Annotated in this window: 102 protein-coding genes and 2 pseudogenes (2 of these 104 cut by a window edge); 40 read left to right on the forward strand and 64 right to left on the reverse strand. The window is 39.5% G+C overall.

Annotation, left to right across the window (positions count from 1 at the left end; translation table 11 throughout):
• A protein-coding gene (locus tag QLQ22_RS20585; RefSeq protein ID WP_223437637.1) for a cache domain-containing sensor histidine kinase crosses the window boundary here: on the reverse strand, positions 1–661 show its 5' end (the start). Its footprint begins 1,145 nt before the window's first position; 661 of the gene's 1,806 nt are visible here — the first part of the coding sequence; its start codon is at positions 659–661; its stop codon lies beyond the left edge, outside the window.
• 173 nt (positions 662–834) lie between these two features.
• Positions 835–3,222 (reverse strand): immune inhibitor A domain-containing protein, encoded by a 2,388-nt coding sequence (locus tag QLQ22_RS20590; protein ID WP_420828800.1) that lies wholly within the window; start codon positions 3,220–3,222, stop codon positions 835–837.
• Between the two features lie 290 nt (positions 3,223–3,512).
• Between QLQ22_RS20590 and QLQ22_RS20595 the strand changes: the two genes are divergently transcribed.
• The gene (locus QLQ22_RS20595) at positions 3,513–3,830 is read left to right on the forward strand and encodes a hypothetical protein (protein ID WP_223437639.1); all 318 of its coding nucleotides are present in this window, start codon (positions 3,513–3,515) and stop codon (positions 3,828–3,830) included.
• 85 nt (positions 3,831–3,915) lie between these two features.
• On the opposite strand, the gene QLQ22_RS20600 is transcribed toward QLQ22_RS20595, so the two are convergent.
• The 3 genes from QLQ22_RS20600 to QLQ22_RS20610 form a co-directional block, all read right to left on the reverse strand.
• The gene (locus QLQ22_RS20600; RefSeq protein WP_223437641.1) at positions 3,916–4,377 is read right to left on the reverse strand and encodes a GNAT family N-acetyltransferase; all 462 of its coding nucleotides are present in this window, start codon (positions 4,375–4,377) and stop codon (positions 3,916–3,918) included.
• Between the two features lie 385 nt (positions 4,378–4,762).
• The gene (locus QLQ22_RS20605; protein ID WP_223437643.1) at positions 4,763–5,602 is read right to left on the reverse strand and encodes an MBL fold metallo-hydrolase; all 840 of its coding nucleotides are present in this window, start codon (positions 5,600–5,602) and stop codon (positions 4,763–4,765) included.
• Between the two features lie 56 nt (positions 5,603–5,658).
• Positions 5,659–6,612, reverse strand: coding sequence for a TRM11 family SAM-dependent methyltransferase (locus QLQ22_RS20610; protein WP_223437644.1), 954 nt, complete (start codon positions 6,610–6,612; stop codon positions 5,659–5,661).
• Positions 6,613–6,749: 137 nt separating this feature from the next.
• On the opposite strand from QLQ22_RS20610, the gene QLQ22_RS20615 reads away from it, so the two are divergent.
• Complete coding sequence (locus QLQ22_RS20615; RefSeq protein WP_223443761.1) at positions 6,750–6,962, forward strand: hypothetical protein; 213 nt, start codon at positions 6,750–6,752, stop codon at positions 6,960–6,962.
• 312 nt (positions 6,963–7,274) lie between these two features.
• On the opposite strand, the gene QLQ22_RS20620 is transcribed toward QLQ22_RS20615, so the two are convergent.
• The 7 genes from QLQ22_RS20620 to QLQ22_RS20650 form a co-directional block, all read right to left on the reverse strand.
• Positions 7,275–8,735 (reverse strand): hypothetical protein, encoded by a 1,461-nt coding sequence (locus tag QLQ22_RS20620; RefSeq protein ID WP_284015449.1) that lies wholly within the window; start codon positions 8,733–8,735, stop codon positions 7,275–7,277.
• Between the two features lie 232 nt (positions 8,736–8,967).
• Positions 8,968–10,413, reverse strand: a complete 1,446-nt coding sequence (locus QLQ22_RS20625; RefSeq protein ID WP_223437647.1) for a DEAD/DEAH box helicase — start codon at positions 10,411–10,413, stop codon at positions 8,968–8,970.
• 165 nt (positions 10,414–10,578) lie between these two features.
• Complete coding sequence (gene menC, locus QLQ22_RS20630) at positions 10,579–11,688, reverse strand: o-succinylbenzoate synthase (protein ID WP_223437648.1); 1,110 nt, start codon at positions 11,686–11,688, stop codon at positions 10,579–10,581.
• Complete coding sequence (locus tag QLQ22_RS20635) at positions 11,678–12,514, reverse strand: GNAT family N-acetyltransferase (protein ID WP_223437650.1); 837 nt, start codon at positions 12,512–12,514, stop codon at positions 11,678–11,680. Before QLQ22_RS20635 ends, menC begins: the two co-directional genes overlap by 11 nt.
• 17 nt (positions 12,515–12,531) lie before the next feature.
• Positions 12,532–13,677, reverse strand: coding sequence for an amidohydrolase (locus tag QLQ22_RS20640; RefSeq protein WP_252207315.1), 1,146 nt, complete (start codon positions 13,675–13,677; stop codon positions 12,532–12,534).
• Between the two features lie 25 nt (positions 13,678–13,702).
• Entirely contained in the window at positions 13,703–14,560 is an 858-nt protein-coding gene (locus QLQ22_RS20645) for a MurR/RpiR family transcriptional regulator (RefSeq protein ID WP_223437653.1), read from the reverse strand.
• A 166-nt stretch (positions 14,561–14,726) separates the two neighbouring features.
• Positions 14,727–15,512, reverse strand: coding sequence for a 3D domain-containing protein (locus tag QLQ22_RS20650; RefSeq protein ID WP_223437655.1), 786 nt, complete (start codon positions 15,510–15,512; stop codon positions 14,727–14,729).
• Between the two features lie 594 nt (positions 15,513–16,106).
• Between QLQ22_RS20650 and QLQ22_RS20655 the strand changes: the two genes are divergently transcribed.
• From QLQ22_RS20655 to melA, 7 genes are all read left to right on the forward strand, one after another.
• Complete coding sequence (locus QLQ22_RS20655; protein ID WP_284015450.1) at positions 16,107–20,315, forward strand: S8 family serine peptidase; 4,209 nt, start codon at positions 16,107–16,109, stop codon at positions 20,313–20,315.
• A 329-nt stretch (positions 20,316–20,644) separates the two neighbouring features.
• Positions 20,645–21,892 (forward strand): helix-turn-helix domain-containing protein, encoded by a 1,248-nt coding sequence (locus QLQ22_RS20660; RefSeq protein ID WP_223437659.1) that lies wholly within the window; start codon positions 20,645–20,647, stop codon positions 21,890–21,892.
• 327 nt (positions 21,893–22,219) lie between these two features.
• Positions 22,220–23,251, forward strand: coding sequence for a LacI family DNA-binding transcriptional regulator (locus QLQ22_RS20665; RefSeq protein WP_284015451.1), 1,032 nt, complete (start codon positions 22,220–22,222; stop codon positions 23,249–23,251).
• A gap of 327 nt (positions 23,252–23,578) precedes the next feature.
• Positions 23,579–24,835, forward strand: a complete 1,257-nt coding sequence (locus QLQ22_RS20670) for an ABC transporter substrate-binding protein (RefSeq protein WP_284015452.1) — start codon at positions 23,579–23,581, stop codon at positions 24,833–24,835.
• Between the two features lie 180 nt (positions 24,836–25,015).
• Positions 25,016–25,855, forward strand: a complete 840-nt coding sequence (locus tag QLQ22_RS20675) for a carbohydrate ABC transporter permease (RefSeq protein WP_420828882.1) — start codon at positions 25,016–25,018, stop codon at positions 25,853–25,855.
• Entirely contained in the window at positions 25,855–26,685 is an 831-nt protein-coding gene (locus tag QLQ22_RS20680; RefSeq protein WP_284015454.1) for a carbohydrate ABC transporter permease, read from the forward strand. Before QLQ22_RS20675 ends, QLQ22_RS20680 begins: the two co-directional genes overlap by 1 nt.
• 43 nt (positions 26,686–26,728) lie before the next feature.
• Positions 26,729–28,060, forward strand: a complete 1,332-nt coding sequence (gene melA, locus QLQ22_RS20685) for an alpha-glucosidase/alpha-galactosidase (protein WP_284015455.1) — start codon at positions 26,729–26,731, stop codon at positions 28,058–28,060.
• 24 nt (positions 28,061–28,084) lie between these two features.
• On the opposite strand, the gene QLQ22_RS20690 is transcribed toward melA, so the two are convergent.
• Complete coding sequence (locus tag QLQ22_RS20690; RefSeq protein ID WP_223437672.1) at positions 28,085–28,981, reverse strand: sulfite exporter TauE/SafE family protein; 897 nt, start codon at positions 28,979–28,981, stop codon at positions 28,085–28,087.
• Positions 28,982–29,518: 537 nt separating this feature from the next.
• Between QLQ22_RS20690 and QLQ22_RS20695 the strand changes: the two genes are divergently transcribed.
• Both QLQ22_RS20695 and QLQ22_RS20700 read left to right on the forward strand, forming a co-directional pair.
• Positions 29,519–30,541 (forward strand): FUSC family protein, encoded by a 1,023-nt coding sequence (locus QLQ22_RS20695; RefSeq protein WP_284015456.1) that lies wholly within the window; start codon positions 29,519–29,521, stop codon positions 30,539–30,541.
• A 107-nt stretch (positions 30,542–30,648) separates the two neighbouring features.
• Complete coding sequence (locus tag QLQ22_RS20700) at positions 30,649–32,127, forward strand: ATP-binding protein (RefSeq protein ID WP_284015457.1); 1,479 nt, start codon at positions 30,649–30,651, stop codon at positions 32,125–32,127.
• Between the two features lie 45 nt (positions 32,128–32,172).
• Here QLQ22_RS20700 and QLQ22_RS20705 read toward each other — a convergent pair whose 3' ends face one another.
• The gene (locus QLQ22_RS20705; RefSeq protein ID WP_284015458.1) at positions 32,173–33,297 is read right to left on the reverse strand and encodes an acyltransferase; all 1,125 of its coding nucleotides are present in this window, start codon (positions 33,295–33,297) and stop codon (positions 32,173–32,175) included.
• Positions 33,298–33,642: 345 nt separating this feature from the next.
• Here QLQ22_RS20705 and QLQ22_RS20710 point away from each other — a divergent pair, with 345 nt between their 5' ends.
• The gene (locus tag QLQ22_RS20710) at positions 33,643–34,542 is read left to right on the forward strand and encodes an NAD(P)/FAD-dependent oxidoreductase (protein WP_284015459.1); all 900 of its coding nucleotides are present in this window, start codon (positions 33,643–33,645) and stop codon (positions 34,540–34,542) included.
• Positions 34,543–34,672: 130 nt separating this feature from the next.
• Here the strand turns inward: QLQ22_RS20710 and fabF are convergent, their stop codons facing one another.
• Positions 34,673–35,908, reverse strand: coding sequence for a beta-ketoacyl-ACP synthase II (gene fabF, locus QLQ22_RS20715; RefSeq protein WP_284015460.1), 1,236 nt, complete (start codon positions 35,906–35,908; stop codon positions 34,673–34,675).
• A gap of 208 nt (positions 35,909–36,116) precedes the next feature.
• On the opposite strand from fabF, the gene QLQ22_RS20720 reads away from it, so the two are divergent.
• Positions 36,117–37,538: a TerD family protein gene (locus QLQ22_RS20720; protein ID WP_284015461.1), complete on the forward strand. Its 1,422-nt coding sequence runs from the start codon at positions 36,117–36,119 to the stop codon at positions 37,536–37,538.
• A 274-nt stretch (positions 37,539–37,812) separates the two neighbouring features.
• Here QLQ22_RS20720 and QLQ22_RS20725 read toward each other — a convergent pair whose 3' ends face one another.
• Positions 37,813–38,031: a Rok-like winged helix domain-containing protein gene (locus tag QLQ22_RS20725; protein WP_284015462.1), complete on the reverse strand. Its 219-nt coding sequence runs from the start codon at positions 38,029–38,031 to the stop codon at positions 37,813–37,815.
• A 209-nt stretch (positions 38,032–38,240) separates the two neighbouring features.
• On the opposite strand from QLQ22_RS20725, the gene QLQ22_RS20730 reads away from it, so the two are divergent.
• The 6 genes from QLQ22_RS20730 to QLQ22_RS20755 all read left to right on the forward strand — a co-directional run bounded on the left by QLQ22_RS20730 (position 38,241) and on the right by QLQ22_RS20755 (position 43,687).
• Positions 38,241–39,569, forward strand: a complete 1,329-nt coding sequence (locus tag QLQ22_RS20730) for a 5'-deoxyadenosine deaminase (RefSeq protein ID WP_252207321.1) — start codon at positions 38,241–38,243, stop codon at positions 39,567–39,569.
• Positions 39,570–39,608: 39 nt separating this feature from the next.
• Positions 39,609–40,037 carry a hypothetical protein gene (locus QLQ22_RS20735; RefSeq protein ID WP_223437686.1) on the forward strand — a complete coding sequence of 143 codons (429 nt, stop codon included), beginning with the start codon at positions 39,609–39,611 and terminating at the stop codon, positions 40,035–40,037.
• 355 nt (positions 40,038–40,392) lie between these two features.
• A complete protein-coding gene (locus tag QLQ22_RS20740; RefSeq protein ID WP_223437688.1) occupies positions 40,393–40,707 on the forward strand; it encodes a PTS sugar transporter subunit IIB in 315 nt (104 codons plus the stop codon).
• 5 nt (positions 40,708–40,712) lie between these two features.
• A complete protein-coding gene (celB, locus tag QLQ22_RS20745) occupies positions 40,713–42,029 on the forward strand; it encodes a PTS cellobiose transporter subunit IIC (protein ID WP_284015463.1) in 1,317 nt (438 codons plus the stop codon).
• Positions 42,030–42,041: 12 nt separating this feature from the next.
• Positions 42,042–42,362: a PTS sugar transporter subunit IIA gene (locus QLQ22_RS20750; protein ID WP_284015464.1), complete on the forward strand. Its 321-nt coding sequence runs from the start codon at positions 42,042–42,044 to the stop codon at positions 42,360–42,362.
• A 2-nt stretch (positions 42,363–42,364) separates the two neighbouring features.
• Complete coding sequence (locus tag QLQ22_RS20755) at positions 42,365–43,687, forward strand: 6-phospho-beta-glucosidase (RefSeq protein WP_284015465.1); 1,323 nt, start codon at positions 42,365–42,367, stop codon at positions 43,685–43,687.
• Positions 43,688–43,721: 34 nt separating this feature from the next.
• Here QLQ22_RS20755 and QLQ22_RS20760 read toward each other — a convergent pair whose 3' ends face one another.
• The 5 genes from QLQ22_RS20760 to QLQ22_RS20780 all read right to left on the reverse strand — a co-directional run bounded on the left by QLQ22_RS20760 (position 43,722) and on the right by QLQ22_RS20780 (position 46,647).
• On the reverse strand, positions 43,722–44,195 hold the full coding sequence (locus QLQ22_RS20760; protein WP_284015466.1) for a CBO0543 family protein: 474 nt from the start codon (positions 44,193–44,195) through the stop codon (positions 43,722–43,724).
• Positions 44,188–44,685: a CBO0543 family protein gene (locus QLQ22_RS20765; RefSeq protein ID WP_284015467.1), complete on the reverse strand. Its 498-nt coding sequence runs from the start codon at positions 44,683–44,685 to the stop codon at positions 44,188–44,190. Before QLQ22_RS20765 ends, QLQ22_RS20760 begins: the two co-directional genes overlap by 8 nt.
• 246 nt (positions 44,686–44,931) lie before the next feature.
• Positions 44,932–45,321, reverse strand: a complete 390-nt coding sequence (locus QLQ22_RS20770; protein ID WP_284015468.1) for a DoxX family protein — start codon at positions 45,319–45,321, stop codon at positions 44,932–44,934.
• Positions 45,322–45,380: 59 nt separating this feature from the next.
• Positions 45,381–46,232 (reverse strand): M56 family metallopeptidase, encoded by an 852-nt coding sequence (locus tag QLQ22_RS20775; protein ID WP_223437705.1) that lies wholly within the window; start codon positions 46,230–46,232, stop codon positions 45,381–45,383.
• A 1-nt stretch (position 46,233) separates the two neighbouring features.
• Complete coding sequence (locus tag QLQ22_RS20780; protein WP_284015469.1) at positions 46,234–46,647, reverse strand: BlaI/MecI/CopY family transcriptional regulator; 414 nt, start codon at positions 46,645–46,647, stop codon at positions 46,234–46,236.
• A 117-nt stretch (positions 46,648–46,764) separates the two neighbouring features.
• Here QLQ22_RS20780 and QLQ22_RS20785 point away from each other — a divergent pair, with 117 nt between their 5' ends.
• Both QLQ22_RS20785 and QLQ22_RS20790 read left to right on the forward strand, forming a co-directional pair.
• Entirely contained in the window at positions 46,765–47,670 is a 906-nt protein-coding gene (locus QLQ22_RS20785; protein WP_284015470.1) for an exonuclease domain-containing protein, read from the forward strand.
• Between the two features lie 100 nt (positions 47,671–47,770).
• On the forward strand, positions 47,771–49,318 hold the full coding sequence (locus QLQ22_RS20790; protein ID WP_284015471.1) for a multicopper oxidase family protein: 1,548 nt from the start codon (positions 47,771–47,773) through the stop codon (positions 49,316–49,318).
• Positions 49,319–49,399: 81 nt separating this feature from the next.
• Here QLQ22_RS20790 and QLQ22_RS20795 read toward each other — a convergent pair whose 3' ends face one another.
• The 5 genes and pseudogenes from QLQ22_RS20795 to QLQ22_RS20815 form a co-directional block, all read right to left on the reverse strand.
• Complete coding sequence (locus QLQ22_RS20795; protein WP_284015472.1) at positions 49,400–50,083, reverse strand: HAD family hydrolase; 684 nt, start codon at positions 50,081–50,083, stop codon at positions 49,400–49,402.
• A 144-nt stretch (positions 50,084–50,227) separates the two neighbouring features.
• Positions 50,228–51,103 (reverse strand): AraC family transcriptional regulator, encoded by an 876-nt coding sequence (locus QLQ22_RS20800; protein WP_284015473.1) that lies wholly within the window; start codon positions 51,101–51,103, stop codon positions 50,228–50,230.
• A gap of 133 nt (positions 51,104–51,236) precedes the next feature.
• Positions 51,237–51,780, reverse strand: a pseudogene (locus QLQ22_RS20805) (N-acetyltransferase family protein).
• A gap of 40 nt (positions 51,781–51,820) precedes the next feature.
• Positions 51,821–52,531, reverse strand: coding sequence for a hypothetical protein (locus QLQ22_RS20810; protein ID WP_284015474.1), 711 nt, complete (start codon positions 52,529–52,531; stop codon positions 51,821–51,823).
• A 32-nt stretch (positions 52,532–52,563) separates the two neighbouring features.
• Positions 52,564–52,692, reverse strand: a complete 129-nt coding sequence (locus QLQ22_RS20815) for a hypothetical protein (protein ID WP_284015475.1) — start codon at positions 52,690–52,692, stop codon at positions 52,564–52,566.
• A 513-nt stretch (positions 52,693–53,205) separates the two neighbouring features.
• Between QLQ22_RS20815 and QLQ22_RS20820 the strand changes: the two genes are divergently transcribed.
• Complete coding sequence (locus QLQ22_RS20820) at positions 53,206–54,639, forward strand: amino acid permease (RefSeq protein WP_284015476.1); 1,434 nt, start codon at positions 53,206–53,208, stop codon at positions 54,637–54,639.
• A gap of 304 nt (positions 54,640–54,943) precedes the next feature.
• Positions 54,944–55,870: an NAD(P)-dependent alcohol dehydrogenase gene (locus QLQ22_RS20825; RefSeq protein WP_284015477.1), complete on the forward strand. Its 927-nt coding sequence runs from the start codon at positions 54,944–54,946 to the stop codon at positions 55,868–55,870.
• A 186-nt stretch (positions 55,871–56,056) separates the two neighbouring features.
• On the opposite strand, the gene QLQ22_RS20830 is transcribed toward QLQ22_RS20825, so the two are convergent.
• Entirely contained in the window at positions 56,057–56,794 is a 738-nt protein-coding gene (locus QLQ22_RS20830; protein WP_284015478.1) for an SAM-dependent methyltransferase, read from the reverse strand.
• Between the two features lie 176 nt (positions 56,795–56,970).
• On the opposite strand from QLQ22_RS20830, the gene QLQ22_RS20835 reads away from it, so the two are divergent.
• Positions 56,971–57,687, forward strand: coding sequence for a vanadium-dependent haloperoxidase (locus tag QLQ22_RS20835; protein WP_284015479.1), 717 nt, complete (start codon positions 56,971–56,973; stop codon positions 57,685–57,687).
• A gap of 218 nt (positions 57,688–57,905) precedes the next feature.
• Here the strand turns inward: QLQ22_RS20835 and QLQ22_RS20840 are convergent, their stop codons facing one another.
• From QLQ22_RS20840 to QLQ22_RS20850, 3 genes are read right to left on the reverse strand one after another with little or no spacing between them, the layout of a single operon-like run.
• Positions 57,906–59,009 (reverse strand): GerAB/ArcD/ProY family transporter, encoded by a 1,104-nt coding sequence (locus QLQ22_RS20840; protein WP_284015480.1) that lies wholly within the window; start codon positions 59,007–59,009, stop codon positions 57,906–57,908.
• 21 nt (positions 59,010–59,030) lie between these two features.
• Positions 59,031–60,242 carry a Ger(x)C family spore germination protein gene (locus QLQ22_RS20845; RefSeq protein ID WP_284015481.1) on the reverse strand — a complete coding sequence of 404 codons (1,212 nt, stop codon included), beginning with the start codon at positions 60,240–60,242 and terminating at the stop codon, positions 59,031–59,033.
• Entirely contained in the window at positions 60,239–61,870 is a 1,632-nt protein-coding gene (locus QLQ22_RS20850; RefSeq protein WP_223437731.1) for a spore germination protein, read from the reverse strand. The genes QLQ22_RS20845 and QLQ22_RS20850 overlap by 4 nt, the downstream gene beginning before the upstream one ends.
• Positions 61,871–62,014: 144 nt before the next feature.
• Between QLQ22_RS20850 and QLQ22_RS25265 the strand changes: the two genes are divergently transcribed.
• The gene (locus QLQ22_RS25265) at positions 62,015–62,260 is read left to right on the forward strand and encodes a YczF family membrane protein (protein WP_479724405.1); all 246 of its coding nucleotides are present in this window, start codon (positions 62,015–62,017) and stop codon (positions 62,258–62,260) included.
• A gap of 402 nt (positions 62,261–62,662) precedes the next feature.
• Here the strand turns inward: QLQ22_RS25265 and QLQ22_RS20855 are convergent, their stop codons facing one another.
• The 4 genes from QLQ22_RS20855 to QLQ22_RS20870 all read right to left on the reverse strand — a co-directional run bounded on the left by QLQ22_RS20855 (position 62,663) and on the right by QLQ22_RS20870 (position 68,946).
• A complete protein-coding gene (locus tag QLQ22_RS20855; protein WP_284015482.1) occupies positions 62,663–64,042 on the reverse strand; it encodes an amino acid permease in 1,380 nt (459 codons plus the stop codon).
• Positions 64,043–64,359: 317 nt separating this feature from the next.
• Complete coding sequence (locus QLQ22_RS20860; protein WP_284015483.1) at positions 64,360–65,976, reverse strand: alkaline phosphatase D family protein; 1,617 nt, start codon at positions 65,974–65,976, stop codon at positions 64,360–64,362.
• 355 nt (positions 65,977–66,331) lie between these two features.
• Positions 66,332–67,231 carry a phosphatidylinositol-specific phospholipase C/glycerophosphodiester phosphodiesterase family protein gene (locus QLQ22_RS20865; RefSeq protein WP_284015484.1) on the reverse strand — a complete coding sequence of 300 codons (900 nt, stop codon included), beginning with the start codon at positions 67,229–67,231 and terminating at the stop codon, positions 66,332–66,334.
• A 143-nt stretch (positions 67,232–67,374) separates the two neighbouring features.
• Positions 67,375–68,946, reverse strand: a complete 1,572-nt coding sequence (locus tag QLQ22_RS20870; protein ID WP_284015485.1) for a CehA/McbA family metallohydrolase domain-containing protein — start codon at positions 68,944–68,946, stop codon at positions 67,375–67,377.
• Positions 68,947–69,432: 486 nt separating this feature from the next.
• Here QLQ22_RS20870 and QLQ22_RS20875 point away from each other — a divergent pair, with 486 nt between their 5' ends.
• Positions 69,433–69,612 carry a small acid-soluble spore protein H gene (locus tag QLQ22_RS20875; RefSeq protein ID WP_223437740.1) on the forward strand — a complete coding sequence of 60 codons (180 nt, stop codon included), beginning with the start codon at positions 69,433–69,435 and terminating at the stop codon, positions 69,610–69,612.
• A gap of 183 nt (positions 69,613–69,795) precedes the next feature.
• Here QLQ22_RS20875 and QLQ22_RS20880 read toward each other — a convergent pair whose 3' ends face one another.
• The gene (locus QLQ22_RS20880) at positions 69,796–71,031 is read right to left on the reverse strand and encodes an MFS transporter (RefSeq protein ID WP_284015486.1); all 1,236 of its coding nucleotides are present in this window, start codon (positions 71,029–71,031) and stop codon (positions 69,796–69,798) included.
• A gap of 234 nt (positions 71,032–71,265) precedes the next feature.
• Between QLQ22_RS20880 and QLQ22_RS20885 the strand changes: the two genes are divergently transcribed.
• The gene (locus QLQ22_RS20885; RefSeq protein WP_284015487.1) at positions 71,266–72,150 is read left to right on the forward strand and encodes a LysR family transcriptional regulator; all 885 of its coding nucleotides are present in this window, start codon (positions 71,266–71,268) and stop codon (positions 72,148–72,150) included.
• Between the two features lie 178 nt (positions 72,151–72,328).
• The gene (locus QLQ22_RS20890) at positions 72,329–73,147 is read left to right on the forward strand and encodes an STAS domain-containing protein (protein ID WP_223437746.1); all 819 of its coding nucleotides are present in this window, start codon (positions 72,329–72,331) and stop codon (positions 73,145–73,147) included.
• Positions 73,148–73,379: 232 nt separating this feature from the next.
• Here QLQ22_RS20890 and QLQ22_RS20895 read toward each other — a convergent pair whose 3' ends face one another.
• Complete coding sequence (locus tag QLQ22_RS20895) at positions 73,380–73,994, reverse strand: undecaprenyl-diphosphatase (RefSeq protein WP_223437748.1); 615 nt, start codon at positions 73,992–73,994, stop codon at positions 73,380–73,382.
• Positions 73,995–74,720: 726 nt separating this feature from the next.
• Here QLQ22_RS20895 and QLQ22_RS20900 point away from each other — a divergent pair.
• A complete protein-coding gene (locus QLQ22_RS20900) occupies positions 74,721–75,542 on the forward strand; it encodes an STAS domain-containing protein (protein WP_284015489.1) in 822 nt (273 codons plus the stop codon).
• Between the two features lie 188 nt (positions 75,543–75,730).
• Here the strand turns inward: QLQ22_RS20900 and QLQ22_RS20905 are convergent, their stop codons facing one another.
• Positions 75,731–75,880: a hypothetical protein gene (locus tag QLQ22_RS20905; protein ID WP_223437752.1), complete on the reverse strand. Its 150-nt coding sequence runs from the start codon at positions 75,878–75,880 to the stop codon at positions 75,731–75,733.
• A gap of 69 nt (positions 75,881–75,949) precedes the next feature.
• On the reverse strand, positions 75,950–77,203 hold the full coding sequence (locus QLQ22_RS20910; protein ID WP_284015490.1) for an ATP-binding protein: 1,254 nt from the start codon (positions 77,201–77,203) through the stop codon (positions 75,950–75,952).
• 255 nt (positions 77,204–77,458) lie between these two features.
• Here QLQ22_RS20910 and QLQ22_RS20915 point away from each other — a divergent pair, with 255 nt between their 5' ends.
• The gene (locus QLQ22_RS20915) at positions 77,459–77,614 is read left to right on the forward strand and encodes a hypothetical protein (RefSeq protein WP_284015491.1); all 156 of its coding nucleotides are present in this window, start codon (positions 77,459–77,461) and stop codon (positions 77,612–77,614) included.
• Between the two features lie 311 nt (positions 77,615–77,925).
• Here QLQ22_RS20915 and tatC read toward each other — a convergent pair whose 3' ends face one another.
• The 3 genes from tatC to QLQ22_RS20930 all read right to left on the reverse strand — a co-directional run bounded on the left by tatC (position 77,926) and on the right by QLQ22_RS20930 (position 80,680).
• Positions 77,926–78,654 (reverse strand): twin-arginine translocase subunit TatC, encoded by a 729-nt coding sequence (gene tatC / locus QLQ22_RS20920; protein ID WP_223437755.1) that lies wholly within the window; start codon positions 78,652–78,654, stop codon positions 77,926–77,928.
• 65 nt (positions 78,655–78,719) lie between these two features.
• Positions 78,720–78,899, reverse strand: coding sequence for a twin-arginine translocase TatA/TatE family subunit (gene tatA / locus QLQ22_RS20925; RefSeq protein WP_223437756.1), 180 nt, complete (start codon positions 78,897–78,899; stop codon positions 78,720–78,722).
• 149 nt (positions 78,900–79,048) lie between these two features.
• Positions 79,049–80,680 (reverse strand): PhoX family protein, encoded by a 1,632-nt coding sequence (locus QLQ22_RS20930; protein ID WP_284015492.1) that lies wholly within the window; start codon positions 80,678–80,680, stop codon positions 79,049–79,051.
• A gap of 455 nt (positions 80,681–81,135) precedes the next feature.
• Between QLQ22_RS20930 and QLQ22_RS20935 the strand changes: the two genes are divergently transcribed.
• Both QLQ22_RS20935 and QLQ22_RS20940 read left to right on the forward strand, forming a co-directional pair.
• Entirely contained in the window at positions 81,136–81,363 is a 228-nt protein-coding gene (locus QLQ22_RS20935; RefSeq protein ID WP_252207330.1) for a hypothetical protein, read from the forward strand.
• 50 nt (positions 81,364–81,413) lie between these two features.
• On the forward strand, positions 81,414–82,361 hold the full coding sequence (locus tag QLQ22_RS20940) for a DUF6454 family protein (RefSeq protein ID WP_223437759.1): 948 nt from the start codon (positions 81,414–81,416) through the stop codon (positions 82,359–82,361).
• Between the two features lie 492 nt (positions 82,362–82,853).
• Here the strand turns inward: QLQ22_RS20940 and QLQ22_RS20945 are convergent, their stop codons facing one another.
• The 5 genes from QLQ22_RS20945 to QLQ22_RS20965 all read right to left on the reverse strand — a co-directional run bounded on the left by QLQ22_RS20945 (position 82,854) and on the right by QLQ22_RS20965 (position 90,022).
• Entirely contained in the window at positions 82,854–83,867 is a 1,014-nt protein-coding gene (locus QLQ22_RS20945; RefSeq protein ID WP_223437761.1) for a DUF3231 family protein, read from the reverse strand.
• 370 nt (positions 83,868–84,237) lie between these two features.
• Complete coding sequence (locus tag QLQ22_RS20950) at positions 84,238–84,603, reverse strand: winged helix-turn-helix transcriptional regulator (protein WP_223437762.1); 366 nt, start codon at positions 84,601–84,603, stop codon at positions 84,238–84,240.
• A 100-nt stretch (positions 84,604–84,703) separates the two neighbouring features.
• Positions 84,704–85,690, reverse strand: coding sequence for a Gfo/Idh/MocA family protein (locus QLQ22_RS20955; RefSeq protein ID WP_223437763.1), 987 nt, complete (start codon positions 85,688–85,690; stop codon positions 84,704–84,706).
• Positions 85,691–85,765: 75 nt separating this feature from the next.
• Positions 85,766–86,452, reverse strand: a complete 687-nt coding sequence (locus QLQ22_RS20960; RefSeq protein ID WP_420828883.1) for an MgtC/SapB family protein — start codon at positions 86,450–86,452, stop codon at positions 85,766–85,768.
• 348 nt (positions 86,453–86,800) lie between these two features.
• Positions 86,801–90,022 carry an efflux RND transporter permease subunit gene (locus QLQ22_RS20965; protein WP_223437765.1) on the reverse strand — a complete coding sequence of 1,074 codons (3,222 nt, stop codon included), beginning with the start codon at positions 90,020–90,022 and terminating at the stop codon, positions 86,801–86,803.
• A gap of 319 nt (positions 90,023–90,341) precedes the next feature.
• Between QLQ22_RS20965 and QLQ22_RS20970 the strand changes: the two genes are divergently transcribed.
• The gene (locus QLQ22_RS20970; protein ID WP_252207331.1) at positions 90,342–91,193 is read left to right on the forward strand and encodes a TetR/AcrR family transcriptional regulator; all 852 of its coding nucleotides are present in this window, start codon (positions 90,342–90,344) and stop codon (positions 91,191–91,193) included.
• 56 nt (positions 91,194–91,249) lie between these two features.
• On the opposite strand, the gene QLQ22_RS20975 is transcribed toward QLQ22_RS20970, so the two are convergent.
• The 7 genes from QLQ22_RS20975 to QLQ22_RS21005 all read right to left on the reverse strand — a co-directional run bounded on the left by QLQ22_RS20975 (position 91,250) and on the right by QLQ22_RS21005 (position 98,626).
• Positions 91,250–91,864, reverse strand: coding sequence for a protein kinase family protein (locus QLQ22_RS20975; RefSeq protein ID WP_223437768.1), 615 nt, complete (start codon positions 91,862–91,864; stop codon positions 91,250–91,252).
• Between the two features lie 33 nt (positions 91,865–91,897).
• Positions 91,898–92,344 (reverse strand): DUF6376 family protein, encoded by a 447-nt coding sequence (locus QLQ22_RS20980; protein ID WP_223437770.1) that lies wholly within the window; start codon positions 92,342–92,344, stop codon positions 91,898–91,900.
• A 256-nt stretch (positions 92,345–92,600) separates the two neighbouring features.
• The gene (locus QLQ22_RS20985; RefSeq protein ID WP_284015493.1) at positions 92,601–92,915 is read right to left on the reverse strand and encodes a hypothetical protein; all 315 of its coding nucleotides are present in this window, start codon (positions 92,913–92,915) and stop codon (positions 92,601–92,603) included.
• Positions 92,916–93,014: 99 nt separating this feature from the next.
• Entirely contained in the window at positions 93,015–94,883 is a 1,869-nt protein-coding gene (locus QLQ22_RS20990; RefSeq protein WP_284015494.1) for a PTS fructose transporter subunit IIABC, read from the reverse strand.
• 24 nt (positions 94,884–94,907) lie between these two features.
• Positions 94,908–95,822: a 1-phosphofructokinase gene (gene pfkB, locus QLQ22_RS20995; protein ID WP_223437776.1), complete on the reverse strand. Its 915-nt coding sequence runs from the start codon at positions 95,820–95,822 to the stop codon at positions 94,908–94,910.
• On the reverse strand, positions 95,819–96,571 hold the full coding sequence (locus QLQ22_RS21000) for a DeoR/GlpR family DNA-binding transcription regulator (RefSeq protein ID WP_223437778.1): 753 nt from the start codon (positions 96,569–96,571) through the stop codon (positions 95,819–95,821). Before QLQ22_RS21000 ends, pfkB begins: the two co-directional genes overlap by 4 nt.
• 291 nt (positions 96,572–96,862) lie before the next feature.
• Positions 96,863–98,626, reverse strand: coding sequence for an ABC transporter ATP-binding protein (locus QLQ22_RS21005; protein WP_223437780.1), 1,764 nt, complete (start codon positions 98,624–98,626; stop codon positions 96,863–96,865).
• A 134-nt stretch (positions 98,627–98,760) separates the two neighbouring features.
• Between QLQ22_RS21005 and QLQ22_RS21010 the strand changes: the two genes are divergently transcribed.
• Both QLQ22_RS21010 and QLQ22_RS21015 read left to right on the forward strand, forming a co-directional pair.
• Positions 98,761–99,540 (forward strand): hypothetical protein, encoded by a 780-nt coding sequence (locus QLQ22_RS21010; protein WP_223437782.1) that lies wholly within the window; start codon positions 98,761–98,763, stop codon positions 99,538–99,540.
• A 13-nt stretch (positions 99,541–99,553) separates the two neighbouring features.
• Positions 99,554–100,018, forward strand: a complete 465-nt coding sequence (locus QLQ22_RS21015) for a hypothetical protein (RefSeq protein WP_223437785.1) — start codon at positions 99,554–99,556, stop codon at positions 100,016–100,018.
• 46 nt (positions 100,019–100,064) lie between these two features.
• On the opposite strand, the gene QLQ22_RS21020 is transcribed toward QLQ22_RS21015, so the two are convergent.
• Complete coding sequence (locus QLQ22_RS21020; RefSeq protein ID WP_284015495.1) at positions 100,065–101,459, reverse strand: L-cystine transporter; 1,395 nt, start codon at positions 101,457–101,459, stop codon at positions 100,065–100,067.
• Positions 101,460–101,659: 200 nt separating this feature from the next.
• Here QLQ22_RS21020 and QLQ22_RS21025 point away from each other — a divergent pair, with 200 nt between their 5' ends.
• The gene (locus QLQ22_RS21025) at positions 101,660–102,484 is read left to right on the forward strand and encodes a protein-glutamine gamma-glutamyltransferase (protein ID WP_223437789.1); all 825 of its coding nucleotides are present in this window, start codon (positions 101,660–101,662) and stop codon (positions 102,482–102,484) included.
• Between the two features lie 17 nt (positions 102,485–102,501).
• Here the strand turns inward: QLQ22_RS21025 and QLQ22_RS21030 are convergent, their stop codons facing one another.
• The 4 genes from QLQ22_RS21030 to QLQ22_RS21045 all read right to left on the reverse strand — a co-directional run bounded on the left by QLQ22_RS21030 (position 102,502) and on the right by QLQ22_RS21045 (position 105,816).
• Positions 102,502–102,762: a hypothetical protein gene (locus tag QLQ22_RS21030; RefSeq protein ID WP_223437791.1), complete on the reverse strand. Its 261-nt coding sequence runs from the start codon at positions 102,760–102,762 to the stop codon at positions 102,502–102,504.
• An 81-nt stretch (positions 102,763–102,843) separates the two neighbouring features.
• Entirely contained in the window at positions 102,844–103,464 is a 621-nt protein-coding gene (kynB, locus tag QLQ22_RS21035; RefSeq protein ID WP_284015496.1) for an arylformamidase, read from the reverse strand.
• Positions 103,464–104,735, reverse strand: coding sequence for a kynureninase (gene kynU / locus QLQ22_RS21040; RefSeq protein WP_223437795.1), 1,272 nt, complete (start codon positions 104,733–104,735; stop codon positions 103,464–103,466). The genes kynB and kynU overlap by 1 nt, the downstream gene beginning before the upstream one ends.
• On the reverse strand, positions 104,719–105,816 hold the full coding sequence (locus QLQ22_RS21045; RefSeq protein WP_284015497.1) for an NAD(P)H-dependent flavin oxidoreductase: 1,098 nt from the start codon (positions 105,814–105,816) through the stop codon (positions 104,719–104,721). The genes kynU and QLQ22_RS21045 overlap by 17 nt, the downstream gene beginning before the upstream one ends.
• 170 nt (positions 105,817–105,986) lie before the next feature.
• Here QLQ22_RS21045 and QLQ22_RS21050 point away from each other — a divergent pair, with 170 nt between their 5' ends.
• Positions 105,987–106,385 carry an HIT family protein gene (locus QLQ22_RS21050; protein ID WP_420828801.1) on the forward strand — a complete coding sequence of 133 codons (399 nt, stop codon included), beginning with the start codon at positions 105,987–105,989 and terminating at the stop codon, positions 106,383–106,385.
• Positions 106,386–106,445: 60 nt separating this feature from the next.
• Positions 106,446–106,778 carry a DUF948 domain-containing protein gene (locus QLQ22_RS21055; RefSeq protein WP_223437800.1) on the forward strand — a complete coding sequence of 111 codons (333 nt, stop codon included), beginning with the start codon at positions 106,446–106,448 and terminating at the stop codon, positions 106,776–106,778.
• A 59-nt stretch (positions 106,779–106,837) separates the two neighbouring features.
• Here QLQ22_RS21055 and QLQ22_RS21060 read toward each other — a convergent pair whose 3' ends face one another.
• The 6 genes and pseudogenes from QLQ22_RS21060 to QLQ22_RS21085 all read right to left on the reverse strand — a co-directional run bounded on the left by QLQ22_RS21060 (position 106,838) and on the right by QLQ22_RS21085 (position 113,935).
• Positions 106,838–107,767: an MBL fold metallo-hydrolase gene (locus QLQ22_RS21060; RefSeq protein ID WP_223443645.1), complete on the reverse strand. Its 930-nt coding sequence runs from the start codon at positions 107,765–107,767 to the stop codon at positions 106,838–106,840.
• Positions 107,761–108,165: a secondary thiamine-phosphate synthase enzyme YjbQ gene (locus tag QLQ22_RS21065; protein ID WP_223437802.1), complete on the reverse strand. Its 405-nt coding sequence runs from the start codon at positions 108,163–108,165 to the stop codon at positions 107,761–107,763. Before QLQ22_RS21065 ends, QLQ22_RS21060 begins: the two co-directional genes overlap by 7 nt.
• 202 nt (positions 108,166–108,367) lie before the next feature.
• Positions 108,368–110,029, reverse strand: coding sequence for a glycoside hydrolase family 13 protein (locus QLQ22_RS21070; protein ID WP_284015498.1), 1,662 nt, complete (start codon positions 110,027–110,029; stop codon positions 108,368–108,370).
• Positions 110,030–110,251: 222 nt separating this feature from the next.
• Positions 110,252–111,094: pseudogene (locus QLQ22_RS21075) on the reverse strand (dicarboxylate/amino acid:cation symporter); the annotation flags it as partial.
• A gap of 103 nt (positions 111,095–111,197) precedes the next feature.
• On the reverse strand, positions 111,198–112,511 hold the full coding sequence (locus QLQ22_RS21080) for a hemolysin family protein (RefSeq protein ID WP_223437806.1): 1,314 nt from the start codon (positions 112,509–112,511) through the stop codon (positions 111,198–111,200).
• Positions 112,512–112,630: 119 nt separating this feature from the next.
• Complete coding sequence (locus tag QLQ22_RS21085) at positions 112,631–113,935, reverse strand: glycosyltransferase family 2 protein (protein WP_223437808.1); 1,305 nt, start codon at positions 113,933–113,935, stop codon at positions 112,631–112,633.
• 164 nt (positions 113,936–114,099) lie between these two features.
• On the opposite strand from QLQ22_RS21085, the gene QLQ22_RS21090 reads away from it, so the two are divergent.
• Positions 114,100–114,342: an atypical membrane-integrating protein (Mistic protein) gene (locus QLQ22_RS21090; RefSeq protein WP_223437810.1), complete on the forward strand. Its 243-nt coding sequence runs from the start codon at positions 114,100–114,102 to the stop codon at positions 114,340–114,342.
• A 12-nt stretch (positions 114,343–114,354) separates the two neighbouring features.
• Positions 114,355–115,343 carry the 5' portion of a potassium channel family protein gene (locus QLQ22_RS21095; protein WP_252207337.1) on the forward strand. It continues 4 nt past the right edge of the window, so only the first 989 of its 993 coding nucleotides appear in the window; its start codon is at positions 114,355–114,357; the stop codon falls past the right edge of the window.

The raw sequence follows: 115,343 nt of genomic DNA on the forward strand, positions 1-115,343 counted from the left end.
CGTTATTTCCATTATCATCCAGCAAATATACACGTCCATTTTCGCCAAGTTTAATTTTCCCCAGTGCCGTTTCAAGCAGCGAAGATGGAAAACTGACTTTGATCATTCCAGATAGGTCCAGCACCTGCAAATCAAAGAGAGGAATTAAGTAGCTGTTTACCTCTGCTTCCCTCATAGTTTGATGGAGCTGATACGGGTCACGGTGATGGTTGACCCATCGCTTTTCTCCCTTTAAAAATTCCTGGTACCATTCTGTTTCAGCAAGCAGCGGGTTATTCCCCCATGTTCCTGTCCCATCGTTTAAGAAAACAGAAATACCCATACCATTTGAATTATTGACCATCATGGAAGAAAGCTGCATTTTCAGCTGATTTTTGATTAGAAGCCGTTCAGCAGACGGGACAGCCGGATCACTTTCTGAATGCAGCCACTCCTGTGTTGCCTGATTGACAAGTACCTGCTTTCCCAAATCCTCTGCCTGTGAGGTGACGGAGTTAATATAGATGGAGTATTGCTCCATCATTTCGACTGTTGAATCTTTTGTCTGATCTTCTATGACGGATGTAAACCATGCCGGAATAAGAAGGGATAAAACAAGAAATGGAACGGTCAGGAGAATGGTAAAAATGATGAACAAACGATTTCTCAGAGAATAAAACATGGAGCCTCCCGGGAACTTTTCAAAAGTTTCTGCTAGTTCTATTTTCTTAAAGTATAATACAAACCGGGGGTGGCTGGTTTGTATTTTTATAAACACCCTTTTGGTAAAAAACGTCGGGAGTTAGACATCATTCCATAAAAAAAGAAAAAGCAGCTTAAAAGCTGCCTTTTCTCTTATTTCCGAATCCAAACCGCTCCAGCAGAGTTATCCTTCGCTTCGCCTACAACCTGGAATTTCAGGCCGTAATTTGGAACTTTGCGTCCAGCGTCTGGAATGACTTCATTCATGTATGATCTTGAGTCATCGAAGAATGTGACTCCTTTTAAACCGTTGTAGCTGTATTCGCCGCGTGTCGGGCTGTCTACGTACCAAGACGCAGATTTGTCATAAGAGAATGCTGCGTCTGCGATTTGATAGCGGGTTGATTGTGTTGTTGTCAGTTTTCCGTCCAGCAATCCGTATAATGGCTGCGGATGAGAGTCGACCACTCCTAGGAACCCTTCACCAGGATGCTCGCCAACCCAGTTGTCTGTGTAGCTGTTATCTGCATACCAGACGACCATGCCTGTATTGTATTTAGGACCGCGGGAGAAAGCTAATGCTTTGTCAGATCCAGCGTAGTTTCTCCACTCTAAGTAATAATGGTGCTGTGCAAGGTATGTTCCCTCAAATGCTTTGAAGCCATCCAATGTAAATTTAGATGCACCTTCTGCATCGTCGCTGAAAACTTGCTCGCCATCAGCAGTAAGAACTGCGTTGTCTAAAGCAAACCCTTCAGGTGCAAGGCCGCCGTCTGTTAAATATTCAAATACCAGTTTTACTTTTTTGCCTGCAAATTCGCTGAGGTCGTAGGATTTGTCAATCCATTTTCCGTTTGTTGTTCCTTTAGTAGCGTCGCCGTCTGTCACATCGCCGCCTAATATTTCAAGAACTTTGGTGCCATCTGCTGTCTCTGCTTTTACGGTTAATGAGTCACATGCGCAGCCGTATTCAATGTCATAGTTTGCTTTGTAAGAGAATGTTGCATTTGTTTTTCCTGTTAAATCGAATTCAGGTGTTTCCATCACTGTATGAAGGTCATCGCCTTTTGTACTGTGATAATATTTTTCACCGAATTCAGGCTGAATTGTGCTTTTTACTTGTTTTTCAGGAAGGTTGACTTTGACGATTCCTGGGTTATTTGATTTTGTGACACTTTGATCGAGGAATGTTGCTGTTCCTTCAGCTGTCACATCTTTGTAGTCAATTTCCTGGATGTTCGCCCAGTTTCCGCCCATAACAGTTTGGAAGAATTCTTTGTTCTGCGGGGAGAAGCTTGTCGGTTCTGTACCCGCTGTTTGGCCATTCCAGCTGCCTCCGCTCATGATTGACCATGAGGCAACAGGCTCGCCGTTTCCGGAGTACTGCGTGTCATATTCGTCAGGAAGACCTAAATCATGTCCGAATTCATGTGCGAATACGCCGACTGCACCATCTTCAGGCTGGATCGTGTAGTCAAATGCAGCCATTTGTCCACCCCAGTATGGTACTTCTGCTTTTGTTCCTTCAACTTTGTATACTCCGTCCAGCGTCCAGCGGTGAGACCAAATTGCATCATTGCCCAGCTTGCCGCCGCCAGCTTCTTGTCCGGTTCCAGCATGTACGATCATCAAATGGTCAACAAGTCCGTCCGGCTCGTTTTGATTGCCGTCTCCATCTAAATCATATAAATCAAATTCGTCATATTGAGAGAGATCCATACCAGATTTAGCTGCCGCATTAAGCGTATCTTTCACAAGGTCACGTGGTCCTTTTGGCGCCAAGTTGTCATGGCCTCCAGCAGGATTGTCATCGCCATAATCAGCTGCTTTGCCAGGAACAGTCAGCCATTCAGAAACTGTGCCGTCTACTGTATAGCTTCCGCCTGATTGCTCTTCATAATATTGCTTGAATGTAGGTACTTTTTTACCGTCTAATAGCTGAAACGGCTTGTCTCCGAAAAGCATTTTTTCATAGTGTTCCTTGCTGAAATCATTAGAGTACATGTAGCCATCTTCTTTGACAATATTGTTATGCTTGAAATCTTCAAACTCGACAAGCAAGATTAGAACTTTGTCTTCTCTTACAGTCCCACTGTATTCAGACTGCTTTGCCGGCTTTACATTTACAAAGCCGTCCTTTTTACTTTTTTCCAGTTTTTCATGACCTTTATTTAATTGCTTTGTCAGCTTTTCTTTCTGCTTTGTTAAGAAATCCTTTGATTTCTTATCCATGTCCACTTTTGCATTGTGATTATCTTCATGGAGATCAAGTGTCGGTTTTTCACCTTGCTTTTTCTCAATATATTTTTTCACGGCTGCAGCGACTTCCTTGTCACTTGCTTTTTGCGGAATGAGTCCTTGTTTTTTTAATGCATTTGCCAGGCGGTCTTCATTGATAATGTTCAGATCAATTGGTGCAGACAATGCTGTTTGAACGTCTGTTGGTACTGGTTCTTTCGCAAACGCAGCTGGTGCGAATAAACCTGCGGCCAAACTTGTTGCCAAAAGTGATGTTCCGAATTTCTTGCTCCACTTTGCCAATACTACCCCTCCTATTTGTAAGAACATGTAGAATTTTCTGTTTTTTCTACATATTTAAAGATAGCACAATCATAATTAGATAGAATTGACCTTTTCTCCTATAATCGGAAAAATTTTACTGGGATAATAGATCAATAGGAACAAGCATCTCCTATTTCATTTAGCCTATATTCCTGTCGCAAAAGCAGGGAAGAAGGACGAAAATCCCCTGATTACCCCCACAAAATAGTCATAGATTATAAATAGTGTATTGAGATACATAGGCGAATAAGCCGCTTAGGAGGGGAAAGATGGAATCATATGTGAAAGATTCTCTGCATCAATGGAAAGAGGATATGCTGAAGCAAAAGAATGAAATAGACACTGAATATGACAAAGTCAAAAGCGAACTTCAGTTATATTCCTATAAATTTGGCATTACAAAACAAGTCATTCAATCTACTATAAACGATGAAATTATCAACAATATCAAAACAACCTATCAAAAGCCATTCGAAGAAAAATTCAATGAGCTGAAGCTTTATATAAAAGAGCTGGAAGAGAAGCGCAGAGTTTATCAGATGTTTGTAGAGAAGATTGAGAAGGTTAGTGAGTCGGAGGAGAATTAACGGATTGCAATCATCTTTTTAAGTGGCTCTGATCACCCAAAGGAAAAGGACCATCAACTGGTCCTTTTTTTATTAAACAATATAGTTAATCTACAGAAAGAAACAATACATCTTCTCCTGCATATACCTCCCCAGTGGGAAGAAAGCCAAAACTATTATATAATTCACGAGCAATTTTGTTCTCTTTACAGACCGTTAAACGAATTTCTTTGCATATAGAAAATTCACTTACTATCCATTGAATGATCTCGGATAGTGCAGACCTGCCGCAGCCGTTTCCCTGATATCTTTCATCAATAATAAATCCGTTAATCCAGTACATATTAGTCGTATTTTCTTCGTATGCATGCATAATAAATCCGACCATTCTCTCTTTGTCATAAATAGCAAAGGGAATGTATTCGACGTTATCACCGTCTGGTTTAATGTAGACTTTTGCAAGGGATACGGCAACTGGGGGAGCAAAATCACTTTGCTCCTTCTTAACTTTCAGAGTCAAAGCTTCCTCCCAATTTTCTCTCGTAACCCGTTTCAATTGCACCTTCATAGAATCTCTCCTTTTCAAAATTTGATTTTCACTCTTTTTTATCACTTTATGCCAGGTAATGTAACCTCTTCTTTAACTAAACTGCCAAGTGGACGGAACAATAAAAAAAGTTGCCTAAGCAACATATTCACTCGACTTTATGTTAACCTGCTGTTTCATGCTTTTTAAATCCTTTAAAGTGATTTAATTTGAGAGTATGAATAGTGACTGGTATTTTTTTTGATTTCATTAAAATTATCTCTTGGTTACTTCTTCTACAGCCCATGAAAAATTCCTCCCTAGCCGCAGCCTGCAGAATTAGCTGATACTCTATGCTATAAGGATCGCTCCCGGCTAGAAAATTCCATAAAAAAAACAGCCGGCATAATCTCGCTCCGGCTGTTTCCTATTGAAGATATTTCCCATGATCAGGCATCGCAAGCTTTTTGAAATCCCTGCTTAATTCGGCAAGTCCTTTTCTCAAGACTTCGCCTGACATTGGCAGTCCATGGCCTGTAATAGCAGTTGATGGCTTAAGTGCTTCCAAGGTTTTCACTGAGTTCCAGGCTGCTTGCCAGTCTGTTGTGAAGTACTTTGGAGGACCTGAAATTTCCTGCTTTTGAGTAAACACCTTATAGAGTGAATCCTGTCTTACAGTTACAAACGCATCTCCTGCGATCAAAGTGCGGTCTTCTTCGCGATAGAAGGAAACATGTCCAGGTGTGTGACCAGGAGTATGGATCCATTTCCAATCTGATAATCCTGGAATTTGTCCATTTTCTCCAAATGCCTGAACATGATCAGTTAAATTGATAGCATCATTCGGAAAAAGCGGTGACATTTTGGCAATCAAGCCGCCTTCAACGCTTCCATCCGGTTCCGGATAATCTTTTTGACCGGTCAGGTAAGGCAGTTCAAGTTCATGAGCATAGACTGGAACCTGCCACTGTTCGATGAGTTCAATGATGCCCCCCACATGATCAAAGTGCCCGTGTGTCAGCAATATTGCTTTAGGCGCAACTTCTACGCCGGCATGCGCTTCAAAAGCCGATTTAATCGTGTCTGCAGAGTGCGGCATGCCCGCATCAATTAAATACCAGTCATTGCCGCTTCTTAAAAAAACTACATTTACGATTTGATTGGTGTAGCAGTATACCCCGGGCAGGACATCGAATTCCAGTCCGCTTGCAACAGATGTCATCGGCATCCATTTGTTCTCAAAGGAGCTCTCCATTTGGTCACTCATTGCTAATACCTCCTATGTATGGTTCAAAGGATTAGTATCCTCAGGTCTGCCGTTCTTTATTCACAAACCAGTATCTGCCTTGAAAACATCTGCTTCCTCACTGTACAGCGGTCTGCTATGCGAAAACCTGCTTCTTCAACCATGTGATCCATCGTTTCACTTGTCACAACCACCGTTTTATTCGAAATTCGGCGGGCATGTTTTAATATAGACATTTGCTCATCAGGTGTAGCGTGAGTATAAAGGTTATAGGGCATATCAATAATGGCGACATCATACTTGCCTGTGACTTCTGATATCGGTGCTGTCCTGACGTCGCATTCATAGCCGAAATGAGCGATATTTTCTCTCGATCCATCTGTTACAAGCGGATTGATATCTCGTCCGATAATATCTATGCCCATGGATAATGCTTCAACAAGAACGGTTCCAATTCCGCAGCACGGATCGATCGCTTTTACACCAAAAGGATGTGGAACAGCAATATTGGCAACTGCCCTTGCAACTCTTGTACTAAGTGCAGTTGAATATTCCCGCGGCTTTTTTAAATGATGCAGCCAGACCGGTTCGCTCCTGAGGTACTTTCCGAAATACCAGCGTCCTTCATGAATTGTAATGCCAAACGTCTGATCTGGATTCCGGACATCTGCCTCTGCTTTAAAGGGCCAGCCAACCTGCCGCTCAATATTTCTGCGCTCTTGATAACTAATTTGTTCACAATCTTCAAGATCATTGATTTTCAGAAAAATTATTTTAAACGTATCCGTTCCAATATCAATCTGCTCAACCTGCTTTACAATCTCAGAAAGCTCGTTTCCTTCATAGATGACTTCCAATCTCTCTTTCATAAAAGGACTTCTGCTTGGATCAATGTCAACGTCACTTTTCAAACTGAATCCATCGGACTGAAAGCCAAAAAAAGAACGCATTTCCAAGTGACACAATAAAAGCTCCTCTTCTGTACATGCAAATGTATATATAAATGCCGGTTTTCGGCTAAATTTATTCAATCTATTCCCATCCTTTAGCGCTTTAAAATATTCTTCCTTTCAAAACCATATCTGTATTTGCGGAGAAATGCAATTGTCCAGATGGGTAATTTCTTCTTTTTGAGCAAATGCTACGTATAAAAGGAGGCTGAAGTGTCTTGAAAGAGAGAGAACCAATTATAAGCCAAGAAGATGATCAAACTTCTGAGGGTCTGAATCAGATATTCGAGATTATAAATGCAAAAGGCGATGCAGGGGAATTAAATGAGATCGTACAGACACCAGATGAACATTTGTTATGCAGTGACGATTTATTTGACCGCCAGCTTTTTGCGATTGTGGATGATACTGTACGTGAAGATGAAGAATAAATAGAAAAAAAGCGCACCTTCACATACAAGTGAAAGTGCGTATTTTTTATTCTGCAGGGATTAACTTAACAGGTGCATCGTTTCAATGATATTACTGTCATCGCAGAAAAACACATATTCCGGCACTGAGAATGAAACATTCCCAAGGATCGTGTTGACCGCTTCCGTTCCGCTTGTATCTTAGACGAAGAAATTGCTTCCTTCACCGTTTGGCACAGTTTTATACCTTCCTGCCGGCAAATCTTTTCCTGCTATATATTAACCTGCACTTAACTTTTTGGGAGATTCTTCACTAAAATTATTTGGTTTAGACTACTCTTCTTCCTTCTCTTTAGACAAGAAAAAATTGATTAAGAAAGCAGACTGAGTACTTTGAGGGGCTATTTTTTCATCAGCACCACTGGTATTTATTTGACTGTTTTCCTGAATAATCGTTTCCTGACTTTTCAGCTCCTCTTGGGATTTTTCGTCAGCTCCAGCAGCCTTTTCCTGGCTTTCTACCTTCTCTGCGGCTTTTATTGCAGCATCATCAGCCAGCTGCACGAGACCCTGTTCTTCCATAGCTTTATTTTCTGCGGCAGCATTTTCCTGGCTTTCTAACTTCTCTTCAGCTTTTATTGCAGCATCATCAGCCAGCTGCACGAGCCCCTGTTCTTCCATAGCTTTATTTTCTGCGGCAGCATTTTCCTGGCTTTCTAACTTCTCTTCAGCTTTTATTGCAGCATCATCAGCCAGCTGCACGAGACCCTGTTCTTCCATAACTTTATTTTCTGCGGCAGCATTTTCCTGGCTTTCTAACTTCTCTTCAGCTTTTATTGCAGCATCATCAGCCAGCTGCACGAGACCCTGTTCTTCCATAGCTTGATTTTCTTCGGCAGCCTTTTCCTGGCTTTCTACCTTCTCTTCAGCTTTTATTGCAGCATCATCAGCCAGCTGCACGAGCCCCTGTTCTTCCATAGCTTGATTTTCTTCGGCAGCCTTTTCCTGGCTTTCTACCTTCTCTTCAGCTTTTATTGCAGCATCATCAGCCAGCTGCACGAGCCCCTGTTCTTCCATAGCTTGATTTTCTTCGGCAGCCTTTTCCTGGCTTTCTACCTTCTCTTCAGCTTTTATTGCAGCATCATCAGCCAGCTGCACGAGCCCCTGTTCTTCCATAGCTTGATTTTCTTCGGCAGCCTTTTCCTGGCTTTCTAACTTCTCTTCAGCTTTTATTGCAGCATCAGCAGTCAGTTGCAGGAGTGCTTGAGCCTTAGCAGTCAGTTGCACGAACGCCTGTTCATCCAAAGCTTTATTTTCTTCAGCAGTCTTTTCCTGGCTTTTTAACATCTCTTCAGCTTTTATTGCATCATTTTTAGATGCGATTGCCTTTTTATTTGGTTCATTGCTTTCTTTTTCTCGTTTTCGTTGTTTTAATTCTTCTTCCTTGAGTTTTTCAGCTTTTTTTTTCTCCTTTTTTTGTTGTTTCAATTCGTCATTTTTTAGTTTTTCAGCTTTCTTCTTCTCCTTTTTTTGTTGCTTGTTCCGTTCTTCCTTTTTTTGTTTTTCAGCTTTTTCCTCCTCCTCTTTTTGTTGCTTGATCAGTTCTTCCTTTTTTTGTTTTTCAGCTTTTTCCTTCTCCTTTTTTTGTTGCTTGTTCCGTTCTTCATTTTTTAGTTTTTCAGCTTTTTTCTTCTCCTTTTTTTGTTGTTTTTTCAGTTCTTTTTTCTTTTGTTTTTCGGCTTTCTTCTCATCTTGTCTTTCCTGATTTTTCAGCTCTTCTTCCTGATTTTTCATGCTGTTCCTCCCGTTTTAATTTACGGATTTTTGTTTACAATTTATCTAATATTGATGCCTTTTTCCTTTTAGAAGTTAATTAGCTCAGATATTTTATGCTGCTATCTGATATTCTGTTATAAATAAAAATGACTCAGGCATATTCATTCTAAAGAATTATGTTGAATATTTATCAAAAATGAATTTGAACAGCAAAAAAAACTCCGCCAAGAATGAACGGAGTTTTCTTACTTTATTTATTCGCTTCATGAACTTTCAAAAGCTTGCCTTTAATCGTTGTATTCTTCATTGCTTTCAAAACGATTGGTCCTTTTCCATTTAGAATCTCTACATAAGAAACGTTATCCTGAATGGTGATGATGCCGATGTCGCCTGCTGTCATTCCGGGAATCTTGGCGATCGTTCCGACGAAATCGACAGCACGGATTTTCTTTTTCTTTCCTCCGTTGAAATAGAGCTTCATAATTCCTTTATTCAGCTGGGCGCTTTTGTCTTTTTTAATTTCAGGACGGGATATTATTTTTTCTTCGAATGCACCTTTTGCTTTAGAAATATCTTCGCTCGCAGGGGCAAGTGTTCTAGGAATTTCAAAGCCGATATAATCTTCAATTTCGGTAAGGAATTTTTCCTCATAGGGCGTAATGAAGGTAATCGCTTTTCCTGTTTTGCCTGCCCGGCCCGTTCTGCCAGTTCTGTGAACATAGCTTTCTTTTTCAAGCGGCAGGTCATAGTTAATGACGTGTGTAATATTATCAATATCGATTCCTCTGGCGGCGACATCTGTCGCAACTAAATAGCGGAATTTCCCCCTTTTGAAATCATTCATGACAGAAAAGCGATCTTCCTGATAAAGGCCGCCATGAATTTTATCACAAGGATAATTGGCGCGGTCTAATTGTTTAAAAACGGCATCAACCTGCTCTTGTGTTCTGCAGAAGATGATGCAGCTGTCAGGGTTTTCAACGACAGTCACAGCTTTAAGAAGCGGGAACTTCTCATCTTCTCTCACCACAATTAACGAATGTTCAATTGATGCAGTCGTCAGTCCTGCAGCTTTTATCTCAATTTCAACCGGTTTTTTCATATATTTATGGCAGAGATTTTCTACATCCTTTGGTAAAGTAGCTGAAAAGAGCATTGTAACTCTGTCCGCAGGAAGTTCATCAATAATCGCTTCTACCTGATCGATAAAGCCCATATTCAGCATTTCATCCGCTTCGTCAATAATCAGATACTGCAGCTTTTCTAACGCAAGCGTCCCTTTTTCAATATGATCAAGGACTCTTCCGGGTGTTCCGACTACAACATGAGTCTTTTGCTTCAGCTCAATTTTCTGCCTGTCAAATGGCTGTTTGCCATAGACGGCTGCCGCTTTTATCCGTTTGAACCTGCCGATGTTTGTTATATCCTCTTTTACCTGTGCAGCGAGCTCCCTTGTTGGGGTCAGAATTAAAGCTTGAGGCTTGTTTTCCTCCCACTCCACCATTTCACAGAGCGGAATGCCAAACGACGCCGTCTTCCCGCTCCCTGTTTGTGATTTCACAACAAGATCCTTCTTTTCTAAAGCGACAGGAATGACTTTATTCTGAACTTCTGTCGGTTCCGTATAATTTAAACGATCCAGCGCCCTCACAATCTCCGCGCTTAATTTATAATCAATAAACCCTTTATGACTCATTTAGCAACCTCATTTTTTCTTGTGTTTTTTCAAGTATTTAACTCATGAATCATCATTATACTTGAAATAGCTGTTAGAGCGTGATAAATATTGGTTTTTGATTCATTTTATCCGCGGACGATAAAACAAGAAAGTATAACCCTTCTTGCTTTTCCTATGTTTAAATTAATAATGATAAAATCTGCTGTATGACGTTATATTCTCGATCTGTTCCAGGTCCGGTTCATACCCGATTCCAGGACTTTCCGGGATATAAATGTATCCATCTTTCATTTCCACTTCCGGAGTAATAATATCCCGCTTCCAATAATGAGAAGAAGGGGCTGTATCTCCAGGCAGGGTGAAGTTGTTCAGTGAAGTTATGGCAATATTATGAGCTCTGCCGATTCCCGCTTCAAGCATTCCGCCGCACCACATCGGAACGTTGTGCAGCTCACATAAGTCATGAATTTTTTTTGATTCTGTGAGCCCGCCGACACGTCCGATTTTAAGATTGATAATCCTGCAGCTTCCAAGCTCAATCGCTTTTCTCGCATCTTCTGCACTATGTATGCTTTCGTCGAGACAAATAGGAGTTTTGAGCTGATCCTGCAGCCTTGCATGGTCAACAATGTCATTATGGGCCAGCGGCTGTTCAATCATTGTTAATCCGAATTCGTCGAGTGCTTTTAGGTGTTCTATATCATTCAGCGTATAAGCGCAGTTTGCATCGGCCATCAGCTGAATATGCGGAAATTCCTGACGAATTAATCTAATAATATCAACATCCCAGCCCGGCATAATTTTCACTTTAATCCGCTTATATCCGGCCTTCAAGTAACCATCGATTTGTTTTAGCATTTTCGCCTGAGATTGCTGGATCCCGACACTTACACCTACTTCGATTTTGTCTCTTGCACCGCCGAGCGCTTTCGCCAAAGTCATGTTTTTCTCTTTTGCATAGAGATCCCAAACAGCCATTTCAATCGCGGCTTTGGCATTGTAGTTACCGCGTATCTTTATAAACCGCTCTGACACCTCATCTGGATGAGTGACAGGCTCTTGATAAAGAAGCGGAATCAAGTGATCGCTAATCATATGCCAATTCGTTTTGACCGTTTCTTCATTATAGATTGGCTGCGTAATGGAAACAGATTCTCCCCAGCCTGATAACCCTGATTTCGATTTCACTTCAACTAAAATGATGTCTTTATCTTCTTCTGTTCCGACGCTTGTGGTAAAAGGATGCAGCAGATCCATCTTGATTTGCCTTAGGATAATGCTTTTAATTTCCATTTCCTTGTCCCCCATTCTCTAAGAGGTATAGATACTGGCCAATGTGACGATTATCTTTCACTAAATCGGATACCACCCATCCCTGACTTAAATAATGAGAGAACACTTCGCCAGTTTTCTCTCTCCATTTTTTAGCAAGCTGTAAATCAGCCCTTTTGATTTCCTGAAACTGTGCCGGCACGGGAACGAAAATATGCGGATCATGCAGGGATAGGTCTGTTTTTTCCGGAAAAGGAAAATTGTCTATTTCATTTGTATAAAGCGCATATGGAATGTTTGCTTCTTTCACATATACATGTTTCACATTTACTTTGTTTTGCTCATTCAAATGCCATTCGACTAAAAAACGGTCTGTCGGTATACCAGCATTTAAATTGTCCGCCATTTCGCCGTAAACATTAGGGATATATTCCTTGGCAATTGCACCTAGCTTATGTATGTTAAGATTTCCGTTGACGGTTTCCAGCGGATCGTATGTCCAGGTGATCCGGTCATACCCCATCTCAAGTGCAGTTTCTTTTTGTGCAATTTTCAGTTTTTCTCCGATACCGAATTTGCGGTAATCCGGATGGATGCCTAAGCTATGGGAAACGAGATACACTTTATTCCCGTCATATCCCGGAAAACTGTATTGAAAGCCAATGAGCACATTTTTATAAAATGCGCCCAGAATAAAGCCGCCATTTTTCACAACAGCCACACTTTGATTAACAGGAACAGAATCCTCCATACTCCAGATTATTGCCTCAAGGCGCCTGACTTCTTCCAGCTCTTTTGCCGTTTGAAGATTGCGGATAATCATTGATTCCTGCACTTCTTTTTTCAAGATTCTATCCTCCTTGTTTACCATCGCTGCTGATCTGCTTCCAGCAGCATTTGTGTTAAAATCTTAGTGCCATAAACTAAAGCCTCTTGATTAAATTGCATCTTTGGGTGATGCAAACCAGGCTTTAGGCCACAGCCGAGCCCTATCATTGTGGCGGCAATCGCCGGATTTTCCGCTGTATAAAAATGAAAGTCCTCTGCCCCGGGAGAAACACAGGCCTCTTCGGTATTCTCTTCACCCAGTATGGAAACAATCGCTTTTCTTGCTATCTCAATCGCAGGAAGGTTCTTTACCGCTGCGGGTGAGTATTCCTCTACCTTTGAAGTAATTTCCGTCTCGGTTAACTCTTCGATTTTTGTAATCGTATGCTTCGCTTTTTCCAGAAGCATCTCCATCGTGTCATTCGATTCTGCTCTCAAATCAAGTGTAAAGCGAGCGTTCTCAGGAATCGAATTGGAGGCTTCTCCCCCATGCAGTTCCGTTATTTTAATTGAATAATGATCAGATGCATTCAATTGAATTTGGCGTATCGCCCCGATTAACAGAGCGGCTGCCTCAAGCGGATTATTGCCCAGTTCCGGTCTGGCAGCGTGAGCGGGCACCCCTTTTATTACTCCTTTAATGCTTGCCGTTGAACTATGAAGAATAACTGGCGCGGCCTTTCCAAACGGAATTTCCATCACTGGACGCAAATGGATGCCGAAAAGAAACTTCACTTTCTGAAGGACGTTTTCCTCCATCATCTTAAGGGCACCCGCTGCCTTTTCTTCCGCCGGCTGGAAGATAAAACGGACCGTATGCTTCATCTTCTGTTTTGAGAGAATGAGTGCGGTATATAGGACCATTGTGCTATGAGCATCGTGGCCGCAGGAGTGGTTGGGCACGACCGCCCCGTCCACTTCCTGAACCAGTGCATCCATATCTGCACGGAGAGCAATAACATCGGACTGCTCCCCCTCAAGCTCTGCGATAAAACCGAAATGCCCTTCATAGGTTTGAATAATAAAGCCTGCATTGACTAGTTTTTCTTTTATATATTGTGAGGTTTTTTCCTCCTCCCAGCTGGGCTCTGCAAGCATATGCAGCTCCTGATACGTTTTAATTATTTCTTCCTTGTGTTCGTCTGCAGCGTGCATTCCATGTAATTGCGGCACTCCATCCATTCAAATCCCACCCCTGTGTTTGGTTTTACTCTAAAAATAATTCCTGATCCGTATAAAGCTTTTCTAATTTTTGCTGACGAAGGCTGATTCTGTCCTGATCCCGATGCTTAACACCTTCCATGATGACTTCCAGTAAACTGACAACAGAAGCAATCGAATGATCCCCCGAGTCCAGCTCCTCCTCCGTTGTTAACGTAATTTCAGCAAGCTGTCCAACAGGAGAAAACTGTCTGTTTGTAATGGCAATCACTGTTGCCCCTTGAGCTTGTGAGCATTTTGCAAGTTCTAAGGATTCTTGCCTGTACCTTGGAAACGAGAAAATAATCACCGCAGAATTTTGATTCAGATCTAGAATATCTTCAAGTGAAAAGCCCGCTGGACTTGAAAGTGCTACATTATCCCTATATAGCTTGAGGGTATAATGCAGCCAATAGGCAGCTCCATAGGAACTTCCAAATCCGCCTATATAAATGCGGTCAGACTGAATAAAGTGATCAACCGTCTTCCAAATCTCACCCTCATCGACCTGCATTAATAATTGCTGTAATACAGATGTTTCTTTCTCGATGACCGAACTGAAAATGCTCGTTTCATTTGGTTGTTTCAATTCTGCAGGCAATTCTTCAAGCCCTGCCCCCTGTTTCTTTTCCAGCCAATTCCTGCGCAGCGCCTCCTGCATGTCTGAATAACCTTTAAAACCTAGTGCATAGGCCAGACGAATAACGGTTGTCTCACTTACGCCTGCTCTTTTCCCTAATTGAAAAGCAGTGAGCAATACCCCTTCTTCCCTGTGCAGAGTAAGGAATTCAGCAGCTTTTTTCTGACCTTGCGATAAAGAGGAATAATTTTCCTTAATAATTTGAGAGATTGATTTTGGTTTCATGTCTGCTCCTTTTCATTCATATGAAGGAAAAACTTCATTTATTATATTATATTAAATTTTTTCCTTCATATTCAATCATTATTTTATTATTCAGAAATTAGCCGATAAAAAATACGGCAGATCCCCAATATAGAGATCTGCCGCATCTTATCAATCTGCTAATCTATTAATTTAATACCTTCACATTAACTTCTCTCTTACCGAATGATACTGCAGCATCTTGTGTCGGAATGAAGACATCAATGCGGTTTCCTTTAATTGCACCGCCAGTATCTTCTGCTGTTGCATAGCCGTAGCCTTCAACATATACCTTAGATCCAAGCGGAATGACGCTCGGGTCTACCGCGATTACTTTTTTATCAGGGTTCGCTTTTAAATCAACGCCTGTAGCAGTTGTTCCTGAGCAGCCTTCACAGCTTGCCGTGTATGCTGTAGCTGTTACGGTTAATTCTTTCGCAACGCCTTCTTCACTGACGTCGTTTTCTGCCACAGCACTTGCAGAAGCTTCATTTACAGAAGGGTTTTGATCCTTAGGTTCTGGCTTAGCTTCAGGCTTCGGTTCTGGAGCTGGGGCTGGGGCTGGGCTTGTATTGTCAGCATCACTGAAGATCACTAGTTCTTGACCAGGGTGGATGACATCTCCTGATAACTCGTTTTTCTCAGAAATATGCTCTACACTAGCGTCAAATTTCTCTGCGATGCTCCAAAGCGTGTCGCCTGCAACAACTGTATATACTTCTTCATCTGATATTTTTAATGTATTGTCTGCAAAAATTATGTCTGATGTTAAGTTGTTCCAGTTTTTAATATCATCAACTGAAACTTTGTGCTCCTGTGATAGGCTCCACAGAGTGTCTCCTTTATCTACTACGACCTCTTCTGCTTGCGCGCTAATTCCTGCTGTAGTTGTTAGAGCGGCTACAGCCGCTAATGAAAAGATAGTTTTTTTCATATTTTTCTTCCTCCTTCAGCAATTACGAATGTTTCCCATGTTATCACAAAAAGGAGGCTTATAAAAAACAGTGAGGTGATAAATCCATTACAATTGTAACAGCGCTATAACAATAACCTTACTAACAAACTGAAAATTCCCACTTTATTCCTTGTTTTCCTTTAAAAATTCCTTGCAATCTAGTTAATTAATCACCATTCTACTATAATGTTTCGTTATATTAGCCCAGTTTAGTATTTATGAAAGTTCATTTAGTAAAGAGTGATGTTTTATAAAAAGCCTCTTTCTGTATTTCCGATTCTACCTAAAGAAACATCTTATTTTTACCCAATTTTGGGGTAATTTCACACCCTGAAAGACCTATAGGCTTATTTTTTATAATTAGTTCTTCTGTTAACACCTTCTTTTATTAACAGAGAAGATCAGCTTAGATGTCTGGTTTCCTCTTAATCTCTTATGCAAATAGAACTATTAATTATAAGCCTATCCCCTCTTAAATTACCCCAATTTACAAAGAAACTGTTGTGCCTATACTATTAATTTTGTAATAGTGGGATTTTTCCCGCAAATATAAAAAATTCAAAGGGGAAATATATGAAAAATAATAAAGGCAAGAAGCTCATAACAGGCACACTAGCGATGGGTTTATTACTCTCCGCCTCAATTCCGTACAATACACTCGCAGAAAACCCTATCAAAACAGCTAAGATCAGCAATGTTGAAAAAGTGTTAAGCAATCTATCTGAAGAACAAAGAAGAGCTCTTGAGCAGCTGGATGTGGGCCCAGGCTTCACAATTGATCCAAAGATAAACACAACAAGCCCGGAACTCGTTCAAGTCATCGTAGAATTTAACCAGGCACCTGCTAAAGTAGATCTTCAAAAAGAAGCCTTAAAAGGAAAAAAAATCTCCTTAACCTCCGCAAAAGAAAAAGTAGAGGCATCTCATAAAGAATTTAAAGCTTATGTAAATTCCATCAAATCAAAAAAGAAACAAGCTCTTTTCGAAACGGCAGAAGTAGAAATTAAACAAGAGTATAAAAATGCCTTTAATGGTGTATCAATGACTCTGCCGGGCATTGCGGTAGAGGAACTGCTTCATTCGGGCACGGTTAAACGAATCTGGAGCAACGCAGAGGTTCAGCTTGAGCTTCCGCCTGAAGCAAAAGGCATCTCGCCTAAAATGGCGGACAGTATTCCGCAAATTGGCGTTGATAGGCTCCATGATGAAAACATCAAAGGTGCAGGAATTAAAGTCGGAGTTCTTGATACTGGCATTGACTACACACATCCTGACTTAGCCGGTGCTTACAAGGGATATAAAGCACAGACCGGACAAAATCCGGCAGCCGTGAATCCTGCTTCTGTTAAAGGCTGGGATTTTGTAGCCGATGATGCAGATCCAATGGAGACAACTTATAATGATTGGAAAGAAACGAGTGATCCTGAGATAAATCCATCTACAGGCTCATCCTATTACACTTCTCACGGAACACACGTCTCAGGAACCGTTGCAGCTCAGCAGAAAAACAATGTGGATTATGCAGTTAAAGGAGTTGCTCCTGAGGTTGACCTTTATGGATATCGTGTCTTAGGCCCTTACGGATCCGGTTATACAGAAGATGTGCTGGCGGGAATTGATAAAGCTGTCAGCGACGAAATGGATGTTATCAACCTTTCATTAGGAGCTTCAGTCAATGATCCGCTCTATCCAACATCTGTAGCCATTAATAACGCCATGCTCTCCGGTGTCGTATCCGTCGTATCTGCCGGAAACGCGGGACCAAATGAAAAAACGGTTGGTTCACCGGGAACCAGTGCTTTTGGAATTTCAGTCGGTGCATCTGACGCTGTCATTTCCATCCCGTCATTTACTGCTGCTGTGAATGACATCCGCTTTGAATCTATGAAGCTATTAGGCAAAAATTTTGCGGATCAGTTAAATGAACTTGAAGGTCAAACGCTGCCATTCATCTATGCAGGACTTGGAAACCCAGCAGATTTTAATGGAAAAGATCTCAATGGAAAAGTCGCTCTTATTGAGCGCGGCGTGCTGACATTTGATGCTAAAGTTCAAAATGCTAAGAATGCCGGGGCAGCGGCTGTCATTATTTACAACAATGCAGATGGCGACATTCCAACCTACATTGGTGAAAATACAAAGTACGTTCCAACCTTCCAGCTGTCAAAAGCAGACGGTGAAAAAATCAAGGGATTAACAGAATCCTCCATTACCTTTAATGAGTTAAAAGAAGTAAAAACAGAAGGTGATTCCCTTGCAGACTTCAGCTCAAGAGGACCTGTGAACGGAAATTACGATATCAAGCCTGATATTGTTGCTCCAGGGGTGTCTATTTTCTCTACTTATCCTGAGTATATGAATCATCCAGAAGACGGAAATGACTACACAGCAGCATACACGCGGATGCAAGGAACTTCTATGGCCGCTCCGCATATTACGGGTGTAGCAGCTCTAGTTCTGCAGCAAAATCCTGATCTTGATCCTTTTGAAGTAAAAACGGCTATTATGAATACAGCTGATGACCTTAAACAGAATTATTCCGTTTTTGAAGTCGGTGCCGGTCGCGTAGATGCTTACAATGCGGTACATTCCAAAGTTTCGGTTAAAGTGCTGGATACGACAGAAAATATTGAGAATGGTGAATATGTGGACATTCCTGAAGTTACAGGATCGATCGGTTATGGTTCCCGCTATACAAAAGAAGGAGCTGCAGTGAAAGACAGCAGAACCCTCCAAATTGTAAACAAAACCGGCAAAGCTCAGACTTACCGTACAGATGTGGAATATCATCAAGCAAGAAAAGGTGTTCAGGATGCCATTGAAAATAAAATTCAGGTAGCTGTCCCAGATACCCTTAAAGTTGGAGCCGAAAAAACGAAAGATATTCAAGCTAAAATTACGGTCCCGGAAAACGCGGAAATCGGCCGTTACGAAGGATATATTCATTTAGTGAATGAACAAAATCCTGAAGAGAAATTTCAAGTTCCTTTTGCGATCCGAGTCACTGACAAAGGAATAGACTATACGGAACTATTGCAGCCATCCGTCACAAACGATACGCAGTTCCATCAATATGCATCACCCGGTTCTCCAATGATCTTTAAGCTGAAAAGTCCATTAAAGCAGTTTGATCTTGTATTAAAAGACGCAAAAACGGGTGAGCCGTTAGGTATAACCGGAAGCTTCGACGGAACAAACGCTGTTCCGGACCGTGAATATTTCATTAGGCTTGCTTTTAGAGGAATTTTTTTCCCATTTACAGGAAATGAAGACCAGCCTATTTCAGAGGCACCTGTAAGAGTCCCTGCTGGTGAATATTCTTTAGAAATGATCGGTCATGATGAAGATGGTAAAACATACAGCGTTGCAAACGTTGCTGTAGTTGATAATACTCCGCCTAAAGTAGATCTTGATGTAGAGCCGGGTGTTGTGGAAATTGACGACAGCATGCTGACAGAGGAAGATGGCTACCGCGGACTGTGGGTTCACGGCAGTATAACAGATTCAACTGTGGATCTGCTCGCATCAAAAGGCTATGATTATACACAAAAATCAAATACAGCTGCTTATTATGAAAACAACGGACCGTTTATTGGGGGCTTTCTGAAGCTTGAGGATAATGGCGATACGAAATTCGGCGTCCTTCCTGAAGAATACGAAACAAAGCCTTATCAGCTTCGTATTTTCCCTTGGGATATTGCGACTGCAGCCAATGTTTTTGCTTCACCTAACTATGTATTTATGAAAGAAGGCACAGAGCACGCAACAAACCGCTATAACAAACAAAGTGTGAAAATCGGCAGTGAAATTACGATGACTCTTGACTTGAATAATGTGAAACGATTTATGTCCGGTGAATTTGAAATTGACAATACGTACTCTGATATTTTTAAATTCCAAAGTGTAAAAGTAAATAGAGCCTTCGATGCTCTTGCTAAGCAAAAAGGAGTTAAGGTAGACCTTCATGAAGCAGAAGTGACCGAAAAATCCGTAAAAGTTGGAGCTTCCTTATCTAAAGAAGGCTTCAAAGGATTCGACGGTGATCTTCCATTCTTGGATGTAACCTTTAAGATAATCGATGATACGTTTTACAGTTCATTGGCACTTTTCAACGTGACTAAGCTTTCATACATCAAAGCTGGACAAACGGAGCCGACTATTTTGCCTGCTTACAGCTTAGAAAGATTTAATTTCATCTCCAAACACTCACAAGTTACGGGTTCTATTTCCCCAGAAGCATTTTTGACTTCGGGAGGCTATTTAGAGAATAAAAATGATTATAGTAAAATGGGCTTCAGAGTATACGCAAAAGCAGCTGACGGCAGCACCTATCCGGGAACAATCGATGAAAGAGGCCAGTTTAAAATTCCAGGAATCCCAGTTTCTAAAGATTTCCATACAGTTTATATTGAAGCAAACGGCCATACAATAACTGCAACTAAAGTAATGCTGAGCAAGCCGGTAGATGGAAAGCTATATGGCATCAGCCAAAGAATCAATCCAAATACAAATCTTGCTGGAGATATCAACCGGGATGAAATGATTGATATCCGTGACCTCGAGATTGCAGTCAATCATTACGGCAAAACAAATCCAAGCAATCCAAACCTTGATATAGACCAAGACGGTATCGTTGGAGAAACAGACGTACGTTTTATAGAAAAGAATTTCCTAGCAATTGGGGCTTTAGCACCTGAAAAAGCAAAACCGAAAGAGAAAATCGGCAAAAATGGTCTTGCTGAATTTTTAAAGAAGATTGGTCTTGCACCTAAAAACAGCTAATATTAGATAAAAAAAGAACAGCAGATTCTGCTGTTCTTTTTTGTTTTATTTCTGAAACAAATCAAAAAGAAGGACCGTCTTATTTATATAAAAACATAAAAGGGGAAATCCATTATGATAAATCTATTAAAGAAATTGGATATGACAAAACAAGACCTGATCTTTGGAATATCAGGCGCTTTGCTTATTGCATCATTTGTACAGATTATTTCTTAGTCGTCTTTCCTTAAACAGGAAGACGTTTTTTATTAGTCTTTTTTTCTGTCCTGCTAGATTCACTCTCAAAACTTTTCTATAATAGTAGAAAAGTTGCAGCCGGGGTGAAACAAATGTTAGAGGGGAAACTGATTAAATTTTATCGCGAAAAAGAAGGATTCACACAAGGTGAACTCGTACAGGGCATTTGCTCTGTCACCCATTTAAGTAAAATTGAACGGGGCATAACGGAGTATTCAGGAGAGATCACTTTTTTACTATCAAAAAGATTAAAAATTGATTTGGAAACAGAAGTGATCCGCTATAACAAACTCAATGAAAAACTGACGGAATGGCACGAAGCGATGATCATGCAAAGAACACAGGAAGTGGAGATTCTTAAAAATGAAATCGAACAGGAAACGCTAAAGGACTTGCCGGATTATTTAATTCTATACCGCTTATTGCTTTCTAAATATTATCTTTTTACGAACCAGCTGGAAAAAGCGAAACAGCTCATTTTCACGTTAAACAAGCAGGAGCACTCTCTTCCCGCATATGAACAGAATCTTCTGAAGCATGTCCTTGGAATCTATTATTTTCTGAGCGCGCAATTCAATGATTGTATACAGATTCTTAAAAGCATTGACCAAACACAATATAATCATCATGAATTCTATTATCACCTTGCGATTGCCTATCACTCCATTCATTCAAATATAACATCCTATTATTACGCGGAAAAAGCCCTTCATTACTTTCGCAGAACGTTAAACATCTTAAGAATCATCGATACTGAAACTATTATGATCGCCCAGCTTAACGCAAAGGAGCTTCATGACTTTGAAGATACGAAGCGAAAGTATGACTCCCTCCTGAAACTGTGTGATGCCTGTAAGGCACAGGACCGGAAGGCAAAGCTCTATCATAACCTTGCGTTTGAACACTCCAGGCGCAAATTATATAGAGAAGCATCTGACATTTATCAGACTGCAATGAGACTCATTACCACTGAAAACCCGCATTATTTAACTACATTCGAAAGCTACCTTTCAGCCTGCCACAAAGGAAAGCTATTGCCTGAGACAGAGCTGATCTCACTTGCTAAAGAAGGATTGCAGCTATGCAAAAAGAGAAATGATAGAAGGTTTGTTGATTTTCAGCTGCTGCTCTACTTATTTCAAAAGCAGGAAATCCGTTATTATCAATATATAGAATCAACTGCCCTAAACCATTTTCGCGACAGCGGCTATAATATCCTTGTTGATCATTACGAGAAGAAATTATTCCATTACTTTTTAAAACACAATGAAACGGAAAAAGCTTTAAATCTCGCTGAATCCTTGCTTAAAGGCAAAAGAAGTTTTTATGATTATGAATGAATTTCTCCGGATGAAAAAACCCCTTATTAAAAGGGGTTTTTGTTGTTTCTCTTCCTCTGTTAACCTTGTATCTTTCTATAATTATTTTAAGTTTATCCATAGTTTTGATAAATAATTTAGTAAATAAAAATATATCATTATTTTTCTCCATTTATACAAAACCTGTAACATCAGCATTTTTAAACCTTAAAACACTTTAATTATCAGAAAAATAAAAATAATAATTGTAAGCCTTTTCATAATTTGGTATCATTCTCTTAGTAAACAATTTAGTAAATATATTGATTTTATTACTAAAAATAAAACAGCCGATGAGAGGTAATACAGATGGCCACTATAAAAGATATTGCCTTATTGTCCAATGTATCGGCTTCTACAGTTTCTAGAGTGCTGAATAATGACAAATTGATTTCGGTACAAGAGGAAACCCGGATGCGGATTTTTGAAGCCGCCAAGGAGCTGGGGTATAAGACAATCTATGAACGCCGAATTACAAAACGAACAGAAAAAAAAAGCCTTAGTATAGGCATCGTGCTTTGCCAATCATTAGAAGAAGAGCTGAATGATCCTTATTTTTTGTCCATCAGGCAAGGAATTGAAGAAGAGCTGAAAAACCAGGGAATCAACAATAGCGCTATGTTCAGATTATATGACATGGAGACGAATCAGATGGTTCGCGACTTAGACGGTATCTTAGTTGTTGGAATTATTAATGATCAGGCATTAAAAATGATCAGTAACCATAGTGATAACGTCGTTTATGTCAATCATTCACCCGATGAAGACCTCTACGATTCTGTCATCATAGATTTTGAAAAAGGGACTGAAAGAGCATTGAGGCATTTCCTGAATGCTGGACACACAGAAATAGGCTTTATTGGAGGAGTTGAGCGTGAGCATTTAAATCATGCAAAGGTAGTGGTTGAAAATCAGCGGCTTATTACCTTTGAGCGAATCATGGAAAAAGAAGGAATACTTAATCAGGAGTCTATTTTTATAGGTGAATATACAATGGCATCCGGATATGAACTTATGAAAAAAGCATTGAACAATCCTATTTATCCTAAAGCCTTTTTCATTTCAAGTGATCCCATGGCAATTGGAGCATTAAGAGCTGTTCAGGAAGCAGGCCTCTCCGTGCCTGATGATGTTGCCATCATTGGCTTTGATGACATAGAAATGGCCAAATTCTGCAGTACCCCTTTAACGACAGTGAAAGTTCATACAAAAGAAATGGGCAAAACAGGAGTTAAACTTTTAATAGATAGGATTCATGGAAGAAAGATGCCGTTAAAAGTGACCGTATCTACGGAGTTAATCATAAGGCAGAGCTGCGGAGTGTCTCAAGATGCTACATGAAAAGTAAAATTTATAAGTTTCCATATTAAAATTGATAAGGAGGTGATGCGTTGGGAGGAAATCTGCAGACAGAGGTGACAATTAGAAGCTTAATAGTCCTGACTTCTAATTTTTATTAAATCAGAAAATAACAGTGACGGCCAATCACAAATCTACAGGACTATTAAACTTTAACTCCTAATCGATGGTGCCACTATCATTATATAGTAGCCCCATTCTACTATCAAGAATTGCAAATTTTTCTCTTTTAGCTGTGGAATTGAAATGCTTATCTAAAAATGAAGAATTTAGTTTGTGCTAATACTAAAGGAATTTGGGGGCCTTTTTATGAAGAAATTATTCAAGGCATTTATTCTTACAGCAGCTATGACTGCAATAGCGTCAGGCTGCAGCAGCCAAGGATCAAGCGGTAATGGAAAAACGGAATTGACACTTTTCTCAACAGTAACTAATGAATCTGATCAAAAAACCCTTACAGCAGTCATTAAAAAATTCGAAGACAAAAATCCGGATATTGATATAAAAGAAAATTATCCTGCTGATGGGTATGAAGGCATGCTTCGTGTAAAAATGGCAGCAAATGATATGCCAGACCTATTCGATACACATGGGTGGGCTAAAAATCGCTACGGTGAATATACAGAAGATTTAAGCAGCATGGCTTGGGCTGAGTCTCTTGATCCTGCTTTAAATCCGATTCTTAAAGACGATTCAGGTAAAGTATATGCCTATCCTCTAAACCAAGCAAAAGACGGTATTACATATAATGCGACTTTATTGGAGGAATACGGGATAGAACCGCCATCTACTTTTGATGAATTTATGAAAGCACTTGAAACGATTAAAAAGAAAAGCGATGGAGAAGTGACACCTCTATGGTTTGCAGGATCAGACAAGTCTGCATTTGGACAATTCTTTGATCAGTTCTCTACCCCATTATTAGTTACAGACAAGGAAAATAACTTTGAAAAAGAATTGCTGGATGGTTCGTTTGATTGGTCGAATTATACGTATTTGCCAGAGAAGCTAAAAGAAATGTTTGATAAGGGACTTCTTAATGAAGATGTTTTAACTGCACAAAACCATCAAATGACTGAACTGATGGCTCAGAATAAAATTGGGTTTATCATCGGCGGGGGGATGCTTGGACCTTCAGTGGAGGAGCTTAATCCTGACGTACAGCTTGGAGTCATCCCTATGCCCGCTATTCACGAAGGTGATGAGCAAAGCTGGATTGGCGGGGAACGGCATACCTTAGCTGTCTGGAAAGATTCCAAGAAAAAAGAAGAGGCAAAAAAATTCATTGAATTTATATCACAGCCTGAAATTGTAAAAGAGATTGCTGAAGGAACATCTCTTCCTCCAGGTTTAACAAACACTGAATCCAAAAATTATTATTCTGAATATTTCGAAAAATACAAAGACATAAAGGTACAGCCCTACTTTGACAGAGTCTTTTTGCCAAGCGGAATGTGGGACCCAATGGGAGCAACTGGTCAAGAGTTATTAACTGGAACAATGACGCCAAAACAGGTTTCAAACAAAATGAGTGAAGAATACGATCGATTATTAAATCAAAAATAAACGTTTGATGTTGCTGATCCGGAAAGGGCAGACAGCATTCTGCCCCTTTTAATTAAATCCCAAATGCCTTAAATAGGAGTTGGAAGGATAATGATTGGAGTCGAAACGCAAAACACAGCTATAACGAAATCAAAATTAAAAAGCAGATTAAAAAAACAGCAAGAATCCTCTTTATGGTGGATGTACCTCCCTGCCCTTTTTGCAGTCAGTTTTTTCATTCTATATCCTTTTCTTAATGGTTTGAAGATATCGTTTACGAACTGGAATGGATTTTCACAAACCTATGATTATGTAGGATTCAGTCAGTATCTGCGCATGCTGCAGGATCCTGATACCTGGCTTATTGTGAAAAATACCCTGCTTTATGGACTCGGCAGTACATTTTTCCAAAATATCATTGGACTCTTGTATGCCCTGCTCTTGAATCAAAGCATTAAAATGCGTTCTATTACACGGACGATTATCTACTTGCCGGTTATCATCAGTCCTTTAATCATGGGATACATCTGGTATTTCTTCTTTTCTTTTCAGGGAGGAGCATTAAATGACGTACTGGTTTTTCTGGGATTAGATAAAATTAATGCATTAGCAGACCCTGCAATCAATACTTGGATCATTGTATTTGTGAATACGTATCAGTTTGTCGGTGTTGCTATGATTATTTATCTTGCAGGACTGCAGAGCATATCCAAAGATTTCTATGAAGCCGCGCAAATTGATGGTGCATCTTCTCTTCAGCAATTTAAAAATATTACATTGCCGCTGTTGATGCCTTCTATAACAATCAATATGGTGCTGAATATTATCGGAGGTCTAAAATTATTTGATGTCATCGTTGCACTTACAAACGGCGGACCGGGGAATGCCTCACAATCGATGTCTACTTTTATGTACGATCTTTATTTTAATAGACAGGATGCTGGATATGCAGCAACACAAGGTATTTTAATGGCTGTCATTATTTTAGTGATCAGTCTTGCAGCGCTGATGTATTTTAAACGCAAGGAGGTCGAAGCTTAATGGACTATATGAATAAGAGAAAAAAGGTTGTTTTGTCAATTATTGCATCTTTGATTGCTTTATTTCATTTAGTTCCCTTTTACATTTTAATCACGACCTCTTTAAAAGCAAAGGGAGACTTTACTTCAAAATGGATTTTCCCAGATTATTTTACTGTTGAAAATTTTACTGAAGCCTGGAATATGGCAAATCTGGGGAATGCATTTATTAATACGAGTGTTATTACATTTTTTTCAGCATTGCTGCTAATTTTTTTTGGATCTATGGCAGCTTACGCTCTTGCCAGAAGGCAGACGAAATTAAACAAATTTGTTTACATGCTTTTCATCGCGATAATGGTCATTCCCCCTTTAACAGCACTAGTGCCTCTGTATCAGCTTGTTGTTGATATCGGAATGATGAATACGCATGAAATTGCGATTTTTAATAATGTCGCTGCTTATTTGCCTCTTGCCATATTTCTATATGCCGGTTTCATCCGTTCAACGGTGCCAAAGGAGCTTGAAGAAGCAGCTAAAATCGATGGTGCAAATACACTGGTAATCTTTTTTAAAATCGTATTTCCATTATTAAAACCTGTTACTGCATCGATTTTAATTATCTCCAGTGTTTATATATGGAATGATTATCAATTTGCCATCTTTTTCCTTCAGGCCGAAGAAGTGAAGACATTGACTGTAGCACTGGCAGGATTCTTTGGACAAAATGCAAATAATCTTAATCTCGTTGCAGCAGCTGCCATCATGGCAGTCGCCCCAATGGCCATTCTTTTCTTGCTTTTGCAAAAACATTTTGTAAAAGGATTAGCTTCAGGATCTGTTAAAGGTTAATGACTTAGAGTATCAAATAACGTAAATATAGGAGGAACTATCAATGAAAGTTACTATTATAGGTGCAGGCAGCGTTGTTTTTGCAAAACGTTTAATCTCAGATATTTTAAGTTATTCAGAATTACAGGAAACCACTTTTGCTTTAACAGATATTCATGCGGAGAGGCTTCAGACAGCAGAAAAAATGACGAAATCAATCATTGAGAAAAATGGAAACCTGGCACAAGTCGAGGCTTATTTAGACAGAAAACAGGCACTTGCTGATGCTGATTATGTACTGAATTTAATACAGGTCGGAATGCATGAATCTACCTTGCTTGATTTTGAGATTCCTAGAAAGTACGGTTTAAAACAAACAATTGCAGATACACTCGGAGTAGGCGGAATTTTCAGAGGATTGCGCACAATCCCAGTCCTTCTTGATATATGCAAAGATATGGAAGAGGTATGCCCTGACGCCCTTCTCTTAAATTATACGAACCCTATGGCCATGCTCATGCTGGCAATCCAAAAGGCGACACCGATTAAATCCGTCGGCCTCTGCCACAGTGTTCAAAATACAGCTGAGGAATTGGCATCCTATCTGGGCCTCCCGGTAGATGAGTTAGAATATAAGGTAGCAGGCATTAATCATATGGCTTGGTTTTTAGAGCTTAAGCGAAATGGAAAAGATTTATACCCAGACCTTTTTGAAAGCATGGAAAAAGAAGAAATTTTTGCAAAAGATAAAGTAAGGTTTGAAATGATGAAACGATTAAACTACTTTATTACTGAATCAAGCGAACATATGTCAGAATATACCCCATACTTTATTAAACGTGACAGTTTAATAAAGGACTTTGATATTCCAATCGATGAATACATTAGAAGAAGTGAAGAAAACCTTAAACATTTTGATGAGATGAAGCAGATCATTAACCGAAATGAATCTTTTGAGGTTGAAAAAAGCCACGAATATGGTGCACCTATTATTCATTCCATCGAAACGGGTGTCAACAGGGAGATCTGGGGGAATGTTCTGAACACAAACCTCATATCTAATTTACCGGAAAACGCTTGTGTTGAAGTACCTTGCTTAGTCAATAAACGCGGAATCCAGTCAATTCATATTGGAGATTTGCCGCCTCATTTAGCAGCGATGAATATGACAAATATTAATGTCCAGCAGTTAGTTGTTGAAGCTGTTCTTACAGGAAATATAGACTACGTTTATCAAGCGGTTATGCTTGATCCTCATACCTCGTCTGTTTTGTCACTGAACGAAATCTGGGATATGACTGCTGAGCTGATAGAAGCGCACGGTGATCGATTGCCAAAGTTTACAAAAGGAAGAAATCTTGCTAAGAAAGCAAAGGCAGTCTCTAAATCGCTGTAAATAAGAATTTAAAAAAGGAGGAGCCTAAGCCCTCCTTTTTTCTATACTGATTTCTTCCTCCACCTTTACCCGGTTTCTCTTGACCGCATATCCAACTGCGAGTGCCCATCCAATCAAAATGAAGCCGTAAATAAATGACACTACAGAAACGTCAACAGCCCAAGTAGTTAGTAGGGTTCTTGAATTTGTCAGAACAATAAATCCTCCAACAAGGACACCCAGAAGATAAGCCGGCAATTTTCTAACAAGCCATGCTGCAATCGGAGCAGCTACGATTCCTCCGATCATAAGAGCAAAAACCCAGTACCAGTTTACTTGCTCCCAGCCAAGTGCAATGAAAAATCCAAGGGTAGCCGAAACAGCGATAGCAAATTCGCTTGTGTCGACCGTTCCGACAACCTTTCGTGCGGATGACCCTTTTTGCGATAAAAGTACAGGAGTTGCAATCGGTCCCCATCCCCCGCCGCCTGTAGCATCTGCAAAGCCGGCAATTAACCCAAGAGGTATCGATTTTTTCCGTGTTAGTGGAAGAGATTCACTTTGCTCACGTGCTTCAAAATGAAATAAGAACCGCAGCATGACATAAAGACCCAATACCAAAAGAAAGATGGCTATAAAGGGTTTTGCCAAATCACCAGGCAAATTGCTCAAAAAGGCTGCTCCTGCAAAGGCCCCAATAGAACCTGGAATAATCAGTTTGTAGACTGCCTGCTTATCAACATTCCCAAATTTTATATGTGAGGCACCTGAAGCGGCCGTTGTAACTACTTCTGCTAAATGAACGGAAGCAGAGGCAACTGCCGGTGCTATCCCAAACGTAAGCAGCATTGTTGTGGATGTAACACCATAGGCCATTCCTAAAGAACCATCAATAAGCTGTGCCAGAAAACCGATAAAAGCAAAAATAATTAATTTCCTCAAAGCAATTCCTCCCCACTTGGAAACGAAAAAGGCCCTTAACAAAATGCTAAGGACCTTTGGTTATCCAATCAGTCTGATTATTATAAATTTTTTAATGTAATTTTATTATATATAATTCCTATGAGTTTACAAGGATTAATTTTTTTTTTATTTCGCCCTCTCTTTTACATTTGTGAATGCTGCTTTTTCAAAAAGATCACTCATTTTCTTGTTTGAGCAGGGAATGTGTCTAATACATTATTGATCAAAATCCATTCATGCCTCTCATGCCATTTTCTAGCGTTCACCTTATATATGTGCAAGCTCAGGGGAATTTGTGCGCGTTCACTTTATATATGGGTTCGCTCATGGAAATTTGGGCGCGTTCAGCCTGAATTTATACGCGATCTGCCAATTCCTTCCCAAATAGCGCGACTAAAAGCTTGACCTGATCCTTCACAAGTTGGGGCAGCACTCAACAAATTCATTTTTTCTTGGATTTGAAAATCTGATAAACTAAGTGGAACACAAGATATTAGAAACGGAGTGTCTCCCCCTTTGATATTAGGACCCAGAGTTTTAAAGACTGGATTATCAGTTACACTTGCTTTATTTATCTGCTCTATCTTTCAGCTTGAGCCTTCAGTATTTGCAGGAGTCTCTGCTATTTTTACGATTCAGCCCTCCATTTACCGGACATGGAAACAAGTGCTTGATCAAGTACAGGCGAATACACTTGGAGCCTTGCTTGCTCTGTTTGCCATTTTCTTTTTCGGCAGCAATCCGATTGTAATCGGGGTAGTTGTGATTTCTGTCATTTTAATCAGCTTAAAGTTCAAAATGGAAGCGACCATTTCACTGACTCTAGTAACAGTCTTGGCGATTATGAGCGCTCCCGGCAATGAAGACTTCTTATTTGTCTGGAATCGATTCTTGATTATATTGATAGGCATTGCTTCTGCTTTTCTTGTTAATCTGCTGATTCTTCCGCCCAAGTATAAAGAAAATTACTACGCAAAAGTTCAATCTGTTTTTGAAATCATGTCCCTGTTGATGAGGACAGCCATCTCAGATGAATTAACGGAGAAATACTTTCAGGAAAAACAAAAGGAATTTAGAAGCGAGCTTCAAAAACTGGAGGATATATACGATATCTTTGACGAAGAACGGGAAAAGATGGCAAAGGTAAATCCGGTGAATGTAAGGGAGCTGGTCGTTTATAAACAAATGCTGAAAACCATTCAGCAGGCTGCAGATGTCTTAAAAGTCATTGAAGAACATTACTTTCAGAGCCGCAGCACGATGGTTGACGATCAATTATTTGATTCCCAGATTGAACAATTAATAAAGTGGCATGAATATCTTCTCTTTAAGTATGAGGGGAAAGTTAAGGTTAATGATCAGTTCGAAGATGACACCTTGATCCGCGAAAGCAGGATATTCCTTATTCAAATGATGGAGTCCGATTCTGAAAACCTTAAAAATCAGCGTTTGACTGTTGTTGCTTCAGCTATTTATGAATATGCGTTCCAATTGCAGCGACTTGATCAGCTTGTCGACCGGCTGGTAAAAAGAACATAAAATAAGGAAATAAAAAGCCCTTCACTGGGCTTTTTTTCATTCACTCAAAGGATATCTCCGACTATATGTCTAATTTAAGAGGTATCAAAAGTTGTGAGGGATGAGTAATGGAAACCCTTTGCGAAAAAATCAAAGCTTCTGGCGGAGACCTTGCGGCTAAAACCATTGAGCTCTCTCCAAGCCTAAAAGAATATGAATCGATTCTTGTGACTTTTTATCAAATCATCGGGGACTTTTTGCACAGTGAACAAGAAGAGCTTGAGCATATATTCACGTCCTATGCTAAATTATTTGCAGGAAGATTAATTAGCACCCCCTCATCAACAGATGCATCCCTGAAAAGCGTCTCTGTTGTCCGGAAAGTTCTAATTGATTTTCTTGAAAGACACTCAGCAGACTTTCCCATGTCTGCGATATTTGAGGTTCTGAAAAAACTTGATCCACTGCTGCAGATGATGTCCGCTTCTATTTTGACCCACTATCATGAAAATCTTCTATTGGCGAAATTTGAACTGGATGAATCGAATAAAGATCTGCAGATTACATTGAAGGAGCTTGCTGATCTCAAAAAAGCGCTGAATGAAGCCACTATTTTTGCCATTACAGATAAAAATGATGTGATTACATATGTTAACGATAAATTTTGCACAATCTCAAAATATGATAAGGAAGAGCTTATCGGCCAAAATCATCATATCTTAAACTCATCCTTTCATCCAACGTCATTTTTCGAAGAAATCCTGACGACGATAAAAGACGGTTATGTATGGAAGGGCGAAATTCTTAACAGAGCAAAAGATGGTTCTGAATATTGGGTTGATACGACAATCGTTCCCTTTTTAGATGACCATGGAAAAACCTATCAGCATATTTCCATTCAATATGATATTACAGATACGAAAAGAACGGAGGATATGCTTCGCAAAGCTGAAAAATTATCAATGGTAGGAGAGCTCGCAGCCGGCATCGCCCATGAAATCCGTAATCCGATGACCGCAATTAAAGGCTTTGTCCAATTATTGGACGAGTCATTTGACGGAATGAAATATGCGGATACAATTTTAGCTGAAATTGAACGGATCAATTTTATTGTCAGTGAATTTATGGTTTTTGCAAAACCTCATGCGACTTATTTCAGCAAGTGCATCCTTTCGGAAATCGTTAAGAGTGTGATAAAGCTATTAGAGCCTGAAGCGCTTTTGAAGAATGTTGTTATTTCCTTATCGATTCCGTCTGATGAAGTTTCCATTTTCGGGGAAAGCAATCAATTAAAACAAGTCTTTTTAAATATGCTGAAAAATGCAATTGAATCCATGTCAGCAGGCGGGAACATTTATGTTTCCATTGAAAAAAATTTAAAACAAATCAAGGTTTCCATTCAAGATTCAGGAATTGGACTGTCAGATGAAGAAATCCATAAACTCGGCATACCCTTTTACACAACAAAGTCTTATGGAAATGGCCTTGGACTGATGGTAAGCTATAAAATCGTTCAAAACCACGGGGGGCAAATCGAGGTAACCAGCACGGTAAATAAAGGAACATGCTTCACGCTTTTATTTCCTGCCAAATCAGATGGAGAATAAAAGGATGATATTAAAAAAAGTCCAGCTATATACTGGACTTTTCATTTATGCAGACTTCTGTACTTTATTCTCAACAAATTCTGACTGAACAGTACGCTTTGATTTTTTGATTTTCGGTACAGGTATGATAAAGCCGCTAAGCGGTATAAATTGCAGGATCCGGATAAACAGGACTGCAATCAGCATAACCGCTGCAAACATCAGAGGTACATTTGCTACTGTCCAATAATGTTTCGGCATATGATTCGCAAATAGATACAGGATCATCGGATGAATGAGATAAATACCCATTGAATATTGCCCAATTAGCTTCAGTGGTTTATTAATCACTCGCCACTTTGACAGCAGAGGATATATGCCTATTGTAGCAATACATAGGAGCGGAAGGTTGATCAAATTTGTCAGCCTCCGGTTTGATACTTGTCCAGTCACCTTGTACTCTACAACTGCTCCGGCAGAAATAATCAGAGCAAGAGCAAGCATTTGCCAAGGACGTTTTGTTGCAAAACGGACAATTTCTTCCCAAAAGTAAGCTAGTACACCGCCAAATGCAAAATAAAACACCCAGATCGGCATAAATGTTTTACTGGCTAAAAACTCGCCCAAGGCCCCTTCTATTCCCGGGTTAAATCCAAAAAATTTATAACTGATTATGAGAGCAATAAATGCAAATACAAGCATTAGCGTCTTTGTCCGAAACAGCTTTTGTATAAAAGGGAAAATAAAATAAAACTGAACAACAATGGCAACAAAATAGAGATGATAAAAAGATTCTCCCATCAGAATCTTCTTTAATTCTTCCCAAAGATCTCCGGCGGCCTGATTATCATAATGGTAAGTAAGAACACGGTATACCAAGCTCCAGATCAGAAAAGGCATCAGGATTTTAGAAAAGCGTGATTTAAGAAAGCTTCCCATTTCAAAGCCCTTCCTCTTTACCTGGTAAAAAAGGAGAAAACCGCTGATGACAGCGAATGTCGTAGTACCAAACCTGCCTAACTGATTAAGAAAATACGTAAACCAGTGCCATGTTTGTTCATTAGCATAATAATGTGTCGCAGTTACATGTACTCCTACTACTGCGATGCAGGCAAATGCCCTTAAAAAATGAATCTCAAAAATGTAATTTCTGCTTTTTTTACTCGTTGCACCTGTTGACTGAGCAGACATTCATTTTTCCCTCCCTTTATTCTAAAGTTCCATTTTAGTTTAATCGGAATCATCATACAAGAGGTGGTTTTTGTAAAAAAGCGTTCTTTAGAATGGAATCTGCAAAGGTGACATATGATACAAGTTTTTATTTTGTAAGCGCTTTATCAGCTGTACCTGTTTATAAGTATTTATACCCATAAAAACTCCTTTTGAAAAAGTCGGTTGAATGGTCATTAGTATTTGGTAAATGTTTCTTTTTTCTGAGAAATGAAGGAATTTGTTATCATTGCTAATGAATCAGAAGAATCACATTCCAAAATTAACACATCCTAACACTATCTTTTCAACAAAGGCGTGTTAATAATGAAAAATACATACGAATGCATTATCATCGGCGCAGGTATTGCAGGTCTTCAGGCTGCTATACAGCTTGGACGCTATAATCGCAGGGTTCTGGTGATTGATTCAGGTTCTGGCCGTTCTTCTCTATGCAGGAGCTACCATAATATTTTAGGATGGCCTGATGGAGTAAGCGGAAAAACGCTTCGGGAGCTTGGTAAAGGTCAGGCAGAACGGTCAGGTGTTCATTTTTTAAATGGGTATGTAACAAGTGTCAGTAAAGCTGATTCTATCTTTCATGTGAAGACAGAAAATGGTGAGAGGTATAAGGCAATGAGAATTTTACTGGCAACCGGCTTAACTGATCGCCTGCCTCACTTGCCTAATTTGTACCCATGTCTTGGGATTAGTATTTATGTCTGCCCTGACTGTGACGGCTATGAGGTGCAGGGAAAAAAAACATTGGTGCTCGGATCAGGGTCTTCTGGAGCTAATATGGCTCTCACTCTTACATATTGGACAAAAGATCTTACCTATATCAATCATGAAAAAGAGTATTTGCCTGAGGATCTAAAAATGAAATTGCGTGAAGAAGGGATTAGCTGCGTGGATGAAGCTATTGATTCTGTATTAGTAAATGGATCTTCTGAGTTTACAGGGGTTCAGCTCTCTGATGGAAGAAGGATATACGGTGACCGTGCATTTGCTGCGTTTGGAGGCAATACTGTTCATTCTGAATTGGCCGTAATGCTCGGAGCAGAAAGACTCGAGAACAAGCATGTGGTGGTGAATCCAAGAACTAAAGAGACGAGTGTCCAGCATGTCTGGGCTGCTGGAGATGTCGGAGTTCATTCTGAACAAGTTACGATTGCCATGGGAGATGGCTGTCAGGCTGCAATTTGGATTCACAAGAGTTTGCTTTAGCAGGATACATTTCTAAAAATGGAAGATAAAAAGGGGAAATAGGGAGATAAATGGCTGAAATCCATTGGTACTATCCGAAAATCAATGGATAAACTGCATATGAAAAGCCGGCTCATCAGCCGGCTAACTTCTAATTATATTTTTTAAAAACAAGCGTCACGTTATGACCGCCAAATCCAAGTGAATTGCTTAAAACAGCGTTCAGCTCCTGATTTCTTGCTTCATTCGGAACGTAATCCAAATCAAGTTCAGGATCGGCTGTCTCATAATTTATTGTAGGCGGAATCACCTTATCTCTAATAGCCATTACAGAAAAAATAGCTTCTATAGCACCGGCTGCACCCAGCAGGTGACCTGTCATGGACTTGGTTGAGGAAATTTGGAGCTTATAGGCATGACGGCCGAAGACGGCTTTGATGGCCTGTGTTTCGTAAAGATCATTATAATGAGTGCTTGTGCCATGAGCATTAATATAATCTACATCTTCAGGCTTTAATTCTGCATCCTGCAGCGCCATTATCATCGAACGCTGACCGCCTTCGCCTTCTGGTGCAGGTGTTGTAATATGGAAAGCATCACCTGTTGCCCCATACCCGGCAATTTCTCCATAGATCTTGGCTCCCCTGGCCAGTGCATGATTAAGCTCTTCAAGTATTAAAATGCCTGCCCCCTCTCCGATAACAAATCCATTTCTGTTTTTATCAAAAGGCCTGGAGGCTGTTTGAGGATCAGGATTTGCAGACAAGGCTGTCATATTTGAAAACCCGGCAACCGTCATTGGAGTAATGGCTGCTTCTGTTCCGCCGGTAATCATGACATCAGCATCTCCCCGCTGTATCACTTTAAAGGAATCTCCTATTGAATTAGCCCCGCTCGCACAGGCCGTTACTGTACAAGAGTTGATTCCTTTTGCACCAAGCTCAATAGATACTCTCCCAGCTGCAAGGTCAGGAATTAGCATTGGAATAATAAAGGGGCTTACCCGTCTTACACCTTTGTCCAGAAATTTAATGTGCTGCTCTTCAAACTCTCCTAAACCGCCGATGCCCGAACCAATCCAGACTCCGACTCTCTCTGCATTGTTTTCATCAATTGTAAGCTCTGCATCTTTCACAGCCATTTTGCTTGCAGCTACAGCCAGCTGAGTAAACCTGCCCATTCTTCGCGCTTCTTTCATATCCATATACTCTTCGGGTTTAAAATCTTTTACTTCTGCAGCAACTTTCGCGTTATAGATACTAGAATCAATATGAGATAAGGGTCCAATTCCGCTTATCCCTTTTTTAATGCGGTCAAAGCTTTCTTCCGCTGTATTTCCAACCGGAGTGATGGCTCCAAGACCTGTTACAACAACTCTTTTTTTCATGCTAAATCCCCTCCCTGAAAATGTTTCTGTATAGACTATTTTACCATCAAGCTTCAGGCACTTGCCACCAATCCTCTTCTATTAAAGAAATAACAGCTAATCATTGAAAAAATAGTTTAAAAGACTTAGTATTTAATTAGTAAGGGAATTTACTATTTTTACATATTTTTGAAATAATTTAAAATTTACCTAAGGAGTGAACAATTGAATGGGTGTTACGCTCAGCAAAGGTCAAAAAGTTGATTTAACAAAAACCAATCCTGGTCTTCAGAATGTCATTGTAGGATTAGGATGGGACGTGAGCCAGCATGGATCTACGTACGATCTCGATGCTTCGGCGTTTTTGCTGGGACAGTCCGGCAAAGTAAATAGTGATCTTGACTTCGTTTTTTACAATAATCCGAACGGCGGAAATAGCTCGATTCTATACACTGGTGATAATCGCACAGGTGCAGGACATCAGGATGATGAACAAATTCAGATTCATTTAACAGCTGTTCCCCAGTCCATTCACCGCATTGCCTTTACAATCACAATTCATGATGCACAAATGAAGCAGCAAAACTTCGGACAAGTCCAAAATGCATATGTGCGAATCTTTAATCCTGCTAATAATGAAGAGCTCATTCGATTTAATCTTGGCAGAGACTTCACAGTTGAAACAGCGATTGTGGCAGCAGAGCTTTACCGACATAACGGCGAATGGAAATTCAATGCGATTGCAAGCGGCTTCCAAGGTGGCCTTGCAGCATTGTGCCGCAATTTCGGAGTATCTGTTGATGATGAGCCTGCACCAGCGGCAGGAATTCATTCACAAGGATTTCAGCAAAACCAGGCTCAGCCTTCATACTCCCAGCCTTCACCAGTATACGGGCAGCAGAATCAGGCATTTGGACAGCATAGTCCGTCCTATAATCAGCAAACTCCATCGTTTGGTCAACCTGCGCATGGTCAAACAAATTCTCAGCCTCCTGCTCAAGGATCACAGACATACAGCGGCGAGAACATCAGCTGTATCCGCTGTCATTCAACAAATGTCCGGACAGGCGAAAAAGGATTTGGTCTTGGTAAAGCGGCTGTCGGCGGATTAATTCTTGGTCCTGTCGGATTATTGGGAGGATTTATCGGAAAAAACAAGCTGAAGTTCACATGCAACAGCTGCGGAAATTCCTGGTCTCCAAATCAGACGGATTATGCAGACTGGGCCAACCAGCAAAAAAGAAAAGCAATGGAATTGTTTCAGAAATACAAGAGCCAGGATGTGCTTGAAGCTGTTGTTTCCGCATGCGCACTAGTAGGAATGGCAGATGGCAGATTAGATCCGGCAGAACGCCAAAAAATGATGGAATTTGTGAATCAGAGTGAGGAATTGCGCGTTTTTGATACAAATAAAGTCATTCAGCAGTTCAATCTATATGTACAGCGCATTGAAAGGGATCCTATGATCGGCCGTGCTGAAGCATTTAAAGCACTTGGCAAAGTCAGATCAAAGCCTGAAATTGCAAGACTTGTTGCACGCTACTGCATCGCAATTGGCTATGCTGACGGTCATTTCGACCACAATGAACAAAGAGTGGTAGCTGATATCTGCAATGAACTCGGATTGAATCCGAATGAATTTCTTTCTTAAAAAAGCGGATGGCCTCGGTCTGCTCCGATAGGCAGATAAGGATCGGCGGATAAGTCCGGTTTTGACTTTATTGGAGGAGATGTTCTGACCAGGTGCTAGTCGCTGGAGCTAGACATGACTAAGCAAACCTATATACTTTTTTATCCATAAAAAAATGGAACCCCTGATCGATCAGGGGTTCTTTTTCACTTAAAAATAGTCTGTTACCTTTTCTCACGCATTTAGAGTACTTTTGATTTTTCTATAGTAGAATAAGAGAAAATCAGAAAAAAATTTATCCTTCCCTGATCATATAAACCCCTCTTCTTGGTTTTACGACAGAAGGATAGCGGTCGATAACCTTTACCATAAACGCGGAGGGAGACGATACCCTTTTGCCAGTTTGTGCTTCCAGATCATCTGCAATTTGTTTAGGTGTAGCTACTTTTCTGTTCCTTAAAAGGTGAAAAGCAGCTGCAATCAATTCATTTGACTCTTTTTTTGTATATCTCACAGTTCTCCATCCCCTTCTGATAAAAATCCTATTTTTTCTATTTTACTTGGAAATCCCCCTTAAATCTACAACGTTTTAAAACGTTAAAGCGTTGATTCATATTTTTACTATATTCCTATATTAACTTTTTATTACCTCTTATTTTATAAAATTCTCACTCAGAAAGTTGCATATAATGAATTCATGTCACTTTAAGGCGGAGGTTTTCTATGGGCTCTCTTCTTATTAAAAATGCTGAGATCATTACAATGAATGAACAGAATGATATTTTCACAGGAGATATTTTCATAAAAGATGATCTGATTGCAGCGATTGGAACCAATCTGCAGAACCCTGCTGAAAAAGTCATTGATGCTGCGAGGCGGACTATTATTCCGGGGTTTGTTCAAACACATATTCACTTATGCCAGACTCTATTCCGCGGCAGAGGAGACGATCTTGAGTTATTGGATTGGCTGAAAAAAAGAATTTGGCCTCTTGAAGCATCCCATGACGGGGAATCTGTCTATTATTCTGCGATGCTTGGAATTGGGGAATTGATTCAAAGCGGTACCACAACCATCGTTGATATGGAAACCGTACACCATACCGATTTTGCTTTTCAGGCCATTGCTGCTAGCGGAATACGTGCGTTATCAGGAAAAGTCATGATGGATAAAGGATTTGACGTGCCGGCAGGACTTAGAGAGAAAACGGAGACCTCAATCCAGGAAAGTGTTGATTTGCTTGCGAAATGGAATTTATATGATAACGGCAGGATCCGTTATGCTTTTTCTCCGAGGTTTGTCATTTCCTGCACAGAGCAGCTGTTAAAGGAAGTAAGAGGATTATCGATTGAATATGATGTGAAAGTACATACACATGCTTCTGAAAATCAAGAAGAAATTAAGATCGTTCTTGAAGAAACAGGCATGAGAAACATCGTCTATTTAGATCATCTCGGTCTTGCGAATGAACGCCTTATTCTTGCCCACTGCGTCTGGCTGGATGAGAATGAGAAGCGGATTATTAAAGAACGCGGCATACATGTAAGCCATTGTCCCGGTTCAAATCTTAAACTCGCTTCCGGTGTAGCAGATACAAAGGGACTTCTCGATATGAATGTGAGTTTAAGTCTTGGAGCTGATGGTGCTCCCTGCAATAATAACCTGGATATGTTTAATGAAATGAGGCTTGCTGCCCTTCTTCAAAAGCCGATTCATGGCCCTGCAGCCATGGATGCGAAAACGGTTTTTAAAATGGCGACGATTGGCGGAGCAAAGGCCGTTGGCTTAGAAGATGAAATCGGCAGCCTTGAGATAGGGAAAAAAGCAGATATGGTCATTCTGAATCTCAATCAGTTCCACACATACCCTTCAGAAGCAGATCCAATTTCAAGAATTGTTTACTCTGCCGGACGAGGTGATGTTGAGACAACAATCATTAATGGAAAAATCGTGATGGAAAACGGATTCATGAAAACAATGAATAAGGAAGTCATATTAAGAGAAGCCAACCGCTCCATTCATCGCCTGCTGAAAAGAGCGGCATTGACTTAGTGAGGTATAATAGAATCATCACCTTATAGAAATGAGTGAATGATTCTGAAAGATTTTATTAAGCTTATAGCTGAAATCGTTAATAATATACACGATATGATCAATGCGGCTGCCTACCAGACGCTTGGACTGAACGTGACAGATAAAGATTTGCATTTTTGGATTATGGGCATTATCGGAATGGGCGTATTTGTGTTCGTTTATCTATTATCTAAATGGCTGTCAAAGCTGCCATTCGGCATTACTGCTCTCTCATTCTTTTATACACTGACATTTATGTTTGTTCTCGTATTTGGAATAGAGATACAGCAGGCCCTGACTAATAGAGGCAACATGGAATTTATAGATGCTATAGTAGGACTTTGGGGATTTGTTGCCATGTTCTTGATTTATATTGGACTCATTCTTGCATTCTTGATCATCAGAGGTATTTTCAAGCGTGACAAAAATGAGGATGTTGATCTGTAAGAGCTCTCCTGCGGGGGCTCTTTTCTTTTTAGAATGGTGCCTTAGAAATCGGAAAAAGCGAAATCCATGCCCCCAATTTATTATGCTGTTATCGCAGCTTATCTGGCCAATAGTCTGTGCCTATCAAATGTTTATCAGTCTATTTTCAAGTTTTATCAGCGTAAATCGAGAGTTTATCAGTATTAATTATTTACCCCGAAACCACTCAATTAGGTTCTCCGCCCCCCCAAAATATTTTTCTGCTCTTACGTCGACAGCTTATACATATTTCAAAAAAAACTCCATACCTATTACTAAGTTCGTATATTTTTTTCAAACTTTAATGTAATCGCTTACAAAGGAGGGCGCTGTTAGAGTGAATATTTTACTATGCTGTGCTGCTGGGATGTCAACAAGCCTGCTTGTTTCTAAAATGGAAGCAAGCGCGAAGGAGCAAGGACTTGATTGCAGGATATGGGCTGTTGGCGCCAGTGAAGTAAACAAGCATTTGGATCAGGCGGATGTCCTGCTCGTAGGACCGCAAGTCCGCTATTTGCTGCCGCAATTAAAGACAAAGGGGCAGGAACGCGGAATTCCGGTTGATTCCATCAATATGCTGCATTATGGAACATGCAATGGAAAGGAAGTTCTAAATTTTGCGCTTGGACTTATTAATTCAGCTAAGGGGTGACTAGAATGGGAAAGGTCAATCGCTTCTTTGAGGAAAAATTTATGGTGACCGCTGCAAAGGTTGCAGGTCAGCGGCATCTTCAGGCATTAAGGGACGGTATTATTCTTACAATGCCGCTCATTATTATCGGTTCTGTGTTTTTAATTCTCGGATTTCTTCCGATCGAAGGCTATCCGGAATTTATGGCGAGCGTGTTTGGGGACCAATGGCTGACAAAGCTTCTCTATCCAGTCGGGGCTACGTTTGACATCATGGCGCTGATTGCATCTTTTGGGATTGCCTATCGCCTTGCTGAAAAATATGATGTTGATGCCCTTACAGCTGGGGCGGTTTCTGTTGCAGCATTCCTCTTGGCCACTCCCTACCAAGTTCCGTTTCTAGCAGAAGGTGCATCAGAAGCTGTTATGGTCGGCGGCGCCATTCCTGCTGCTTTAATGGGAAGCAAAGGACTATTTGTTGCAATGCTTCTTGCCATCCTATCAACTGAAATATTCAGGTTCGTCATTCAGAAAAACCTTGTGATCAAAATGCCTGACGGTGTACCGCCGGCAGTTAGCCGTTCGTTTATAGCGCTTATACCTGGATTCTTTATTCTTACATTTGTCTGGCTATTGCGGTTACTCGTTGAAAATACGTCCTTTGAAAGTCTTCATAATGTCGTCAGTATCCTGCTTGGCAAACCGCTCGGCGTCCTTGGCGGAAGTTTGATTGGAAGTCTCGTCGCCGTAATCCTGATTCAGCTTCTCTGGTCAACAGGACTTCACGGAGCAAGTATCGTCGGCGGAGTCATGGGTCCAATCTGGCTGACTTCTATGGATGAAAACAGGGTTGCCTTTCAAGCGGGAGAAGCTCTGCCAAATATCTTCACTCAGCAGTTCTTTGACCTATTCATATATATTGGCGGATCGGGAGCCACGCTGTCACTGGTCTTCTGTATGCTCTTCCTTGCCAAAAGCCAGCAAATGAAACAGCTTGGGCGGCTGTCCATAGGACCGGGTGTGTTCAATATTAATGAGCCGGTCACGTTTGGAATGCCGATTGTCATGAATCCTCTGCTGATCATTCCATTTATCTTAACACCTATTGCGATTACAATCGCAACCTACATTTGCATGACGACGGGAATTGTTGCTAGACCAGCGGGAATCGGAGTTCCATGGACAATGCCTCCCCTTTTTGGCGGGTACTTGGCAACTGGCGGAAAAATATCAGGGCTCATCATGCAGCTGATTAACATGGTGATTGCCTTCTTTATCTACTATCCTTTCTTCCGCATGTGGGATAAACAGAAATTCAGCGAAGAAAATCAAGCTGCTTCCTAATGGAGGGAATCTATGAATAAAGAACAGCTTTACGAGCTTTCCTTCCATCTGATTGCCCATAGCGGCAATGCAAGAAGCCTTGCGATGGAAGCGATACAGGCATCTAAAAAAGGAAACTTTGAACTTGCTGTTAAAAAACTTAAAGAAGCCGATAAGGAGTTCGTTAATGCTCACCGGTTCCAAACAGAGCTGATTCAAAAAGAAGCAGGCGGTGAAAAGTACGACCTCCCTATCATCCTTGTCCATGCACAGGATCATTTAATGACAGCGATGACTGTCAAAGATCTTGCCGTAGAAATCGTTGAAATTTATCAGCGGACAAAGAAGGTGTAAGCATGACGAATAAAAATGGATTAAAAATCGCAACGATTGGCGGCGGTTCATCCTATACGCCTGAGCTGATTGAGGGGTTCATTAAACGCTATGATGAACTTCCCGTATCAGAGATATGGCTTGCTGATGTTCCAGAGGGAAAAAGAAAATTAGAGATCGTAGGAAGCCTCGCTAAACGAATGGTTGAAAAAGCAAATGTGCCAATTTCCATTCACCTGACTCTTAATAGGCGCGAAGCATTGGAAAACGCAGACTTTGTTACCACTCAATTTCGTGTAGGACTTTTGGAAGCACGGGCAAAAGATGAACGTATTCCGCTTAAATATGGGGTTCTTGGCCAAGAAACAAATGGTCCTGGAGGCTTGTTTAAAGGTTTGCGCACCATTCCTGTTATCCTCAGCATCTGCAGGGAAATGGAAACCCTTTGCCCCGATGCCTGGCTGATCAATTTTACCAATCCAGCCGGAATGGTAACGGAGGCCGTCCTGAGATACAGCAATATCCGCAAGGTTGTTGGTCTATGCAATGTGCCGATCGGTATGGAAATGGGTGCGGCAAAGCTATTGAATGTTGAGCACAGCCGGATCCGGATTGATTTTGCGGGCTTAAATCACATGGTATATGGACTTGATGTGTATTTAGACGGGGTAAGCGTTAAACAGAAAGTGATTGATCTTATTACACATCCAGAACAATCCGTCACGATGCAGAATATCGTTGCGCTCGGATGGGAGCCTGAATTTTTAAAAGCCCTGAATGTATTCCCTTGCCCATACCATCAGTACTATTACAAAACGAGGGAAATGGTTGAAAAAGAGATGAAAAACGCGGAAACCGCCGGTACCCGTGCAGAAGTTGTGAAAAAGCTTGAGGATGAGCTGTTTGAACTCTATCAAAATGAGGAGCTTGCGATTAAACCTGCACAGCTCGAAAAACGCGGCGGTGCTTATTACAGTGATGCTGCTGTACGGCTGATTCACTCCATCTATACAGACAAAAGGGATATTCAGCCAGTAAATACAATGAATAATGGGGCGATTGTAAGTCTTCCCCATGATTCTGCAATTGAAATCAGCTCTGTCATCACAAAAGATGGCCCTAAGCCGATTGCCATTGGAGATCTGCCTATTGCTGTCCGCGGTCTAGTTCAGCAAATAAAATCCTTTGAACGTGTCGCAGCAGAAGCTGCTGTTACCGGAAATTACAGTACAGCTTTGCTCGCAATGACAATTAATCCACTAGTCGCTTCCGATGCAACAGGTAAAAAAATACTTGATGAAATGCTTGAAGCTCATAAAGAGCATCTGCCTCAATTTTTCAAGTGAAAAAGAACCGGCCTTTGTGCCGGTTTTCCTCTATTTATCCTCTTTCATATGTAAATCCCTTCTGAAACCAAACGTAAAAAATCCGGATTATCACCAAGATCATAAAATTAACGGCAAAAGTAAGCAGCCAGCTGTACCGGGTATACTCTATCAAATCTGTGTATTCAGCAAGCAGCCACGCTGATAATTGAATACCGAATGCAGTTAAAGAAAAGTAAAGGAATTTGTGCCAAAAACCCTTTTTAGGATAACCAAGAATAAACAAGACCCCGATAGTCGGATAAAAAAGATAATACAGGGTAAAGCTCATTTTTGTAGCATCCGGAAATTCCCGGAATGGAAATTTCATTCTTCCCAATAGCGTTTGAATATAAACGAAAAGCCAGCCAATCGATTGAGAAAATAAAAGAACAATTTGCGCATCTCTTCGTTTATTTTTGGGGACTTTCCAGACAAGCATTAATATGGCCAATCCCCAAAGTGAAAGCAGAACAAGAATCTCACGCATGATTTTCTCCAGAAGGTTTGAGACCTTTTTTAAACCAGATTACATATTGATGATTCGCCATCAAGACCAGCATCACTGAGAAAAATGTCCAGTACCATTTCCATTCATCATATTTCACTGAATTCGTGTACGTTTCAAGAATGACCTCAGCAATAGTAAAAATGCCAGAGAAGATGATTGCATAGAGCCACTTAGTATGAATTTTTTTTGACGAAGGATAATACAGGCTAAATAAAATAGCCAATACAGGAAACAAAAAAAACTCAAATGTAAAACTCGATTCATTCACTTGATTCTCCTTGCTGAAAAGCTGTACGGGGTAACTGATCCACCCCATCTCCACAACAAATAACCCTGCTGCCCATGTCAGTGAGCTAAGTGAAAGAAAGGGCACCCAGGCTTCTCTGGCTTTTTCCCTCGGAACAAATTTCCATATTAAAAGAATACTTAACAAGATTGCACCGGCAATCACTAATCTTTCAATGATCATAGTCTCTTTTCCCATTTCCATTTTTTTATTACTATCGGTTTAAAATCAGAAAATTATGTAAGAAGAAATAGGGTGTTGGATTTTTTAAAAGCGATCGTACTCAGATTACAGGGAAGTGCCCGAAATCGCGCAAACCTCTGGTTCAGCGGGCCATCGACTTCAGTAATCCTGTCACATTCGGGCACCTGAAGCACGCTCTGAAATTTTTATTTACTAGAATAAAAAAAAGACGCTGAACACGTCCTTTTAGTCTTTATCTTTAATGATTACCTTTTCCAGTGAAAGAAATTCACTTCCGCTTATAACAAGATAGATTGACATAGCAAGTAATGCCACATCCAACTCGTATCCGCCTATAAATCCGCTGCCAAGCTTAGCTGTAAAGATGGCTCCAAGCATAATCAGCCCAAAAAGAGCGGCAACAATTCGTGTACCAAGTCCAAGCATTAAAAGAATTCCTCCGGCTGCCTCTATTATGGCCACAGGATAAGCGAGAAAACCAGATACTCCTATACTGTCGAAAAATCCTGCTGTGTTTTCGACTCCTCCCTGAAATTTCGTTAAACCGTGAACGAAAAAAATAAATCCTAATGCGATGCGTAAAATCAGTCCGCCAAGTTCTGCATTCTTTGTCATATGTAAAACACTCCTTTTTATTTCATACTACATATCGTAGTGTAATTCCTTAAAAATTTTTAAGACAGCTCGATCAAAAACATCATCAGCAGCATGAAAAATACCAGCATAGAGACCGCGGCCTTTTTTAACGGCAGATCTAACGGTGTCTCTGCGAATGGATCAAGAATTTTTTGGATTCTAAGATTGATAGCGGTATCTGCAAATGGTGCATACGAGAATGATAGAAGCTTCTTTTTTTGATTTTTTTTCAAGATCTTGAGCAGCGCACTTCCTAAATCTGCTGAAGATCGAAGTCTGCTGATGGCATAATGATCTGCCAGCAGCTCGCGGATCATTCTGTATTTTTGATAAAACCAGCCGAGAATCGGAATATACCACATCACAGATGAGCACAGTGATAATACAAAAAGCTTCAAAGGATCTCTGTTTTTTTGATGATAAATCTCATGCAAAAGAACGGCATGTCTTTCTCCTTCATCAAGCAAATTCAATAGCCCGGTAGAAAGAATGATTTTCGGACGGAAAAACCCCATTGTCAATGACAGAATAGCATCCTCTTCAATCACCAGGATGGTCTCTTTTGGCAGAGAGAATTGACGGTTGTATTGAGACGTTAAAGATATGTTCATCCGTTTAGCCATTTTTTTATGAATGGTATGTGAGAGGTAAAGCTGTTTTATAATCTTGTAAACTGTCATGGCTACGGTCGCATAGATAATCACTTCAAGTAAATATTCAAGCGACGAAAACCCCATGGACTGAAGGGCTGTACTGCACAATTGAATCAGATTAAACTCAATCGGCAGGCCGAGCAATTTTCGAAAAAGATAGATTGTCATTTGAATGAGCAGAATCATTGAGATGGACACACAAGCTAAAAATACTTGCTTTGATCTTTTTTCCCACATTCTATTTTTCCTTTTTCATTTCTTTTATTTTTTGCTCAAGCTTTGCAATCAAGCTCTCATCTGCTTCCTCAATGCTGTCAATCATATGGCTTACGACAATTTGTCCAAACTCGTCAATCAGTCCGTTTGTCAGCTCTTTGGATTGTGCACAAAGAAATTCTTCTTTAGTCAGGACTGGACGGAACAGCGATCCCCTTCCCTCAGACCGCTTAGTTAGGACATCTTTTTCAACGAGGCGGTTCATGACTGTCATCACCGTGTTAAAGCTCATTTTTTTCTCTTTTTCAAGCTTCTGCTGAACGTCTTTTATCGACATTTCAGATGAATTCCAAAGGATATTCATAATCTTAGCCTCTAATGGACCAAAAAAACGATTTAAGCCTTTTTCATTAAATTTAAAATTCTGGATTTTCACAATGACAACACCTCACACTACACATTGTAATGTGCAAATACTCCATAGTCAAATGATTCTTAAAGTTGTTTCGGTCTAGTGGTAGATGGTAGATTAGTAGAAAGGGGGAAAACTTGAATGATTCTTACCGGTATGATTCTCGATGTGGAAACAACAGGCTTATCGCCCATTCAGGATGAAATAATAGAAATTGGTTTCCTGCTGTTTCGTTATGATACAGATACAGATGTCTTTTTAGAAACTCTAGAAGAGCACTCTTTTTTAAGAGAGCCTTTGTCTCTTTCAGCCAGAAAAAACTATGAATTTGCCTTTCGAATTCATTTGATTCCTTTTGAAGATGTTAAGGGCAAAACGTTTGATGATACAAAGATAAAGTCAGCGATCCATAAGGCTGATTTTATTATTGCTCATAATGCTTCATTTGACCGGAGCTTCACTGCTAAAATGTATCCTGAGCTGCATTCAAAGAAATGGTACTGCTCTGCCAGAAATATTCCGTGGAAGAAATACGGCTACCAAAGTGCCAAGTTAATCAGCCTATTACATAGCCACAAGCTGGCAGCTGTGCAGACTCACCGTGCACTGGATGATGTAAAACAGCTTCACCAGCTGCTGAAGAGCCCGAATTACGAAGGCACATCCTACTTGAATATCGCTTTAACAGAACGTGCTTCTGCACCAAAGTCAAAGTCGATTAAATGTTTACTTTCCGGTGTAAAACAAAAAAGTGCAGACGGGATGAGTCCGCAGGCATATCTGCCCCATATTACTCAAAACGAAACTTTGCTGTTAAAAAAAGAAGAGCAAACAGATCGGTTTCATGTGTATACCACCGGCCGAAACTATCTGGGCTTCATTGGCGCTGCCCAAAGCAAAAAATTAGCCGGCTATATAAAAGAATCTTTCCAGCTCACAGCAAAAGTTCTTGAGATCCTTCTTAATGAAAAAGGAGAGCACGGCTGCAGGATTGAAATCAGCATCGAAGAACAGGCGAAGAAAAAAGAGCATTCATTTAACCGTTAAAAGAGCAGCATGCAGCTGTTCTTTTTTATATTTACAAATTGCGGGCAGGGTTTCTGAATAGACTGAATGTATAGTTGAAATGAAATGGAGAAGACGGCTGATGACACATAAAACTCCCGATCTTACTAAGTTTACAGATGCTTTGCCCATTATTCCGCAGCTTGGGCCTCATCAAAAAGGAAACAGCTTTACGTATTATAAAGTGAGAATGACTGAATGCAGACTATCTCTTCACAGCGAATTAAATCCTTCCGCTCTCTGGTGTTATGAAAACTCCTATCCAGGTCCTGTAATTGAAGTTGAAAGCCGGGAGAAAACCTATATAAAATGGATTAACAATCTCCCGTCTAAGCACTTTTTGCCCATTGATTATACCGTTCACGGCGCTCATAAGGATGTACCAGAAGTTAGAACCGTCGTCCATGTGCATGGCGCAAGTGTTGAATGGGAAAGCGACGGGTATCCTGAGGCGTGGTTTACAAATGGATTTAAGCAAAAAGGTCCCTATTTCAGAAAAAAAGTGTACGAATATGAAAATAAGATGCGCTCCTGTACACTTTGGTATCATGATCATGCTCTCGGTATTACAAGACTAAATATTTATGCGGGTCTTGCAGGATTCTATCTCATACGGGATCAGCATGAAAGGTCATTGAATTTGCCTTTTGGTCAGTATGAAATACCCCTGATGATACAAGACAAATCATTTAATGAAGATGGATCTCTCTATTATCCAAAGCAGCCGGAAAATCCAGTACCGGAACTTGAGGCATCTGTTTCACCTGAATTTTTCGGAGATGTCAATTTAGTTAATGGCAAAGTATGGCCATATTTAAATGTTGAGCCCCGAAAATACAGGTTCAGGCTGCTGAATGCGGCAAACTCCCGTTTTTATCTATTGAAGCTTGATTCTGGCCAGTTTTTTTATCAAATCGGAACGGATAGCGGATTAATGGAATTTCCAATCGGTGTACCGGAAATCATGCTGGCTCCGGCTGAAAGAGCAGATGTCATCGTTGATTTTACAAATTTAGAGGGCAGAAAAATCATTTTGGAAAATCATGCAAAAGCTCCTTTTCCAGGCGGCAAGATGCCTGATCGGAATACAGCCGCGGTCATGGAATTCAGAGTGTCGCTTCCGCTCTCCTCAATCGATACGAGTGTCATTCCATCTTTTCTTTTGCCTTATCCAGTCTTTAAGGAGAACTCCATCTCGAGAACACGATTCTTAACTCTGGATGACAATCATGATCAATATGGCCGCGAGCTGATGTTATTAGACAACAAAACATGGGATGATCCTATAAGCGAGAAGCCGAGACTTGAAACAATTGAAATTTGGCACCTGATCAATTTAACTGATGACGCCCACCCCATTCATATTCACCTCGTTGATTTCCAGATCCTTGATCGAAGACCATTTGATGCAGAGAAGTTTAAAAAGAAAAAAGTCATTTCTTACACAGGACCGAGCATTCCGCCAGAGCCTCAGGAAAGAGGCTGGAAAGACACTGTCAGAGCGAATCCTGAACAGGTAACACGAATCATAATGAAGTTTGGACCCTACACCGGATTGTATGTTTGGCATTGCCATATACTAGAGCATGAAGATTACGAAATGATGCGGCCATTTATCGTCATTCGCTGAATATTTGTGTGAAAGATCAACTTACAGGAAAGTTGATCTTTTAAGTGCTGAAAATATTCCTTAACATTTGTGTCTGTTATTTTAAAATGACTTTCCACATTCATTCCTAATTTGTTCAATGATGAAAGGTAAATCTGCCAAATCATCAATGATGAAATCTGTTTCAAAACTGCCCCATTGAGAGTCCTTTTTCCAAATTCCTTTCATTCCTGCTTTTTGAGCAGCACTTACATCGTTTTCAGGATGATCTCCAACGTAAATACTTTCGTCCGGTGAAACATTTAATTGCTCTAAAGCTATTTTAAATATTAGAGGATCAGGTTTTTTTACACCTTCCCATTCCGAAACAATGATTGTTTCAAAATACGTTTTAATTCCCAATGCGTTTATGTTATCTATTTGGAACTTGCCTTTTCCGTTCGTTATGATTCCTAATTTAATGGACTTGCTTTTTAACCCTTTTAACATACTGATAAGATTTGGAAAAGGGATACAGCAATTCTTAAATTGATCTATGTAATCCTGAAGTAAACTCTCCCAAGTGATCGCAGTAATGGTAAACTCATCGACCAATTGCTGATACACTATGTCTTTCCATACATACCCCCGAGAATCTAACTCTATAAACCTTGCAGTATACTTTCCTTTTGGGATATGACCTACCCATTTATTCAATCGATCGTATTGCCCGGCTATAAACTTCTGTACTGAAGCATCCCGATCTAACAGCGTTCCATCTAAATCAAAGATGACTGCCTTAATCATTTTTGTATTCTCTCCCTATAAACACAATTCTTGTTTCCTTCTTTATCAATAGACTAAACACCTCTCTTTTTGGTCCATTTCAAAAGACGCCTTCTTATTAAAGAATGGCGCCTTTTTCTTGTTAAAAGCTTAATCTATAATCACCTAAGACTTTTTTAAAATAGGTATCCATATTTCACTTTTAAACGCTTTAGAACTTGTATCTTTATTTTCATTCCACAGGATTTCCGGACCTTCTAGTTGTTCATAATTTGAGGATGGAAACCATTCGGAATAAATTCGTCCCCATACTTCTTGCAGTTTATCAGGAAATGGCCCGATTGCTTCAAATACAGCCCATGTTGAAGATGAAACTTCTAGCTGTGACAGTTCATCTGGACATTCCTTAGTTGTTGCTGCGCCAATATAGTGGTCAAGCTCCCCTTTTTCCTCCATTCTCCCTTCAGAAAAGTTCGTGGAGGCACTAATTATTCCAATAGGCTCAACATTAGAAAGATTTTTTAGTTGATTAATCGTTTCAGTATCTAACCTTTGCCACATAGAAGCAATCTCTGGATTAACCCCATTAAATTGAACAGGTACTCTTTTCTTCATACCAACAATGCGAAATGCCTCTTTTTCTTCTATTCGGTAGTTCATTTCACTTCCTCCTTTAATTGATAACTGAAAGGCCATCCGTGGGTAAGCTTTCAGTGAATGGCCGCTATTTCTGGCTTCCGACGGTGTGATTCCATGCAAATTTTGAAATGCCCTTGCAAAAGAATCTGGTGAACTGTATCCGTATTTCATTGCAATATCAATGACCTTTAAACTGCTGTCTCTAAGCTCAAACGCTGCAAGTGTTAGTCGTCTGCGGCGGATGTATTCCGATAGCGAAATACCTGCAAGGAAAGAAAACATCCTTTTAAAATGATATTCAGAGCATAAAGACAGTCTTGCAGCTTCTTTCATGTCAAGATCATCAGTAAGGTTTTCTTCAATGTACTGAATCGCTCCATTCATGTTCTTAAGCAAATCCATTCGGGTGACCTCCTTTATCAATAGATTAACAGGGGAAGACTGGTTCCTGCCCGACATTTCGTGCACACTTATGCAGGGTCTTATTATTCTCGGATTCTCACTATTAATTTTGATTAAACTGCAGTTGAACTTATCATTTAATCCTTCCCATCAATATAGTATTATAATAATTTCCGTCAGATAACCTTTTGTCTTTTTTTTAAGATTCCTTCTACTTCAAAACCAAAGCCCTTATAAAGCTTTATAGCTTTTTCATTGGTTTCTAAAACATTCAGCGTCATTTTCCTGATTCCATTAGAGTCTGCCCAATAGACAGTTTCTTTTAAAAGATTTTTTCCTATGTCATATCCCCAATATTCTTTTAATATACCGATTCCAAATTCTGCTTTATGAGAAATTCTTCTCAATTTTCCCCCTTCACATCTTGAAAAACCTACTATACTTCCATTTACTTTTGCTACTAAAAAAAGGTTATTCAGCCTCTCTGTATCATCTTTAATAATCTGTTTAAATCCTGATTCATCTATGTACGCCTCTCCTTTTTCTCTATCTAAATTTTCTGTTTCCCCGTCTATCTGCAATCTTAGATCAGACAAATTGTTCGCATCTTCTTCTACTGCAGACCTTACAATATAACGTAAATCATTAATGTTGAATTCTTTTTGAGTAACTCTCAGGGATCAATGCCTCCAACTGTAATTATTACTTCTCTTTCAATTAACTGTTTAATTTTTTTATCTTCCACACTAATTGATCTGGCTCATCTTTTTCAAGGAATGTTAAGCGGTAAACGGTATTAAATCTATCATCAGCAAACTCTAATTTATTATTGAGCTTCCATACAAGGATCCAGTATTCACTGAATAAGTTTTGTTCATCTGTATTCTCCACGGAGAAAATTTTATCCTTGCCTACAACTTTACCGTTTCTTTTCTTAATTTCCATGTATACATCGATTGTAGACACCTCATGATGACACAGGATGCTGCCCACGTATTTCTTATTTGGGCTGCTTTTTTTTATAAGTGGATAGATATTCTGATAATCCAGTTGTTTGACTTTCTCATAAACTTCATCAAGAAGAGATGTGTCCCAGTTAAATTCACAAGCAGCCAGCTTCATTCCTTCGTGAACGATTTCTAAGGTTTTAACTTTCTTCTTCCTATCAGATAATTCTAAAAATCCCTGAACATCCACCTCTACAAATACAGGAAAATAGTTAAATATGATGTGATCATAAGGATCCAGCTGCTTTCCTTTTTCCAGATTTTCTACACAGTTGATCTGAATTCCTCTATCATCCTTCGCATGCAATTTTGGCAGAAGCCGGCTGTATAAAAAAGATATGCTTCTTGTCTGATTAAAGAATAGCCTATTCTGATCCATATCCGCTGGAACTAAAAGCTGAATATCTTTTATAATCGGCATAATAACAGTCTCCTTATGGTCTATGTGGAATCTTAAATCCCGTTTTCTTCTTTATATTCGTTATTCGAATGTACACGTTCAGCGAAGATTGCGGAACATCCATTCTGCATGAATATACGAATAAGGATATTTACAGCTAAGTTACTCCATGCATTTTTCATTTCTCAAATCCTCCGGAAAATCAGTTAATAGAAAGAAACTTATTCTCCCGATTTGCACATTTACTTCATACTTTAATTATTTCAAAATGAAACAATTTACTCAATCCTTTCTTTCATTAGAAAGATGGGAAACTTTCGGGTAATTTAAGTCTTGGAAACAGAACCTGCTGCTTTAATTGTCATTTCAAATTCCTCTTGGCAGTTGTACTTATGCCGTTAAATTAAGCCATCCAAACTCCACCTCCAATTGTTGCTTGCGCCTAACAATTTGCATGCAGTTCATCAATCGGATGCATATTTATTCATATTATTCTAAAATAACCTCTTTCCTCCAAAATTGAATAATATCCGAACAGTATATTCCTAGAAATAGCCATTTCATAGGCTTTATGGCCCCTTATTTTCAAGAAGTCTTATTTATTTTCAAAAAATTAATTTTCATATAATACTAAATAGTGATAAAATAATGGAGATTTTATAATTCTGTAAACGCTTACTTAAAAGGAGGCCTCCATGTTAAATCAGAATCAGGAATTGAAAAAGGAATTAAAAGAAAGGCATATTTTGATGATTGCCTTAGGCGGTGTAATCGGTACAGGACTATTCCTGAGCACCGGGTATACCATTGGCGAGGCGGGACCGGGAGGAGCAATTCTCGCGTATCTGATTGGCGGCTTTGTCATGTATTTGACAATGCTTTGCCTCGGTGAATTGGCCGTTGCGAACCCAGACGTAGGATCTTATCAAACTTACGCAACAAAGTTTATATCACCGGGAGCAGGCTACGTGGTAGGCTGGATGTCTTGGCTGAACTGGTCTGTCACTATTGGCCTGGAACTGCTTACGGTCAGTATTTTGATGAAGCGCTGGTTTCCGGACGTTTCACCGTGGATTTGGTGCATCGTATTTGCTATCCTGCTTTTTAGCATCAATGCATTGTCTACAAAAAGCTTTGCAGAAGTTGAGTTTTGGTTTGCAGGCATCAAGGTAATTACCGTTATCGCTTTTATTCTTTTAGGCGGAGCAGCCATGTTTGGATTTCTTCAAATGGGGGGCGGAGAGCCTGCTCCATTTTTAAGCAATTATACGGATCACGGCGGATTATTTCCGCATGGAATAGCGGCAATTTTAATTACTATGATCGGCGTGAATTTTTCTTTTCAGGGAACGGAACTCGTTGGAATCGCAGCGGGGGAGAGTGAGAACCCTGAAAAAACAATTCCAAAAGCCATCAATAGTACAGCTTGGCGCATTCTTATCTTCTTCATTCTCTCTGTTTTTGTATTGGCTGGACTGTTTCCATGGAAAGAAGCAGGACTTGTGGAAAGTCCGTTTGTCGTTGTATTTGATAACATAGGGATTCCATATGCGGCGGACATTATGAACTTTGTTATTATCACTGCAGTTTTATCAGTCGCAAACTCTGGATTATACGCTACATCCCGTATGCTCTGGTCGATGTCCAGACAGGGGATGATTCATGAAAGATTCGGGAAGCTGAATAAAAGCGGAGTCCCTATCAATGCTCTAGCTGCAAGCATGATTGTGGGCTGCTTGTGCCTATTGTGCGGCTTTTTTGCCGAAGACACCGTATACTTGTGGCTGCTGTCTATCGCCGGTTTTGGAGCAGTATTTGTATGGGCATCCATCGCTCTTTCCAACTACTTAGGCAGGAAAAAGTTTTTGAGAAACGGCGGAAAGATCAGTGACCTGAAGTTCAGGACGCCATTTTATCCAATCGTCCCTCTAGCTGCGCTGTCTGCCAATGTACTGGTGATGGTGAGTCTAGCTTTCATTCCAGACCAAAGAATGGCACTATACTGCGGAATTCCTTTTCTGATAGGGTGCGCTTTATATTATCGTTTTGCCGCAAAGGACAAGATGGAGAAGAAACGGCTCGTTCAAGAGCAGGACTTAATGGAATTGGATAGAAAAAAAATCTTATAACAGGTAAAAAGAAAAAGGACCAATTAAAAGGTCCTTTTTCCTTTATTCAAACAGATATCTTATAATTCCGGGGCTGATCCAATCAGTCCGCCATCAAGATTCGTTCTATGATCCTTCCAAATTCTTAGTTAACGGGGACGATCACGATGTGCTGCAATGGTCTATTAAATAAGAGGATTTCACCTTGTTAACACACCCGAAAAGTAAGTTCGTCATGGTTTGATGACAAGTACTATGACATTTATATGTGATTACTATCATAAGATGAAACTATCACATATAAATGAAATTATGGAGGAGACTTATGAAAGCAATTGTATGCACAAAATACGGTTCACCAGATGTTCTTCAGCTTAAAGAGGTAGAAAAATCTTCTCCAAAGGACAATGAAATCCTGGTAAAAGTTCATGCGACAACAGTTACAACCGGGGACTGCAGAGTTCGAAGTTTCGAAAGCCCTATCTTGTACTGGATCCCCATGCGAATAGTCTTAGGTCTCAGTAAACCAAGAAAACCTATACTGGGTGTGGAATTAGCCGGAGAAATAGAAGCAATAGGCAAAGATGTAAGGCGATTTAAGAAAGGTGACCATGTTTTTGCATTAACTGGGATGAGTTTTGGTGCTCATGCCGAGTATACATGTCTGCCTGAAAACGGATTGGTGGCAAAAAAACCTGCCAATATGACCTTTGATGAAGCCGCTGCCGTTCCCTTTGGGGGAACTACATCCTTGCATTTTCTTAGAAAAGGAAACATCCAAAACGGTCAAAAAGTTCTTATCTATGGAGCTTCTGGAGCAGTAGGGACCTCCGCGGTACAGCTTGCCAAGTACTTTGGGGCAGAAGTTACCGGAGTATGCAGTACCACAAATTTAGAATTGGTGAAATCTCTGGGAGCCGATAAGGTAATTGATTATACCCAAGAGGATTTTACGAAAAGTGGAGAGTATTATGATATCATCTTTGATGCAGTTGGAAAAAACTCAAAATCAAATTGCAAGAAAGCCCTGACTCCGAACGGAAAATATGTATCAGTTGCAGGGCAAGGGATAGCAAAGGTACGCACTGAAGATTTAATTATCCTTAGTGAGATTATTGAGACGGGAAAGATAAATTCCGCCATAGATAGACGCTACCCGCTCGAACAAATACCTGAGGCTCACAGATATGTAGAAAAAGGACATAAAAAGGGAAATGTAGTCATAACTTTTGATCATATTAACAAAACCTGACAAAGCTCTCCGCCAAATGCTGTTCGGTCAAGTGTCTTTCCTCCATATAAAGTAATGAATTAATAAAATGACGGTATTTTTATTTATACAGAAAGACGATAACACACAATTGAAAAAGAAAATGCTCAGATTTTTGTACTCTGGGCATTTCTTTTCATATTGGCTTAATTCATAAAACCCCTTTAGTTAACGATAACGCTGAACGCTGCCCCTTTCTTTATTCCCCTTTTTTATTATTAACATCGAGTTAGCATTTGCCTGAAATTCATATGGTACTTTAACTTCTTCGACTAAACATCCATTATCAGCGAGATAACCTATTAATTTATCTAAATGCTCATATCGTTTTCCTTCCAAATCAACTAAAGGGAAAATGCGAATTTCCTCTTGAGTAACCCTCAATAACTCATTTAGCGTTGTTATATGAAATTGGTAATCTAATCGGTCCGCATACATAAATAGAAAATGAGCAGAAAGAAGAATATCAAATTCTGCATCATTAAATAGCAAAGAAGGTAAAGTGACAGGAACATATCGTCCACTCGATTTCCTAATATCCTTTGCACAATCATTTAAGGCACTCAGACGATATTTTCTAAGACCGTTTATATCTTTAAAATAATCCCAAATATAATTACTTTTTGCCTTATCCATAAGTTCCATAGCATGCTCGATGTCTTGAAGTCCTTTATTATATAGATCTTCCTCTGAATGATAATATGCAATATCTGCAGCTTTTACATCTAGACCATGTTTGCTGCCAACAGCAGTAAAGGAACAAGCTCCTGCTGGACAATCCAGTATTTTTTTCCCCTTCAGTGATTCTGCCGAAAGGGAAAACATATCCAAATACTCTTCAAAGGTTCTCCCAATAAAAACAATTCTTTCTAAATCTAACTTTATACTCTGCTCAACTCTGCTCAACTAAACTCACCTCTTAAAATAAGAATTAAAATAATACTAGCACAACTTATTGGAAAACTTAACCTTTATTTAGTATCTTATTCTGCCCTTTAAAAATACCAATCTAATAATCAATCACAACATATATTGTTATATTTTATTGCTATTTCTCATAAAAATATAAGGGGGCAGATTTAATGAGAACAAATTACAGAAGATGGTCTGAATATCCTTACCCAGGAGAGCAAACCCCGCCTAAAGCTTATACAGCTCCAGCGTATTTTCCAATGTTTTTTATTTTCAGGCAAGGAAACAATCAATTCCTGGATCCCTTTCAGCAGCGTATTAATTGGCAAATTAAAAATCCTTTTGAAGTTGATTGGGGTACAGAGTTATCTATAGTAGAACAAACATTGTCATCCATAAAGCCTCAACAAATACGCATTGCACAATACTGGGGGACGGTCGAAGCAACTCAGAATATGACTCCTATGATTTTCAGTTACGCAAAAAAATATAAACTAGGATCACCGCATATTGCCAGAGCACTCGGATATTTTCACGCTGCTGTTAATGATGCCTTTGTGATGTCGTGGTATTTTAAATATCTTTGGGATGTGGCACGTCCAAATCAATATGGCAGAAACCTATCCCCTGTGTTGACTACACCGCGTTTTCCATCCTACCCTTCTGCACACGCCACTGTTGCAGGATGTGCAGAATCGGTATTAAGTTATTTCTTTCCACCAGAGCAATCAGGAATAAAAAACACAATGGAACAATGCGCTTTATCGCGTTTGTACGCTGGCGTACATTTTAAAGCAGATAATGATGAAGGCTTGAGATTAGGCAGGCAAATCGGTGGTATGGTTGTAAATGTATTGAAAGCACAAAACATCAATGATTTTCAATAGTATAAAAAACCATGTAATTAAGGTTGATTTTATTTATTAAAGGATAATATTGCACCCGATGATGTGCGAAGAATGCGCAACTGGATTGCCACGCAGAAAAAAAAGCAGCAAGTTAAACTTGCTGCTTTAAAAATCGCGTTCCGCTGCTAGAACAGCTTCTTGATCAGCAATTATATCAAATAAAGCTCATCCAAGCTCCAAATCATGCGTATTCGATATTACCTGCCTTTTTGTCTTATTCTATTTTTTATAATGGCAATACCTAGAAGGATAATTGGAATAATCACCTGAAATGGAAGATGCAAATATAGTGTAACTATCTGTAAACCTTCCTGCAGATGACCAGAAAAATTACTTGCCATCGTTATAGACAAAGTCAAAATGACGAGACCAATTGGATAAACCATTCGTGAAGGTTCTTTGATGTTAAACAAGTTTGCAGTTCCTGTAACAGCTGCATAACAATAGATGCTTATTTTGAAGAAGCCGCCAATAATAAGGGCAAGCATAAAATACACATCAAGCCGTTCCAAAAAATCTGCAACCTGAATGGTTTGTATTGTACTAAGAAGAGGAAATGCAGCAAGGGTGGTAAGATCCACGCCTAGAACACTTATGTTAAATGCCATTACAATAGCTAAGTTTATTCCACTTAATCCCAAAGCAAACAAACCGGTCATTCTCGCCTTTTTCGATTTATTTAAATAAGGCATAATCATCGTAAATACGATGACTTCTCCAAAAGGGACATACAAGGTTTGAGTCATTGCGGCTTTTAAAACCGGGAGAATTCCATCTTCAAGTACCGGCTTTAAATTATTAATATCAATTAATCCTGAGACTACAACAAGGATGAAGCCTGTAATTGCGAGCAAGTACATTAATACAAACAGCAATTCACCTGTTCTTGCCAATACCTCGATTCCTTTTCGAATGGTATAGACAACAGCCAGCGTCAATAATGCGTTTATAATGAACAACGGTGTATCTGGATAAGCAAACGTTACCAATAATTCTCCAAAGTCTCGCAATACCCTTGCAGCGAGATATGTAAAATATAAAATATAAAGATAGGAAAGGATGCGCCCGAGTACTTTTCCAATAATTTTTTGAGTATATTCTGTTGGAAGCATATCAGGATAAAAACAGTAAAGGCCATGATAGACTAAAAATAGGACAAAACCGCCCAGCATACCAAGCAGAACTGCAATCCAGGCATCCTGTTTTGTCTCGGTAGCAAGCGGAAACAGTAATGCACTTCCAAGTTCGAACAGTAAAATAAGGACAAACAGCTGATATGAGCTAATTTTCGCCTTCTCCACTGAATTGTCACTTCCCTTTAATTATTTATCCATTTCAGATAAGTGGGGCTTTTTTATCATACCTGTTCTGCGAATAAAAGCATCAACTTTCACATCTACCTTTACTTCTGGAAAGTGAACATCGTTCCAATCATTTTTTAGCTTTTTCCATTCAACTGGATTGGAGCGATATACAGCATCACCAAACCCAAAAATATCCGTTTTGTCTTCCTTTGCCAGTTGTACTGCCTCTTTGATCTCTTTCTTGATTTCTTTTTCTAATAATTCTTCGATTTTAAACAAAACGTTGGGGTCATTCAGAGTGACAGGAACAGTAACCTCGCCAATATCCCCTTCTGCACGTACATGAATGGAAATATGAGGACGATTATTTTTCATGTCAGCAGAAATTTTGGTCTTTTGACGGATGACCTGATAGGCAATCGCATCTTTATCCTTCTCCCAGCTGACATTTACATCCGTTGCTTTGATTTTATCAAGCGCCCATAATATGCCTCTAGCAGGTTTCCCTTGATGCCAATTAACCAGCTTACCCTCTTTAAATATGGCAAGGCCCTCAGCTTGAAGGAATGCATCTAGGGCAGTTTGTTGAATATTCTCCATCTTTTTTCCTTGTTCTTTATTGCCCACTAAGCGAAAACCGCTGATCACTGGTTCTTTTCCAGAAGATAGAAGGTTTTTAACAACTTCTTGAATGTTGACATTCAAATGTTCTCCCCATCGTCGCTCCGTGAATTTTAACGTTTTAATCACTTTATTTGCAGGAATTTTGTCCACGGCAGTTAATGTCTTTACAATATCTGAAGCATTCGTATCATGTGCGATCACAACTGTGGCTGTCGTTCGAAATTCAGGGTCCCGCACTAAAGCATCAAACATTTTATTGATACCTTCTTCTTTTGCCAGTTCCTCGCTGATGATCAGCAGGTTTGTATGTGCGTAATATAGTTTTCGCGAAATCTTGGTTGATGCACGCCGGCTCATTTCCACTAAATTTTTACCTGTCGAGGTAAAGACAGAAACGGAAGGACCCTGTCCGCCTCCGCCACCTTGCATGCCTCCTGTCACATTTGCTGGATTAATAATTTGAAAAGTTCCAACATACTCACCGTTATCATTTTTATCAATTCCCAGAGCTGAAATTAATGCCAGATCATTTAATTCCTTTTTGCTCCAGCATCCAGAGAGAATAGGTATTATGATCAAGAGAAGAAATAATGCTTTTAGATTCATTCTGATCGTCCTTCTTTGAACTTAATATTTACCATTCCTCGGTTTTCAGGGGGGCCAGGCTTCTGGTCTTTCCCTCTCCGATTCATATTTTTATTGATTAATCTTGGTCTTTCTTTTAAAGACCACCATGGCAATCGAACAATTGTATCACCTGTATTCGTCGGAATAAAGGGGGCAAATGGTGCCATGTAGGGTACACCAAAAGATCTTAAACCGCATAGATGAACAATCATCATGATAAATGTAAGAATAATTCCATAAAAACCAAATGAAGCAGCACTCAGCATAAAGATAAATCGTATCAAACGGGCAGAAATGGCTATAGCATATGAAGGAGTAGCAAAACTTGCAATCGCAGTGATGGCTACAATAATCACCATGGCTGGCGATACTATACCGGCCTGTACAGCCGCTTGCCCAATTACAAGAGCTCCGACAATTGAGATTGCCGATCCAATCGCTTTTGGCATTCGTATCCCAGCTTCTCGTAATATTTCAAATGTCACTTCCATAACGATTGCTTCAACAAGGGATGGGAAAGGTACGGCTTCACGCTGGGCTGCAACTGCGATTAAGAGAGGTGTTGGGATCATCTCTTGATGGAATGTTGTTGCAGCAACATAAACAGCAGGTGCTATCAGGGATATAAAGAAAATTAGGATGCGCAGGAAACGCAGTGCAGTGGCGATATCAAACCGAACGTAATAATCTTCTGATGACTGAAAAAACTGGATAAATAATGCTGGAGCTAACAGCACAAATGGCGTGCCATCTACAAATATGGCCACTCTTCCTTCCAGGAGATTTCCTGCTACCATATCTGGTCTTTCTGTATGATAGAGTGTTGGAAATGTTGTAAATGACTGATCTTCAATCATCTGTTCAATATAGCCAGACTCAAGAATGCTATCGAGATTAATTCTCTCTAGCCTTTTGCGAACTTCTTTAATAATTTCATCTTTGGCAATACCATTGATATACATGATGACAACATCTGTGTTCGTAACGGTGCCAATTTTAATAGACTCAATCCATAAGTTTGGATTTTTAATAATTCTCCTAACCATGGCTGTATTCGTACCGATTGATTCAGTAAAACTTTCTCTAGAACCACGGACTGCCACCTGAGTTCCAGGCTCCAGTATTGAACGCCTTTCCCCTCCTTTTGTGCTAGCACTCAACCCTATATTTGTACCGTTTACTAATATAATGGTTTCACCCGACATTAAGGATAACAACAGTTCATTCCAATCATTTATCTTTTTTACACTGCCTAAAGAAACAATCTTGTCTGCCATGCTGTCTATGATTTCTTCATGGTTATCTGTTCTTTCTTTTAAATCAAAATCATCCATTATTGATTCAATTATAAAATCGTTGATGGATTGGTTATCTACAATACCCTCAATATAAACAATTGCTGCTCTAATTTCAGGATATTTACTGATTTTCAGCATTCGAATGATGACATCTGAGCTGTTTCCTGTTTTTTGATTTATAGTTGCAATATTTTCTGCCAGAGATATGCCTATGAGCTCTGAAGATTCATTATTTGAATGACCTTCACTATTTTTTTTATTCTTTTCATTTACATTTTTTGATTTAAGCTTTTTAAAAAATGAGGGCATAGTATTAAAAACCTTTCTTTTCTTTCTTTCCTTTTTTTATCTTTTTCATCGTATCTATTTGTTATGCAATATCTAGAAATTATTCGCTAAATGTATAACAGTATAATTTTTTAAATAGGTAGTGGAGAGTGATATTTAATGAAGATGATTGCCATTCCAATAGTTATGATGATAATGTTAACGGGGATGTCATTTGGGATCGATATTCTTCAAGGATTCGAATTGAGAGCATCTCTTTTTAATGCTGTGAATCCCTTTCTTGTGATGGAAACACCCGAATTAGCTGTTTTCATTTTTTTTCTGTTTTGTTTTGTAATGGATGCCTTTTTCGCCTTTTATAGAAAAAGAAAAAATGTAACTAAGAATTCCAAAAAGCAGCCGCAATCCTAAAAGAGGGCATAAAAAAGGGAGCTGCTCCGCAACTCCCTAGAATTCATTCAATTTTTTATACCTAAGCACTCTATAAGTTTGCTAGGGTAAGCAGGATATTGCCAGCCGTATTTTTCGGACAACTAGTCTTCAGGCTTCCTTAGGCAAAAAAAGGAACAAGTATACGATTGATATCTTTTTAACAACTTGTAAGTTCCTTTGTTAAAGCGCCCAATAATTGAAAAGACAAAAGCTGTAACAGTACTATTTTGTATACATAGAAAATTCCCTGTCTTGAAAAAAGGACAGGGAATCTTCCACCTTTATATAATTCAAGGTAAATCATCCACGATGTTTCCTTGAGGGTACTCATTTCACTTAGTGACCTCGGAATCACATTCAAGAAGCTTTTTCCGATGCTTCTTAATTTTCCGCTACCTTTCCCTGATTCGCTTGATTTGCCTTCGTGTTCCGCATCTTATAAATCACAATCAGCAAAATAAACCAAACAGGAGTTACAAATAAAGCAACGCGAGTATCTTCCGCAAGAGCGAGCACGACAAGGACGAACGCTAGGAATGCAAGGATCAAGTAATTTGAAAATGGATAAAGCGGCAATTTAAATTTGTTTGCTTTTGCCAGGTCTGGTCTTGTTTTACGGTATTTCAAATGACTGATGACAGTAATTCCCCAAATAAATATGAAACATACTGTAGAAATACTTGTAATCAGTGTGAATACGCCTTCTGGCATAACATAGTTCAAAACAACGGAAATTAGAATGACAACAGTTGAAAAGAACAATGCATTGGATGGTACTTTACGGGCATCAAGTTTTGCAAATGGTACAGGTGCATTTTTATCTTTGGCAAGTGAGTATACCATCCGGCTTGTACTGAAGATTGCACTGTTGCAAGCCGAAGCAGCCGATGTTAGGACAACAAAATTGACGATACCAGCTGCTGCAGCGATACCGACTGCCACGAATACTTGGACGAATGGGCTTTCCGTTGGAATGATTGCGTTCCACGGATAAACACTCATAATGACAATAAGTGCGCCAATGTAGAAAATGATAATCCGAATAGGGATATTATTGATTGCTTTTGGGATAACTCTTTCCGGATCTTCTGTTTCACCTGCTGTAAGTCCTACAAGTTCGATGCCAACAAACGCAAACACGACCATCTGGAATGAGAGGATAAAACCATTTATGCCATTTGGGAACATGCCGTCGTGGCTCCATAGATTCGCGAAACTGGCTGCGCCTGAATTAGTAGAAAATCCTTTAATAATCATGAAAATACCGATAACAATTAGTGCTAGAATAGCGATGACTTTAATTAATGCGAACCAGAATTCCATTTCACCAAAAAGTTTTACGGTTGCAAGGTTCATAATCAGCAAAATGACAAGCGCAATTAATCCTGGCATCCACTGTGGTACACCAGGAAACCAATACTGGGTATAGAGACCAACTGCAGTTAAGTCAGCCATTGCGATTGAAATCCAGCAAAACCAGTAGGTCCAGCCAGTCATAAATGCTGCCATATTACCTAAATAGTCTCTTACAAAGTCAACAAAAGAATGATAGTTCAAATTGCTCAAGAGTAATTCTCCAAGTGCGCGCATGATTAAAAAACAAATAACGCCTGTAATCAGGTAAGCAAATAAAATCGATGGTCCTGCTAAATGAATTGATTTTCCTGCTCCAAGAAATAACCCTGTTCCTATTGCCCCTCCGATAGCAATTAGTTGTACGTGCCTGTTTTTAAGACCTCTCGACAATTCTTGTTCCTGCATATAATTTCCCACTCTCTATTTCTAGTCTTTTTGCATATTGCTGATTATAAATATTTTAATAATAAATTTAAAAACAGATAATTGCAAATTAATATTCAAATAAAAGCTTAACATATTATCAGGTAGTTCGACCGCAAAAAAACTATCATTTTCGAATTCTTGCTGCAGAAAGGTATAGTAATCTACCCTTCTAGGCATATTTAGTAAGCTCTTTGCAATTTCAACAGCTGGATAATTCAGATCAAAATAAGGTATAAAAAAAGAGTACCTTTTTAGGCACTCAATCATAATTAATGAGAAAAAGAATTTTTGAATGATTAAACAGGAAGCGCTTCCTCTGTCTTTATTTGCTGCAAGCTTGATTTCCCATCTTCCACAATGAATGAAGTGCGTGTTTCAATTGGTGCACCCGGTCTAGATACATATGGAACTACCAGATAATCTGTTTGCCACTTTTGCTGGGTTAGTTTGCACCGCACATAACCGCGCTGGTTACTGAAAAATTTAATATGCGGATTTTCCTGCAGGATTTGTTCAGTGTTGCTATTTACATCGGAACCGTCTCCACCAGAGGTAATAGATGTTCCGACAAACTCAACCGCCACATTTTTCGAGTTTTCCTCATCAAAGTTAGCTTTAACCTCATTTGCCCAGCTCGTGTGAACATCCCCGGTCAAGACAACGGTATTGGAAACGTTTTTCTCTTCTAAAAAGTTCAGTACACGTTGGCGTGCACCAGGATACCCATCCCAAGCATCCATACTGTAGGACTCCTTCTCTGGACCAATAGCGCCATCACGTCTTGCAAAGAAGACTTGTTGTGCAAGAACCTTCCATTTTGCCTGTGATGAAGCAAGCCCATCTAATAGCCAACGCTCCTGTTTTTCACCTAGAAGGGTACGGGATGGATCCTGCGACTCAGGTGTCGGACTGTCCCATCCGTCACCATTAGCCTGATCATCTCTATATTGACGTGTATCAAGCAGACTGATATCTACTAAATTTCCAAAGGAGAGTCGGCGGTATATTTGCATACTGCTTCCATTTGGGAAGGATGTACGTCGGAGAGGCATGTGTTCATAATATGCCTGGAAGGCGATAGCCCTTCTTTTTAAGAAAGCTTCCTCGGACTGCTTTTCAGGATCTTGGGGAACATCTCCAGCCCAGTTATTATCCACTTCATGGTCATCAAGTGTTACTAGCCACGGAAAATTGGCATGGGCGGCCTGTAAATCACTGTCTAATTTATATAAGGCATAACGGTTGCGATAATCGTCAATCGTATAGATTTCTGGAAAATCTTTTTCGATAGGCCGAACACCGTTTGAGTTATGAGTACCTTCATAAATATAGTCCCCTAAATGGATAACCAAATCCAAGTCATCCTTGGCCATATGCTGATAAGCTGTGTAGTAGCCAGTTGGCCAATTTTGGCAGGAAGCAAACGCGAAGTTTAGCTTTTCTACCTGACTATGTAAAGCAGGAGCAGTCTTAGTTCGCCCTACTGGACTGATCTCAGAACCGGCCTTAAAACGGTAATAATACCAACTTGAAGCATCCAAGCCATTGACTTCGACATGGACGGAATGTCCCAATTGAGGCTTTGAAACCTCTGTTCCTCTTTTTACGACTTTTTTAAATTCTGGATCTAGAGAAACTTCCCATTGTACAGGAAATGGATGGGGTGACATGCCTCCTCCATTAAGCGGGTCTGGGGCAAGTCTTGTCCATAAAACAACACTATCCTGCAATGGGTCACCCGAAGCAATTCCTAATGTAAAAGGATATGATAAGCGCTTAGACTGTGCAGAGGCGAAATTCATCGGTATTGTGTTGACAATCGAAGCGCCAAGTACAATTCCCACTCCTTTTCCTGTTTTCTTTAAAAAATTTCTGCGATTGAACTTTTTTGAATTATGGTTAGAATCTTTCACTTTTAACCCTCCTTTTATTCTCATTGACCATTTTATATAAGAACTATTTAGAAGATATGACCTCATTGTGAAAGATTTGTAAATAGCGGAAAAAAGTAGATTAATTGTTTTATTAGGAACAAGAAAAGAGCCCGTGTCAGGGATTTGTATTATTTATGGAGCAGTTCAGATATAAAGTGTGAGTTTATATGCAAAATCCTTTTTATTTATTGTATAACTTTGCCCATCTTCAATGATGTCAAGTATTGTTATAAATGAATACCTACCCCGCCCATTCAATAGTGTTTTTTTCCGCTTTTTGAATAAACGAGCCTGACTATAAGTCAAGCTCGCCTTTTTCGAATTTTAAATTTAACTACCAGTTTATATGTTTTTTCGTTCGTTGGGGGTCATTTTCATTTAAGTATTTTTGCAGTTCTGGCAGATCGTCTGTATTAATCAGATCCACGCTAGCTTTTAAGAGCTCATCCCATATGGCTTTACGGTTTGGAAGCGGCAAATCTGGTGTTGCCCAAAAACGGACGATCTGCCCGTTTTTATGTGCCTCTGTAACGATGTGATTAAGCTTTTCGCGTTCATGCTGCGGCATCTCGCCATATCCCTGCCAAGTGAAATGCTTTGTCCAATTGTCGCTGATAACCGGCATAAAATGGTTGGAGACATCAGAACCGAGGTCGCTCATCCGGCCATCGTACGAGGCATAGCGCACGCGCTGGTTTTCCATAAGTTCACGCGGGCGCTTGCCAGAAATTATTACGGTAACTTCGTTCTGCTTAACTCCGTTATCGGTAAACTTTGTCAGCATTTTATTGTACTTTTTCAGCTGTTCATGAATGGCGAGATATGTCGCTTCATCTTCAGATTTGATATCAATCCATAGAAGAAAATCCTGGTCATATCCTTTGTAAACTGTCCCTTTATTATTTTTGATTCGTTCACTCAATGGTTTTAGGTATAGAGATTCAAGCGTACGTTCGGGCTTTATATCAATTTGATCATGAGCTACGAGCAGCTCACCGTCTTCGAGCCACACATCGGCTTCTACAGAGGTAAATCCATGATCAAGGGCATCAAATAGTGGGCGTTCATGCTCATAATCGTTATGGGCGTGCGCTTTTGAAAGCGGCACTGCGGTCGATTTCCCAAAAACAGGTTTTGCATAATCATCTTCTCTTTCTTTTGCTCCTGCAGGAACAGCGGGAAGAATCACTCCAATCAAAAACATAGCAATTAACAATACGGTAATCTTTCTCACATTAAATCCGCTCCTTCTTTATTTAGTAGAGAGATTGATAGATCATAAGATCGGAAACTCATATAAAATCATTTAATGAATGATAAAAATATAAATAATACAGAGGCGCGCCGTAGACACCTGCACTTTTTGGGTTCTAACTGCTACTTTTTATACACACTTACAAATACAGGATTAGAATAGAACCATAGGTCTTGATAATTTCGCTTGTTGATTTCAGCAAAACGAGTTTCGTTATCCTCAATGTCAGTCTTTTGATCAATCAGCGGTTCACCGTTTTTCGTTTCTCCCGGTACATTCAATCCAAGGTTAGTGCCTCTTAGACGGAAGTACTGATTCTTGTTTGCCTTTACTTTATATGTGATTACATTGTAGCCATTACGATCTGTTTTCCAGTCTTTGCTTGTGAAACGTTTAATGACTTTAGTCGAATCGTTAGTGTCCTTGTTATAAGCAGGTGTGCCGGGTACTGCTTTCCCCGATACCTCACCAGAAATCAGGTCCACGTGATCAACTTGAACTGAATCACCATTGTTATTCTTTTTTGGACTCTTAAATCGCATCGTAACTTTGATCATTTGACCTTCTTTCACTTTAAGCTCTTCACCCATTTCTGCCTTGCTGCCCATGCCTTCAGCTTGAAAATCAAGCTCATTAATCAAGTCTCCAAACACAGAGAATGATTTTCCTGAACGCATGCCTTCAAGAACTGACTGCGCATTCGATCCGTTTACCCATGTATAATTTTTGGAGTATTGACCAGGCCAATATCCGCTAGAATAAAGACGGTTGTCGCTGATTTCAAAATGAGAATCCGAATTGGAAAAATTCCAAAATCTTCTTCCTTCTCCAAGGAGTGCATCCCATGAGCCGCCTACCTTAGCAAGCATGTAATCTGAACCGCCGTAAGTGCGGTTTTCTGGAGTGGTCAAATTTAAGCCGCCCCTATCAGGTTCCATTTGATTGCCGGGCATGCCTTCAAATCCAAAAACTACATGCGGAGCTATATTATTAAAGTCTCGGAAATCTGCAATCGTGTACACTCTTTTTCTTGAAGGATGGTTCAAAATCGCATAACTTGTCTCTTTATAATTTTTTTCAAGCCATGCCAGCGCTGTTCGTGCATCTTGTGACGTACTGTAGGCTCTTTCATCCTGAGCTTTCCAAGCAGCTGCATCTTCCGGCTCAAACATCTTTTCATCACGGTTCGTAAACAAATACTCGAATTGGTTTCCGGCTTTTAAACTTATTGCCGATCCGGCTTGCTCCCCTATAATGCCAATCCCGACATGCTCATATGTAGGCATGTCCCATTCGAATCCAGAAAAGATAATTTTATTGCGGTACTTCCCTTCACTAAGAAGCTGTTTTATTTTCGGGACTTGATATTGAATGATGCCTTGAGACAGTGGGATTGGGCCGCCTGGAATCACATTTCCATCAGCATCTCGCGAAGACATTCTCAAGTGATCAGAAACAGCCATCCAATCCATATCATATTTGTCAAACGCATTGTCTAACAGCAGTTCAAGCGTCTGGGAGGACTGAGCATCATCTGATTGAGAAGTATGGGCATGATACTCTCCCTTCATCCATCTTCCGCCGGTGTTCTCCTCGAAATTCCTTTCAGTTTCTTTTGCAGTTGCCGGCAGTCCCTGAGCAAGGACGGTCAGACCCAGAACCACAATGGTAATTAATTTGAATACTTTTAACATATAAACCTCCGAAGTGTTGAATTAATATATACAAACCTATTTTATGAAAATATTATTAAGCAAATATAGATAGTTTGTATCGTTTAAGTAAAAAGAGAAAGCACTTATAAACAATTTACCTGCTTTCTCAAATCATTAGCATATGTGAAAAATCCCGACAGGTTCCAGACTATTTTAGATAAGTTTGCTTAGGTCTAGCGGTTACAGTGAGTTGAAAAAATTTATTTTGAAAAACCAATGAAATTGCATAATAGGAGAAACACCAATGGATTATCCAATTGAAACGGCAGATTTTTGATAAGGTTTGACTTCAAGTCTTATTGAAATGGAGAAGATTTGAGGTCATGGGGAGGCAGCAGGCTTACATATCATTGTTCAATTACCAGAAAGATTAACTACTTTAAAGCAGTTTTAATTAGAACAAGTATATCTAAGTAATTTGGAACAAATATTATAACTATTGAAAAGCAAAAGGAGGTAACTGCAATGAATGCCGAACGAGCACAAGAAATTTTTTCTTCGCCAAATATGGTTAATGTCACTTATAATGGAGAAAGTATTTACATTGAGCACGTGGATGAACAAAATGGAAAAGCTACAATCCATTCACTAAAAGAACCAAATAATAAACAAAGTGTTTCTGTAACAAGCTTGACTGAACATTAATTTAAGAAGTATTACCCCATGATAAACCTCCACCTGCGGGTGATGGTTTCACTAGTTCAATTCAATAAAAAAATATTTATTAGGAATAATTTGCAGGATTTTTCTGAATGTTATTCTGTTGTATGAGTATCCCCGCTTTAGCTTAATAAAAAAAGGGATTGCCGCAGCATTCCCTTTCTAAAACTAATATTTTGTCCCTAACCTCTTTAAAGAAATGAATGGTTTTGCAATCGAAGTGAGTTTTGATAATTTTATAAGACATACTGTAAGTATAAGAGTTAGAAGTAAAAAAACGGCAACCATGCAAATTAACCCTGCCCATCCAAATGAAGTCCAAAAAATTCCTCCCAGAGAACCACCAATACTTGAGCCTGCGTAATATAAAAAAAGATATAATGAAGATGCTTGAGCCTTGTTATTTAATGCACGCTGCCCTACCCAGCTGCTAGCAATGGAATGCCCCCCAAAGAAACCAAAAATAAACAAACCAAGACCTATTATTTTTATTAGTAATGATGGGAATAAAGTTAAAAACACACCTAGAATTGAAATTACTAGATTTATAAATAGAACCTTGGATCTTCCGTGTTTATCAATTAGTTTTCCAATAAAGGAAGAGCTGAACATGCCAATGAGGTAAATCAAAAAGAACCAGCTTATGAAAGATTGGCTTAATGAATAAGGCTCATCCATTAATAGATAACCAATATAATTAAACAAAGCCACGTTACTTCCTAACAGAAAAAACCCCATTAAAAATAAACAAACTAGCCCAGGATCTTTTAAATGCTTAATTAAGGACATCCCTAAGCCTCTAATTTCTAATTTGCACGGCTTAAAATTTCTTGAAGGAGACAGGCTGACACCAAAAATGAGGGTGGCAATTAAACTTATTGCTCCGACCCCTGCTAGTGCGAAATGCCAATCATAATAATCAGTAAGAATGCCTGTAAAAATCCTGCCAAATACAGCACCTAAAGCATTGCCGCTTATATATAATCCCATCGCCTTCCCTAGACTCTTAGGATCTACTTCTTCTCCGAGATAAGCCATTGCTATTGATGGCAGACCAGCAAGTGAAATACCTACCAATATTCGGAGAATCAGCAAAATATGAAAATTTGGACTAAATGCAGTCAGCAGACACAAGAAAGAGGCAATAAACATAGAAATTACCATAATAGGTTTACGTCCCCAAGCATCAGATAATGATGCAAAAAAAAGCATGCTTACAGCTAATGCTATCGTTGTCACTGAGAGAGACAAGCTTGCACTAGTTGGAGAAATGCCAAAATCTCTCGTGAATTCAGGCATTAAAGGCTGCATGCAATAAAGAATAGAAAATGTATTAAATCCTGCAGCAAAAAAAGCAAAGTTTGCTTTCCGGAAGGCTTGCGTACCTTGTTGGATGTAAGTCATAAATTAATCAATCCAATAATATAAAAACATTCCTCTTGCAGCATAATAAACAATCGCTTCCTTCATAAAAATGTTACCTCTTTATAAATGATAGTATTTCCTTCAAAAGTCCTTGCAAGTAACTTCTGAATTTATAGTAACACCTAATATTTATAATGTATAATGCATTATAATGATGATTTTAATGCGAAAATGTAATTGATTATGATTGTTTAGGATATAGGAGGTTATTAAATGGATTTGCAGCAGTTTGAATACTTCCAAACCCTCGCCAAAACGCAGCACGTTACCCGTTCGGCAGAAGCACTCTCAATTTCTCAATCTGCTCTTAGCCGTTCAATTGCCAGATTAGAGGATGATATAGGGGTACCATTATTTGATCGTCAAGGGCGATCTATTCGACTAAATCAATATGGACAGATTTTTTTAAAGCGAGTAGAGAATATTATGAAAGAGTTCTATGAGGGAAAACAAGAAATACAAGATTTACTTGAACCAGAGTCAGGAACTATATCATTAGGTTTTTTGCATACACTAAGCACAAATCTCATACCAGATTTAATCTCCTGCTTTCGTATTTACTATCCCAAAATTAACTTTCAACTTGGGCAAGGTCCTTCACATGTTCTTCTTGAGCAGCTGAAATCTGGAGAAATGGATCTTTGTCTAATTGCACCTAACGAAGTCATCCATCCGATTCAATGGGAAAAGCTTTGGAGTGAGGAGCTTTTTGTTACAGTCCCTAAAAATCATAAATTCGCTGATCGTAAAAGCATTGGGTTAGAACAATTAGCAAATGAACCATTTATTCATTTAAAAAAGGGTTATTCCCTCCGTATAACCGTGGAGCAGTTGTTTCAAGAAGCAGGATTAACACCAAATATAACATTTGAAGGAGAAGAAGCAGACACTGTGGCAGGGCTTGTCGCTGCAGGACTAGGGATTTCGCTTTTACCGGATTTAAAAGGAATAGATAAAAGTAAATTAGTACAAATATCTGTAAGTTGGCCGAAGAGCCAAAGGACAATTGGTATTGCTTGGGTTGAGGGCAGGTATATATCACCTGCAACTAAACAGTTTAAATCCTTTGTTTTGGAGAAATTCAACCAAATGAAATAATTGTAAAGAAAAGATGTCGAAATAAATCAGCGACCATATGCATTCAGATTTTCAGGTCCACATTACATAGACAGCACTGATAAAATCCCTTCAATTTAAAGCTAACGGGACAGATTGATTGAGTAAGAGTTTTATTAGGTTATAACTAAATTAGTATAAAAATAGGGAGTGAATAACAATGAGCCTGTTTTTTATTTTTTCTAAATACATCAGGGAAAATGTGGAGTCCTTAGCTATTGAAGTGGTTGAAAGTGTACTTCACAGAATGAAATTAGACATCCCTGAATGGGAGAAAGAACAAGCAATTGCGATATATGTTGAGCTATTAAGCTATTTCGGAGAATCACTTATTAACGAAGGGAAAGATTTAGTTCCCGATACTTTTATCGTTTGGAGCAAAAGGAATGCGGCAATGCAAGTATCTTCAAGAGGGAAAATTTCAGAAATTGCGGTTCGTTATTCGCCAACCAGGGACGTCTTTACGGAAATATTAACGAAAATCAGTATAGATCTGGGGCTGTCAGTAAAGGAAAATGCGCTTATTATAAAACGGATAAACACAATGTTAGACATCAGCTTAAATGAAACAGTTTTCGCTTTCGAACGCCTTCTAGATGAAGCTAGGGAAGAAACGAAAAAAGAACTGGCAGCATTATCAGCCCCTATTATACCTGTTAAAGACGGTGTCGTGATCCTTCCCTTAGTTGGCTATATTGATAGCTACAGGGCAAATTATATTATGGAATATGTTGTTCCGAAAATAGCTGACATGGATATAAATCACGTCATTGCAGACTTTTCAGGTATTTTTACAATTAATATAGACATTGCAGAACATATCCATCAAATAGGAAGCATGCTTCAATTAATGGGTATCCATGTAATTACTACAGGCTTGCGTCCTGAACTGGCACAACTAGTAATAAATAGCAGGATTAATATCTCTGCTATCGAGACTTTTGCTAATGTTAAGAAAGCATTAGAAAGTATTAAGTAATCTTATGGCTCACTTTGTAAAATACACAGTGTATGTTTCCTGAGCTCCCTTGAAAGAACGGTAAAAATTCTATCATCTGTGGAGCTGCTATTTGCAGCAAAGTTGGCTAACGGGAACGTTAATTGAACAAGACGTACAAAAGGACCAAGATTTTTGGCCCTTTTTCTATGCTTAATTATCAACATAAATGGTTAACAGAGCTTGAAATAAAAGATTATTAAAAGCCCAAACATTAGTAGTTTTTGGTTTTGTTTCCTTTTGACTTTTTTAATGGTTGAAAAAGAATGTCCTCGCATTTTTCATACATCTTTAAAATATTCCCTGTAACACTTAATTTAGGTACAGTGAAATATATGAAAACTGCAGCTGCAAAGCTTATTAGTATTCCTGTTAAAACATCAAAAGGATAATGAACACCAACCCAAATACGGGAGATGCCAACAAGAACAGCCAGCATTATCCATAAGAATGACCAGCCTCTTCTGAAAAGCCAAAAAGAAAGACAATATGAGAAGAATAAGATTGTATGGTCACTGGGAAAGGAATTATCTTTTTCTTTCTCGATCAGCTTATTTACATTTGATAATTCTGCAAATGGCTGATAATTTTTATAAAATTCACCTGATATTTTACCCATTGCAAATGCACATATAAATGTGATAGTTGCACAAAGAATCATTAATCTGCTGTCTTTGTCCCGTCTAAACCAAATAATAAGAACGCTTAGTGCAAGTAAAAAAACCATATATTCAGCAATAAAACTGAAAACAGGATTTAAATATGTATATTCTTTTCCTAAGTCATTAACCAATCTAAATAATGCAATATTAACTTCAGAAAAATCCAAACCCAGTCACCATCCTATCTCTTTTTACTACATCTTAAAAGAGAGCTAGGTGATCTGCCATCGATTCAAATTACATTTTATGGATTTATGTAACAATCTTGTAAGGTTAATGTTAGATGATATATAAATGGGACAAAATAAAAAATTCTTTTCTATATGAAAGGAACTCCTTAGCTCAAGCGACACCAAACGTACTGTAATCACTTTAATTGAAGGAGGAATACCTAAGACCGTCATAAGACTCTCCCTATTAATTCAACTAACTCTTTATTGGTTAAATAAGGAACCAACCGTTTAAAATGATCACAAAAACTCACCTATCCATTTGGTTAGGTGTTCAAAATTATATATTCAATAGTCTTTTCTAGAAGTTCAATATCCTTATATATCTCTCGTTTAATTCTCATATCATTACATCGTTGGTAATCGAGGTGTAACCGCTTTAATTCTTCAGTAAAAATACGGTATTCATAGTTGTTTCCCATATTCTGTGTCCCCTAACGAATAAGACTATTCAATAATGTTTACCCAAACAAGATAATTAAAACTAGTTACACTTCCTATAAGCCTTATCGAACTAAATGTAAATCCCGTTAGTTGAATTAAAAGTAAATATTAGAAAGGATTTTATTTAATTAATGAACTTTTTAAGTAGAAGTGGTTTAGTTTTTACAAGTAAAGGGTATTTAAGTACTGTGGAAATATATCTAAAAAGGGGATTTAATAATGGAGATAATGTTTGATACAGATAAATTCATGAAATACACCGAAACTAATAAACAGAGTTTTGAAAATTCATTATTAAGCCAAGCAGCTAATGTAAAAGATAAAATTCAAGATATTCTAAGAGTTGGAAATATTGACCTCATAAATAATGCCCATAAACTGGTTCAATTCGTTGTTGATGGTAAAGATGAAGAACTTCAATCTTTTGCGAAACATGAAGGGATAGTGTGGGCGACCCACGAAATGACATTATCATTCAAATTAGAATGGATTCAGGCCATTCGCAGAACCTTGTGGGAATTCCTGCAAAACTATAACAAGTTAACGAATAACGCTGTAATCGATGATTTTTTTTCGTTGGAAAAACAAATAAACAGTCAAATAGACCAATTTTTGAATGTTTTTTTTATTAATTATTCAAAATACAAGGATTCATTGATAATGGCTCAAAGACAATTGGTAGAAAATCTATCGGTGCCTATAATACCAATAACACCCACTATCTGTATTTTGCCTCTGATTGGTTCGGTTGATACAATTCGAACGAATATTATTGAGGAAAAAATTTTAATGGAAGTTGGTAAATTACATATTCAAACATTGATTATTGACTTATCTGGAATTGCAGAGATGGAGAATGAAGTAATTGACCATTTATTGAAGATTATAGCTGGCACTTCGATGATGGGATGCCATACTGTGATTACAGGGTTAAGAGCTGAAGTTGTTAGAAAAATAATACGTTTAGGAATAACATTCGATAAAAACACCAAAACATTAGGAACTTTACAACAAGCATTAAATGAATATTTAATGAGATAAACGAAATGTTTATACATTTAACAGGCTGAATATTAGAGGAGAGTTGCTCGTGCTGCCGCTATAAGCTTTCTCCAGCTCTGGATATTCTTTTTGAGTAAGCTAATCTTTCAATGACTATTACAAATTGATTAAAAGGCAGCAAAAAAGGAGCTGCATTAAGCTCCTTCTCTTCAAAAGTTTGATTTTTACTAGGATAACTTGGATTCTGACTTTATATATAAGTTAGAGAGTACTACTCCATCTTCTGTCATAATAAATTCATGACATGTCATTAACGCCGTATTCAGCCAGTCGGGGATTCTTTCTGAATCATAGGCACAAACTAATAACAATCTCATGTCGCTTACCCTTCCCTTTGCTTCTTTTGCAAATTCTTCAATTATCCTTAAGATGCCTTCCTGAATTTTTCAAATTCCAAGAGTGTCAGCCATATCCCGAGAATGGCTTTCTTTATTAATTACGGCAGGCAAAATAATCTCAACGGTTGTTCCTTCATTTTCTTTACTTAGAAATGATAATGTCCCATTATGACTCTCAATAATTCGATAGCAAGTCATTAGCCCGAGACCCGTTCCTTTCTCCTTTGTTGTATAAAATGGCTCTCCAAGTGTAGAAATCCGCTCTCTTGAAATACCAATTCCCTGATCGATAATCTGGATAGAAATCTCAAAATCTCCCTTCAGCTCAACCTTCACATCAATATTCCCGCCCCTTGGCATGGCTTCAATAGCGTTCTTAAAAATATTTAAAAATACTTGTTTTAATTGACCTTCTGCGCAGAATACCTTGGGCAAGTCCCTGTCAAATTCTGAGAAGATTTGAACATTATTTAGAATTGACTGAGAGTTAATTAAGGTAACAACATCTTTTATTAATACTTTTACATCTCGCTCTTCAAAAACGACAGCATTCGGTTTTGCAAGAACTAGAAATTCACTCACTATAGCATTTATTCGATCTAGCTCAGATAACATAATAGTGTAGTACTCTTCATCAGGATGATTGGATTTTAACAATTGAATAAATCCTTTTATTGAAGTGAGTGGATTACGAATTTCATGAGCAATACCAGCTGCCATTTGTCCCAAAAGAGCGAGTTTCTCAGATTTTTGAAGCATCTGTTCTGTTTTTACTTTCCTTTCAGTAATATCCTTTCCTATTGAAAGGACAGCCTCTTTTTCACCAAATATAATATTCAATAAAGACAATTCAAAGTAAAATGTCGATCCATCGAAACGTTTAAATTTATGTTCAATATTGTTTAATGGCTGTTTCTCTTTCTTTACCTGATTAATTCGTTCCAGCAAAGGGGCTTTATACTCCTGTACAATAAAATCAAACAAATATCTGCCGATTATTTCATCCTTGCTTGCAGCTCCAAGCATGCTGACAGCAGCTTTATTTAAATAAACAATCTTATTATCCCGGTGAATCAAAACCGATTCAGGCAACGAATCAATCATCTGTTTATAGCTTGTCTCATTCGCACGTTCTTTTTTTCCATAATATTTAGCGGTATCATATTGCCATCCGACCAGCCAAGCAATAAGGGTGAAAATAAAAAAGTCTATCGTAAAAAAAGGTTCTTGTCCCACAACCTTTTGGTAGCTTGTAAATAAAATTGAAATAATCACCAAACCAATCTGTCCCGTGTATTTCATCTCATTTCCCCTTATGTAAATAGTCCATATATCATAGCATAAAATAAGAACATATTGATGATTCTCACAATTAAACTTTGTGTGGAAAGAGGAATTACGCTAAATTGATTTATATCTCGTGATCAGTAGGTTTGATTTCACCAAATAAAATTTTTTCTATTACATGGGCACTCATTGCGATAGCTGACTGAGCAGCTTAAAAGATGTATGGAATGAAAAATGTACGGGCATTTTAATCCCGAAGGGGGTGTGCTTATGAAAAAAGAAATTCGCTCAGCTGATGAAAAAACACTTGCTGAAGGAATCAATACAGAAGATGAATTAAATAGAAACGCTACCGAAGAAGAAATTGATAATGGCGATTACACGAAAGTAACCACTTTATCTCTTGATGAAAACGATCCAAGTTGAACAATACACCGTTATCTCACGGTGTTTTATTATGCTTTCAAGGCAAGTTACAAACTATTGGATTAATGGAAAAACACCCTTTTGCCTTATGACAATTGAATCGTCCAATTTGGAGAACAAATGGTCATGACCGTCTAAAGATGAAAAACTCGCTATTTATTTATGACGGTCATGGTCTTTGATCAACGTGAGAGGCAAGGCTGAATAGGAGGAATTCAGCAATAACAATCTAATACCAAAAAAAGAGCCAGCATGTAGGCCGCCTCCTTTTTGACTGGGTTATCAGATTATAACGCAAATGAACATCTGTTTCATGAAGAAAGGGTTTCGGTCTTCAATAATTTTTTTCGATAAATAAAGGATGACAAATTGATACTAACTTCATAGATTAATACAAGCGGTACTAATACGAGTATGTCTGAAATTAAATCCGGAGGCGTAATTAACACAGACGTTATGAGAATAACAAAATATGCAATCTTTCTGGATTTCTTTAACATCTGCGGATTTAAAATTCCTATCGCGGTTAAAAACAGAATGACGACAGGCAGTTCAAACAATATTCCAAAAGGAACAGTCAGGCTGATCAGAAAACTAAAGTACTTTTCAGACGTATAAAATTGCTGAAATCCTTCTCCTGCTAATTCTTGCATGAATGATAGAACAATAGGAAACACAAGAAAATAGCCAAAGGAAATTCCGAGAATAAATAGTAAAAACAGAGCTGGAATGAGCATAAAGGTTGCTTTTCTTTCATGCTCTTGAAGAGCAGGCAAAACAAACCGCCAAACATGGTATGCAGCTAAAGGTATGGTAAGAGCAATCGAACATACGGCTGATATCTTGAAATAAATCCATAAAACATCTCCTGGTCCAAGTAAGGCGAGCTTAAATTCTAAGTCTTTAACCAGCCAACTGTAGATTTGCTCTACAAAAGCAAATGATACAGCGAAGAAGACCAAAAAACTTGCAAGGATATAGATAAGCCTTTTTCTCAATTCCTCTAGGTGTACTGTTAATGCAACTTCCTGATCCTTCATGAATTTCACCTCTTTAATGAAAAAGAAAAAAGATAAGAAATTTATCCTTTTTCTCTTTTCAATATTTAAAGTTTTTCATCTTCCTTTTTAGAGTCTGAAGATACTAAATCCTTTGTCGCATTTTTAAATTCCTTTAACGTGTTGCCGAAAGCACGTCCAACTTCAGGAAGTTTTGATGGACCAAAAATAATAAGTGCTATGACTAAAATAAGAATTAGCCCTGGAATACCGATGTTTTGTATCATTTTATTTTCGCTCCTTTATTTTTTAAAATTATCAGCAATCATGTTGAGCTCCAACACCTGCCCCGACATAGGATTTAGCCTTCCTTTTAAACCAACAAGTTTGGCTAGCATTGTGCTTGTCGGGGATGAATTAGGCGCATTCACTTATCTTATTTAAATCCTGTAATAGCAACAACAGCTGGTCGCGGCATTTTATCACCGCTGCGATGCGGCCATTTGCTTGTTGGGTTTGCAAGGTCATCTGTTTCTTCACCTGGATGCTGGATAGAAAGGAATAGTGCTTTCTCATCAGGAGTAAAACAAGGCCCTGTTAATTCTGCTTGAACTGGGGCGGATGCAAATTGGAAAGCTTCTCCTTCGTTTTTCCCTTCTGTAGGGATAACAAATAGACCGTTGTTGCCGAATGGCTCCCAAATTTTTGTGTTAACACTTCCGCTTGAAATGTCTGTAACAGTCCAAAGGTTTCCATCTTCGTCGAATAACAGATTATCTGGTGCACTAAATCCGCTTTGAATACCGCCTGCTGCAAAGATTGCAAACTGGAACTCCATTGAGCCGTGATCGTTATCTTTTTCAAAGAAACGAGTAATATGACCGTGGAAGTTTCCATGATTACTGTTATTTGTATGTGCAATAAAGATTGATCCATCAAACGGACTGATTTCTAAGTCTTCTGGGCGATCTGTAGGTGTTCCTCCTAAAAGGATGGCTGCTTCATGGCAGTTTACAACAACATCTGCCTGTGTTTGGAATTTTTTAAGCAGTTCAGCGTTCCCTTTAGCTGCTTTTTGTACAGCTTCAATCGTCAGAGCTACCCATCTTCCTTCGCCAAAATTAGCTACATAAAGAGTTCCTTCTTCTAATAGTTTCGAATTCTTCTTTCCATCTTTTTGATTATATTTATTTTTACTAATAAATTTATAGACACAGGCATCTCTCTTATCATCGCCCATGTACACAACAACTCGGTTATCTTTTGAAAGACCCATGCATGTATTTTCATGATTAAAGCGGCCTAAAGCTGTGTGCTTGCGAACTTGATAGGCAGGATCAAATGGATCCACTTCGATTACCCATCCATAATGTGTTTCATCTAAGTTAGCCGATTTTGAAGTGGATTCATAATTTTCTTCACAGGATAAAACCGTGTTCCAAAGTGTCTTTCCGCCAGAGCAGTTTGCAAATGTACCTTGAACGATTTCTGCACCGTTAACAGCTTTTGATCCTTTTGCAGGTCCGGTTAATGCAAAAGGTGTCAGCCCTGTTACGCGTCGGGCATATTTAGATTCCGTATCCATTTTCCAGCCATTTCTGTCTTTAACTACTTCGATAATCGAACCGCCTTGATTATAAAGCATTGTTTTTATCTGTTCGGAGCTGTAGCCGCCCTTAATTGTTTGACCGAAAACAAACAAATCTGAGATATATTCATGATTTACCCATAACAATCCTCGGTCCTTTTCATCTTCATATGGAAAGAAGAGAGTAAAGTCGTTATTGTATCCGAATGTATCTCCTTTTTGATTAATCTTGTCGCCATATGCAGCAATAACTTCATATTTATAGCCTTTTGGAAGAACAAGATCATCCTTTGTTGTTGGTTCAATTGGCTGGAATTTTAAAGGACCTTTTTTTGGCCTTTTATATTCTGGATAGTGAAAAGGAGTTTTTGCTTCTGCTGATTTTACTAATCCATCAAGTCCTGTACTTGCTGCTGCCAGTGCAACAGTACCAGTTCCTAGGTATGTTAAAAATTTTTTTCGATTTAATACTGGGGGCATCTATCCGCACCTCTTTCTGTTAGTTATGCATATCAAATGATATAGAAAAAGAATTAAGCTGAATTTAAATAATTGTAAAGATTCCTATTTTCTTATTTTCAGGAATATATTCATAGAGTTAATCTGATGATAAAGTCGCAATTCACTTTATATACTTCCTTAATTTTACATAATTATTAAAAATAAGTGTAAAAATACGGGGTTATATAGTCACTTTTGATGGACTATTTAAATTGAGAAGCATTTCAAAATGTAAATTCATTAAGTTTTTTGTAAGATTTCTATTCGAAAGTTAAGAAAAGGTATTCTTCTTATAGTTTATATATGAAATAAGTAAATTCTATTCAGCTCATATTCTATTTGTGTTAACAATATGTCTGTACTGGATAATACACATCTAAGGAGTGAAAAACATTGGAATTCAAGATGCTGTTAATGAGAGAAGCTGAAAAAGGATGAAGCAGACGAGAAAGAAGAATAAAGATGGGGAGAGAATACATAGGCTCTGCTCTAATTATTCAATAAATAAGGATTGCTGTCAGAAATGTCCGATGGATAGAAAATTAGCAGAGAATATGATTAATAGAAATTCCCTAAATGAGGAGTTTGTTATAAAAGGTATGGTAAACACATCTCCTGAGGTAACTGTAACACCAGTTGATGAAAAAATTACTTCTGCCTAGGTAACAAAAAACCTTTTTATAAATCACTTGCAACTTGAGGAGGATGGATAATGAAAACAATAATTTTTGCACTGGCTGCCGCTCTAACTATTGGAACTGTAACAACAGCTTTTGCATACTCTGATGCGATGAATTCCGGGGAGAACGGTGAACAGCTTGCGGAAAAATTCCAGCACCTTACCCGCAATAATGTTTGGGAACAGAAAGAAAAAGTTGATCTGCAATTTAACACATTTCATCCGCAAGGAATGACGAAAGTCGGAGACTTGTACTTCATGTCTTCTGTAGAAATCATCGAAAAAACGGTAAAATACGACCAGCCTCATGATGGATACGACCGCACACCTGGTAAAGGCATCGGTCATCTATTTGTATTTACTAAAGAAGGAAAGCTGTTAAAGGATTTAAAGCTTGGTGAAGGTACTATATACCATCCCGGAGGAATTGCATATGATGGCAAATCAATCTGGATTTCAGTTGCAGAGTACCGGCCAAATAGCAAGTCAATCATTTATAAAGTAAATCCAGAAACGATGAATTCAGAAGAAGTGTTCCGCACGAATGACCATATTGGAGGAATTCTTCGTGATGGAAAACAAGGAACTCTAAAGGCTGTAAGCTGGGGTTCAAGAATGTTTTATGAGTTCAATGAAAAAGGAAAAGTGCTCCGTAAATCAAATAATACCAGCCACTTTATCGATTATCAGGACTGCGAGAATGCAGGAAAAGACAACATGATATGCAGCGGTATTACTGAATTGCCGCAGCAAGGAGTTTCCACTTCTAAATATGAATTGGGCGGTCTGGCCTTACTGGATATAAAAACAATGGATATGGTTCACGAACTGCCAATTACTCTATTTTCTCAAAACGGACATGCTGCAACACGCAATCCAGTATTTCTTGAAAATACAAAACAGGGATTAATCATGTACACTGTACCGGACGATGATCAATCCTCTATGTTAGTGTATGAAACAATAGTCAGTAAAAAATAAATTATAGGAAGCATAAGGATATAAGGTATGCAACTTTTGAAAAACTAATTAGAGATTCTTAATTGATACTTTTTTATCAAAACTTATTAATGAATGTTAGATTACCACTAACAAGTGCCATGTTGATTAAAAGATTAAAAAACATAAAAAGGATTGCTGCTGCAATCCTTTTTCGACTGATGATATTCTGTATTATTTATACGATCCTCACGATTGGGCAGTCTAAGTCCAAGTTAAGTGCCTCATTTAAATCATCCTCAAATTTTCTTTATCTTCATCGGATGTTTTAAAATAAACAATAACTAATGAGACTTTTATTAACGGCTTAACAGGACGTTCACTCATTCTGCTACTGGCCTTTAGAACCAAACTTCCTTCCTTTCCTACTTCTAATAAGGAGAAAAACGGGCAATAGTACCAGTATAAATCTGCTTCTTTATTTGACCATTTTGAATTGCATCCTTGAATAGTCACTCCGGTAAAATACCTATCCTACCTTTTTGTCAATTGATTACGATCCTCAACCTGTGGCGGTTCTTCCATCCAGCCATTTTTGACCATAATTTTTCCGCCTTGTTTTGCAAAATCAAAAATATTTTTTGCAAGGAGCGCCATTTTCGCAGGCAAATCACTTCGTAAACTAAAGGCGCCGCCAAGTGCATTGCTTCCGAGCCCAAATGTACTTAACAAACTGGTATTATACATCATCAATTTATCGGAAAATGGAGCGACGGTTGAATTTGTTGCTTTTCCGGCATGAGTGGCTGGTGGTTCAATGTAATCTTGACGTAAAAATTCACCTAACGATGTCTCGATTTTCTTTGCTAGTTCCATCCCTTTAATAAAATGGTTTCGGACCTCTTGATTATGTGCTACTTGTGCAAATCCGATCATTAATTGCATCCCCGTAAGGTTTGTCTCAATTGAGTGATGAATAAGAGAAACCTCAATTGTATTTAAGGATCTTTCATTACTAAACCAATTCAATCCCCCGGCCATATAATTTTTATCTTGTACAAACTTCACTTCTTTTGGCATCGAAACAAACGGGGGGCGAGAAAGAACCCCTGTTTCTAAAAGAATATTTGTCGTTTGGTCATATGCCTCTTGTGCTTCAGCTGTTAAACGTCTGAAAAATTGTCTTATATCTTGTCGGTAAGACATAGTCGAATAGAGCGCGTAAAGACAAGTTCCTATTTTAGCCATCATATGTAAATACATGACATCATACATAAAGTCGAATAACTTGGGAGCTCCTTTATTCACGTCGTGTTCAGTAAATCCAACTGGAATAACTGCGCCTTCCTGTTGAAAAATAGATTTCACAAACTCTGCACTTTCAGCACAACGTTCATAATAAGACTGCAGAATTTGCCGTGTTTCCTCTTTTTCAGCGTGTTCAAGAAAGTATTCCAGAACTCTCATAATCATTGTTTTGTCTTGATACGTCATCCACAAGTTTCCTAATTCTGAAGATGTAATTGGTACTTGATTTGAACTGCTCATCCTAAAGCCTCCTAACCCTTTCGTTTTCTTTAACTTTACCAATTTGAAAAATTTTATTAATCAATCTGTGTTTTTTAGATTGCATTTCTAATTTGGTTTCCGAATTTTAGTTATTGATAATATCCCCTACCCCCTTTAGTTCATAAAAAAGGGGGAAGTATTACCATTTAAAGCAACGAACGAAATTGGCTAATGAAATCCCATTAAAACTAATCGATAAAAAACGGATTCTAAAAGAAATTTATAAGAATTGTGATGATGTGATTTTCCATCCAATATCCACAAAAAAAGCAAATGTTTTAGATATTAAGTACTCCTTCAATCCTTATATCCCAAAATGTAAGAGTAGTGCCTCCTTAACTTTTCACCATTAGATATTCAAAATGTTATCCTCAAGTACAGCTGATTTATCTCCGTATACTTTTTCAATATGATGAAGCCCCCAGGCGGATAAAGACTCAAGAATTCCTGTGACGCTCCATCCATACTCACTTAGTTCATATTCCACTTTTGGAGGAACTTGATTATAGGTCATGCGGCTGATGATTCCATCTTCTTCGAGTTCCCGCAGCTGCTGGGTCAGCATTTTTTGTGTGATGCTCGGCATCAGCCTTTTCAGTTCGCCCGTCCGTTTTTTCCCCCGCATCAAGTGACAAAGGATCACACACTTCCACTTTCCGCCTATTACTTCGAGAGCTGCCTCTACCGGAATGTTATACCGCTTTCTTTCTTTCATTTTCAGGGTCCTCCTTAGTTAACGGGGTGTTTATGTTTATTATAGCCATTTGAGATGAATTTCCCCAAAGCAGAGAAAAACCAATCCTGATAGGATTGGTTTAGTTTTGGTCAGCCGGATAAACAACACCAATTTGTTTTCTTGCTTCATCCATGACTTCCATTACTTTTATTGAATTCTCATAAGTATTAATTGTTGATTCATACAGGTCATTTTGGATTAAGTCGATGAATTCCTTCATTTCATAATACATGGTGTCTTCTTTTTGAGGTTTTGAAATATCCTCTAATCTGCCGTCGCGGTAGCGAATTTCCACCTTTTCAATCGTACTGATGCGGTCAATAATAATTGTACCTTCTTCTCCCTGAATTTCCGATGGAAGTGCTGAATCTGTTATCTTGGAATACATCATTACAGCATCTTTGTCTTTATATTGAAGAAGAATGCTTCCTTCGCCGTCAACACCAGAGCTTAATAGCAGCCCGCTCGCTTTAATGGTTTCCGGTTTTCCGAAAAGAACAATCGAAGGATACAGCGCATAGATTCCAATGTCCATCAGTGATCCATTTGAGAAGGTCGGATCAAATGCATTCAGCACGGTTCCTGACCGATAGGCATCATAACGGGATGAATATTGACAGTAGCTTGCTGTATATCTTCTCACGGTGCCAATTTTGTGCAGGTTTTCCTGAATGCTTTTAAAGTTAGGCAAGAATGTTGATTTCATCGCTTCCATAAGCAGCACGCGATTTTCTTTTGCAGCCTGTATCATTTCAGTAACCTCTTTAACATTTGATGCAAGCGGCTTTTCACACAGCACGTGCTTTTTGTGATTCATAAATAAAATGGCCTGCTCAGCGTGCAATGAGTTCGGGCTTGCTATGTATACGGCATCAATTGCATCGCTTTTTGCCATGCTCTCTAAATCTGTAAACGTAGTCTCCACCCCATATTTAGCAGCGAATTCTTCAGCTTTTTCGCTGCTTCTTGAATAAACAGCCTTCAGCGAAAAATCCTCGATTTGCATCGCAGCTTTTAATAAGCGGTCAGTGATCCAGTTTGTTCCGATAATTCCAAAGCGTATCAATTTGTTTCCTCCTATTTACCTTGTTTGTTCTTACAATACCATATGTATTAAGCAGACGTCTTATTTGACGTCTGCTTAAATCAGCTCTACTTCAACGGACTCAATACCTTTTACTTCTTTAATATCCTCATACACATCTGATGTATAACGGTCATTTTTAATCAGCAGAATTAAGTCTACCGTTCTCAAATCACGGTCAATAACATCTTTAATCTTCACATACTTGATTTTCATATCTTTTTTGCGAAGCGAGTGTAAGATATCAGATATATTGATATTAACAGGAACGGTCAGCTTTACCTTCAATTCTTTCAGTCTTAGCGTTTTTGGGCCCAGTTTCTTTACTAACGGAGCAATGATCTCAATTGACCCAATCATGAAAATAAGCGCTATAAGTGCCTCCTGATAAAACCCGGCTCCAATGGCAATCCCAAGGCCAGCAGCTCCCCAGATCATCGCTGCCGTTGTAAGACCGCTGATGACATCATTGTTTCTGCGGAGAATCGCTCCCGCGCCCAAAAATCCGACGCCTGATACAATTTGTGCTGCCAGCCGAAGCGGATCCATCGGACGATTATAATCGTTAGAAAACGTATAAGCAGCTTCAATTGAAATCACGGTCAAGAGACACGAGCTTACTGCAATAATAATTGTTGTTTTCAGTCCCAGCGGCTTTTTCTTAATTTCCCGCTCAAGTCCAATAATAATTCCGACTAAGAGGGATAAAAACAATTTTATGATTGTGTGCTGATGTACAATAATATCCTCCAAAATCGCTCCCCCTCTTCTCTATTAGTTTGGTCTATTTTAATTTCAATCATTATACCATTCAGCAGGCGCGGAATATATGTGTAATTTGTCGGGCCTTACGCAGGGTATGATTTTTGAGTTTATTCTAAGAGTCCTGATATTATTCGGCATCGGATTGATTATTGGATTAGGGCAATTAGGTTCGGAACAGCCAATTTTTGAAATTCTTTCTTCTCTATTTTCAGTCAAATAGAAAATTATTTACCAAAATACGTCTTTACTTGCCTGTATTACATCTTTTTAGCTTATGCTTTCTTTATAAAAAAAAAGCACCCGGCCGGGTGCTTTTTTAATCATGCATTATTCTTCCTCAACTGCTCTCGTTTTTTTTCGTCTGAATTTACTCATCATCTCATAAACAATTGGCACAATCAGAAGTGTCAACAGTGTAGAGCTTGTTAATCCGCCGATTACTGTTACTCCGAGACCTTTTGAAATGATGCCGCTGCCGCCTTCGATTCCGATTGCAAGCGGTATGAGCGCTCCAATTGTGGCGATCGCTGTCATCAGAATTGGACGCAGACGTGTTGTTCCTGCTTCAAGCAATGCTTCTCTTGTCGATAGACCTTCACGTTCTTTGTGAATAACGCGGTCAATCAGGACAATTGCGTTTGTGACAACGATACCGATCAGCATCAATGCCCCAATCATTGCGTTAATACTAATCGTTTCTCCTGCAATCAATAATCCAACCAATGCACCGATTACGGTAAATGGAAGTGAGAACAGAATCGCAAAAGGTGCAAGTCCACCGCCGAATGTAATCACAAGGACCAGGTACACAATGGCAATCGCTGCAAGCATGGCAAGGCCAAGCTGTGTAAAGGATTCCTGAATGTCTTCTGTTACTCCGCCTGTGTCTATGTCCACACCGGTCGGCAAGTCAAGATCATTCACTTTCTTTTGAACTTCCGAAGATGCTTTTGCAACATCATCCGTTGTCAGTTCACCGGAAACCTGTACGTAAATGCGGCCATCACGTCGTGTTACAGTATCTGATGTTTTTCCTTCTTCAACTGTTACGACATCTCCGATTTTCACTTCTTTGCCAAGCGGAGAAGTGATTGTTTTTTCGGTTAAATCATCTACATTTTCAAACGTTTCTTTCTCTGTTTGAAGATAAACATTTAGTTCTTCCCCGTCTTTTTCAACTTGAGTCAGAACTGGACGATCTCTTTGCGGGCTAAGCTCCATGCCGATTTGACCGGCTGTCAGGCCAAGCTTGCTGAGTTCTTCCTGATTGGCAACAAGGGTATATTCATCGTATGACTCGGCAAGACTTGAGCTTACATTTTTAAAGCTGCCGTTGTCGTTTAGAATTTTTTCAATTTCCCCGACAGTGGGCTCAATGTCTTCTAATTCATTTCCATATACAAAGAATTGAACTTCGTTGCTGCCGGCGCTCTGAGTGAAGTCCTGTGCAGACCATTCGCCCTGAGCAGTCTCAGCTTGAAGATCTTCAATTACTTTCTCTTTTTCCTTATCAAAATTCTCTGTATCATCTTCATATTCGATAAAGAATACGGCACTGTTTGAATCTCCAGGGCTCATTGGATTTTCGCTTCCTAATGAGAACTGAACTAAAGAAACATCTTTGCGGTCCATTAACAAATTTTCTGCTTTTGCAACGACTTCCTCTACTTGTTCTTTTGTTTCACCTGGTTCAGGCTTATATGTTGCATAGACAAGCTTCTGTTCTTCCGAAGGCAAGAAGCTGACGCCGATAACCGGAACTAGGAATAAGCTGCCGACAAGCATTAGGACTGCAAAACCTGATGTAATCCATTTATGATTTAAAGACCAGTTCAAAATACTTCTGTAAACACCAGTCATTTTCCCTGGTTTGTGTTCCTCATGCTTTTTAGCCGTTTCGCCGTATAGTCCTTTTTTAAAGAGGCTGTGTGCCAGCATTGGCACAATCGTAACGGCAACGACCAATGAAGCAAGCAATGCAAAAACGATGGTTAATGCAAATGGAAGGAATAATTCTCCTATTACTCCCTTTACAAGTGCCAGCGGCAGGAATACGGCGATTGTTACGATTGTTGAAGACATAATCGGAACAAACATTTCCTTAGTAGCTTCCCGCACTAAGCCCATTCCTTTTAATTTCTCGCCCTTTAATGACATTCTGCGGTAGATATTTTCAATGACAACGATTGAATCATCAACCACGCGTCCGATTGCAACAGTCATGGCTCCAAGTGTCATAATGTTAAGAGTAATATCCATTTGCTTTAGTAAAAGAACCGCAATTAATAAAGATAACGGAATGGAAACAACTGAAATTAAGGTTGATTTAATATCTCTTAAGAATAAGAGAATAATGATAATCGCAAAAACAGCTCCAAATAATGCTTTGCTCAGCATCGTGCTGACGGATTCTTCAATAGGTTCAGCCTGATCGAGCGTGGACTGGATCTCAAGGTTATCATACTCTTTTTCAAAACCGTCAAGCTCTTCTTTTACAGCATTTGCTACATCAACTGTATTTGCATCTGCGGATTTCACAATTTGAAGACCGATTGCTTCTTCTCCATTTGTTCTGGAAATGGATTCAGCTTCACCGATCGTTTTAATATCTGCAAGCTCTGACAGCTTCACCGTCGGGAGTTCTATATTCTGTGTTGCAGGAGGTGTCTGGCCAGCTGCTGGTGCTTGAGCTGAGCCTTGTGCCTGCCCTGGAGTCTGGACTGATCCAGCTGGATTCTGCTCTGCCCCTGGAGCATTCTGGCCCGGCATGCTGCTTTGACCTTGTCCAGAAGCATCTCCTCCACCCGGAGATATCGGGATCTCCATATTCTTTAAATCTTCCATTGTCAGGATGTTTCCATCTACAATGACAGATTGTTCTTTATCCCCGAAAGTATACAATCCAAGGGGAAAATTAACATCAGACCCTTTAATGATATTTTGAACGGTTTCTTCATCTAAACCGTATTCTTCAAGCTTCTCTTCTTTAAATGAAAACTGGACTTCTTCTACTTGCTGACCTGACACCCCAACAGAAGAAACACCTTCCAGTCCTTTTATTGCCGGGACAATTTCATCTTCGGCAAGTGCAGTCAGATCACTTAAAGATCCTTCATCATCTGATATACTTAAAGCTAGAATCGGAAAGGCGTTGATGCTGAGTCTTGAAACATCTGAATCATTTACTCCTTCAGGAAAAGAGATATCTGATACAGTGCTTTTTACTTCCTCTTCTGCTTTGTCCATATCTTTTTCGAATTCATATTCAATCTGAATGGATGAGGCATTTTGGAAGGATGTGGAGCTGACAACGTTCACTCCATTTAAATTTTGAACCGCCTGTTCGATCGGCTCTGTTACTTTTTCTGCTACTTCTTCCGGTGTAGCACCTGGATAGACAGTTGTGACTGTTACGATTGGGGTTGTGATGTTCGGAATTGTCTCAAGCTTCATATTCAAACCTGAGTAAAGCCCTGCAACTGTCACAATAATAGTAAGAAGCCACACTGCAAATTTGTTCTTCAAAACAAAATTAATGATTTGATTCATGTTGTCCTCCGGCAATTTATTTTTTTAAGAAAGTATAAAGTGGCGCTATGATGTATAGCTCCAGCGCCCAACCCCTCGGCCGGGAACGAATCCGTCATGCCTGAGCTAAATCGGCGTTACGCTTTCCTTGTTGACTGACTGGTCATAATAATTAATAATATAAATGACCAGTCGTTTACAGTCAATCATAATTAATCTTTTTTTAAATGAATCTTTTTTAATGTGAACATTCAGTCAGAAAGTTTTGCTTGACTTATATAGTGGCATAAGCCATTCTGTACTATATTCATTCTTTACTGTTATATAAGGAGAATACACGATGAAGGAAAAAGAAAAGCGGATCATTGAAGCGGCTATGAGCCTTTTCGCTAAAAAAGGTGTTACCTCAACGTCCATACAGGATATTGCGAACGAATGCGGAATTTCAAAAGGGGCTTTTTACCTTTATTTTAAATCGAAGGAAGCTCTCCTGCTTGATACGTTCAAATATCATTTTGAGCTGATTCATTCAAAAATGGAGGCTGTCAGACAGCGGGACCTCGAACCCCGCGCACTTTTAATCGCCCAGCTATCCTGCCAGCTGAGTGAGATTAATAAACATAAAGATTTCATTATTATGCAAATGCGGGAGAATGCCATACCAAATAACCCTTCAATGGCAGCTTTCATTCAAAAAATGAATGCAGATTCCAACCTTTTTGTTAAAAATGCGCTTCTAGCCATTTACGGTGAGTCCATTGAAGAATATATCTGGGATTTAAGCACAATCCTTCAGGGCATGATTCATTCTTATTTGAAATTCATTATCTTTGAAAAAGCAGAATTGGATTTCGATGAACTCGCAGCTTTTCTTTTAAACAGGGTGGATGATGTTGCATCAGGATTGAAGGTTTCAAAAGAGAAACCCATTCTTTCAAGTGAAAGAGAAAAAAATCTTTTCTCTTTTTGTACAGCCATACACCGTGATGAATTATTAGCCAAAATTGAGCAAAGCAAGCAGCAGCTATCCGGAGATCTTCTTGTTACACTTGAGGTGCTGGAAGCAGAAATTAAAGAGGATTCACCTCGGACTGCCGTCATACAGGGGATGCTTGCTAACTTGAATCAAGATCCGGCTTTAGCAGAGCTTCAGAAGAGCATTGCTGCTTATTATCAAATTAAACTTTTATAGATCATTATTTCCATGCAAAAAAACGAGAGATCTCTTTTATAGAAATCTCTCGTTTTTTATGATGCTAATGAAATCAGCTTTTTCTTATACAAAGCTGCAATAAAATTCATCATGGCAGCCGGTATTCTTTTAGGAAAATAAGTCTTGCGGTAGTATTTATTAAAAGCCGTCTTTAAATCGTCCCATTGTGTGCAGTTTTTTGTTTGACGGAACCTTGCGACATCAATCATTTTGATCTCGCCCCCATCGGTAATGAATATATTGCGAAGGTGAATATCAGACGGGTTCAGCCCTCTTTCTTTAGCATGCATAAGAGCTTTATCGATCTCTGCTATATGCTTATCAGTTATGGATATTCCCGTGCTGACACAATCAAAGAGAGTGCTTCCTTCAATATAATCAATGACTAAATAGTTTTCTCCCGCTTCATATAGATTGGGGTAATACTCAATCCCCTGAAGGGTCCTGTAAATCTCAGCTTCTTCCTTTGCAATATGAGTAAATGAAGGAAAGAACACCTTTAAAGCTTTATTCTCATTCGCAAGTTTAAAAACAAATGCGCTTCTGCCAGCTCCGATGAAGGTTAAGGAAGAATCATGGCCATTTAGCTTGGCACGTGTCCCTTTCCCTCCTATTTTGACGCTATCTGCAAATTGCTTATATCCTTTCATCCTGAGAACCTCCTTTCCTCTTTACCTTGTTTCTCAAGATCCAAGCTGTTCAATTTGATCTAAGATGCTTTTCATTTCAGACACAGTTTTCACAATTTCTGTGTCTTCAAGCAGCTTAAGATTCCACTCTCCGTTTTCAATTTGCTTCAAAGCAGAATCAATTCCGCTTTCAAGTGATTCACTGTAGCTGACAAGCTGATTATGTGCATCTTCAGCAATCTCCGGCGCATCCGATTCTTTAAATGTATTTATTTCTTCCTTCATATTATTTAAACTCTGCTCAAGCTCTGTTCTTGCTTCTTCGTTATTTACAGCCTCTTCAGCAAGGGCAGGAAGCTCCTCTGCAAATGTGCTTGCCTGATTAATATAATCCTTTGCATCATTTGCATACTGTAAAGAAGAATTAACGCCTTCAAGCAAAGAACACCCACTCAGGAAAACTATGGATAAAACAGCCAATACTTTAAATATTTTCATCATCGTACAGCTCCTTTAATTTCATTTTCGGAAAAAATAAAAGACGTCAGATCCAATTACTTGGTCATAACGTCTTTTTCGAAAGAGACTTCACCAAATAATCGGCAAAGGTCTCGCTAACAGCATCGCTGCCAGCAAAGCCGGGGAACATTCCCGTATTGACGACTTTGCTGTAAAAGCTACTCCCCTTTAAGGAAGAGATATTTAAGTTACTATTATTATACAATTAATCAAGCTGCGCGGTCAATTTTAAAGGTTCTTACCGATCCTGGATGACAGATACTTTTTCTCCCATCACAAAATAAAAGCCGGCTGTTTTAATATCACGGACGACACTGTGAAGTCCTTCTTCTTCAAGCTTTGAAAATAAGCGAACTGCGTTTGGCACATCAAAACTCAGCATCTCTTCTTTATTCAATCCTGAGATCCGGACATCATCCAAAAGGTGATCAAATTCTTCATCAGCAAACACATTGATGCCAATTTCATAAGCTACAGCTCCTGTATCAGAACCGTCAAGCTTGATTTCTTCCGATTTCAAATACCAAAAATCGTAATAGATGTGATCTGTCATAGTTGTTCCTCCCAGCAATTAAGCAGATAATCCTTATTGTATCAAAACTGGAGACTCTATGTAAGAATGGCCTATTCATCAAGTGAATAGGCCATTCATTTATTCTTTTACTTCTTTTTTCATAAATCCTACCATAACAGCTGTGATCAGTGATCCGATCAGGATTGCTGCAATATATAACAATGGATTTCCATCAACAATCGGGATAACAAATGCCCCGCCATGAGGTGCGCGAAGTCCAATTCCAAAAATCATTGTAAGCGCTCCTGCTGCTGCAGATCCGATGATCGCTGCCGGGATGACACGTGCCGGGTCTGCTGCTGCAAATGGAATGGCTCCTTCAGTAATAAAAGATGCTCCCATGACGTAATTTGTTTTCCCTGCTTCCCGCTCTGCTTTTGTAAATTTCTTTTTAAAGAAAGTTGTTGAAAGTGCCAGACCTAGCGGAGGCACCATTCCTCCTGCCATAATTGCTGCGTGAGGTGCAAAGTTTCCAGCGTCTATCATGGCAATTCCAAATGTAAAGGCCGCTTTGTTGATTGGTCCTCCCATATCGACCGCCATCATTCCGCCTAAAATCAATCCAAGCAGCACAAGGTTTCCAGTTCCCATTCCCTTAAGCCAAACTGTTAATCCATCATTTAATGCTTTAACGGGCTCGATGACAATAAACATCATGATCAGACCTGTCAGTAAAATACCGAACAATGGATAAAGCAGTACAGGCTTTATGCCTTCAAGAGAATTTGGCAGGCCGCTGAATGCTTTCTTAAGTCCGACAACCAAGTAACCCGCGAGGAAACCGGCGATTAATCCGCCAAGGAAACCAGCTCCGCCTGTAGCTGCCATAAGGCCGCCGACCATACCTGGTGCAAATCCAGGCCGGTCCGCAATACTCATCGCAATAAATCCAGCTAATACTGGTATCATAAGATAAAAGGCATTGCCTCCGCCAATTGTGCTTAATGCTTCTGCGATTGGATGGTAGGATGGATCTTCTGGATTTGCGGCATTAATTCCAAAGATAAAGGAAATCGCAATCAGGATCCCTCCGCCCACGACAAACGGGAGCATGTTTGAAACACCATTCATTAGATGCTTATAAAAACCGTTTCTTCCTGATTTAGGTGAGTCAGCCGTTTTCTTCTCACCGCTGCTTTTATAAACAGGCGCATCTTGATCCAGCGCTTTTTGAATTAATTCCTGAGGCTTTCGGATTCCTTGGGCAACAGGCACCTGAATGACATGCTTGCCTGCGAAACGATCCATTTCCACCTGTTTGTCAGCAGCTACGATAATTGCTTCGGCTTCTGCAATGTCCTCATCTGTCAAACCATTTTTAATTCCGCCGGATCCATTTGTTTCAACCTTGATGCTTACGCCCATTTCTTTCGCTTTTGCCTTCAGGGCATCTGCAGCCATATATGTGTGCGCGATTCCAGTGGGACATGCTGTGACAGCAAGGATTTTCTTGCCTGAAGAGGATGATGCAGGTTCTTCTTCTGCCTCCATCTCTTTTTCTTTTTGATCAATAGCAGCAAGTACTTCTGCTTTTGAATCGGCGTCCTCAAGCTTCTTTTTAAAAGCGGGGTCCATTAAAAAACTAGAAAGTCTCGAAAGCGTTTGCAAATGTTCATTATTTGCTCCTTCAGAAGCCGCAATCATGAAAAACAGATGAGCAGGCTGGCCATCGAGAGATTCATAGTCTATGCCTTCTGCAGAACGGCCAAATGCAATTGCAGGTACTGACACTGCACTTGTTTTTGCATGAGGAATGGCAATCCCTTCTCCGATTCCTGTAGTGCTCTGCTCTTCCCTGGCCAAAATCGCTTTTTTATACTCTTCTTTATTTTTCAGCTTGCCTGCCCGATCAAGTGATTCAATGATTTCGTCGATAACATCCGTTTTTGAATCTGCATGCAGGTTCAGGATAATCGTATCGTTTGTTAATAAATCTGTAATCTTCATTTTTCTTCCCCCTTCAATGAATATCTAAATTATCTCATTGACATTTACTTCATTTATGAGCTCAGCAGCAAACTCTTTTGTAGTTAAATCTTCTGAAAAAGCAGTTGCACTTCCGGTTGCAACGCCCTGCTTAAAGGCTTTTTTAAAATCGCCATGCTGTTTAAATCCTGCAATAAAGCCGGCAACAACTGAATCTCCTGCACCAACTGAATTCTTTACTTCTCCAGATGGTACATTGGCAAAAAAAGCTCCATGCCGATTAATGAAAATGGCTCCTTTTTCAGCCATTGAAACAATCACATTCTGCACGCCCTCTTCAAGCAGCTTCTTCCCATAATGAACAGCTTCTTGGGCGCTGCTGACCTTTGTATCGAATAGCTCCCCTAATTCATGATGGTTCGGCTTAATCAGGAACGGCTTGCTTGAGAATGTGCTTCTTAAAGCATCGCCTGAAGCATCAATGACAACGTTCACACCATTTTTCAAGCATGTATCAGCTATTTCTTTGTAAAAGGTTTCATCAAGAGCGGATGGAATACTTCCAGCTAAAACGAGGACATCCTCAGCCTGCATTTCACCGATTTTCCCCAGCAGCTCAAGCTTCTGTTCAGCAGTAATCCCAGGGCCTTGTCCATTAATTTCTGTCTCTTTAACAGATTTTAGCTTGACGTTAATTCTCGTTTGATCTGAAACACTGATAAAATCATGTGTAATTCCTTCTGATGAGAGAAACTCTTTAATGAATTGGCCTGTAAATCCGCCTGCAAAGCCAAGTGCTGTACTTTCTGTTCCAAGCCGCTTCAGAACTCTTGAAACATTGATTCCTTTCCCGCCCGGAAAAACGCTTGCGCTATCCGTGCGATTAAGGTGCCCTTCTTTAAAATCGTTTACCTTCACGACATAATCGATGGAAGGGTTCAGCGTACATGTATAAATCATGCTGTCACAACCTTTATCTCTGTCTTTTCTTTAAAATCATATGCTGTGTCTTCATCCAGTTCGTTCGTAATTACCGCTGCTTCGTACAGGCCGGCAATTTTAGAGAACGAAATTTCATTGAATTTCGTATCATCTGCAAGGATATATGCTTCTTGAGACAGGGTGATGGCAAGCCTCTTGATTGCGGCTTCCTCCGGATCCGGTGTAGTATAGCCTGCTTCCGGATGAATACCGTTCACACCCATAAAACATTTATCAAATCTGTATGCATTTATTCCTGACTGTGCTGCACTGCCTACAAGCGCTCTTGTTTTCGGCTTTACAATGCCTCCAATCAGGTAGGTTGGGATCTGATTTTCAAGCAGCATTTCGAGATGTGAAACGCCATTTGTCACGACTGTTATTTCTTTGTCCTTTAAATATGGAATCATCTGCATGGTTGTTGTACCTGCGTCAATATATATGCTGTCTCCGTTTTTCACAAGGTCTGCTGCAAACTTAGCAATTCGTTCTTTTTCTGCGGCATTTTGTGAGGACTTTTCGATGACACTGAGCTCTTCTCCCTTTTGATGAAAAAGAGAAGCTCCGCCATGAACACGTTTTAGTTTTTTCTCTTTTTGAAGCTGGCTTAAATCTCTTCGAATGGTTGATTCTGAAGAAGAAGTAGCATCAACTAATTCCTGAATCGTTGCGACCTGCTTTTCACCCAATACCTTAATAATAATCCTGTGCCGTTCTGGTGTAATCATTCAGTCACCTCCAGCTAATCGTTCAAATTGCCTAAAAACTTACCATGAATTCATTCTAACGTAAGCCTTTTCATAAATCAACCAAAAACTTTCAAAAACAATCATTACTAATCAAATAATCTATCATTCAACCAAAAACAATCAAAACAAAGTCAGAATCAGCATGTGAGAACCGCTATGATTTTGAATTTATGGGAAATTGATATTCTAATATTTTCCTTTATGGAAGATATCCTTTCTTTAGTCCAATAAACTCCTTTTAATAGCAAAAAAAGACCATCTGATCAAATATCAGACAGTCTCATTCAATCTTATATCATTCAGCTTTAATTGCTGAACTGCAAATTCCCTGTACATTGGATGCGTTTCAAGCAGTTCAGCATGTGTGCCTGTTCCAGTAACTCTTCCTTTATCTAAAAAGATAATCTGATCAGCATCAATGACCGTGGACAGCCTGTGAGCGATGACGATCGTTGTTCGTCCTGCCATTAAGTTGCCCAGTGCTTTTTGAACAACAATTTCAGAATGGCTGTCAAGGCTTGAGGTTGCTTCATCGAGAAGGAGAATTTTAGGATCCCTGATCAGTGCTCTGGCAATGCCGATGCGCTGACGCTGCCCCCCTGAGAGTTTAACACCCCGTTCTCCTACTTGAGTATGATAGCCGTCAGGATATTCTTCAATGAACTGATCCGCATAGGCCATCTTCGCTGCTTTGACTATTTCTGCATCCGTCACTTCCCGAGTTAATCCATAACAGATATTTTCTTTAATAGTACCTGAGGTAATTGGGCTTTCCTGAGAGACGTAGCCAATTTGCTCCCTCCACGAAGCAAGGGTAAAGCTGTCTATTTGTTCATCCCCCAGATATATAGCTCCCCCTGTCGGCAAGTAGTAACGTTCAACTAATGAGAACAGCGTTGTTTTTCCGCTTCCGCTCGGTCCGACAATAGCCGTGGTCTGACCTGGCTTAATCTCAAGAGTAATCTTGTTTAAAATTTGTTCTTCTTTTTTGTAGGCAAATTCAATCTCTTTAAAGCGGATCGATTGGTGAATATGCTCTACTTCTTTGCCTGAGTGAAGGTCTTCCTCATCTTCTTCAAGAATTTCAATGATCCGCTCCGAAGCACCCATTGCTTTTTGCAGCTGTGTGAAAAAAGCCGTAAATTGAGTCATTGGAATGACAATCTGAAAGAGATAAAGAATAAAAGCAACTAAATCTCCTGAGGACAAAACTCCGGCTTGAACTCTTAAGCCTCCGTAGCCAAGGATCACTACGAGCAGCGACATAATCACAAGTGAGATTAACGGGCCAATCCATGCATGAATTTTTGCTTCAGCCAGACCAAATTGAAAAAGGCGGCCAACTCCGCTTTTCCCTGAACTGTACTCTCTATGTTCCGCATTGGAGGATTTCACCAATCGGACATGAGATAATACTTCACTTAATAACGCTGTAAAACCCGCCGTTTCATCCTGAAGACCTTTAGAGACTTTGTACATTTTTCTTCCCAGCGGAAGCAGTATCAGAATGGAGAGAGGAATTAATGCAAGCATGATTATCGTCATTTGCCAGTCCAGATAAAGGAGAATGCCGAATGATCCTATAATGGCAATAATACCTGTAAAGAAGTTTGTTATATGATCTGTAATTAACCCTTTTAAGATGGCTGTATCATTTGTCATCCGGCTGATCATTTCACCGGTTTTATGGTCGTCGTAAAATCGGACGGGAAGGTGGATATGCTTCTTCCAAAGTCTTTCCCTTAACCTTGCAACGACATGCTGTCCGACATGATTGAGCAGGTAAATTGAAACCCCGCTTGTAATGGCCTGTGCTATGAATGCTGATATCAGCAGAAAAATATGTACACTTCCAAAATTATCAAAGCTGAAATCATCAATTAAATTCTTAGTGAATAATGGGATGACCAGACCGACAACTGTGGATAAAACGCTGAGCGTACCTGCAATCGCCATTCTTTTTTTTGATGGCTTTGTCTTTCGTATCAGCTGAAAGAATTCCCCCCAGCTGCTACCTGTCACTTGTAAACTCATCTCATTTTGTCTCCTATCTTGCGTGCTATCCTTTATTATACATTTCCTTTCAGAAAAAGGTTAATTTCCCGCATTTATTTCCATAAAAAAGGAAAAGATAAGTTGCATAACTATAGAAAGCAGCAGGAGAAAAGATGGATAATTATTCAGGCGCCAATCAGTACAGACGGTATAAAGCTCATTTAAGCATGTTTGGAACGACACAATTTCATTTGAGAAACCCGTACATAATTGCATGGTGGTCTGCAGCCTTTCCGGGATTTGGACATCTGCTCCTGTCAAAATATTTAAGGGGCCTGATCTTATTTGTCTGGGAAGTATTTATTAACATGCAATCTCATTTAAACATCGCCATGGTTTACTCTTTTTGCGGAGAAATCGACAAGGCACGGGATGCACTTGATTACCGCTGGACTCTTCTTTATATTCCTGTTTACATCTTTGCAATCTGGGACAGTTACCGGACTACGATTGATTCTAATCATGTTTTTCTGCTTGCTGAACGGGAAAATGCCCCCATCAATACGTTCTCAATAGGGGCCTTGGAAATCAATTATTTAGACAAACGAAACCCCAGAATGGCGGTCATTTGGTCTTTTCTGATGCCGGGAACAGGACAGCTTTATAATCACCGAATCATTACTGGTTTCTTCGCATTGATATGGACGGTTGTTTTTGTATATTATTCTAAGTGTCTGCTTGCCGTTCATTTTTTATTTTTGGGGCAAGTACAGCATGCTACTGATATTCTGAATCCTTCATGGCTGATGTTTGTGCCTTCTGTGTACGGTTTTGCAGTCTATGACGCTTATATTAATACGGTTGAGAACAATAAACTTTTTATTAAAGAGCAGAGAAATTTCCTTGTGAAAAATTATCAGCAATACCGGGTTAAATTTCCTGAAAGAGTTTGAGAGGCGATATCCATTGCAAGTTTTTGCTACGTTTGATCACTGCACTTATCTAGAACTGGCCATTTCTCAGATGGAACAAGAAGGAATTCCTAAAGAGAAGATACTGGCCGTCTCATTAAATACTACAGATGATTCAATGAAACTGATGGATTCGATTCATCACTCTGATGGAGTCAGTCTGTTTGATACTGGCGCAGCACTCGCCACTGCTTTTGCTGTAATAGGCGTAAGCATTGGGTTCCGTTTAGCGTGGGGGCCGGTTTATTGGGGCTTGATCGGAGCTTGCAGCGGACTCTTACTTGGATTTCTTCTCAATTTTTTCTACTATTGTGTGATTAAAAAGAAAAAATTAAAGCCTTTTTCTAAAAAGAAAGAAACAGAAGTTGTTATAGTGATTGAATGTCATGAGGATTTTCATAGAAGAATACAGCAAGTTCTTTTGGATAACTATGCCATCGCAATCGGGTTTGTAAAATAAAAAGCAGTTAGACTGAAGTTTTTCAGTTGCTAACTGCTTTTTTTTATTAAGCTTCCAGCTCCAATTGTGATGAGCCGCTATTATTATACGTATCTGTATCTAATTCTTTTGTCACTTTTCCAGTTAACACTCCAGCTGTCATGCTGCCGCTGACATTCAATGCCGTACGGCCCATATCAATAAGAGGTTCAACTGATATAAGCAGACCTGCCAATGCAATTGGCATATTCATGGTTGAGAGGACAAGGATTGCCGCAAATGTAGCCCCTCCGCCGACACCGGCAACTCCAAATGAACTGATGGCAACCACCGCAATTAATGTAAAAATGAAAGAAGGACTTAAAGGATCGATGCCGACAGTCGGTGCAATCATAACTGCAAGCATTGCGGGATAGATGCCTGCGCAGCCATTTTGTCCGATGCTAAGACCGAAAGATCCTGCAAAGTTTGCGATTCCTTCTGGCACACCGAGTTTCTTAGTTTGTGTGCTGATATTCAAAGGAAGCGTTCCTGCGCTCGTACGTGAAGTAAAGGCAAACGTCAATACAGGAAGGACTTTTCTAACATATGTGATTGGGTTAAGACCAGCAAGTGTTAGCAGCAGCAAGTGAATGATAAACATAATAAGCAGCGCAACGTAAGAAGCGAGAACAAATTTTCCAAGTTTTAAGATAGAATCAAGATCACTTGAAGCCACCGTTTTTGTCATGATGGCAAGCACGCCGTATGGAGTAAGTCGAAGAATGAGCGTGACGACCCTCATGATGATTGCGTAAAATGCATCCACAATGTTTGCAAATAACTCTGCATGCTGAGGTTCTTTCCGTTTAACACCCAAGAATGCCAGACCTAAGATTGCAGCAAAAATGACAACCGCAATCGTTGATGTCGGACGTGCTCCAGTAAAATCAAGAAATGGATTACCAGGCAGCAATTCAAGGATTTTTTGAGGGAATGTCTGATCCTGAATCTCTGTGTAAGTTGCATCAAGAGCTTCTCCTCTTGCTGTTTCTGCCTCACCCTGCTCAATTTGGACAGCTTCTAAATTAAAGCCAAGAGAAGTGCCAATGCCAATTGCAGCAGAAATTGCAGTCGTCCCAACAAGAATTCCTAAAATAAGAACACTGATTTTACCGATGTTATTTGACAATTTCATCTTCGTAAATGCTGCCAGAATCGAAATGAAAACAAGCGGCATTACGATCATTTGAAGAAGCTTCACATAGCCGCTTCCAACGATATTAAACCAGCCAATCGATTCAAGCAGGACTTCATTTCCCGGTCCATAAATAAATTGAAATGCAAACCCGAGAACAATACCTAAACCGAGTGCAGCAAATACACGTTTTGAAAACGATACATGTTTTTTCTGCATGAAAAATAATAAAAAGATAAGACCAAGAAGCACGGCTATATTAATAATAACTAAAATAGATGACACTTTTTCTCCCCCTAACATTTTCCTTTATTATTAAAAAAATATAATGCAATTATTCCAATCAGTCAAGTTGGAATTACTGACACAGATGACTTTCTTCATCATACGTTGTTCCTCAAGGAAATATTCATCAGGGGTTCCAACTCACAGTGTGCCCTCATAAATTATTAAATCAGCTTCATATTGGGAGGCGAATGATTGCTGTGATTAAAATACAGAATGCTTATCAAAGCAATAATATATTAAATACATCCATCTTAACCGGCGAGCAAAAAGAGATCCTGGATTTAATGGTAAAGTATGAAGAAGTTTATTCCTATGAACATTTTAATCAGCTAAAATTCGAATTGGACCTAAGAATTGAAATTGTAAAAGCGGCAACAGCTTTGTATCAAAGCGGCGTAAAGTTCACCACCTTTGAAAATTCCCGCTGCAACCCGGCACTGTGGAATCTGACAAGGCAAGGGGCGATTGTCATAAAGCCGGGAGTTCTGCCGTCAGAAGGGATCCGGGATCTTTATGCAAACGGAAAGCTTTATGCCTTTGAATGCGCGACCGCCATTGTGGCCGTCTTTTACAAAGCGGTGCTTGAGATCATTGAAGAGCGTCATTTCAATCGGCTATTTGCCGGAATGATTCTCTATGACTGGCATTACGATGATGATCTGGGCGTTTTTACAAGAAGGGGAAATGATTATTTACCGGGGGACTGTGTATATTTTAAAAACCCGGATTTCGATCCTGAAAAGCCTCAGTGGCGCGGAGAAAATGCAATCGATATGGGATATGATCTCTATTACGGCCATGGAATTGGAATAAAAGATGCAGAAGGAATTATCGCTTCATTGAATAAATACCGGAAAGAGGGAGCTGTTCAGACTGCATATCTGCTTTCACAGGTTACAAGGCTGGATTACAGATATTTATATGTTTACAGAAAGGCAGGCAGAGAAATCCAGGGAACTTTCCCGCTCGCTGATGATCAGAAAATCATTTCTAAGATCGGCTCGGCTGTTTATCTAAAATAACAGACAAAAGCTGCCTATTATTTAGGCAGCCGCAGCTGGTTCTTATCAAAATATTTGCGCTGCAAGTAGTATTGTTCGCGTCCGAGGTACTGATTGACAATCAGCTCCATCTTGCCAAGGTCATCTCTGGTAACGAGCGGATCGAGCTCACTCCACTTTACAACTCTAATAAAATAGTATTCTTTAATGGGAGTGAAAACAACGGGTGAATTCGGCCACTTATCAAACCAAAATTCAATTCTGCCGTGTTTCCTATAAGAATAATGAATGATTTTCATTTTCCATCACCTACAAGTAGATTACACGTTCCGATCCAAAAAGAAAAGAAACAATCGGTTTTCTTTTTTTCCTGACAAGCCTTATTTAAACGTTCTTAAAATCGCTCTTACAGGACTTCCATCTCCATCTACAATTGGCAGCGGCAAAGCAATTAACTCATAATCTCCCTGTTCGGCTGCGCTTAAATCAAGCCCCTCTAAAATGAAAATTGAATGCTCCAAAAATGAATGATGGGCAGGAAGCTCTTTGCTCTTCATAAAATCAACAGAAGGAACATCCACACCTATCAGCTTGACTCCGATCTCTTTCAAGTAAGCAGCTGCATCAGGGTGAAAATAGGAGAACTCTTCCGGAAACCTTAACGGATCATCCCACGAATCTGTTCGGATCAACAGCCTTTCTGTTTCAGAAAGATCTGCTTTTTTCAGCTCGTGCGCTGTAATCACTTCAACATCCTGAAGGTGTATCACTTTTGCTTTTCCGCAGTAGATTGATAGCTCGAGCTCATGCACTTTTTTCCCCTCTGAGTCAACATGAAAGGGTGCATCTATATGCGTACCGGTATGGGTGCTCATTTCAAGTTTGCCTACATTAACGGATCCGCTTGCTTCTTTTGTCCACATTAATTCAAAGTCAAATGGCGTATCGCCTGGCCACGTTGGCGTGCTTTTTTGAATAGGTCTTGAAATATCAATAATCATTATGCGATCACCTCACGCTTATTTTCATATTGTTCATATCTTTTTTCCCTCATAATGTCTTTTAGAAACTGTATTGTTTTCCAAAGTTCTTCATATGATGTATACAATGCAACTGGTGCCAGTCTGATAATGTTTGGCGATCGGTAATCCGGGATGACGCCAGCCTGCTTTAAGGCTTTGCAAATCCTTGCTGCTTCAGGGTGCTGGAGAGCTACGTGGCCCCCGCGTCTGTCATCTTCAGCAGGGTTGATGATGCGAAAAGCAAATCCTGAAAGCTCAGAATCAATTAAATCCATCATAATTCTTGTCATATTCAGCGACTTTTTGCGAATGGCTGAAAGAGTAGCTTCTTTAAAAAGCTGAAGAGACGCAGACAGAGGCGCTGTACTGAAAATATGGGGCGTTCCAATTTGATAGGCTCCGGCAGAGGCAGCAGGAGTAAAGCTGTGGTCCATATCAAATTGAGACTCTTTATTCGATCCAAACCATCCGCTTAAGCCCGGCATTTTCCCCAAGTGCTTTTCATGAACAAAGAGTCCTGCAGAAGCCCCGGGTCCTCCGTTTAAATACTTGTAATTGCACCAGTAGGCAAAATCAACTCCCCATTTGTGAAACTCATGCGGCACTGCCCCCACTGAATGGCACCCGTCAAACCCAATCAAAATCCCCCGGTCTCTTGCGGCTTTCGTCAGCTTTTCTATATTCAAAAGCTGTCCGCTCCGGTAAAGAACGGTAGGCAAAACAACTAATGCAATTTCATTTGTCATACAAGCAATGATATCGTCCTCTTCGAGGGTATGGCCATCCCTGCTTTTCGCCTTAACTAAATGGACATTCGGATCGAGCCCTCTTAAAGACAGCTGACTCTGCAGCGCATAAATATCAGATGGAAAATTCAGGTCATCTGCCAGAATCTTCGTACGCTTCTTCTCTGGATGAAAAAAGCTTGCAGCGAGCTGATGCAGATTGACTGTTGTTGATCCGGTCACAACTACCTCATCAGACTTCGCCCCTATTAAAAATGCAGATTGCTCGCCAAGCGTTTCTGATAAGGTGTACCAAGGCTTTTCTCCTTGAGTCCAGCCGTCAATCCCATACTCCTTCCAGGCATCAAGCATGGATATCAATGCGGCCTCTGCCCTTTTTGAAGGCAGTCCAAGGGAATTTCCATCTAAATAAATCACATCTTTTTTCAGATAAAACTCATTTCGAAAATGGGCAAGTTCATCTTTCTCATCAAGAGCTGCCGCCTTTTTAAGATCCATTTGCATTCAATCCCTTCCAGCTGGAATCTGTAACAGCATTCACTTGTCCAATTAATCTGTCTAAAATCTCTTTGGCAGTCAGAGATTCTGTAATCATTCTTAAACCCTGTCCTGCCCACAATGACATGTTTTCCGAATTGAGCTCTTGTGCAGCATGACTGCGCAAACTTTTTGTCATTTCATTTTGTACAGGATAAGGTAAAATGCTGTTTTCAAATGGTTTCATCTTTTGAATAAAGTCATTTTTAATTCCACGGGCATATTTGCCGGAAAAGGCTCTTGTCAAAACGGTCTCATCTTCGTTGCTGCTTAATACCTTTGCTTTGTAAGCAGAAGGGGCTCCGCTTTCTGTACATGGAATAAAAACACTTCCCAGCTGAACTGCATCTGCACCAAGGATCAGCGCTGCTGCTATTCCTCTTGCATCTGCAATTCCCCCGGCTGCAATAATAGGAAGGCTTAGAGCGTCTGCTGCTTGAGGTACAAGAGCCATTGTGCCAATGCAAGAATCAGCGGAGCTTTTAAATGTACCTCGGTGTCCTCCTGCTTCGCTTCCCTGCATAACGATAACGTCTGCACCCCGCTCTTCGAACAAAAGAGCCTCCTCCACTGTTGTAGCTGTGCCCATCACAATCCGGCCTGCCCGTTTAAGCTCCCTGACTGCTTCTATTGAAGGAAGACCAAAAGTAAAAGAACAGATCGGCACATCATTTTGAAGAACGGCCTCAAGCTGCTTCTCATAATTTGATTGACTCTTTTCATATGTGAATGAAATATCCTCCGCCGGCATATTGAATTTTTCAAGGACACCCTTCATCGCCAAAATATCATCTTTGCTGATCCCTGCTTCTTTTTCAGGGACGAAAAGATTCACATTAAAGGGTTTGCCTGTTAAACCTTTTATTTCTTTTATTTGCTGATCAAGCTGAAAGGACGTTAGATACCCTGCACCGACTGATCCCAATGCTCCGGCCTCACTGACTGCACTGACCAGCTTCGGGACAGTAATTCCTCCTGCCATCGGTGCTTGAACAATTGGGTATTCAATCTTAAGCAGCCTGCTTATAGAGGTATGATTCCATGTCATTCAGTTTTCCTCCCATCTCTGAAGAATGCTGTATATCTTCTTCTACATGCCGGCCGCTGTTCCCTGCCATACTAAAAGGAATACCCGCATAGAAGCAAATATCGAGTTCATTTTTGCTGATTATGCTAAAATGGTAAAAAATAGATTAGGATAGATTGGAGTTGTCTTAGTTGGAAGAGTTATGCCCGCTTTGCAATCCCGAAATGATAGAAGATCAAAAAGCCGTTCTGTCCAATGAACATTGCCTCTTTTTGCAAATGCCTCAAAAAGTACTGAAAGGCTCGGGCTTAATCGTTCCAAGAGAGCACAGGCCAACCGTTTTCGATTTAACAGAAGAAGAGTGGCACGCAACTTTCAGCCTGCTGAAGGAAGTGAAGAAATGGCTCGATGATATGGATCAGCCTGATGGCTATACGATAGGATGGAATTCAGGAGAAACAGGCGGACAGCATATTTTTCACGCTCACCTGCATGTTATTCCCCGTTTCCAAGACGAGCCTTATGCAGGACGCGGCATTCGCTCCTGGCTGAAGGATATAGACAATATGAGGCCCTCTATCATAGATTAAGAAATGCCCTTATAGGGTAAAAAATAAAAAAGAGAAGAAATAGAAAGGAGTTTTTACCCGATGACGATTGTTTATATAAGCATCGCGCTAGTAGTTTGTGCACTAATTTATTTAGGAACCTCTGCTTTTAGAACGTTTAAAAAAGCAAAGCCTGCATTGCAGGATCTTCAAGAAACGGCTAACCGCATCCAAAAGCAAACAGAGGGCATACAAACCGAAACAACCAAGCTAACTGCAACACAGGAGAAAATCATGTCAGATGTGGAATACAAAAAACAGACAGTCCAGACAACAATTGAGATCGCCAAAGAAACACCTGAAACATTAAAAAGCTTTAAAGAATTTTTGCCGGCTAAAAAAAATGAACGGTTTACTCATAAGGTACGGGGATAAAAAGAAGGCGGCTCGTCTGAATGAGCCGCCTTCTTTTTATGATTTTCCAGGAGCAGGTTCTACTGCTTTCTCCACCAAGTTTCTCCGATTTTCATGACCTTAAGCAGCTCTTTATCAAGCGAAAGTCTTTCCCATTCTGAATACAGGCGCCCGAGGGCTTCGGGTCCTGTATCATCTGCCAGTCTGTATGCGCCATAATGCATGGGGATAAATGGACCTTTCGAATTTAAATCAAGAAACGCCTGAATCGCGTCTTCCGGATTTATGTGGGAAACCTTCATAAACCACTCCGGCTCATAGGCTCCAATCGGCATTAGGACTGCATCGATATCGTATCTGCTCCCAATCTCTTTAAATCCTCTGAAATAACCTGTATCACCAACGAAATATACTGTGTAGGGCGTGACAGTATCCTCTATCAACCACCCTCCCCAATGAGAAGAGTTGGTATCCCAAAGAGTTCTCCTTGTCCAATGCTGAGCAGGAACGAAGGATAGCTTTCCGCCATATACTTCAAATGAATCCCACCAATTTGCTTCTATTACCTGCTTATATCCTCTTCTTTTAAAAGCAGGTTTCAAGCCTTCCGGCACATAATATACCGGATTTCCTTTTAATTGTTTAATGCTCGCAAAATCAAGGTGGTCATAATGTCCATGCGAGATTAGAACAAAATCGATCTCAGGAAGATCCTGTATTTGAAGACCCGGCTTTGTAAGCCGTTTTTGAACACCCATTCTTTCTGCCCATACCGGATCAGTCAGGATATTTTTTTCATTTAGCTGTATCAGAAAAGTAGAATGGCCGATCCAGGTGATGCTCATATCTGATCGATTGTTTTTTAATTCAGCTTCAACTGTTTTTTCTGTTCGTTCAATCGATAGAGAAAGATCCTTTTGCTTGCTCCTTCTTTCTTTCATCCACTTTCTCAAATCAGAAAAGTTCTTCGTATTTTGAACATCGTCAAGATTTTGATACTTTTTCACAATGAAGACTGAACCTTTACATAAAAAGTACGTTCTCTAGGACCGTCAAACTCACAAAAGTAAATTCCCTGCCACGTGCCGAGAACAAGCTGTCCGTCTGATACAATAATATGCTGTGATGCACCCACTGTGCTCGCTTTCATGTGAGCAGCAGTATTTCCTTCATCATGCCGATCTTTCTCATGGTGCCATGGATAGATTTCATCAAAACGTCTGATCATGTCTTTTTTTACGTCTGGATCAGCATTTTCATTAATTGTAATGCCTGCTGTAGTATGCGGGCAGTAAATAAGGACAGTTCCTTCTTTTATGGAAGCTTCTCTCACTAGTTTTTCAACACTTGAAGTCACATCTGCCATCTCGTCGCGAGAGTTTGTTTTTATAGTAAACCTTTTCAGCATTATGCGAGTCCCTCCTTATTCCCTTTGGTTGCATTGTATCATTAAGCAGCCTAATCCGGCACGTTGGAGCTGCCAGCAAGCTTTGAGCTGCTCACTTTAAAATTCATCTCCTCTTTCCCGCTTATATGCTTACTTAATAGAATTTATCCACTTAATAAAAAAACCCAAAAAGGCATTTATCCTTCTTGGGAGTTATGTGATTTTAGAGAACGTAAACTCTTGTTTCAAATGGTTTCAATGTAAATGAAGTAGTGTGCTTATGTTCAGCAACTTCGTAGTTTTGAAGAATCAGCTGTTCTTTAGATAACGGCAGCTTGCTGTACTGGTAAAAAGCCGTTTTGTTGCTGATGTTTGAGATAACCAGTGCTGTTCTGCCTTCAAAAGTTCTTGTGTAAGCATAGATTTGCTTATCCTCTGGAAGAATCAAATCATATGATCCATAAACGAAAACCAGATGCTCTTTACGCAGGTCAATCATCTTTTTATAAAAATGATAGACCGAGTTCTCATCTTTTAACTGCTTTTCAACGTTAATTTTTTTATAGTTATCATTCGCTCCAAACCACGGTGTGCCAGCAGAGAAGCCTCCATTTTTCTCTTCATTCCATTGCATTGGTGTACGGGAATTATCACGGCCCTTATGCCAGATAATTTCCATGATCTCATCATGTGAACGTCCTTTTGCAGTTTCAATGCGGTAAAGGTTTTTCATGGCTACATCATCATAATCATCAATCGACGGGAAATGAACATTTGTCATTCCAAGCTCCTGTCCCTGATAAATAAATGGTGTACCCTGCATTAAGAAGTACATGGCTGCTAATGCTTTTGCACTTTCTGTCAAAAATTCCTTATCGTTTCCCCAGGTTGATACAGAGCGGGCCTGGTCGTGATTTTCAAGAAATAATGCATTCCAGCCGGAACCGTCCAGCCCTTTTTGCCATTTTGTTAATGTTTCTTTTAACTTAATGAGGTCGACTGTTCCTTCTGTGCCATTATCCCATAATCCGAGATGCTCGAATTGGAAGATCATGTTGAAGATTCCATTTGTATCGCCAACCCAGTCTTCTGCCTGCTCAAGCTTAACGCCATTCGCTTCTCCGACTGTCATGATATCATAACGTGCAAACGTTTGCGCTTTCAGCTCGCTTAGGTGCTCCATAATGCCTTCTACATTCATGTGGTAATCAAAAGAGGAAACGAAATCAAGTCCATTCGGATTAGGAAGATCAGGGAAGCCGTCTTTTTTGTTAATATGGGAAATTGCATCTACACGGAAGCCGTCTATTCCTTTATCAAGCCACCAGTTAATCATATCGTAAACTGATTGCCTCATTTCTTGGTTTTTCCAGTTTAAATCAGGCTGTTTTGTTGCGAATACGTGCATGTAATATTGATTTGTTGCTTCGTCAAGCTCCCAGGCAGAACCGCTGAAGATACTTTCCCAGTTGTTTGGCTCTTTGCCATTTTTGCCGTCGCGCCAGATGTACCAGTCACGTTTGTCGTTCTCTTTTGAAGATCGTGATTCGATAAACCAAGGATGCTCATCACTAGTATGATTCACTACCAGATCAAGAATCAGCTTCATTTCTCTCTTGTGCACTTCAGAGAGAAGGTCATCAAAGTCCTCCATTGTACCGAAGTCTGCCATAATGTCTTGATAATCGCTAATGTCGTAGCCGTTATCAGCATTAGGCGATGTGAAAATCGGGCAAATCCAGATTACATCAATGCCGAAATCTTTTAAGTAATCTAATTTAGAAATAATCCCGCGGATATCGCCAATTCCGTCACCGTTGGAATCCATAAAGCTTCTAGGATATATTTGGTATGCAACCGCTTCTTTCCACCAAATCTTTTTCAACTTAAACACTCCTTTATATCAACCTTAACGTCAAGTAAGACGAATGAAAAATAGGAATAAAATATTAAAAAGCAAAGTATTCGCTTACATTTATTAAAAGTTGTCATTACTAAAAAATATTATACTCTAATTATGTTAAAGATTGAACAATTTCTGTTGAATTCCTTCTAATTGTATTTATAGAAAAAAGAAGAAGGTATCTGCACTGGATACCTTCCTAAATTATGCAATTCTGGAATCAGGCTCAGCTGATTTCTTCTTCAGCCAGTCTTTTCCTTCCACTAATCTCGAAATCATCATGCTGCTGACATTGTCACCGGTTGCATTGAGCATCGTTGCAGGCGGATCAATAATCGTGGAGATTGCCGCAATGATAGGCAAGGCTTCCGGAGGAAATCCGTAAAGCGTCAAAATCAGCATCTCACCAATCATTCCGCCGCTTGGAATAGCTCCCATTACAGTCCCAACGAGAATGGCAACGAGGACAACACTCGTCAATGTGCCCAATCCTGAGAAGTTCATTTCAAAGATTCCAAAAAGGAAGGCAATCTTCAGCACACCGCCAAGGACAGATCCATTTTTGTGAAGAGCAGCGCCCAAAGGTACAGTTGTCTCGCGAATATCAGCGCTGATACCCATTTTCCGTGTCGCTTCAAGGTTCACGGGAATTGCAGCTGCACTGCTGCAGGTAGCAAGTGCAGTCACGGTTGGAGAAAGCATGTTTTTCCAGAAAACAGCTACAGCCTTCTTTTTGCCTGACATGAATGCGTAAAATGTAAATGCAATCACAAAATAGATAAATGCTGAGACGTAATACATGACACCCGCTTTAAAATAAGTACCTAAAAGCATCGGACCGTATTCTCCGACTAAAGTGGCGAAATAAGCGCCAAGTCCGATCGGAGCATAATACATAATTAATGAAACCAGCTTCATCAAAACTTCTGATCCAAAAGAAAGAAAGCTTGCAAACGGTTTCCCTTTTGACTCTTTTTGGGATGATGTTCTGCGATGGAGTTGGACAATACTGAAATACTGGAAACACATAATTTTTATGGCGGATAGATTGCAGCCTGATTTCAAGATAGTTCCAGCCCTCAAGAAGAGAAATTCTGTGTTTCGCTGGGGGATTAAAATCAGATTGGTCTAGTCAGCAAAAAACAGGCAATCATTCAAGATTACCTGCTGCTGTTTCCATCTTTTTTTTAGCTTCAAGCGTTCTGATATGATGCCCTTCCATATCGGTTACAGTAAACTCGTAGCCGTCAGACATGATTTTGTCTCCTTTTTTCACATCGATTTTCTCTGTGAGCACCCAGCCCCCAATTGTGTCGACATCTTCTGAATCAATCTCGAGCTGAAGGAGATCATTTACTTCTTCAATAAGTGCTTTGCCGTCAAAAATGTAATGAAAATCGCTTTTCTTTTGAACATTAGGCAGTTCGTCCACATCAAACTCATCGCGGATTTCTCCGACAATTTCTTCAAGAATGTCCTCTACTGTTACAAGTCCGGCTGTACCGCCATATTCATCTACCAGGATTGCCATGTGGATCCGGTCTGTCTGCATTCTCAGCAATAAATCCTGAATGTGAATCGTTTCGATCACCTTGATTACGGGACGTATATAATTTTTAAGCAGAACACCATCTTTTGACATGTAAAGGGCATCTAAAATTTCTTTAATATTGATTAGACCAACAATGTTATCTTTATCTTCATGTTCGAGCGGATATCTTGTATATCTTTCGCTTCTCATGATCTCCAGATTTTCTTCGAAAGAATCTTCAAGGGATACCGTAGTCATCTCTGTTCTTGGAACCATAATTTCTTTGGCAATTCGGTTGTCAAATTCAAAAATCTTATTGACGTATTTATATTCTGACTGATTGATTTCCCCGCTTTTTAAGCTTTCAGACAGAATAATCCGCAGCTCTTCTTCTGTATGGGCAACTTCATGCTCGGATGCTGCATGCAGGCCGAAGAGCCTGACAATAAATAAAGCAGAACCATTCAGCGTTTTTATAAAGGGATACATGATTTTATAGAAGAAAATGAGCGGACGGGACAGCGTCATAGTCACCCACTCGGCTTTTTGAATGGCAAGAGTCTTTGGCGCAAGCTCTCCAATAACTACATGCAAGTAAGTAATGGCAATAAAAGCGAGCACAAATGATAAAATGCCGGAAAGAGATGGGTTTAATCCCCATGAATCAAATAGCGGATGAAGCAGATGTTCAATTGTCGGCTCTCCAAGCCAGCCCAGTCCAAGAGCTGTGATTGTAATTCCCAGCTGGCAGGCAGATAAATATTCATCAAGGCTTCCAGTCACTTTTTTTGCAGCAATGGCATTCTTATTTCCTTCTCCGACCAGCTGATCAATTCTGGAACTTCTCACCTTTACTATGGCAAATTCCGCAGCGACAAAAAAACCGGTTGCAGCAATTAACAGGGCTACCAATATCAAATTTGTGGCAATCAAGAGTTCCCTTACCCGTAATTCGGATAAGGTCACCTCCCTTCTATGGTGAAATCCATCTCGCTGAATTCTTGATATATAGTTTTTATTCTTTACTTAATAGATGGCATTTAACATCTCATTTATTTCCATATTCGCCTCAAACGAAAAAATTCTTGAATATAGCCCCATACAGATACTGGTGACATTAAGATTTGATACGTTAAGACAAATAAGAAAAAGCCGGCTGTATTTTTTCTGACTCTTAAATCAAGCTCCATGAAGACTTTTTTCTGGTAAGAGTAAATGCTGAAATAGCTGATTAAGGTAATCGGAAGAACAAATAAGGTCATCGGTCCTACGATCCAAAAGTAACCGAAAAAAGCGAGAATAAGTCCAGGAATCCAAAAAACTGTGTATGTAAAATCCAAGTATGGCATGATAAAGTTTATGCCCGTCAGAAATTTGGCGAACAGAACCGGCTGATGCCAAGGCTTCATTTCCTTTAAAGCTTCTATCATTCCCCTTGCCCATCTTGATCTCTGCTTTGCAAAATGACGAAATGTCGATGGAACTTCAGTAAATGCAACAGCAAGAGGCTCGAAGTATACCCTGTAATTGCGGTGAAGGAATCGCCATGTCAGCACGATATCCTCACCAATTGCTTCAGGCCATCCGCCGATTTCTTTAACTGCTTCTGTTTTATAAAGACTAAAAGCTCCTTGTGCAACAAGCGTTCCCTGATAAAGCCCCTGAAGTCTCTTAATGGCTGCAATTCCAAGGAAATAATCCCATTCCTGCATTTTGGTCAGTAAATTTTCGCGGCTGTTTCTGGCAAGAATCGTACCCGCGACGGCACATACATCTTCTGGTGAGCTGACCATTCTTGCCACAATGTGCCTAATGGCGCTTTTATGTAAAAGTGTATCTGCATCAAGTGTCAGAACAAATCCCGAATTTGTTTCACTGATTCCCCGGTTTAAAGCATGAAACTTTCCGGTTTCCTCCTCAAGCAATACGCGAATGTTCAATTTCAATTCAACACCCGCCTTTTTTGCTCTGGCAACCGTTTCATCTGTTGAACCATTATCAACCACAATCACTTGCATTTCGCCTTCATAATCCTGTTTAGAGATGTAATGAATCGTGGTCCCAATATTTCTTTCCTCATTTCTTGCAGCAATAATGACCGTAACCGGCACATCCGGGCTGATGATCTTAGGCCTCGGCTGTCTGTCAATCCACAGACTGCATACTAAAAATGCATTTAAATATCCTGGAATATACGCAATTCCGGCAATAATAAAAATGGCAAAAGGAAGCCCGATGATTTCTGCAAGCTCCCTGACCCACGGCAATGAAATCAGAATCGAGGCGCTCATCCAAAGGATTGCGGCTGTCTGACTGATCCAAAACTTATTTTTTACAGATACATATCTTTTTTTCATTAGTTATCAACCTCAGGTATGCCTATTTTTTTTATCTTTTACAAAATAAAAAATAACATGCCGGAAGACAAACTTTAGAACTTTTACCGATTGCCGAAAAAATAGAGCAAGATTGCACATACTACAGAGGAATACGTATTGAACGGACATAAGGAAGTGAAACGATGAAATTGACTGAAGATGAAAAAAACGCACTCAGCGATGCGATTGATAAAATGAATGAAGGTCTTGATGTCTTTATCCAATTCTATAATGACGCAGAAGAGGATAAGCCTATAATTGAATTCTATGAGAAAACAATGTCAGCCATTGAAAAAGCTATAGGCGTCTATGGAAAAGAGGCTGTCACAGAGAAAATCAATTCTATTATCAGAGAGGTTCTTTCATTTCTTCCGAAAGATAAATAAGAGGTGAGTTTGGTGAAAACGAATAAACTATTAATTGATTGGCTGAAATGGCCCCTGTATTTCAGAATTGTTTTGATCGTTATGCTGATCGTGCTTCTTTTCGGTCAAATTATTTCTCTTATTGAACCTGAAGTCTTTCCAACCGTGTTTGATGGAATCTGGTGGGCGCTTGTCACCGTATCCACCGTAGGCTTCGGAGACTATGTGCCTGAAACTGTTGCGGGGCGCTCTGTTGGAATGGTGCTCATTTTAATCGGAGCAGGTTTTGTCACAACTTATTTCGCAACATTGTCAGCTGCAGCTTTTCAAAAACAGCATTCTTATCTAAAAGGGGATACTGCTTTTAAACATGGCAATCATATTGTGATTATTGGATGGAATGAGAAAACGAGCGAACTGATTGAGACATTCCAGAAAATAAAACCATACAAAAACCTCGTACTAATTGATGATACGCTTGAGGAGTCTCCTCTTATTGAAAATCTTCATTTTATTAAAGGCAACCCGACAATAGACCGGACGTTAGTGAGAGCAAATGTCGAACACGCAGATGCAGCCATCATTACAGCCAACCAGCATAAAAATGAATCGGATGCAGATATGAACTCCATTCTCATTTTACTTGCTTTGAAAGGGATAAATCCTGATTTATATACAGTCATTGAGCTCGTAACGGGAATGCATGTGAATAACGCAAAGCGTGCCGGAGCAGATGAAATTATTAAATCGTATCAGCTGTCAAGTCATTTAATGATGAACAGTTACTTAGCAAAATACGGCTTATCCAGTATTTACTCTGAACTGAACGCTGCAAAAGGAAACTTTTTTAAAATCAAACCGATTCCAAAAGAATTAATTGGAGAAACTTTTCATGCGGCAAGCCACGCCCTGCTTGAAAAAGAGATGCTGTTAATCGGCATCAAAAAAGGAGATGAGACGAAGTTGAACCCGCCTATCTCCCAAATCCTGCAACAGGATGATCTTCTCATTCTGATTACTCA

Source organism: Metabacillus hrfriensis, from assembly GCF_030127205.1.
GTDB classification, from domain to species: domain Bacteria; phylum Bacillota; class Bacilli; order Bacillales; family Bacillaceae; genus Bacillus_P; species Bacillus_P dongyingensis.

Excerpts from the sequence above, each read along its gene's own strand:
- QLQ22_RS20595 (WP_223437639.1), top strand. The coding sequence starts at position 3,513 with ATGGAATCATATGTGAAAGATTCTCTGCATCAATGGAAAGAGGATATG.
- QLQ22_RS20600 (WP_223437641.1), bottom strand. The coding sequence starts at position 4,377 with ATGAAGGTGCAATTGAAACGGGTTACGAGAGAAAATTGGGAGGAAGCT.
- QLQ22_RS20605 (WP_223437643.1), bottom strand. The coding sequence starts at position 5,602 with ATGAGTGACCAAATGGAGAGCTCCTTTGAGAACAAATGGATGCCGATG.
- QLQ22_RS20620 (WP_284015449.1), bottom strand. The coding sequence starts at position 8,735 with ATGAAAAATCAGGAAGAAGAGCTGAAAAATCAGGAAAGACAAGATGAG.
- QLQ22_RS20625 (WP_223437647.1), bottom strand. The coding sequence starts at position 10,413 with ATGAGTCATAAAGGGTTTATTGATTATAAATTAAGCGCGGAGATTGTG.
- menC (WP_223437648.1), bottom strand. The coding sequence starts at position 11,688 with ATGGAAATTAAAAGCATTATCCTAAGGCAAATCAAGATGGATCTGCTG.
- QLQ22_RS20640 (WP_252207315.1), bottom strand. The coding sequence starts at position 13,677 with ATGGATGGAGTGCCGCAATTACATGGAATGCACGCTGCAGACGAACAC.
- QLQ22_RS20645 (WP_223437653.1), bottom strand. The coding sequence starts at position 14,560 with ATGAAACCAAAATCAATCTCTCAAATTATTAAGGAAAATTATTCCTCT.
- QLQ22_RS20650 (WP_223437655.1), bottom strand. The coding sequence starts at position 15,512 with ATGAAAAAAACTATCTTTTCATTAGCGGCTGTAGCCGCTCTAACAACT.
- QLQ22_RS20655 (WP_284015450.1), top strand. The coding sequence starts at position 16,107 with ATGAAAAATAATAAAGGCAAGAAGCTCATAACAGGCACACTAGCGATG.
- QLQ22_RS20660 (WP_223437659.1), top strand. The coding sequence starts at position 20,645 with ATGTTAGAGGGGAAACTGATTAAATTTTATCGCGAAAAAGAAGGATTC.
- QLQ22_RS20665 (WP_284015451.1), top strand. The coding sequence starts at position 22,220 with ATGGCCACTATAAAAGATATTGCCTTATTGTCCAATGTATCGGCTTCT.
- QLQ22_RS20670 (WP_284015452.1), top strand. The coding sequence starts at position 23,579 with ATGAAGAAATTATTCAAGGCATTTATTCTTACAGCAGCTATGACTGCA.
- QLQ22_RS20675 (WP_420828882.1), top strand. The coding sequence starts at position 25,016 with ATGTACCTCCCTGCCCTTTTTGCAGTCAGTTTTTTCATTCTATATCCT.
- QLQ22_RS20680 (WP_284015454.1), top strand. The coding sequence starts at position 25,855 with ATGGACTATATGAATAAGAGAAAAAAGGTTGTTTTGTCAATTATTGCA.
- melA (WP_284015455.1), top strand. The coding sequence starts at position 26,729 with ATGAAAGTTACTATTATAGGTGCAGGCAGCGTTGTTTTTGCAAAACGT.
- QLQ22_RS20700 (WP_284015457.1), top strand. The coding sequence starts at position 30,649 with ATGGAAACCCTTTGCGAAAAAATCAAAGCTTCTGGCGGAGACCTTGCG.
- QLQ22_RS20705 (WP_284015458.1), bottom strand. The coding sequence starts at position 33,297 with ATGTCTGCTCAGTCAACAGGTGCAACGAGTAAAAAAAGCAGAAATTAC.
- QLQ22_RS20710 (WP_284015459.1), top strand. The coding sequence starts at position 33,643 with ATGAAAAATACATACGAATGCATTATCATCGGCGCAGGTATTGCAGGT.
- fabF (WP_284015460.1), bottom strand. The coding sequence starts at position 35,908 with ATGAAAAAAAGAGTTGTTGTAACAGGTCTTGGAGCCATCACTCCGGTT.
- QLQ22_RS20720 (WP_284015461.1), top strand. The coding sequence starts at position 36,117 with ATGGGTGTTACGCTCAGCAAAGGTCAAAAAGTTGATTTAACAAAAACC.
- QLQ22_RS20730 (WP_252207321.1), top strand. The coding sequence starts at position 38,241 with ATGGGCTCTCTTCTTATTAAAAATGCTGAGATCATTACAATGAATGAA.
- QLQ22_RS20735 (WP_223437686.1), top strand. The coding sequence starts at position 39,609 with ATGATTCTGAAAGATTTTATTAAGCTTATAGCTGAAATCGTTAATAAT.
- celB (WP_284015463.1), top strand. The coding sequence starts at position 40,713 with ATGGGAAAGGTCAATCGCTTCTTTGAGGAAAAATTTATGGTGACCGCT.
- QLQ22_RS20750 (WP_284015464.1), top strand. The coding sequence starts at position 42,042 with ATGAATAAAGAACAGCTTTACGAGCTTTCCTTCCATCTGATTGCCCAT.
- QLQ22_RS20755 (WP_284015465.1), top strand. The coding sequence starts at position 42,365 with ATGACGAATAAAAATGGATTAAAAATCGCAACGATTGGCGGCGGTTCA.
- QLQ22_RS20760 (WP_284015466.1), bottom strand. The coding sequence starts at position 44,195 with ATGCGTGAGATTCTTGTTCTGCTTTCACTTTGGGGATTGGCCATATTA.
- QLQ22_RS20765 (WP_284015467.1), bottom strand. The coding sequence starts at position 44,685 with ATGATCATTGAAAGATTAGTGATTGCCGGTGCAATCTTGTTAAGTATT.
- QLQ22_RS20770 (WP_284015468.1), bottom strand. The coding sequence starts at position 45,321 with ATGACAAAGAATGCAGAACTTGGCGGACTGATTTTACGCATCGCATTA.
- QLQ22_RS20775 (WP_223437705.1), bottom strand. The coding sequence starts at position 46,232 with ATGTGGGAAAAAAGATCAAAGCAAGTATTTTTAGCTTGTGTGTCCATC.
- QLQ22_RS20785 (WP_284015470.1), top strand. The coding sequence starts at position 46,765 with ATGATTCTTACCGGTATGATTCTCGATGTGGAAACAACAGGCTTATCG.
- QLQ22_RS20790 (WP_284015471.1), top strand. The coding sequence starts at position 47,771 with ATGACACATAAAACTCCCGATCTTACTAAGTTTACAGATGCTTTGCCC.
- QLQ22_RS20795 (WP_284015472.1), bottom strand. The coding sequence starts at position 50,083 with ATGATTAAGGCAGTCATCTTTGATTTAGATGGAACGCTGTTAGATCGG.
- QLQ22_RS20800 (WP_284015473.1), bottom strand. The coding sequence starts at position 51,103 with ATGGATTTGCTTAAGAACATGAATGGAGCGATTCAGTACATTGAAGAA.
- QLQ22_RS20810 (WP_284015474.1), bottom strand. The coding sequence starts at position 52,531 with ATGCCGATTATAAAAGATATTCAGCTTTTAGTTCCAGCGGATATGGAT.
- QLQ22_RS20815 (WP_284015475.1), bottom strand. The coding sequence starts at position 52,692 with ATGAAAAATGCATGGAGTAACTTAGCTGTAAATATCCTTATTCGTATA.
- QLQ22_RS20820 (WP_284015476.1), top strand. The coding sequence starts at position 53,206 with ATGTTAAATCAGAATCAGGAATTGAAAAAGGAATTAAAAGAAAGGCAT.
- QLQ22_RS20825 (WP_284015477.1), top strand. The coding sequence starts at position 54,944 with ATGAAAGCAATTGTATGCACAAAATACGGTTCACCAGATGTTCTTCAG.
- QLQ22_RS20835 (WP_284015479.1), top strand. The coding sequence starts at position 56,971 with ATGAGAACAAATTACAGAAGATGGTCTGAATATCCTTACCCAGGAGAG.
- QLQ22_RS20845 (WP_284015481.1), bottom strand. The coding sequence starts at position 60,242 with ATGAATCTAAAAGCATTATTTCTTCTCTTGATCATAATACCTATTCTC.
- QLQ22_RS20850 (WP_223437731.1), bottom strand. The coding sequence starts at position 61,870 with ATGCCCTCATTTTTTAAAAAGCTTAAATCAAAAAATGTAAATGAAAAG.
- QLQ22_RS25265 (WP_479724405.1), top strand. The coding sequence starts at position 62,015 with ATGATTGCCATTCCAATAGTTATGATGATAATGTTAACGGGGATGTCA.
- QLQ22_RS20855 (WP_284015482.1), bottom strand. The coding sequence starts at position 64,042 with ATGCAGGAACAAGAATTGTCGAGAGGTCTTAAAAACAGGCACGTACAA.
- QLQ22_RS20870 (WP_284015485.1), bottom strand. The coding sequence starts at position 68,946 with ATGTTAAAAGTATTCAAATTAATTACCATTGTGGTTCTGGGTCTGACC.
- QLQ22_RS20875 (WP_223437740.1), top strand. The coding sequence starts at position 69,433 with ATGAATGCCGAACGAGCACAAGAAATTTTTTCTTCGCCAAATATGGTT.
- QLQ22_RS20880 (WP_284015486.1), bottom strand. The coding sequence starts at position 71,031 with ATGACTTACATCCAACAAGGTACGCAAGCCTTCCGGAAAGCAAACTTT.
- QLQ22_RS20885 (WP_284015487.1), top strand. The coding sequence starts at position 71,266 with ATGGATTTGCAGCAGTTTGAATACTTCCAAACCCTCGCCAAAACGCAG.
- QLQ22_RS20890 (WP_223437746.1), top strand. The coding sequence starts at position 72,329 with ATGAGCCTGTTTTTTATTTTTTCTAAATACATCAGGGAAAATGTGGAG.
- QLQ22_RS20900 (WP_284015489.1), top strand. The coding sequence starts at position 74,721 with ATGGAGATAATGTTTGATACAGATAAATTCATGAAATACACCGAAACT.
- QLQ22_RS20905 (WP_223437752.1), bottom strand. The coding sequence starts at position 75,880 with ATGAGATTGTTATTAGTTTGTGCCTATGATTCAGAAAGAATCCCCGAC.
- QLQ22_RS20910 (WP_284015490.1), bottom strand. The coding sequence starts at position 77,203 with ATGAAATACACGGGACAGATTGGTTTGGTGATTATTTCAATTTTATTT.
- QLQ22_RS20915 (WP_284015491.1), top strand. The coding sequence starts at position 77,459 with ATGAAAAAAGAAATTCGCTCAGCTGATGAAAAAACACTTGCTGAAGGA.
- tatC (WP_223437755.1), bottom strand. The coding sequence starts at position 78,654 with ATGAAGGATCAGGAAGTTGCATTAACAGTACACCTAGAGGAATTGAGA.
- tatA (WP_223437756.1), bottom strand. The coding sequence starts at position 78,899 with ATGATACAAAACATCGGTATTCCAGGGCTAATTCTTATTTTAGTCATA.
- QLQ22_RS20930 (WP_284015492.1), bottom strand. The coding sequence starts at position 80,680 with ATGCCCCCAGTATTAAATCGAAAAAAATTTTTAACATACCTAGGAACT.
- QLQ22_RS20935 (WP_252207330.1), top strand. The coding sequence starts at position 81,136 with ATGAAGCAGACGAGAAAGAAGAATAAAGATGGGGAGAGAATACATAGG.
- QLQ22_RS20940 (WP_223437759.1), top strand. The coding sequence starts at position 81,414 with ATGAAAACAATAATTTTTGCACTGGCTGCCGCTCTAACTATTGGAACT.
- QLQ22_RS20945 (WP_223437761.1), bottom strand. The coding sequence starts at position 83,867 with ATGAGCAGTTCAAATCAAGTACCAATTACATCTTCAGAATTAGGAAAC.
- QLQ22_RS20950 (WP_223437762.1), bottom strand. The coding sequence starts at position 84,603 with ATGAAAGAAAGAAAGCGGTATAACATTCCGGTAGAGGCAGCTCTCGAA.
- QLQ22_RS20965 (WP_223437765.1), bottom strand. The coding sequence starts at position 90,022 with ATGAATCAAATCATTAATTTTGTTTTGAAGAACAAATTTGCAGTGTGG.
- QLQ22_RS20970 (WP_252207331.1), top strand. The coding sequence starts at position 90,342 with ATGAAGGAAAAAGAAAAGCGGATCATTGAAGCGGCTATGAGCCTTTTC.
- QLQ22_RS20975 (WP_223437768.1), bottom strand. The coding sequence starts at position 91,864 with ATGAAAGGATATAAGCAATTTGCAGATAGCGTCAAAATAGGAGGGAAA.
- QLQ22_RS20980 (WP_223437770.1), bottom strand. The coding sequence starts at position 92,344 with ATGATGAAAATATTTAAAGTATTGGCTGTTTTATCCATAGTTTTCCTG.
- QLQ22_RS20985 (WP_284015493.1), bottom strand. The coding sequence starts at position 92,915 with ATGACAGATCACATCTATTACGATTTTTGGTATTTGAAATCGGAAGAA.
- QLQ22_RS20990 (WP_284015494.1), bottom strand. The coding sequence starts at position 94,883 with ATGAAGATTACAGATTTATTAACAAACGATACGATTATCCTGAACCTG.
- pfkB (WP_223437776.1), bottom strand. The coding sequence starts at position 95,822 with ATGATTTATACATGTACGCTGAACCCTTCCATCGATTATGTCGTGAAG.
- QLQ22_RS21000 (WP_223437778.1), bottom strand. The coding sequence starts at position 96,571 with ATGATTACACCAGAACGGCACAGGATTATTATTAAGGTATTGGGTGAA.
- QLQ22_RS21005 (WP_223437780.1), bottom strand. The coding sequence starts at position 98,626 with ATGAGTTTACAAGTGACAGGTAGCAGCTGGGGGGAATTCTTTCAGCTG.
- QLQ22_RS21010 (WP_223437782.1), top strand. The coding sequence starts at position 98,761 with ATGGATAATTATTCAGGCGCCAATCAGTACAGACGGTATAAAGCTCAT.
- QLQ22_RS21030 (WP_223437791.1), bottom strand. The coding sequence starts at position 102,762 with ATGAAAATCATTCATTATTCTTATAGGAAACACGGCAGAATTGAATTT.
- kynB (WP_284015496.1), bottom strand. The coding sequence starts at position 103,464 with ATGATTATTGATATTTCAAGACCTATTCAAAAAAGCACGCCAACGTGG.
- kynU (WP_223437795.1), bottom strand. The coding sequence starts at position 104,735 with ATGCAAATGGATCTTAAAAAGGCGGCAGCTCTTGATGAGAAAGATGAA.
- QLQ22_RS21045 (WP_284015497.1), bottom strand. The coding sequence starts at position 105,816 with ATGACATGGAATCATACCTCTATAAGCAGGCTGCTTAAGATTGAATAC.
- QLQ22_RS21055 (WP_223437800.1), top strand. The coding sequence starts at position 106,446 with ATGACGATTGTTTATATAAGCATCGCGCTAGTAGTTTGTGCACTAATT.
- QLQ22_RS21065 (WP_223437802.1), bottom strand. The coding sequence starts at position 108,165 with ATGCTGAAAAGGTTTACTATAAAAACAAACTCTCGCGACGAGATGGCA.
- QLQ22_RS21085 (WP_223437808.1), bottom strand. The coding sequence starts at position 113,935 with ATGAAAAAAAGATATGTATCTGTAAAAAATAAGTTTTGGATCAGTCAG.
- QLQ22_RS21090 (WP_223437810.1), top strand. The coding sequence starts at position 114,100 with ATGAAATTGACTGAAGATGAAAAAAACGCACTCAGCGATGCGATTGAT.